Source organism: Pseudarthrobacter sp. P1, from assembly GCF_050156935.1.
Lineage (GTDB): Bacteria > Actinomycetota > Actinomycetes > Actinomycetales > Micrococcaceae > Specibacter.
Genome location: NZ_CP189584.1, coordinates 631968 through 745954 on the forward strand (window position 1 = coordinate 631968; position 113987 = coordinate 745954).

104 protein-coding genes and 2 pseudogenes (1 of these 106 only partly in view) are annotated in these 113987 nt (G+C 68.4%); 55 read left to right on the forward strand and 51 right to left on the reverse strand.

Features of this window, described 5'->3' with window-relative positions:
- A protein-coding gene (locus ACQCSX_RS02875; RefSeq protein ID WP_427017577.1) for a glycoside hydrolase family 65 protein crosses the window boundary here: on the forward strand, window positions 1-351 show its 3' portion. 2043 nt of this gene lie to the left of the window's left edge; the window shows 351 of its 2394 coding nt (coding positions 2044-2394); its start codon lies off the left edge, out of view; the stop codon is at window positions 349-351.
- A 114-nt stretch (window positions 352-465) separates the two neighbouring features.
- On the forward strand, window positions 466-1512 hold the full coding sequence (moaA, locus tag ACQCSX_RS02880) for a GTP 3',8-cyclase MoaA (protein WP_427017578.1): 1047 nt from the start codon (window positions 466-468) through the stop codon (window positions 1510-1512).
- Here moaA and ACQCSX_RS02885 read toward each other — a convergent pair.
- Genes ACQCSX_RS02885 through ACQCSX_RS02915 form a run of 7 tightly spaced genes read right to left on the reverse strand, consistent with a single transcriptional unit; the run spans window position 1497 to window position 8954 of the window.
- Window positions 1497-2735: a vWA domain-containing protein gene (locus ACQCSX_RS02885; protein ID WP_427017579.1), complete on the reverse strand. Its 1239-nt coding sequence runs from the start codon at window positions 2733-2735 to the stop codon at window positions 1497-1499. The two genes, moaA and ACQCSX_RS02885, sit on opposite strands and share 16 nt — an antisense overlap.
- Window positions 2728-3651, reverse strand: a complete 924-nt coding sequence (locus ACQCSX_RS02890; protein WP_427017580.1) for an AAA family ATPase — start codon at window positions 3649-3651, stop codon at window positions 2728-2730. The genes ACQCSX_RS02885 and ACQCSX_RS02890 overlap by 8 nt, the downstream gene beginning before the upstream one ends.
- Window positions 3648-4256 (reverse strand): nucleotidyltransferase family protein, encoded by a 609-nt coding sequence (locus ACQCSX_RS02895; protein ID WP_427017581.1) that lies wholly within the window; start codon window positions 4254-4256, stop codon window positions 3648-3650. The genes ACQCSX_RS02890 and ACQCSX_RS02895 overlap by 4 nt, the downstream gene beginning before the upstream one ends.
- A complete protein-coding gene (locus ACQCSX_RS02900; protein WP_427017582.1) occupies window positions 4240-5157 on the reverse strand; it encodes an XdhC family protein in 918 nt (305 codons plus the stop codon). The genes ACQCSX_RS02895 and ACQCSX_RS02900 overlap by 17 nt, the downstream gene beginning before the upstream one ends.
- Window positions 5158-5182: 25 nt before the next feature.
- Window positions 5183-7576, reverse strand: a complete 2394-nt coding sequence (locus ACQCSX_RS02905; RefSeq protein WP_427017583.1) for an aerobic carbon-monoxide dehydrogenase large subunit — start codon at window positions 7574-7576, stop codon at window positions 5183-5185.
- The gene (locus ACQCSX_RS02910; protein WP_427017584.1) at window positions 7573-8097 is read right to left on the reverse strand and encodes a (2Fe-2S)-binding protein; all 525 of its coding nucleotides are present in this window, start codon (window positions 8095-8097) and stop codon (window positions 7573-7575) included. Before ACQCSX_RS02910 ends, ACQCSX_RS02905 begins: the two co-directional genes overlap by 4 nt.
- 5 nt (window positions 8098-8102) lie before the next feature.
- Window positions 8103-8954 carry an FAD binding domain-containing protein gene (locus ACQCSX_RS02915; protein ID WP_427017585.1) on the reverse strand — a complete coding sequence of 284 codons (852 nt, stop codon included), beginning with the start codon at window positions 8952-8954 and terminating at the stop codon, window positions 8103-8105.
- 228 nt (window positions 8955-9182) lie between these two features.
- Here ACQCSX_RS02915 and hrpB point away from each other — a divergent pair, with 228 nt between their 5' ends.
- Window positions 9183-11834 (forward strand): ATP-dependent helicase HrpB, encoded by a 2652-nt coding sequence (gene hrpB, locus ACQCSX_RS02920; protein WP_427017586.1) that lies wholly within the window; start codon window positions 9183-9185, stop codon window positions 11832-11834.
- Window positions 11835-11976: 142 nt separating this feature from the next.
- Here hrpB and ACQCSX_RS02925 read toward each other — a convergent pair whose 3' ends face one another.
- Window positions 11977-12273: a hypothetical protein gene (locus ACQCSX_RS02925; RefSeq protein ID WP_427017587.1), complete on the reverse strand. Its 297-nt coding sequence runs from the start codon at window positions 12271-12273 to the stop codon at window positions 11977-11979.
- 204 nt (window positions 12274-12477) lie between these two features.
- On the opposite strand from ACQCSX_RS02925, the gene ACQCSX_RS02930 reads away from it, so the two are divergent.
- A complete protein-coding gene (locus tag ACQCSX_RS02930) occupies window positions 12478-12774 on the forward strand; it encodes a hypothetical protein (protein ID WP_427017588.1) in 297 nt (98 codons plus the stop codon).
- A gap of 57 nt (window positions 12775-12831) precedes the next feature.
- Here ACQCSX_RS02930 and ACQCSX_RS02935 read toward each other — a convergent pair whose 3' ends face one another.
- The gene (locus tag ACQCSX_RS02935; RefSeq protein ID WP_427017589.1) at window positions 12832-13608 is read right to left on the reverse strand and encodes an ankyrin repeat domain-containing protein; all 777 of its coding nucleotides are present in this window, start codon (window positions 13606-13608) and stop codon (window positions 12832-12834) included.
- Between the two features lie 435 nt (window positions 13609-14043).
- On the opposite strand from ACQCSX_RS02935, the gene ACQCSX_RS02940 reads away from it, so the two are divergent.
- Window positions 14044-14562, forward strand: a complete 519-nt coding sequence (locus ACQCSX_RS02940) for an HAD domain-containing protein (protein WP_427017590.1) — start codon at window positions 14044-14046, stop codon at window positions 14560-14562.
- Between the two features lie 21 nt (window positions 14563-14583).
- Here ACQCSX_RS02940 and ACQCSX_RS02945 read toward each other — a convergent pair whose 3' ends face one another.
- The 8 genes from ACQCSX_RS02945 to ACQCSX_RS02980 all read right to left on the reverse strand — a co-directional run bounded on the left by ACQCSX_RS02945 (window position 14584) and on the right by ACQCSX_RS02980 (window position 21221).
- On the reverse strand, window positions 14584-14931 hold the full coding sequence (locus tag ACQCSX_RS02945) for a DUF6510 family protein (RefSeq protein WP_427017591.1): 348 nt from the start codon (window positions 14929-14931) through the stop codon (window positions 14584-14586).
- On the reverse strand, window positions 14928-15662 hold the full coding sequence (locus ACQCSX_RS02950) for an FAD-binding oxidoreductase (protein ID WP_427017592.1): 735 nt from the start codon (window positions 15660-15662) through the stop codon (window positions 14928-14930). The genes ACQCSX_RS02945 and ACQCSX_RS02950 overlap by 4 nt, the downstream gene beginning before the upstream one ends.
- 10 nt (window positions 15663-15672) lie before the next feature.
- A complete protein-coding gene (locus tag ACQCSX_RS02955; RefSeq protein WP_427018955.1) occupies window positions 15673-16266 on the reverse strand; it encodes a sulfite oxidase-like oxidoreductase in 594 nt (197 codons plus the stop codon).
- A gap of 104 nt (window positions 16267-16370) precedes the next feature.
- Window positions 16371-17282, reverse strand: coding sequence for a GGDEF domain-containing protein (locus ACQCSX_RS02960; RefSeq protein WP_427017593.1), 912 nt, complete (start codon window positions 17280-17282; stop codon window positions 16371-16373).
- The gene (locus tag ACQCSX_RS02965; RefSeq protein ID WP_427017594.1) at window positions 17279-18853 is read right to left on the reverse strand and encodes a response regulator; all 1575 of its coding nucleotides are present in this window, start codon (window positions 18851-18853) and stop codon (window positions 17279-17281) included. The genes ACQCSX_RS02960 and ACQCSX_RS02965 overlap by 4 nt, the downstream gene beginning before the upstream one ends.
- On the reverse strand, window positions 18744-19757 hold the full coding sequence (locus tag ACQCSX_RS02970) for a PAS domain S-box protein (RefSeq protein WP_427017595.1): 1014 nt from the start codon (window positions 19755-19757) through the stop codon (window positions 18744-18746). The genes ACQCSX_RS02965 and ACQCSX_RS02970 overlap by 110 nt, the downstream gene beginning before the upstream one ends.
- The gene (locus ACQCSX_RS02975; RefSeq protein WP_427017596.1) at window positions 19685-20563 is read right to left on the reverse strand and encodes a hypothetical protein; all 879 of its coding nucleotides are present in this window, start codon (window positions 20561-20563) and stop codon (window positions 19685-19687) included. Before ACQCSX_RS02975 ends, ACQCSX_RS02970 begins: the two co-directional genes overlap by 73 nt.
- A 163-nt stretch (window positions 20564-20726) precedes the next feature.
- The gene (locus tag ACQCSX_RS02980) at window positions 20727-21221 is read right to left on the reverse strand and encodes an SRPBCC family protein (protein ID WP_427017597.1); all 495 of its coding nucleotides are present in this window, start codon (window positions 21219-21221) and stop codon (window positions 20727-20729) included.
- A 146-nt stretch (window positions 21222-21367) separates the two neighbouring features.
- On the opposite strand from ACQCSX_RS02980, the gene ACQCSX_RS02985 reads away from it, so the two are divergent.
- The 3 genes from ACQCSX_RS02985 (at window position 21368) to ACQCSX_RS02995 (ending at window position 23016) form a co-directional block, all read left to right on the forward strand.
- Complete coding sequence (locus tag ACQCSX_RS02985; RefSeq protein ID WP_427018956.1) at window positions 21368-22117, forward strand: M50 family metallopeptidase; 750 nt, start codon at window positions 21368-21370, stop codon at window positions 22115-22117.
- Window positions 22118-22197: 80 nt separating this feature from the next.
- Window positions 22198-22500 (forward strand): DUF503 domain-containing protein, encoded by a 303-nt coding sequence (locus ACQCSX_RS02990; protein ID WP_427017598.1) that lies wholly within the window; start codon window positions 22198-22200, stop codon window positions 22498-22500.
- A 162-nt stretch (window positions 22501-22662) separates the two neighbouring features.
- Complete coding sequence (locus ACQCSX_RS02995) at window positions 22663-23016, forward strand: hypothetical protein (RefSeq protein ID WP_427017599.1); 354 nt, start codon at window positions 22663-22665, stop codon at window positions 23014-23016.
- A 150-nt stretch (window positions 23017-23166) separates the two neighbouring features.
- Here the strand turns inward: ACQCSX_RS02995 and ACQCSX_RS03000 are convergent, their stop codons facing one another.
- From ACQCSX_RS03000 to ACQCSX_RS03010, 3 genes are all read right to left on the reverse strand, one after another.
- A complete protein-coding gene (locus ACQCSX_RS03000; protein ID WP_427017600.1) occupies window positions 23167-24747 on the reverse strand; it encodes a polysaccharide deacetylase family protein in 1581 nt (526 codons plus the stop codon).
- A gap of 123 nt (window positions 24748-24870) precedes the next feature.
- Window positions 24871-25488: a hypothetical protein gene (locus ACQCSX_RS03005; protein ID WP_427017601.1), complete on the reverse strand. Its 618-nt coding sequence runs from the start codon at window positions 25486-25488 to the stop codon at window positions 24871-24873.
- Window positions 25489-25556: 68 nt separating this feature from the next.
- Entirely contained in the window at window positions 25557-25907 is a 351-nt protein-coding gene (locus ACQCSX_RS03010) for a hypothetical protein (protein WP_427017602.1), read from the reverse strand.
- 181 nt (window positions 25908-26088) lie between these two features.
- Here ACQCSX_RS03010 and ACQCSX_RS03015 point away from each other — a divergent pair, with 181 nt between their 5' ends.
- Window positions 26089-28833 (forward strand): PEP/pyruvate-binding domain-containing protein, encoded by a 2745-nt coding sequence (locus ACQCSX_RS03015; RefSeq protein WP_427017603.1) that lies wholly within the window; start codon window positions 26089-26091, stop codon window positions 28831-28833.
- A gap of 198 nt (window positions 28834-29031) precedes the next feature.
- Here the strand turns inward: ACQCSX_RS03015 and ACQCSX_RS03020 are convergent, their stop codons facing one another.
- The 3 genes from ACQCSX_RS03020 to ACQCSX_RS03030 form a co-directional block, all read right to left on the reverse strand.
- The gene (locus ACQCSX_RS03020; protein WP_427017604.1) at window positions 29032-30609 is read right to left on the reverse strand and encodes an IS1182 family transposase; all 1578 of its coding nucleotides are present in this window, start codon (window positions 30607-30609) and stop codon (window positions 29032-29034) included.
- Window positions 30610-30690: 81 nt separating this feature from the next.
- A complete protein-coding gene (locus ACQCSX_RS03025; protein WP_427017605.1) occupies window positions 30691-31290 on the reverse strand; it encodes an AAA family ATPase in 600 nt (199 codons plus the stop codon).
- Between the two features lie 75 nt (window positions 31291-31365).
- Window positions 31366-32601, reverse strand: a complete 1236-nt coding sequence (locus ACQCSX_RS03030) for an MFS transporter (protein ID WP_427017606.1) — start codon at window positions 32599-32601, stop codon at window positions 31366-31368.
- A 165-nt stretch (window positions 32602-32766) separates the two neighbouring features.
- Between ACQCSX_RS03030 and ACQCSX_RS03035 the strand changes: the two genes are divergently transcribed.
- Entirely contained in the window at window positions 32767-33666 is a 900-nt protein-coding gene (locus tag ACQCSX_RS03035; RefSeq protein ID WP_427017607.1) for an IS5 family transposase, read from the forward strand.
- On the opposite strand, the gene ACQCSX_RS03040 is transcribed toward ACQCSX_RS03035, so the two are convergent.
- Entirely contained in the window at window positions 33663-34310 is a 648-nt protein-coding gene (locus ACQCSX_RS03040) for a bifunctional 4-hydroxy-2-oxoglutarate aldolase/2-dehydro-3-deoxy-phosphogluconate aldolase (protein WP_427017608.1), read from the reverse strand. The genes ACQCSX_RS03035 and ACQCSX_RS03040 overlap by 4 nt on opposite strands.
- Window positions 34311-34402: 92 nt before the next feature.
- Between ACQCSX_RS03040 and ACQCSX_RS03045 the strand changes: the two genes are divergently transcribed.
- The gene (locus ACQCSX_RS03045) at window positions 34403-35209 is read left to right on the forward strand and encodes a DeoR/GlpR family DNA-binding transcription regulator (RefSeq protein ID WP_427017609.1); all 807 of its coding nucleotides are present in this window, start codon (window positions 34403-34405) and stop codon (window positions 35207-35209) included.
- Between the two features lie 33 nt (window positions 35210-35242).
- Here the strand turns inward: ACQCSX_RS03045 and ACQCSX_RS03050 are convergent, their stop codons facing one another.
- Both ACQCSX_RS03050 and ACQCSX_RS03055 read right to left on the reverse strand, forming a co-directional pair.
- Entirely contained in the window at window positions 35243-35854 is a 612-nt protein-coding gene (locus tag ACQCSX_RS03050) for a DUF2510 domain-containing protein (RefSeq protein WP_427017610.1), read from the reverse strand.
- Window positions 35854-36708, reverse strand: coding sequence for a slipin family protein (locus tag ACQCSX_RS03055; protein ID WP_427017611.1), 855 nt, complete (start codon window positions 36706-36708; stop codon window positions 35854-35856). The genes ACQCSX_RS03050 and ACQCSX_RS03055 overlap by 1 nt, the downstream gene beginning before the upstream one ends.
- Window positions 36709-37043: 335 nt before the next feature.
- Between ACQCSX_RS03055 and ACQCSX_RS03060 the strand changes: the two genes are divergently transcribed.
- Window positions 37044-37487 carry a pyridoxamine 5'-phosphate oxidase family protein gene (locus tag ACQCSX_RS03060; RefSeq protein WP_427017612.1) on the forward strand — a complete coding sequence of 148 codons (444 nt, stop codon included), beginning with the start codon at window positions 37044-37046 and terminating at the stop codon, window positions 37485-37487.
- A 69-nt stretch (window positions 37488-37556) separates the two neighbouring features.
- Complete coding sequence (locus tag ACQCSX_RS03065; protein ID WP_427017613.1) at window positions 37557-38420, forward strand: universal stress protein; 864 nt, start codon at window positions 37557-37559, stop codon at window positions 38418-38420.
- A gap of 3 nt (window positions 38421-38423) precedes the next feature.
- On the opposite strand, the gene ACQCSX_RS03070 is transcribed toward ACQCSX_RS03065, so the two are convergent.
- Genes ACQCSX_RS03070 through ACQCSX_RS03080 form a run of 3 tightly spaced genes read right to left on the reverse strand, consistent with a single transcriptional unit; the run spans window position 38424 to window position 40529 of the window.
- Entirely contained in the window at window positions 38424-39503 is a 1080-nt protein-coding gene (locus ACQCSX_RS03070; protein ID WP_427017614.1) for a zinc-dependent alcohol dehydrogenase family protein, read from the reverse strand.
- Between the two features lie 30 nt (window positions 39504-39533).
- Window positions 39534-40001: a pyridoxamine 5'-phosphate oxidase family protein gene (locus ACQCSX_RS03075; RefSeq protein ID WP_427017615.1), complete on the reverse strand. Its 468-nt coding sequence runs from the start codon at window positions 39999-40001 to the stop codon at window positions 39534-39536.
- A gap of 57 nt (window positions 40002-40058) precedes the next feature.
- Window positions 40059-40529, reverse strand: a complete 471-nt coding sequence (locus ACQCSX_RS03080; RefSeq protein ID WP_427017616.1) for a pyridoxamine 5'-phosphate oxidase family protein — start codon at window positions 40527-40529, stop codon at window positions 40059-40061.
- 185 nt (window positions 40530-40714) lie between these two features.
- Here ACQCSX_RS03080 and ACQCSX_RS03085 point away from each other — a divergent pair, with 185 nt between their 5' ends.
- On the forward strand, window positions 40715-42445 hold the full coding sequence (locus ACQCSX_RS03085) for a GAF domain-containing protein (RefSeq protein ID WP_427017617.1): 1731 nt from the start codon (window positions 40715-40717) through the stop codon (window positions 42443-42445).
- A gap of 12 nt (window positions 42446-42457) precedes the next feature.
- On the opposite strand, the gene ACQCSX_RS03090 is transcribed toward ACQCSX_RS03085, so the two are convergent.
- The gene (locus tag ACQCSX_RS03090; RefSeq protein ID WP_427017618.1) at window positions 42458-43156 is read right to left on the reverse strand and encodes a response regulator; all 699 of its coding nucleotides are present in this window, start codon (window positions 43154-43156) and stop codon (window positions 42458-42460) included.
- Window positions 43157-43253: 97 nt separating this feature from the next.
- Window positions 43254-43577 carry a DUF3040 domain-containing protein gene (locus tag ACQCSX_RS03095; protein WP_427017619.1) on the reverse strand — a complete coding sequence of 108 codons (324 nt, stop codon included), beginning with the start codon at window positions 43575-43577 and terminating at the stop codon, window positions 43254-43256.
- A gap of 257 nt (window positions 43578-43834) precedes the next feature.
- On the opposite strand from ACQCSX_RS03095, the gene ACQCSX_RS03100 reads away from it, so the two are divergent.
- Window positions 43835-46900: an alpha/beta hydrolase family protein gene (locus tag ACQCSX_RS03100; RefSeq protein ID WP_427017620.1), complete on the forward strand. Its 3066-nt coding sequence runs from the start codon at window positions 43835-43837 to the stop codon at window positions 46898-46900.
- 14 nt (window positions 46901-46914) lie between these two features.
- Window positions 46915-47265 (forward strand): hypothetical protein, encoded by a 351-nt coding sequence (locus ACQCSX_RS03105; RefSeq protein ID WP_427017621.1) that lies wholly within the window; start codon window positions 46915-46917, stop codon window positions 47263-47265.
- A gap of 110 nt (window positions 47266-47375) precedes the next feature.
- Here ACQCSX_RS03105 and ACQCSX_RS03110 read toward each other — a convergent pair whose 3' ends face one another.
- The 4 genes from ACQCSX_RS03110 to ACQCSX_RS03125 form a co-directional block, all read right to left on the reverse strand.
- Window positions 47376-48356: an aldo/keto reductase gene (locus ACQCSX_RS03110; RefSeq protein ID WP_427017622.1), complete on the reverse strand. Its 981-nt coding sequence runs from the start codon at window positions 48354-48356 to the stop codon at window positions 47376-47378.
- Window positions 48353-51391, reverse strand: coding sequence for an alpha-mannosidase (locus ACQCSX_RS03115; protein ID WP_427017623.1), 3039 nt, complete (start codon window positions 51389-51391; stop codon window positions 48353-48355). Before ACQCSX_RS03115 ends, ACQCSX_RS03110 begins: the two co-directional genes overlap by 4 nt.
- Before the next feature lie 61 nt (window positions 51392-51452).
- Window positions 51453-52739, reverse strand: coding sequence for a glycoside hydrolase 5 family protein (locus tag ACQCSX_RS03120; RefSeq protein WP_427017624.1), 1287 nt, complete (start codon window positions 52737-52739; stop codon window positions 51453-51455).
- A 270-nt stretch (window positions 52740-53009) separates the two neighbouring features.
- Window positions 53010-54044, reverse strand: coding sequence for a LacI family DNA-binding transcriptional regulator (locus ACQCSX_RS03125; protein WP_427017625.1), 1035 nt, complete (start codon window positions 54042-54044; stop codon window positions 53010-53012).
- Window positions 54045-54260: 216 nt separating this feature from the next.
- Here ACQCSX_RS03125 and ACQCSX_RS03130 point away from each other — a divergent pair, with 216 nt between their 5' ends.
- The 9 genes and pseudogenes from ACQCSX_RS03130 (at window position 54261) to ACQCSX_RS03170 (ending at window position 63967) form a co-directional block, all read left to right on the forward strand.
- A complete protein-coding gene (locus ACQCSX_RS03130) occupies window positions 54261-55532 on the forward strand; it encodes an ABC transporter substrate-binding protein (protein WP_427017626.1) in 1272 nt (423 codons plus the stop codon).
- A 103-nt stretch (window positions 55533-55635) separates the two neighbouring features.
- Window positions 55636-56479 (forward strand): IS5 family transposase gene (locus ACQCSX_RS03135; protein WP_427018933.1). Its coding sequence is split into 2 segments (ribosomal slippage): window positions 55636-55941 and window positions 55943-56479, totalling 843 coding nucleotides; the frame shifts between segments, so codons are not numbered across the junction.
- 103 nt (window positions 56480-56582) lie between these two features.
- A pseudogene (locus ACQCSX_RS03140) lies at window positions 56583-57427 on the forward strand (IS5 family transposase).
- Between the two features lie 154 nt (window positions 57428-57581).
- Window positions 57582-58460, forward strand: coding sequence for a carbohydrate ABC transporter permease (locus ACQCSX_RS03145; RefSeq protein WP_427017627.1), 879 nt, complete (start codon window positions 57582-57584; stop codon window positions 58458-58460).
- Window positions 58457-59386, forward strand: a complete 930-nt coding sequence (locus ACQCSX_RS03150) for a carbohydrate ABC transporter permease (RefSeq protein ID WP_427017628.1) — start codon at window positions 58457-58459, stop codon at window positions 59384-59386. The genes ACQCSX_RS03145 and ACQCSX_RS03150 overlap by 4 nt, the downstream gene beginning before the upstream one ends.
- A 42-nt stretch (window positions 59387-59428) precedes the next feature.
- Window positions 59429-60451, forward strand: a complete 1023-nt coding sequence (locus ACQCSX_RS03155) for a glycosyl hydrolase family 18 protein (protein ID WP_427017629.1) — start codon at window positions 59429-59431, stop codon at window positions 60449-60451.
- Complete coding sequence (locus ACQCSX_RS03160; RefSeq protein WP_427017630.1) at window positions 60451-61344, forward strand: N-acetylglucosamine kinase; 894 nt, start codon at window positions 60451-60453, stop codon at window positions 61342-61344. Before ACQCSX_RS03155 ends, ACQCSX_RS03160 begins: the two co-directional genes overlap by 1 nt.
- A gap of 105 nt (window positions 61345-61449) precedes the next feature.
- Complete coding sequence (locus ACQCSX_RS03165) at window positions 61450-62811, forward strand: glycoside hydrolase family 125 protein (RefSeq protein WP_427017631.1); 1362 nt, start codon at window positions 61450-61452, stop codon at window positions 62809-62811.
- A gap of 202 nt (window positions 62812-63013) precedes the next feature.
- On the forward strand, window positions 63014-63967 hold the full coding sequence (locus ACQCSX_RS03170; RefSeq protein WP_427017632.1) for a phosphotransferase family protein: 954 nt from the start codon (window positions 63014-63016) through the stop codon (window positions 63965-63967).
- On the opposite strand, the gene ACQCSX_RS03175 is transcribed toward ACQCSX_RS03170, so the two are convergent.
- From ACQCSX_RS03175 to ACQCSX_RS03195, 5 genes are read right to left on the reverse strand one after another with little or no spacing between them, the layout of a single operon-like run.
- Window positions 63884-64330, reverse strand: coding sequence for a DUF4158 domain-containing protein (locus tag ACQCSX_RS03175; RefSeq protein ID WP_427017633.1), 447 nt, complete (start codon window positions 64328-64330; stop codon window positions 63884-63886). The genes ACQCSX_RS03170 and ACQCSX_RS03175 overlap by 84 nt on opposite strands.
- A gap of 13 nt (window positions 64331-64343) precedes the next feature.
- Window positions 64344-65180 carry a carbohydrate ABC transporter permease gene (locus ACQCSX_RS03180; protein ID WP_427017634.1) on the reverse strand — a complete coding sequence of 279 codons (837 nt, stop codon included), beginning with the start codon at window positions 65178-65180 and terminating at the stop codon, window positions 64344-64346.
- A complete protein-coding gene (locus ACQCSX_RS03185) occupies window positions 65177-65533 on the reverse strand; it encodes a carbohydrate ABC transporter permease (protein ID WP_427017635.1) in 357 nt (118 codons plus the stop codon). Before ACQCSX_RS03185 ends, ACQCSX_RS03180 begins: the two co-directional genes overlap by 4 nt.
- Window positions 65530-66123 (reverse strand): carbohydrate ABC transporter permease, encoded by a 594-nt coding sequence (locus tag ACQCSX_RS03190; protein ID WP_427017636.1) that lies wholly within the window; start codon window positions 66121-66123, stop codon window positions 65530-65532. The genes ACQCSX_RS03185 and ACQCSX_RS03190 overlap by 4 nt, the downstream gene beginning before the upstream one ends.
- A gap of 30 nt (window positions 66124-66153) precedes the next feature.
- Window positions 66154-66933, reverse strand: a complete 780-nt coding sequence (locus ACQCSX_RS03195) for an extracellular solute-binding protein (RefSeq protein WP_427017637.1) — start codon at window positions 66931-66933, stop codon at window positions 66154-66156.
- Here ACQCSX_RS03195 and ACQCSX_RS03200 point away from each other — a divergent pair.
- Window positions 66908-68021: pseudogene (locus ACQCSX_RS03200) on the forward strand (transketolase-like TK C-terminal-containing protein); the annotation flags it as partial. The gene ACQCSX_RS03195 and the pseudogene ACQCSX_RS03200 overlap by 26 nt on opposite strands.
- A gap of 134 nt (window positions 68022-68155) precedes the next feature.
- The gene (locus ACQCSX_RS03205; protein ID WP_427017638.1) at window positions 68156-68923 is read left to right on the forward strand and encodes a glycosidase; all 768 of its coding nucleotides are present in this window, start codon (window positions 68156-68158) and stop codon (window positions 68921-68923) included.
- A 90-nt stretch (window positions 68924-69013) separates the two neighbouring features.
- Here ACQCSX_RS03205 and ACQCSX_RS03210 read toward each other — a convergent pair whose 3' ends face one another.
- Window positions 69014-70186: an SIS domain-containing protein gene (locus tag ACQCSX_RS03210; RefSeq protein WP_427017639.1), complete on the reverse strand. Its 1173-nt coding sequence runs from the start codon at window positions 70184-70186 to the stop codon at window positions 69014-69016.
- Window positions 70187-70372: 186 nt separating this feature from the next.
- Here ACQCSX_RS03210 and ACQCSX_RS03215 point away from each other — a divergent pair, with 186 nt between their 5' ends.
- The 6 genes from ACQCSX_RS03215 to ACQCSX_RS03240 all read left to right on the forward strand — a co-directional run bounded on the left by ACQCSX_RS03215 (window position 70373) and on the right by ACQCSX_RS03240 (window position 75027).
- The gene (locus tag ACQCSX_RS03215) at window positions 70373-71131 is read left to right on the forward strand and encodes a GntR family transcriptional regulator (RefSeq protein WP_427017640.1); all 759 of its coding nucleotides are present in this window, start codon (window positions 70373-70375) and stop codon (window positions 71129-71131) included.
- 142 nt (window positions 71132-71273) lie between these two features.
- Complete coding sequence (locus ACQCSX_RS03220) at window positions 71274-72458, forward strand: FAD-dependent monooxygenase (protein ID WP_427017641.1); 1185 nt, start codon at window positions 71274-71276, stop codon at window positions 72456-72458.
- Between the two features lie 242 nt (window positions 72459-72700).
- On the forward strand, window positions 72701-73051 hold the full coding sequence (locus ACQCSX_RS03225; RefSeq protein ID WP_427017642.1) for a PadR family transcriptional regulator: 351 nt from the start codon (window positions 72701-72703) through the stop codon (window positions 73049-73051).
- Window positions 73052-73053: 2 nt separating this feature from the next.
- Window positions 73054-73416 carry a DUF1048 domain-containing protein gene (locus ACQCSX_RS03230; RefSeq protein WP_427017643.1) on the forward strand — a complete coding sequence of 121 codons (363 nt, stop codon included), beginning with the start codon at window positions 73054-73056 and terminating at the stop codon, window positions 73414-73416.
- Between the two features lie 25 nt (window positions 73417-73441).
- Window positions 73442-74266, forward strand: a complete 825-nt coding sequence (locus tag ACQCSX_RS03235; RefSeq protein ID WP_427017644.1) for an ABC transporter ATP-binding protein — start codon at window positions 73442-73444, stop codon at window positions 74264-74266.
- Window positions 74263-75027: an ABC transporter permease gene (locus tag ACQCSX_RS03240; protein ID WP_427017645.1), complete on the forward strand. Its 765-nt coding sequence runs from the start codon at window positions 74263-74265 to the stop codon at window positions 75025-75027. Before ACQCSX_RS03235 ends, ACQCSX_RS03240 begins: the two co-directional genes overlap by 4 nt.
- Window positions 75028-75180: 153 nt before the next feature.
- Here ACQCSX_RS03240 and ACQCSX_RS03245 read toward each other — a convergent pair whose 3' ends face one another.
- The 3 genes from ACQCSX_RS03245 to ACQCSX_RS03255 all read right to left on the reverse strand — a co-directional run bounded on the left by ACQCSX_RS03245 (window position 75181) and on the right by ACQCSX_RS03255 (window position 77437).
- Window positions 75181-76191 carry a class I SAM-dependent methyltransferase gene (locus tag ACQCSX_RS03245; RefSeq protein ID WP_427017646.1) on the reverse strand — a complete coding sequence of 337 codons (1011 nt, stop codon included), beginning with the start codon at window positions 76189-76191 and terminating at the stop codon, window positions 75181-75183.
- Between the two features lie 116 nt (window positions 76192-76307).
- A complete protein-coding gene (locus ACQCSX_RS03250) occupies window positions 76308-76499 on the reverse strand; it encodes a hypothetical protein (protein WP_427017647.1) in 192 nt (63 codons plus the stop codon).
- A 239-nt stretch (window positions 76500-76738) separates the two neighbouring features.
- A complete protein-coding gene (locus ACQCSX_RS03255) occupies window positions 76739-77437 on the reverse strand; it encodes a DUF998 domain-containing protein (RefSeq protein WP_427017648.1) in 699 nt (232 codons plus the stop codon).
- Between the two features lie 206 nt (window positions 77438-77643).
- Here ACQCSX_RS03255 and ACQCSX_RS03260 point away from each other — a divergent pair, with 206 nt between their 5' ends.
- From ACQCSX_RS03260 to ACQCSX_RS03320, 13 genes are all read left to right on the forward strand, one after another.
- Window positions 77644-78474: a sulfurtransferase gene (locus tag ACQCSX_RS03260; RefSeq protein ID WP_427017649.1), complete on the forward strand. Its 831-nt coding sequence runs from the start codon at window positions 77644-77646 to the stop codon at window positions 78472-78474.
- Window positions 78475-78501: 27 nt separating this feature from the next.
- Window positions 78502-79296, forward strand: a complete 795-nt coding sequence (locus ACQCSX_RS03265) for an SDR family NAD(P)-dependent oxidoreductase (protein ID WP_427017650.1) — start codon at window positions 78502-78504, stop codon at window positions 79294-79296.
- Between the two features lie 38 nt (window positions 79297-79334).
- Window positions 79335-80540: an amidohydrolase family protein gene (locus tag ACQCSX_RS03270; protein ID WP_427017651.1), complete on the forward strand. Its 1206-nt coding sequence runs from the start codon at window positions 79335-79337 to the stop codon at window positions 80538-80540.
- A 222-nt stretch (window positions 80541-80762) separates the two neighbouring features.
- Window positions 80763-82070 (forward strand): ABC transporter substrate-binding protein, encoded by a 1308-nt coding sequence (locus ACQCSX_RS03275; RefSeq protein ID WP_427017652.1) that lies wholly within the window; start codon window positions 80763-80765, stop codon window positions 82068-82070.
- Between the two features lie 4 nt (window positions 82071-82074).
- Window positions 82075-82989: a carbohydrate ABC transporter permease gene (locus ACQCSX_RS03280; RefSeq protein WP_427017653.1), complete on the forward strand. Its 915-nt coding sequence runs from the start codon at window positions 82075-82077 to the stop codon at window positions 82987-82989.
- On the forward strand, window positions 82986-83807 hold the full coding sequence (locus ACQCSX_RS03285; protein ID WP_427017654.1) for a carbohydrate ABC transporter permease: 822 nt from the start codon (window positions 82986-82988) through the stop codon (window positions 83805-83807). The genes ACQCSX_RS03280 and ACQCSX_RS03285 overlap by 4 nt, the downstream gene beginning before the upstream one ends.
- On the forward strand, window positions 83804-85930 hold the full coding sequence (locus tag ACQCSX_RS03290; protein WP_427017655.1) for a beta-galactosidase: 2127 nt from the start codon (window positions 83804-83806) through the stop codon (window positions 85928-85930). The genes ACQCSX_RS03285 and ACQCSX_RS03290 overlap by 4 nt, the downstream gene beginning before the upstream one ends.
- Complete coding sequence (gene gcvPA / locus ACQCSX_RS03295; RefSeq protein WP_427017656.1) at window positions 85927-87297, forward strand: aminomethyl-transferring glycine dehydrogenase subunit GcvPA; 1371 nt, start codon at window positions 85927-85929, stop codon at window positions 87295-87297. The genes ACQCSX_RS03290 and gcvPA overlap by 4 nt, the downstream gene beginning before the upstream one ends.
- A gap of 1 nt (window position 87298) precedes the next feature.
- Window positions 87299-88912 (forward strand): aminomethyl-transferring glycine dehydrogenase subunit GcvPB, encoded by a 1614-nt coding sequence (gene gcvPB, locus ACQCSX_RS03300; protein ID WP_427017657.1) that lies wholly within the window; start codon window positions 87299-87301, stop codon window positions 88910-88912.
- 29 nt (window positions 88913-88941) lie between these two features.
- Window positions 88942-90240 carry an ABC transporter substrate-binding protein gene (locus ACQCSX_RS03305; RefSeq protein ID WP_427017658.1) on the forward strand — a complete coding sequence of 433 codons (1299 nt, stop codon included), beginning with the start codon at window positions 88942-88944 and terminating at the stop codon, window positions 90238-90240.
- Between the two features lie 4 nt (window positions 90241-90244).
- Window positions 90245-91219 carry a carbohydrate ABC transporter permease gene (locus tag ACQCSX_RS03310; RefSeq protein ID WP_427017659.1) on the forward strand — a complete coding sequence of 325 codons (975 nt, stop codon included), beginning with the start codon at window positions 90245-90247 and terminating at the stop codon, window positions 91217-91219.
- A 4-nt stretch (window positions 91220-91223) separates the two neighbouring features.
- Window positions 91224-92126, forward strand: coding sequence for a carbohydrate ABC transporter permease (locus ACQCSX_RS03315; RefSeq protein ID WP_427017660.1), 903 nt, complete (start codon window positions 91224-91226; stop codon window positions 92124-92126).
- Complete coding sequence (locus ACQCSX_RS03320) at window positions 92126-93928, forward strand: amylo-alpha-1,6-glucosidase (RefSeq protein WP_427017661.1); 1803 nt, start codon at window positions 92126-92128, stop codon at window positions 93926-93928. The genes ACQCSX_RS03315 and ACQCSX_RS03320 overlap by 1 nt, the downstream gene beginning before the upstream one ends.
- A gap of 187 nt (window positions 93929-94115) precedes the next feature.
- Here the strand turns inward: ACQCSX_RS03320 and rox are convergent, their stop codons facing one another.
- Both rox and ACQCSX_RS03330 read right to left on the reverse strand, forming a co-directional pair.
- Window positions 94116-95567, reverse strand: a complete 1452-nt coding sequence (gene rox, locus ACQCSX_RS03325) for a rifampin monooxygenase (RefSeq protein ID WP_427017662.1) — start codon at window positions 95565-95567, stop codon at window positions 94116-94118.
- 213 nt (window positions 95568-95780) lie between these two features.
- The gene (locus tag ACQCSX_RS03330) at window positions 95781-96473 is read right to left on the reverse strand and encodes a hypothetical protein (protein WP_427017663.1); all 693 of its coding nucleotides are present in this window, start codon (window positions 96471-96473) and stop codon (window positions 95781-95783) included.
- A gap of 395 nt (window positions 96474-96868) precedes the next feature.
- Here ACQCSX_RS03330 and ACQCSX_RS03335 point away from each other — a divergent pair, with 395 nt between their 5' ends.
- A complete protein-coding gene (locus tag ACQCSX_RS03335) occupies window positions 96869-97699 on the forward strand; it encodes an oxidoreductase (RefSeq protein ID WP_427017664.1) in 831 nt (276 codons plus the stop codon).
- 138 nt (window positions 97700-97837) lie between these two features.
- Here ACQCSX_RS03335 and ACQCSX_RS03340 read toward each other — a convergent pair whose 3' ends face one another.
- Window positions 97838-98596 (reverse strand): SDR family NAD(P)-dependent oxidoreductase, encoded by a 759-nt coding sequence (locus tag ACQCSX_RS03340; protein ID WP_427017665.1) that lies wholly within the window; start codon window positions 98594-98596, stop codon window positions 97838-97840.
- Window positions 98597-98662: 66 nt separating this feature from the next.
- The gene (locus ACQCSX_RS03345) at window positions 98663-99811 is read right to left on the reverse strand and encodes an ATP-NAD kinase family protein (protein WP_427017666.1); all 1149 of its coding nucleotides are present in this window, start codon (window positions 99809-99811) and stop codon (window positions 98663-98665) included.
- 123 nt (window positions 99812-99934) lie between these two features.
- Here ACQCSX_RS03345 and ACQCSX_RS03350 point away from each other — a divergent pair, with 123 nt between their 5' ends.
- The gene (locus ACQCSX_RS03350) at window positions 99935-100588 is read left to right on the forward strand and encodes a GntR family transcriptional regulator (protein WP_427017667.1); all 654 of its coding nucleotides are present in this window, start codon (window positions 99935-99937) and stop codon (window positions 100586-100588) included.
- Window positions 100589-100777: 189 nt separating this feature from the next.
- Window positions 100778-101911 carry a hypothetical protein gene (locus ACQCSX_RS03355; RefSeq protein ID WP_427017668.1) on the forward strand — a complete coding sequence of 378 codons (1134 nt, stop codon included), beginning with the start codon at window positions 100778-100780 and terminating at the stop codon, window positions 101909-101911.
- A 29-nt stretch (window positions 101912-101940) separates the two neighbouring features.
- On the opposite strand, the gene ACQCSX_RS03360 is transcribed toward ACQCSX_RS03355, so the two are convergent.
- Both ACQCSX_RS03360 and ACQCSX_RS03365 read right to left on the reverse strand, forming a co-directional pair.
- Window positions 101941-102597 carry a glycosyltransferase family 87 protein gene (locus ACQCSX_RS03360; RefSeq protein WP_427017669.1) on the reverse strand — a complete coding sequence of 219 codons (657 nt, stop codon included), beginning with the start codon at window positions 102595-102597 and terminating at the stop codon, window positions 101941-101943.
- A 315-nt stretch (window positions 102598-102912) separates the two neighbouring features.
- On the reverse strand, window positions 102913-103497 hold the full coding sequence (locus tag ACQCSX_RS03365; RefSeq protein WP_427017670.1) for a TetR/AcrR family transcriptional regulator: 585 nt from the start codon (window positions 103495-103497) through the stop codon (window positions 102913-102915).
- Window positions 103498-103594: 97 nt separating this feature from the next.
- Between ACQCSX_RS03365 and ACQCSX_RS03370 the strand changes: the two genes are divergently transcribed.
- From ACQCSX_RS03370 to ACQCSX_RS03395, 6 genes are all read left to right on the forward strand, one after another.
- Complete coding sequence (locus ACQCSX_RS03370) at window positions 103595-104863, forward strand: MFS transporter (RefSeq protein WP_427017671.1); 1269 nt, start codon at window positions 103595-103597, stop codon at window positions 104861-104863.
- Entirely contained in the window at window positions 104864-107356 is a 2493-nt protein-coding gene (locus tag ACQCSX_RS03375; RefSeq protein WP_427017672.1) for a beta-glucosidase family protein, read from the forward strand.
- Between the two features lie 480 nt (window positions 107357-107836).
- Entirely contained in the window at window positions 107837-108784 is a 948-nt protein-coding gene (locus ACQCSX_RS03380) for a plastocyanin/azurin family copper-binding protein (protein WP_427017673.1), read from the forward strand.
- A 136-nt stretch (window positions 108785-108920) separates the two neighbouring features.
- A complete protein-coding gene (locus tag ACQCSX_RS03385; RefSeq protein ID WP_427017674.1) occupies window positions 108921-110018 on the forward strand; it encodes a LolA family protein in 1098 nt (365 codons plus the stop codon).
- 23 nt (window positions 110019-110041) lie between these two features.
- Window positions 110042-110998 carry an ABC transporter ATP-binding protein gene (locus ACQCSX_RS03390; protein ID WP_427018957.1) on the forward strand — a complete coding sequence of 319 codons (957 nt, stop codon included), beginning with the start codon at window positions 110042-110044 and terminating at the stop codon, window positions 110996-110998.
- Window positions 110999-111002: 4 nt separating this feature from the next.
- Window positions 111003-111860 (forward strand): ABC transporter permease, encoded by an 858-nt coding sequence (locus ACQCSX_RS03395; protein ID WP_427017675.1) that lies wholly within the window; start codon window positions 111003-111005, stop codon window positions 111858-111860.
- A 321-nt stretch (window positions 111861-112181) separates the two neighbouring features.
- Here ACQCSX_RS03395 and ACQCSX_RS03400 read toward each other — a convergent pair whose 3' ends face one another.
- Window positions 112182-113978, reverse strand: coding sequence for a DUF222 domain-containing protein (locus ACQCSX_RS03400; RefSeq protein ID WP_427017676.1), 1797 nt, complete (start codon window positions 113976-113978; stop codon window positions 112182-112184).
- Window positions 113979-113987: the final 9 nt, after the last annotated feature.

Genomic DNA, 113987 nt, shown 5'->3' on the forward strand with positions numbered 1-113987 from the left:
GCCTCCACCGGCGGGGTCTGGAGTTCGCTGGTGTGCGGCTTCGCGGGAATGCGCGACCAGGGCGAGGTGCTGCACTTCGACCCGCGGCTGCCGGACGGCTGGGATGTCCTGGCGTTCCGGCTGAGAGTGCACGGCCGGCTTTTGTCGGTGGAGCTGCGCCCGGGCACCATGGGCCTGTCCGTGGCCGGTGGCGGCCCGCTGGAGGTCAGCGTCCGCGGCCAGCGGGTGCAGGTGGGTGCCGACATGTCCACGGTGGCCCTGGATGCGGTCCCGGCGCCGCCGCCGTCGGTGTTCCCGAGCAGCTTCCCGACGACGGGGCTGCCCGTCCTCCGCCCGCTGCCGGTGGGCTGACGGCGCGGGTGGAGCGGCCCGGCCGCGGGCCCGCCATTGTGGAGGCAGGCGGCCGGGCATACCCTGAGGTATATACGGACGGCTGGGACTGCCGCCCCTGAAAGAGGGCGCTGCATGGACGCCACATCCATCACCGACACCTTCCACCGGCCCCTGCGGGACCTGCGGATTTCCGTCACGGACCGGTGCAATTTCCGCTGCGTCTACTGCATGCCCCGGGAGATCTTTGGCAGGGACTTTGCCTTTATGCCCAGGGACCAGTTGCTGACGTTTGAGGAGATCACCAGGCTGGCAGCGATCGCCGTGGCGCACGGGGTGGCGAAGATCCGGCTGACCGGTGGGGAACCGCTGCTGCGGAAGGACTTTGAGGAACTGGTCTGGATGCTGGCCGGGCTGCGCACCCCCGACGGGCGGGCGCCGGATCTGGCCATGACCACCAACGGCTCGGTGCTGGCGCAGAAGGCGCAGCTCCTCAAGGACGCGGGACTGGCGCGCGTGACGGTGTCCCTGGACTCCATTCGGGAGGAGACCTTCGCGGCCATGAACGACGTCGGCTATCCCGTGGCCAAGGTCTTGCATGCAATAGCGGCCGCCCAGGCGGCCGGCCTGGGCCCGGTGAAGATCAACATGGTGGTCAAGCGGGGCTCCAACGATGCGGACATTGTTGCCATGGCCGGCCACTTCCGGGGGACCGGGTGCATTCTGCGGTTCATCGAGTACATGGACGTGGGTGCTTCCAATGGCTGGAAATTGGACGAGGTGGTGCCCTCCGCCGAGGTGCTGGCCCGGATTGGTGCGGTGTACCCGCTGGAGCCGGTGGAGCCCAACTACAACGGGGAGACGTCGGAGCGGTGGCGCTACAGCGACGGCGGCGGTGAAATCGGCGTCATCTCCAGCGTGACGCAGGCCTTCTGCCGCGGCTGTACCCGCGCCCGGCTGTCGGCCGACGGAAAGTTGTTCACCTGCCTGTTTGCCACGGTCGGCACGGACCTGCGGGCACTCCTGCGCGGCGGCGCCTCCGACACCGAGCTGTCCGCGGCGTTGTCGGCGCTGTGGGGCGGCCGCGCGGACCGCTACTCGGAGCTGCGCGGCGCCAACACCCCGGGCAGTTCCGGCGCTGCCGCGGCCCGCAGGATCGAAATGTCCTACATCGGCGGATGAAAGCCCGCCTCTGCCCGGATGGCGGCGGCCGCTTCCGCCAACGCCGCGTAGCTGTGCCCGCTGACAAAGGCATCGCAGTACGGCAGGGCCGCGGCCATGCCTCCCGCCAGCGGCTGGTAGCCTGGGGCCGCCTTCCTCGGGTTCACCCAGACGATGCGGAAGGCCAGCCGCCTCAGCCGGGCCATCTGGGCGGCCACCAGTTCCGGGGCGTCCTGGGCCCAGCCGTCGGAGAGCACCACGACAACGGCGCCCCGGGCCAGCCCGCGGCGGCCGTAGCGGTCCACGAAGTGGCGCAGGCTCTCAGCCAGCCGCGTCCCGCCGGCCCAGTCCGGGGCTGCGGCCCCCGCCAGGGCCAGGGCCACCCCGGGGTTCCGGACCGCGAGCTGCCGGGTCAGCCGGGTCAGCCGGGTGGAGAAGACAAAGGCCTCGGCCAGGGCGCCGGCCGCGGCGCCCTGCAGCAGGGACAGGAACACCGCCGTGTACGGTTCCATGGATCCGGAGATATCGCACAGGAACACGAGCCGGCGCGGACGAACACGGCGGCGGGAGTAGACCAGTGTGGCGGCCTCGGCGCCGCTGCGCCGTGCCGCACGGATGGTGCGCCGGATGTCCAGCCTGGCACTGCTGTGCGCCCACCGGCGGGTGCTGCGGCTTTGGCGCGCCGGGGTGGACAGCACGATCCGCCGCACCAGCTCCCGCATCCGCGCGGCCTCCTCGGCGGTGAGGTCGGCAAAGGATGTCCCCCGCAGGCGCTCCTCGGCCGAGGCCATGGCCAGGATGGCATCGCGCCCGGTGCCGGGGGACTCGTCCCCGGTCCCGCCACCGGAGGAGAGAACCGGTGGCTGCCGTGCCGGAACGCCGCCAGCCGTGGCGGCCGGGCGGTGGTCGGGTGCTGCCGCCCGGGTCCGCTCCCCGGCACCGATGGGCGCGGGTAAGTTGGCGTCGCCGCGGTTGCCGGCGGGATCTTCCATCCCGTCAAACACGGCCGAAAACACGGCGTCGAACACCGGCAGCTGGTCCCGCGCCCAGACGAGCACCACCCGGGCGGTCCAGTACAGCCGGCCCCTGTCGGTGGGCGGGACAAGCCGGAGCGCCTGGGCCAGCCACCCCGCCCGGTCCGGCGACCCCGGCAGTCCCGCGCGGCGCAGGGCCGTGCTGAATCCGGCCGCCAGGGCGGCCGCCTCTACGCCGCGCCGGCCAGCGGCGGGCACGCCCTCAGCCATGGCCGCCGCCGGCCACCCAGGCGGCCCCGCGCGTCCAGGCCAGGTCCAGATCGTCGCGGTTCTTCAGGACCATCCCCCAGGTCTGCTCGACGGCGGCCGGGCCGAGGCGCTCCACACCGAGCACCGCCAGGGCCGACACCCAATCGATGGCCTCGGCGATGCCCGGTGGTTTGGCCAGGTCGAGGGAGCGCAGCCTAGTGATGGCGGCGGCGGCATCGAGGGCGAGCGGCTCGGCACTGCCGGGCACCCTGCGGCGCACGATCGCGGCGATGCGCTCGGGCCGGGGGTAGTCGATCCAGTGGTAGAGGCAGCGCCGGGTCAGGGCGTCGTGCAGGTCCCGGGTCCGGTTGGAGGTCAGGACGACGACCGGCGGGTGCGTGGCGGTGATGGTCCCCAGCTCCGGTATGGTCACGGCCGCCTCGGCCAGCAGCTCGAAGGTGAACGCCTCGAATTCGGCGTCGGCCCTGTCGATCTCGTCCAGCAGCAGGACGGCCGGGCGCGGGCCGGGGTGTTCGATCGCCTTCAGCAGCGGCCGGCGCAGCAGGTACTGCTCCCCGAACAGATCCGCCTCCGCCACTTCCATGCTCTTGGCCTCGGCCAGCCTGATGCCCAGCAGCTGGCGTTGGTGGTTCCATTCGTAGAGTGCCTCGCCCGCATCGATGCCCTCGTAGCACTGCAGCCGGTACAGCGGAGTGCCGAGCACGCGGGCAAGCGCCTTGGCCGCCTCGGTCTTCCCCACGCCGGCTTCCCCCTCCAGCAGGATGGGCTGCGGCAGCCGGACGGCAAGGAACAGCGCGGTGGCCAGGCCGGCGTCGGCCAGGTAGTCGCCGTCGTCCAGCGCGGACGTGAGGGCAGCGACGTCGGGGACCAGCCGCCGCACCTCCTCTTCCGCACCGGCCCGCGCCGGTGCGCTCACGGGGCACCTCCCAGCTGGGCGAGGAGCTGCTGGTAGTCGGCCTCGGTGTTCACATCGAGCGGGGCCGGGCCCGCCACCGCGACCTCGGCGACCTCCGCCGCCAGCCGTTCGCGCAGCTTCCACACCCCCTTGTCGCCGTGCAGGCCGGCCAGGGTGGGCAGCAGCGAGCGGGCGAACGCGAAGGGGTGCCCGAGGCCGTCCGCATAGCGGCACACCGCCAGGGGCGCAGCGCCGAGGCCGCCGAGCAGCAGCCGCACCGTCTCCGGCCGCACCCCGGGCTGGTCGCCCAGCAGCAGGACCACGACGTCGGTCTGAGGGTGCAGGGCGGGAATGGCCGCGGCGATCGAGGATGAACACCCGGTGCCGTAGTCCGGGTTGTCCACCACATCGCAGCCGGTCGTGTCGACCACCCGGCGCACCTCCTCGCCGAAGCCGCCCAGGGCCAGGACGATCTGCGCAAAGCCGCTGGCCCGCGCCGTCGCCAGGACGGCCTCCAACAGCACCCCGGCACCGTAGGGGAGGAGCTGTTTCGGCCGGCCCAAACGCAACGACGCCCCGGCGGCCAGCACGAGTCCGGCGGTCCGGGGCTCAGGAGGCGCCGGCATAGCGCTGGGGATCGGCGAGGAAGGCCGCCCGGCAGCCGGGCGAACAGAAGTAGTAGACCGTCCCGGCGTAATCGGTGTGCAACGTGGCCGCCACGGCCGCGACGCTCATGCCGCAGACGGGGTCCACGGCGCTCGCCGGCCCGATGTCCGCCGGTGCGGGCCCCGTGTCCGCCGACCCCGGGCCAGCCGGCACCGCGGCGCGGCCGGCGGCCCGCACGGCGACCAGTTCGGCCAGGATCGACAGCGCGATCTCCGCCGGCGTGTGGCCGCCCAGGGCCAGGCCCGCCGGGCTGTGCACGCGCGCACGTGCGGCGTCGTCGGCGTCGAGCGAGGCCAGGACGGCGGCACCGCGCGTGCGGCTGGCCACCAGGGCGATGTACGGCACGCCCGCGCGCAGTGCGGCCTCCAGGGCCGGCTCCTCGTCCCGGCCGTGCGAGGCGACGATGAGGGCGGCGTCGCCGGCCCGCGGGACCACAGCCGTCCCGGTGGCGAGTTCCACATCGAAGTCCAGGACGGCACCCAGCGCGGCCAAGGCCTGGGCCACGGGGGTCATCCCCAGCACGACGACGCGGGGAGCCGGCAGCTGCGGCTCCAGGAAGATTTCCACCGCGCCGCCGCTGAGGCAGGGGTTGGCGACCTCCACGGCGCCCTCCTGGAGGGTGCGGGACGGCTCGCCGGGGACCACGCGCAGCAGCAGCGGCTCCTGCCGGGACAGGGCCGCCAGGCCGTATTCGCGCACCGAGGCCTCGACGCAGCTGCCGCCCAGGAACCCGTCGATGTCCCCGTTGGCCAGCACCAGGGCCGTGTCGCCGGCGTGGGCACTGGTGGGGTGCTGGGCGCGCACCACCGTGGCACGCACAAAGGCTTCCCGGCGTCCCGTGAGTTCCTGTGCCCTCGCCACCAGGGCTTCCCCGCGCGCCGGCATCTCAGACCGGTGGCCTCGGCCGGCCCTGCATGGCCGCCCAGACCCGGTCGGGCGTGCACGGCATGTCCATGTGGACCACGCCGTAGGGTGCCAGCGCATCGACAATGGCGTTGACGATGGCCGGCGGCGAGCCGACCGTGGCCGATTCGCCGATGCCCTTGGCCCCGATGGGGTGGTGCGGCGACGGCGTGACGGTGAAGCCGGTCTCCCAGTCGGGGACCTCCATCGCCGTGGGGATGAGGTAGTCCATGAACGAGCTGCTCAGGCAGGTGCCCGACTCGTCGAAGGCGATGATCTCCATCAGCGCCATCCCGACGCCGTCCGTCAGCCCGCCGTGGACCTGGCCTTCGATGATCATCGGGTTGATCCGCGTCCCGCAGTCGTCCACCGCGATGAAGCGCCGGACCCTGACGTGGCCGGTCCCGGCGTCGATGTCGACCACGGCGATGTAGGCGCCGAACGGGAACGTCAGGTTGGGCGGGTCGTACGTCACCTCGGCGTCCAGGTTGCCGTCGATGCCCTCGGGCAGGGCCACGGTGCCGTGGGCGCCCAGGGCAATCTCGGCGATGGTCTTGCCGATGCTGGGATCGCCCTTGACGAACCAGCGGCCCTTTTCCCATTCGAGGTCCTCGGGACTGGCCTCCAGCATGGCGGCGGCGATGAACCTCGCCTTGTCCCGGACCTTGCGCGCCACCAGCGCCACCGCACCGCCGCTGACGGGTGTCGAACGGCTGCCGTAGGTGCCCAGCCCGAAGGGAGTCTGGTCGGTGTCGCCGTGCACAACGTCGATGTCCTCCGGGGGGATGCCGAGCTCCTCGGCCACGATCTGGGCGAACGTGGTCTCGTGGCCCTGGCCCTGGGACTGGACGGAGATGCGCACCACCGCCTTGCCCGTCGGGTGGATGCGCAGCTCGGCGCCGTCGGCCATGCCCAGGCCCACGATGTCAAAGTGCTTGCGTGGACCCGCGCCCACGGTCTCGGTGAAGAATGAGATGCCGATGCCCATCAGTTCGCCGCGTTCGCGTTTTTCGGCCTGCTCGCGGCGCAGCTCGGCATAGCCGGCCATCTCCATGGACAGGCGCATCGCCGGCTCGTAGTTGCCGGAGTCGTACACCCAGCCGGTCTTGTTCGGATAGGGGAACTGCTCGGGCGCGATGAAGTTCTTCAGCCGCAGCTCCGCCGGGTCCATGTCCAGCTTCCGGGCCAGGATGTCGACCAACCGCTCCACCAGGTACACCGCCTCGGTGACGCGGAAGGAGCAGGCGTAGGCGACGCCGCCGGGTGCCTTGTTCGTATAGACGCCCGTCACCTTCCCGTAGGCGGCCGCCAGGTCGTAGCTGCCGGTGAAAATGCTGAAGAAACCCGCGGGATTCTTGGTCGGCTGGGCCGTGGCGTTGAACGCGCCGTGGTCGGCCAGCACATTCGTCCGCACGGCGAGGATCTTGCCGTCCTTCGTGGCAGCGATCTCCCCCGCCATGATGTAGTCGCGGGCAAACGACGTCGAGACCAGGTTCTCGGAGCGGTCCTCGACCCACTTCACCGGCCGACCCGTGACGATGGAGCCCACCACGGCCAGGATGTAGCCGGGATAAATGCCCACCTTGTTGCCAAAGCCGCCGCCGATGTCGGGGGAAACAATGCGGATCTTGTGCTCGGGGATGCCTGCAACCATCGCGTAGAGCGTCCGGTGGGCGTGCGGTGCCTGGGTCGTCTCGTAGAGGGTCAGCCGGCCCTCCACGGCGTCATAGTCTGCGACGGCGCCGCAGGTCTCCATCGGGGCCGGATGCACGCGCGGGTAGACGATTTCCTGGGCGACGACGACGTCGGCCGTGGCGAAGACCGCCTCGGTGGCCGCCGCATCGCCAACCTCCCAGTCGAAAATGCGGTTGTCCGTCCGGCCCGCGATGTCGTCGCGGATCACCGGCGCACCGGGGTCCAGCGCCTTGCGGGCATCCATGACGGGCGGCAGGATGTCGTAGTCGACGTCGATGAGCTCCAGGGCATCGCGGGCGGCGTACCGGTCCTCGGCGACCACGAACGCCACCTCCTGGCCCTGGAAGCGGACCTTGTCGGTGACCAGCACGGCCTGCACGTCGGCCGAGAGCGTGGGCGCCCAGGCGAGGTTGAGCCCCGCCAGATCCTTGCCCGTGATCACGGCCAGCACCTTGGGGGAGGCCAGGGCAGCTGTGGTGTCGATGGACACCAGCCGGGCATGGGCCACGGGGGAGCGCAGGATGGCACCGTGCAGCATGCCCGGCAGCACGATGTCGTCGATGTAGGTGCCCTTGCCGCGGACGAACCGCGGATCCTCCTTGCGCTGGATGCGGCCAAACCCGATGGGTCGGGTGGGATCCCCGGCCGCCGGGTTGGGTGCGTGCTCGTGGGTGGTGGTCATGCCGTCACCTCTTCCGGGGTGGTCTCCCCAGCTCCGCCGGCGTCCCCGGCAGGGGGCGCGGCCAGCGGGTGGGCCGCGGCCCATTGCACAGAACGGACAATGGTGGCGTAGCCGGTGCACCGGCAGATCTGGCCGGATATGGCCTGGCGGATCTCGGTGTCGTCTGGATGAGGGTTGCGGTCCAGCAGTGCCCGGGCCGTGAGCATCATGCCCGGCGTGCAGAATCCGCACTGCAGGCCGTGCTCCTCCATGAACCCCTGCTGCACCGGATCGAGCGTGCCGCCGGTGGCGAGCCCCTCGACGGTGCGGATCTCGTGCCCGGCGGCCATGGCGGCCAGCACCGTGCACGACTTCACCGGCTGCCCGTCCATCAGGACCACGCACGTGCCGCAGTTGCTGGTGTCGCAGCCCCAATGGGTGCCGGTCAGTCCCAGGACCTCCCGGATGAAATGGACAAGCAATACCCGGGGTTCAACGTCGCGGGTGACCTGGTCCCCGTTGACGCTCATGCTGATCTGCATGGCCTTCAGCCTTCCTGTGCCTCGGCCGCACGCGCACAGGCACGCCGCAGGACCCTGCGGGTGAGCTCGTCCACAAGATGCCGTTTGTAGTCGACCGGCCCCCGCTGGTCCTCCGTGGGGTTGGCGGCGGCGGCCGCGATGCGCCCGGCCTCGGCGAACAGCTCCTCGCTCGGCTGCGCTCCGGTGAGCACGGCCTCGGCCTCGGGGAGGGTGCCGTCCACGCCCACCGCCGTCAGTCCGATCGCGGCGTCGACGATGGTGCCGTCAGCGGCGAGCGAGACGGCGGCCCCGGCGGCAACAACGGCCCAGTCGCCCACCCGGCGCTCCACCTTCTCGTAGGCGCTGCCCGAGCGCGGGCGGATGGGGAAGCGGATCTCGCACAACAGCTCGTTCTGCGCGACGGCGGTTTCGTAGGGGCCGCGGTGGAAGCCAGCCAGGGGGACGATCCGCTCGCCGCCCGGACCACGGACCACGGCCTCGGCGCGCAAGACGTCGCAGACGGTGGACAGGTCCTCGGCCGGATCCCCCTGGCAGAGCGAGCCGCCAATGGTTCCACGGTTGCGGACCACGGGATCCGCGATCACCTTCTCGGCGTCGTTGATGATCGGAAAGAGGCGGGCGACGTCGGCGGACTCCAGCAGCGCCGTGTGGCGGGTCAGGGCACCCACCCGCAACCGGTCGCCGTCACGGAGCAGGAAGTCCAGTTCGGCGAGGTCATTGATGTCGATCAGCCACTGGGGCCGGGCCAGCCGCAGCTTCATCATCGGCAACAGGCTGTGTCCGCCGGCAATGACCCGGGACTCCGGACCGTGGCGGTCAAGCAGGGCCAGCGCGTTGGCCACATCCGTTGCGCGCACATAATCGAATGGAGCCGGAATCTGCACAATCCACCCCTTAGCGCCAGACGCCCGGCATGGCGCGGGGCGCCTATCTAAGATCAGTCTTGCCCCGCACCCATGCGGTGTCAACAGCGTTCCCGCCCGAGGGTTCCGGCCCCGTCCCCGGGGCCGGGCGACGGCCATTTCAGCGCTGCCCGACGCCCCGCGGCATGCTGCGGCGGGAGGGTTTGCGGGCACAATGGAGGCGTGACTTCTCCCCTTGCCCCCGTGCGCCCAGCCCCCGCCCCTCGACTCTTTGATCTGGACACCATCGGGGCGGGCCTGGTCTTTGCCGACGCATTGGGGGAGCTCGCCGCGGCGCTGCGGGTGGGAGCGCCGGCCGGCACCGCCGTGGTGCAGGCGCCCCCGGGCACGGGCAAGACGACGCTGGTTCCGCCGCTGCTCGCCAACATCGTGGCAGCCGGCAGGGCAGATGGCCCGCGGCCGCGCGTCGTCGTCACCCAACCGCGCCGCGTCGCCGCCCGCTCGGCGGCCCGGCGCTTGGCCGCCCTGGACGGCAGCGCGCTGGGGGACCGCGTTGGCTATACGGTGCGCGGGGAACGCCAGAGCGGCCCCAACACCCTGGTCGAATTCGCCACCCCCGGCATCCTGCTGCGCCGCCTGCTCGCGGATCCCGGGCTGGAGGGCGTCGACGCCGTCATCCTGGACGAGGTCCACGAACGCGGCCTGGAGACTGATCTGCTGCTTGGCATGCTCGCCGAGGTCCGCCAGCTGCGCGGCGACCTCGCGCTCGTCGCCATGTCCGCCACCCTGGACTCGCCGCGCTTCGCCGCCCTCATTGGAGCGTACGACGGCGAGGGGCCGGCACCCGTCGTCGACTGCCCGTCCGCGCTGCACCCGCTGGACGTGGACTGGGTACCCGCCGCGATGCCGCGGCTGGACGGGCGGGGAGTGTCCCGGGCCTTCCTGGACCATGTGGCGGATACGGCCGCGGTTTCCCATGCCACCGCGCTTGCCTCGGACCCGGGCATCGACGCCCTGGTGTTCCTCCCCGGCGCATGGGAGGTCTCCTATGCCGCGGACCGGCTCCGCGGCCGGGTGGCCGCCGGCACCGAGGTGCTCGAGCTGCACGGCCAGGTGGCCCCGGTGCTGCAGGACCGTGCCGTCTCCGGCCGGGAGCCCGGCGGGCGCACGCGGATCATCGTCTCCACGGCGCTCGCAGAATCCTCCCTGACGGTTCCCGGCGTCCGGCTGGTCATCGATTCCGGGCTGTCCCGCGAGCCGCGGCGTGACGCCAACCGCGGCATGTCCGGCCTGGTGACGGTGTCCTGCTCCCGGGCGTCCGCGGACCAGCGCGCCGGCCGGGCCGCCCGCCAGGGGCCCGGCCGGGTGGTCCGCTGCTACGACCAGAAGAGTTTTGGGGCCGCACCTGCCCACCAAACCCCGGAGATTGCGGTGTCGGACCTGGCCGGTGCCGCCCTCGTGCTGGCCTGTTGGGGTGCGCCGGGCGGCCGTGGCCTGGCCCTGCCCGATGCCCCGCCCCAGGGGGCGATGGACGACGCCGTTGAGGTGTTGCGCGAACTCGGCGCGGTGGATGCGGCCGGTTTCGCCACGGAGCTGGGCAAGACCCTGGCCGGGATTCCCGCCGACCCCCGGCTGGCCCGGGGCCTGCTGGACGGTGCCGCTGTCGTGGGCCAACGCGCCGCCGCGGAAGCCGTGGCCCTCGTTGCCGGCGACCAGCGTGCTCCCGGCGCCGACCTCACCCGGTTGCTGTCCACCCTCCGTGCGGGGAAGGACGTGGCAGCCAGGCGCTGGGCGGAGGACGTCCGGCGGATGGAGGTCATCATTCGGCAGGAGAAGCGCACCTCGAGGGGGCCAGCGTCCTTGGCGCCCGTGGCCGCCGCCGAGGCCGTCGGTTTCGTCGTCGCCCTGGCCTTCCCGGACCGGGTGGCGCGCCGCGTCCCCGGGGCCGGCCCCGAGCGCTACCTGCTCTCCTCCGGCACGCGGGCCGGCCTGCCGGTCGGCAGCCCGCTGGCCGGGCACGAGTGGTTGGCCGTGGCCGAGGTGTCGCGTGCGCAGGGCCGGGACGCGGCGGGGACCGGTGCCGTCATCCGCTCCGCGGCGCCGCTGGCGGCCGATACGGCCGAGGCCGCCGCCGGGCATCTGCTGGCCGAAACGCTCGAGGCACAGTTCGGCCATGGCAAGGTCACGGCACGGCGGGAGCGCCGGCTCGGGTCGATCCTGCTCTCGTCCACGCCCGTGCGGCCCTCGGCCCAGGAGGGACGCGCGGCCGTCGCCCGGGCCCTGGCGGCCGAGGGGCTGGGGATGGTCGGCTGGTCGGCGGCGGCGGATGCCCTGCGGCGCCGGCTCGCGCTCCTGCACCGGGAACTGGGTGCGCCCTGGCCGGATGTGTCCGAGCAGGCATTGCTGGCCCGGTTGGACGATTGGCTGGCGCCCGAGCTGGAGGCCATCGCCGGCGGGGCCGCCACGGCCGGGATTGATCTGGCCGATCCGCTGCGGCGGTTGCTGCCGTGGCCCGGCGCCGCCCGGCTCGGCGAGCTGGCCCCGGAGCGGCTCGAGGTGCCCAGCGGTTCGCGCGTGGGGATCGACTATCCGGAGGTGGGGGACGACGCCGGCCGGCCGGTGGTGGCAGTGAAGCTGCAGGAATGCTTCGGCTGGGCACAGACACCGCGGGTGGCCGGCGGGCGGGTGCCGGTGCTGTTCCACCTGCTCTCGCCGGCCAGGCGGCCGCTGGCCGTGACGGACGACCTGGCCTCCTTCTGGTCCGGACCCTATGCGCAGGTCCGGGCCGAGATGCGCGGCCGCTATCCCAAGCATCCCTGGCCGGAGGACCCGTGGACGGCTCCGGCGACGGCCCGGACCAAGCGCACCCACTAGCGCGGGGCCGGGATCCCGTCGGTGCGGCGGCCGCAACGTGCTGGCGCACCCTTGGCGAGGGTGTCCGGGGCAGAGCGAAGCGGGCGTGGATCGTGTCCACGCCCGCTTCGACAGGTTTCGGTTGTCCGACGGCCGGTGGTTCTCAGGCGTCGGATCCGGCGGTGAAGTAGTTGTGCAGCTCGTGGTAGGTGAGCGTCGGCGGTTCGGGGATTCCCGCCTCGGTGCTGAAAGGACCGATCTGATCCTGCGCGAACGCATCGTAGAGCTCCCGGGTCTGCCAGACGTCGGTGACGAGGATCCCGGCGTCCGTGGCCGCCACCCAGTGGGAAATGGCACAGGCGGGCCCGGGGCCGCCCGGGGTGAGGCCCATCTTCTGGATCACCTCGTCGTACTGCGCCAAGGTGGCTCCGTTGAATTCCATGATGATTGCAACCGGCATTTTGTGCTCCTCACAAAGCGCGGTCCGCCGCGTTGCGGACCGCGAATCCACAGTTGCATTCCGGTCTACGCCGGGGCCGGTGATTCGTCAACAACAGGCAGATAATGGCACAGACGGGCCAGCCCGCGCCAACGTCTTGACATGCCACGCGGCCGGGCCTCTACTGGCCTTGTCAGGTACATTCTTGCCATTCAAGGAGCAGACATGGGCGCGAAGCCATACGGAGTTGTGCACTTCTTCCCGGGCGGAACCCAGGAGCAGTACGAGGCATCCCTTGCCGCGGTCCACCCGGGCCCCGGACAGTTGCCCGAGGGCCAGGTCTTCCACGCCGGCGGGGCCTCAGAGGGCGGCTGGACCATCTTGGCCGTCCACGAGTCCAAGGAGAGCTGGGAAAAGTTCCGCGACGACATCCTGGTGCCCCGGATGCAGGCGGGCATCGAGGGCGGGTTCGCCTCGCCGCCGGAGGAGACAGTCATCGACCTCTACAAGGTGTTCCCCTAGAGATTGGGGAGGCCGCCCGCCGGAGCGATCCGGAGGGCGGCCTCCCGCCTGTCGCCGTCAGCCCCGCCTGGATTCCATGGCGGCGGGAATCCTGCGGCTCCTGGATTCCAGTTCCGCGGCGGAACGAGCACCCAGGCCGAGCAGCCAACGGACCAGATCGCGGGCATGGTGACGCCGGGCCGCGTCCAATGGCGTCAACTCCGTCCAGGGCGGCCGCCAATCGAGTTCCGCTCCCTGGCCGTGGAGGTAGACCGCAGCCACAAATTGCCCGCCATGGCAGGCATACCAGAACCCGGCATTGCGCTCTTCCTGGGCCGGTGGGGAGGCATCCGGGAAGCAATCGAGGATGCGGTGCCGCAGTCCCAATGCTGCGGCCTGCCCCAGCGTCGTGCGCGCGCCGCGGTCGATGAGGTGCCGGGCGGCCTGCCACTGCCCCAGCCCGACGGCGTCCGCCAACGGGGTGCCGCCGTCGTACGACGCCCCCTGCGCCTCAATGTCGGCACCGGCATCGAGCAGGGCATCGAGCGCTTCAACATCGTTGCAGCACGCGGCCCAGTGCAAGGGGGTTTCCGGGAAGGGGCCTGTGCAAGGGGCGCTCACTTCCGCCCCCGCTGCGGCAAGCACTGCGATCGTCTCGGCGCAGTGCGGATAGTGGCCCGGCGGGTCCGTGGCCACGTGCAGGAGTGTCAGTGCCACCCCATGCGGATCCCGCGTGCCAAATCTGGTGGTGGCCATTGCCGGGTTGTCGTGCAGGAGACCCTTGACGATGGGAAGTTGGCCGGTGTGGATTGCCTGGACCATGTCCTCGGTGGGCGGGTCCGCAATATCAATCATTTCAATACCCCCAGGTGTGCTGCCTGAATTGCGCTGATTTTCGCCATTGGACCGGAACCGGCGGTGGCACATGCAAGGCCACCGGAGGGCACGACCGGGCGGACGGAGCCATCAATGACCGAAGGTTGCCAGCGCGTGGCCACCTCCGCCGAACGGAGGTGCCTGTTGGTGTGGTGGGGCTGTCAACCAGCGGTGAAAAGGCGTTCCCCGTGCCTGCCGACCACGCCATGGCGGGGCGCAAGGGAGGGGAGCTCGCCAGCGCTTCTCGTGGAACGCGGGACGTGCCGATCCATGAATGTCCTCAACGGAATTTCCTCGACGATGTGAAGCGTGAAGCGGATCGGCGCAGTACTGCGATTATACGCTCTCCCGGCATTTGCAAGTGTAGCAGACCGAAATTGGAATTGGCGCAGCCGAGAGCTGGTTGAGAATATCGTGGATGAAATCTCGATCTATCTGGACGTGGATGGCGTCGTCAGCCCATTTGGCCCGCGGGGAACTACCGATTGGGGCACGAAGTGGCAGTACGGCGATGCCGGAGCGCTTGAGGTCATGTTTGCCGCGGAACTGGTGCGCGAGCTCAACCGGATCTCTCGCCACCCCGGCGTCCGCTTCGTCTGGTTGACCAGCTGGGAAGAGCTCGCCCCCAGGTATCTGTGTCCCGCTATCGGGCTGGACGGCCACACCTGGCCGGTGCTGGGCAGTGTAGACGCGGATCCCGGGCTCGAGTGGTGGAAGCTGGAGGCCATCCAGCGCGACATCGAGGCCAGCGCCCCCGACCGGGCCGTCTGGATTGATGACCAGCTTGGCTACGAGGGTCCGGCCATGGCCTGGGCGGCAATGCTGGGGGAGCGGATGCTGGGGATCTCGCCTGACCCGCGGCGGGGCCTGACTCGGGCCGACGTCGCCGCCATCAAGGAATTTCTGGCACCCCGGCCGGGGGCCATGGCTTAACAGGACTACCGGTCTGCCGCCCTAGGCCTCGCGGTCGATCTGCAGATAGCTCAGTCCGCTGATGTCGAGCCAGAACCGGGTGGGAGTCTCTACAAGGCGCAGCAGCACGCCTTGGCAGGAGCTGCAGCGCACCACGATTCCCGGGGCGTCGGCATAGACCGCTGTCTCCCCAAAGGCGCCGACAGCGCCGCAGTGCTTGCACCGTCCGATCGCTGCGATGATGTCGATGCGGAACAGTTCCCCCAACGGTCCCGCTGCCGCGTTTCCGTCGAGGTGGGGTATTGGATTGCCCGCGATGGCGGCGATGTCCTGGTCCTCGTGGCGCGGATCCTCGGGTCCCGGAGAGGTGGAGCTGTGCCTGCCCGTCACCGGGTTCCTCCCGTTCCGCCGAAGCGTTCGGTCTTGATCGAGGCCGGATAGCCCGCCTGCACGAGCCATTCCGCGACCGTTTCGACAAATATTGTCTGGCCGCAGATGAAGATGTCGGGCGCGGCGTCCGCCGGCAGGATGCTTGCCAACAGCGTTTCTGCCGTGAGCCGTTGGGGCGCACGTGGCCAGCCCAGCGGCACGGTGCGTGTATAGACGTAGTCGACGGTGAGTTTGGGCGATTCCTGGCCCAAGGTGCGCAGCTCCCCCCGATAGAACCCTGCCTCTGGGGATTTGAGCGAGTACAGCAGCCGGAACTGGGACGGGTTCTGAGACGCCTCGTGCGCGCGGATCATGGACATCAGCGGCACGATGCCGGATCCTCCTGCGATCAGCTGGACCGGGTTCGTGTCCGAGGGCCGCCAGACGAACCAGCCGCCGACGGGGCCCCGGATCTCCAATTGGTCCCCGACCGCCAGCTCCCTGACCAGATAGGGGGAGACCTCACCGTTGGCCAATTCGTCGACAGTGATCTCTAGGATTTCGTCCATGCCAGCGCTCGCCACGGAGTAGGACCGCACTGCCGTGTACCCGTCCTCTGCCGTGAGCCGGATGTCGATGTGCTGGCCGGCGAGGTTGCCGTTCAACCCGTCCACCCGAAGCCCGATGGTTCTGGACGTTTCCGTTTCGGGAACGCCGCTGACGACGTCGGCGACACGCCACAGGGTGCTCATGCGTCCCGCCTCATGAGTAGCGTTCTTCGCGCCACGGGTCGCCGTTCATATGGTAGCCGTTGGATTCCCAGAACCCCGGGCTGTCGTCCCGCATCAGCTCTATGCCATTGATCCACTTCGCACTCTTCCAAAAGTACAAGTGGGGTACAAGCAGGCGGGCAGGTCCGCCGTGGGCCCGTTCCAGTGGCTCGCCGTCGAATTCCCAGGCCACCCATGCCTGGCCGTCCAGAAGGTCCGCCAGGGTGATATTGGTTGTATATCCGTCGTAGGAGTGGGCCATTGTGAAGCCGGACGTTGTTTCCACCTGCTCGAACAACGTGTCCAGGGAGACCCCGCGCCACGAGGTGCCCAACTTGGACCAGCTGGTGACGCAATGAATGTCGGTCCGGATATCGACCTGCGGCAGCGCCATGAACGCATCCCAGGACCAGGCATGGTGCCGCCCCGCCTCGGTGGCAATGAAGAATTCCCAGTCCCCGGTGGCGAGCGCGGGTGCAGGGCCTGCCGTCAGCACGGGAAAGTCGCCCGTATCATGTTGGCCCGGTGGCAGCGCTGGATTGCCGGTGTGCCGTTTTCCATGAAAACCAGACGAGATGATTCCCATCATGTACCTCCGATGCGGAGCCCACCGGTCGACTGTGATCGGTCCTCCCACGATAGGGCAACGGCAGGAGCGGGTCTAGGCAAAAGGACAATCGAGGGACACCGCTAGGACCCGTGGACGGCCACCGTGTTCCGGCCGGCGGTCTTGGCCTGGTACAAGGCCGTGTCGGCTTCCTTGAGCAGCTGGTCGCGGCCGACCCGCCGGTCCGGCCGCCATGCGGAGACACCGGCACTCATGGTGAGAACACCGGTGGTGCCGCCGCTGTGGATGATGCCGAGTGCCTGGATGGCGGTCATGAAGCGTTCCAGCAAGACCACCGCACCCTTCCGCGACTGGCCCGGGAGCAGGACAAGGAATTCCTCTCCGCCATACCTGTAGACGCCGTCGCTGGCCCGCGCATGGGCGGCCAGTTGTGCCGCGACCGCCTGCAGGGCCGCATCGCCCGCTGGGTGGCCATAGATGTCGTTGTAGCTCTTGAAATTGTCCACATCGCAGATCGCCAGGGCGTAGTCGTGGCCATAGCGTTCGCTGCGGCTTTCGAACGCAGCCAGGTCCTCGGACAGTTTCAACCGATTGTGCAGTCCGGTCAGTGGATCGGTGCGTGCCTGTTCGGCCAAGGCACGGCGGTATCCGGCCATTTCGGCATGGAGCGAGGTCACCCGGTGGGCAGCCAGAAGCCGCGTACGCAAGGTGAACGGGTCAAGGGGCTTGGCCACGTAGTCGTCCGCACCGGCCTCCATGCCCGCCAGGACATCGTCCCGCGCCCCGTGCGAGGTCAACAGCACCAGGTACGTGTAGGAGTCCGATTCGGCGGCACGGATGGCCCGGCACAGGGACAGCCCGTCGAGCCCGGGCATCATCAAATCGCTGACCACGACCTGCGGCCGATGCTCCTGGTAGAGCCGCCAGGCGGCATCACCGTCCACGGCAACGATGCATTCGTGCCCGGACGCCACCACGGCCGCCTGCGCCACCAGCAGCGATCCGCGGTCGTCGTCGACAACAAGGACCTTCATGGCGCCACGGCCATGGCAAGCTCAAGGGCCGTGTCCACCCGGCCAAGCTCCGCTTCGAGCCTGTCCAGCAGGTCCGTGCCGGATCCGGGGTGGGCGCCGTGCTCTAGGGATTCCAGCTCCGCGCAGATCGAGGCTGCGGCGGCGGCGCCAATGTTGGCGGCCGCGCCCTTGAGCTTGTGGGCAGCGCGGGCCAGCACATCGCCCTGGCCGCCGGCCAGCGCATCGCGCAGGGTGGCCAGGCTGCCGGGCACATCGCTGCGGAACGCCTCGGCGGCCGCGGGCAGGAGCCCCAGCCCGTCCGCCGGTCCCAGGCTGCGCAGGACCTCCAGCCGTGCCGGGTCGACGGCAGCGGCCTCCGAGGGTCCGGACGGTGTTCCACCCACCCAGCGGGCGAGGGTCGCATCGAGGGCGGAGTAGTCCACGGGCTTGGCCAGATAGTCGTCCATGCCTGCGGCCAGGCAGCGCTGGCGGTCCTCATCCAGTGCCCCGGCGGTCATGGCAATGATGGGCAGCCGGCCGGTGGGCCCGTCCCGGGCACGGATGGCCCTGGTTGCCTCAAATCCGTCCATGACGGGCATGTGGCAATCCATCAGAATGGCGTCAAAGTGCGCGGTGCCGGTTGCCGCGACGGCGTCGAACCCATTGGCCACCACCTCAACCCGATAGCCGAGCTTGCTGACCATTTCCCGGGCCACCAGCTGGTTGACCTCGTTGTCTTCCACGATCAGGACGCGTCCCCGCGAGGGCTGGCCCGCCCTGTCGGGGATGGTGCGGACCATGGCCGCCGGACGGGCGGTCCCGGACATTAGGCGCATGAGGCGGTCGTAGAATTCCGAACTGCGCACGGGTTTTGTCAGCCACTCCCGGATGCCGGCGGCTGCCAATTCGACGCCGTCGACGCGGGAGGAGGACGTCAGCATGATCAGGGCCGTGGCTGCCAGCGCAGGATCGGCCGTGATCGCCTGCGCCAGCTCAAGGCCATCCATTTCCGGCATGCACATGTCCAGTACGGCGATGTCGAAGGGCCTGCCGGCGGCGGCGGCACGGCACAGCTGAAGGGCCGTTGGCGCGTCCTCGACAACCTCCGGAGCCATCCGCCACGAGGTCAGCTGGGACTGCAGGACCAGCCGGTTTGTCGCATTGTCATCCACGACCAGCACCCGAAGCCCCGCAAGAGGATCCAGGGTGGCCACGGCTTCGGTGCCGTGTGCCGGGGCGAGCGCGAGCCAGAACCAGAAGGTGCTGCCTTCGCCCACGCCGCTCGCCACTCCGATTTCACCGCCCATGGCCTCGGTCAGGCGCCGCGAGATCGCCAGCCCAAGCCCCGTTCCGCCGTATTTGCGGGTGGTGGAGGCGTCGGCCTGCGAAAACGATTCGAACAGGCGCCCGTGGTCTGCCGGGTCGATGCCGATCCCGGTGTCCCGCACGTCGAAACGCACAATGGCCCGGCCCGCGTCCCCGTCAAGGAGGTGCACCCGGATGATGACCTCCCCGGATTCGGTGAACTTGATGGCGTTCGAGGCCAGGTTCAGCAGCACCTGCCGGATCCGGCCCGCATCGCCGGCCAGCATGGCCGGCACCTCGGCCCGGCAGTAGGCGATGAGTTCGAGCCCCTTGGCGCGGGCCGTCTCGATTAGCAGGCCGGCGACCTCCTCCACGAGGACACGTGGATCGAAGGCCACGACGTCCAAATCGATCTTCCCGGCCTCCAGTTTGGAGAAATCCAAAATGTCGTTGATCAACGCCAGCAGCGCCTCGGCCGCGCCCTGGACCCCCCCGGGCATATTGCCGCTGGATCTGGTCCAACGGCGTGTCCAACAGCAAGGTGGTCAGGCCGACGACGCCGTTCATGGGTGTCCGGATCTCGTGGCTCATCGTCGCAAGGAATTCGGACTTGAGGCGGCTCGATTCCAGCGCCGCTTCCCGGGCGCTCGACAGCGCGGCCTCGGCGGCCCGCCGCTCCGTGATGTCCTGTCCGATGACCGCGATGCCGCGGACGCCGAGTTCGCCCCGGATGGGCGAGACGGTCACCGACACGGGGACGATGGACCCGTCCTTGCGCACCCGGTCCGCCTCATAGCTGCGGGCGATTCCGCCCGCCCGCACCGATTCAAGCACGGCCGCCTCGGCGCTGCGGAGGTGGGACGGGATGAGGAATGCCGTTTGCCGGCCCATCGCCTCCGCAGTGGAATACCCATACACCCGTTCGGCGCCGTGGTTCCAGCTGGTGATGGCTCCATCCGGCCCGGTGCCCACGATGGCGTCGGCGCTTGAGTTGACGATCGCGGCGAGCCCCTCCAGCTCCGCCGTCCGCACGGCGACCTTGTGTTCGAGGTCGGCCGTCAGGGTGACGTTTTCAAAGACGATCAACACCTGGCGCACGACCACCAGGACCAGCACGATCATCCCGTTGAGCAGGAAGAAGGGGTCGGCGCCCTCGCCGGAGAGGACAAAGGACACGACGACGGCGCCCACGCCGGGGACGTACGGCAACAGTTCCAGGGCCAGCGTGTAGGCCCGCCGGTCGGTCTGCGACCCGGCCCCATGGGGGCCAGGGGCGCCAGGGCGATCAGCAGGAAGGCCGCCACCCAGCCTGCCGCCAGGGGCGTACCGGTGACGCCCGTGACGCCGTCGAACGTCAGCTTGGCGTAGACGCTGTCGGTGAAGGTGAGCGTGAGGAGCCCGCCGCCCAGGAAGAGCCAGGGCAGCCGTTCGCCGGGGATCCTGCGCATCGCCAGCACCAGCACCAGCGAGGTCACCACTACATCGACGATGGGGTAGCCGAGCCCCGTGAGCTGGCCGAGCACGCCCTGGCGCCAGGATTTGAACATCGGCCCCAGCACCGTATCCCAGCTGATGAACAGGACGGCGCCGGAAATGACCGCCGCATCCAGGACGGTGCGCATCAACGTCACCCGGGATGCGGCCGGACGCGGAAACGAAAAGAGTGCGATGGCCGCGGGCACCGCGTAGCCGAGAAAGCCGGCATCGGCCAGCGACGGGAAGGGATAGTCGTGGTTCCGCGCGAGCCCGTAGTAGGTCCACACCGATTGCCCGGCGGCCCAGAGCAGCGTCGCCAGCGCCAGGATCGACCAGGCCCGGGCATCTGCGCGCCGGCACCGGGCGGCGAACGCACAGCTTGCCGAGGCCGCCAGGGCGGCGCACAGGATGGCAAAATCGCCACCGGCCTGGGCCGACGGCGTCCCCGGTGCCGCGCTGAGACAGGCGGCAACGACGGCAACGGCGAGAACCGCCGCGGTGATCGGCCAGCGAAGGCGCACCGGTGGACGGTTCGGCCAAGCATATGTGCGGCCACGAACTGCAAACAATCTAGACCCTCCCAAGACGGCGGCGCTGGCTCCTGGCGGATCGTGGCCAATTCCCCGAGTCTAGGCGACGCTGCCGGACCGGCCGGGCAGCCGCGCTGTGCAAGCCATCAGGACCTCATCCGGCCCGGGAAAGTGCGGCCCGCAGGCCTAGTTGGCCCTCCCGCATCAGGTGGTCGTGCGCGCCGGTGAATGCCGGGGCCGCGAGCGGGGTCAGCGCGACCATCCAGCCCTGGGTCGGGTGGACCCGCCACTCGATGCCCATTTCGGTCCCGCCATCGGTGGCCGGGCCGAGCAGAACGCGGCCGGTGCCCTCGAGATGGCCGCTGGCATCGAACTCGAGGGTGTGCGGCGCATCGGCCCTCGTGGGATGGATCGAAACGGTGAGTGTGTAGCCAAGAGATGACTTGAAATCCAGCGTCGCCGTGGTCGCCAGCAGGATGCCCGACGGCGTATCGTCGTGCGGTTGCTGCCGGGCCAGGGGCTTGGCGAAGGTGCAATGGGGCCACCACGCCGGCCAACCCATGTCCGGATCGGCGATGATGTCCCAGACATCCTGCTGGCTGGCTGGAAGGGTCCAGATGGAGTGCAGGTCGAAAAGGCGTCCGCGCATGCCCCATTGTGCGCCAGCGGTGGCCCGCCTTCAAGACCGCCGGTGCACCGCCCGGGGCTGGCGGGTGTGCCGTGGCCCTTGCGCCGGGCGGCCACAGGCTGGGAGCTTCTCACAGGCTTCTTCCGTAGGATTCCACGGTGATGACGATGGAATTGGAAGCCGACCAACTGGCCGCGGACTGGTGGCAGGCAGTGCTGAGGGGGTTTGTCCGGGCGGACATCCCCAGTGTCCCGGCACCGGTGCTGCTGGGCATTGTTGCCGCGGCCATTGCGCTGAGCATCCCGCGGATGACGTGGCGCTGGTTTGGTTTGTACGTGACGTTTGTGCACGAGCTCGGCCATGCGTTTGCCGCGCTCATGACGGGGCGCATGGTGCACGGACTCCGGATTGGGCTTGACCATTCGGGGCAGCTGGTCAGCAGCGGGCGCGGGAAAGCCGGTGCGGCATGGTCAGGCTTTTGGGGCTATCCGGCCCCGGCCGCGGTGGGTGCGGCACTGGTCTGGTCCGTCTCTGCGGGCTGGTCCGGGGCGGCCATGTCCGTCGGCGCGCTGGTGCTGTTGGTGGCGCTGGTGTTCCTGCGGAACGCCACAGGCATCCTTGTGGCGTTGTGCAGCGCCGCCGTTGCGCAGTTGCTGGTCATCTTCGCGACCCCGCAGGCCGTCAGCCACGTGGTCCTGGCGTTGGGCATCGCGTTGGGGGTTGGCTCGGTGCGCGACTTGGCCAAGGTCGCAGCTGTCCACACCCGGCGCAGGAGCCAGCTGGCGACGTCGGACGCGTACATTCTGGCGCGCAGCACCGGGATCCCGTCCTTTCTGTGGCTCACCGGCTTTGCCGCAGTCATTGCCGGCTGTGCGGTGTTTTCGGGCAGCCAGCTATGGGGGATGGCCGCCGCCTAGCAATATTCGGCGGGGACGTTTCCTGCCCGCCGGTGCGGCAGGCATTGCCGCACCGGCCCGGGCGGGGGGAAGATCCACCCATGTGGATCGGCTGGATCGAATTCGATGTGCTGCTGGGCGAGGTCCATTCGCTGAAGGAAAAGCGCTCCGTGGTGCGCCCGCTGGTCAACGAGCTGCGCCGGCGCTTTGACGTGTCCGCAGCGGAGACCGGCAGCCAGGACCTGCTGCGCCGCGCCCAGATTGGCGTTGCCATGGCCGCCGGGGCCCGCGCACATCTGGTGGAGGTCCTCGATGCCGCCGAGCGCCTCGTTGCCGGCCACCCCGAAGTGGAACTGCTCAGTGCCAGGCGGGCGCTGGCCAACAGCGGCGACGACTGGCCATAGGTGCGCACCCGGCGGCCTCTGCCGGGGCAAATACCTGCCCCAGCTGCCTCTTGACCGTGGCAGGCAGTGGTGCCGTTAATGAAATTGTCCTGGAAGCGAGACCGGCGGCCCCGCCGGGCCCGCTGATGGAGCGGCCGTGCAGGCGAGTTGAGGAGGACGGACATGGGCATCTTGGAATCCGTGTCGAAGGGCATGCGGGTTGTTGATGTAGCGGGAAAGGAAATCGGCAAGGTCGAGCGCATCGCTGCGCCCAATCCGAAGGCTGAAGTGTTCGAGGAGGCTGTCACCGCTTCCCAGCAGGACCTGATCAACATGGGGCTGAGCGCCCTGCTCGGGGCGGAGCCGAAGGTTCCCGAGGAGATGGCGCGCCGGCTCTTCCACTCGGGCTACATCAAGATTGACGGCCATGGATTCCTGGCCCGCGACTCCTACGCTGCGGCAGATGTCATCGATCGGGTTGAGGGGACAACCGTGTACCTGAGCCTGACCCAGCGCGGGCTTGCCGCCCAGGTGTGAGACCGGCCGGATCCGGGTTCCAGCCGGGCGTTCGAGGCACCAGTGCGCGCACTGCCGGCAGGGGCAGCCATCCGCGTGCCGTCATTGGAGAATGCGTTGGGCCTGGCCGGATTCCTCCGGGCAGGCCCAACGGCTGGCAGCAACCAAGGGTCAGTTGTAGGTGATCCGGCTGCCGAGCGCCGGAGTCCACAGGATCCTGCCACCCTGGTAGTCCTGGGCCACGCCGCCGCCAGCGATGGCATACTCGTTGCTGGTCGGGTAGCCGAGCCGGCCATTCTCGAGTCCGGTCGATGCCCAGGTTTGCCGGATGCCGCCCATGGAGACGTGCGATCCGGTGGCGGGGGACCAGATGATGGCTCCGCCCTGGTACATCTGGTAGATGCCGCCGTTGCGCAGCCCACCGATTTCATCGGTGGTGGGATAGCCCAGCTGTCCGTTCTCAAAGCCGACCTGTGACCAGGTTTGCCGGATGCCACCAACGGAGATGTGGGCCCCGCTGGCCGGGGACCAGATGATGGCTCCGCCCTGGAACATCTGGTACACGCCGCCATTGCGCAGTCCACCGATTTCATCGGTGCTGGGATAGCCCAGCCGGCCGGCCTGGTACGCGTACCTTGACCAGAGCTGCCGGATGCCGTTGACGGCTGTGTGCGCTCCCGTCGCGGCGGACCAGTAGACGGCACCGTTCGCGAACGTTTGCGATGCCCCACCGCCCGTCAAGGGGTAGGCGATGGGACCGCTCGACGCGCCCAGACCTGGATTGGCGGCCACCGAGGCGGCTATGGCGCTGGTTGCGGCGGCCGGCGGTTGGGCCGGTTGGGTCGGCGGCGCCGGTTGGGCCGGCGGCTGGGGCGGCGCCGGCGTTGATTTCTGCCCCAGCGCCTGGGCAACGGTCTGGACGGAGGTTGTCCCATTGGCCGTCCGCGCCGCCAGCCACACGATGAATTGTTCGAACAGTGTTGGGCTGATGGTCAGGGTAGGGTCGGTGCCAACGGCGATGTGGTGGAACGTCAGTTGCAGCCAACCACCCGTTGTCTCGGCATTGGTCACCAGGCTTTGCAGGTTCTGCATCGTCCACGTGCTGTCCACCTCGTCCGGTGCCTCGGTGGCATAGGGATTGGCCGGGGGCAGGGGCGAGGCGAAGGGGCATGCCGGGCAGCTCGCGGGGGAGCGGATGTCCCCCAGGCTTCGGGCGCTGGCGAAGCCGCAGTCCTTCACAATCTTCTCGACCGCGGCGTTCTCATCGGCAAAGGGGTAGGCAAAATTCACCGCGTTGAAGCCCCAGCTGGCCAGCGTGGTGCGCCCGTCGCAGACCTCCGCCTTGGCGGCCGCGGCCGTCTCGGTGGTGAGCATCGGATGGGTTACGGTGTGGCCGCCAATTTCGTTGCCATCGGCGGCAATGGTTTGCAGTTGGGCCCGGGTCAGCCAACCCGGCTGGCCGATCCAGCTGGTGGTGATGAAGAACGTGCCGACGAGGCCGTGGGCCTTGAGCACCTGCTCGGCCGCCATCTGGTTGTCATTGCCATCGTCGAAGGTCAGGCTGACGATGGTCTTGGCGGCTGCCGTGGCACGCGTGGGCACCGAAACCCCCAGGAGCGCGACACCCACCATGGCCGCGACGGCTGCCAACGCCGTCCAGCGCAGCCACCGTCTGGCGGCGCCGAGGGTGTCGCCGAACCGTGCGGCGGGCCGCACCGCTTTCGTCCATGGCATGAGTGTTGGGGACCGCATCGGGTGCCTCCTGGTGTTCTAGCGTTTTCTAGCCTGGTTGTCGCGGGTGCTGGGCACCGTGCGCCGCCGACAACCAACGCACGCGCCCCTACCTGTGGCCGAAGATACGGCCCAGAGTCGAGGCTAGAGGGCGCAGGCGCTGCTGTCTTGAGTGGATGGCACCTGACTATTGCGGGGGACTACTCCATTGGTTCCCACGGCTACTGGGATAGGGGCATCCAGCGCTGCGATGGCGCCGGCCTCGGCCCGGGCGACGGCCGACTCCAGCCGGGCCACTGCCGGGCCATACCCGTCACCGGCGGCCCCGGTGGTGCGCACTGTTACCGGCGCCCGGCGCCACAGCTCAGCCTCGGCCAACGCACGGATCATGGCCGCCGTCTCGGGAACGCGGACATCGACCATGGCGGGGAAATCGATCTGCCGGCCAGGATCCAGCTCGTAGCGCGCCCAACGGGCCACCATTGCATCGTGCCGGGCCGCGAGCTCCAGGTGGGCCAGCCGGAGCTCGCGCCGGTGCAGCGCAGCGGCGGTTGCGCCCGCGGCCGCGGCGGACAGAGCGATCAGCAGCACGCCGTCCGGCGGGCGCTGGACCGTGGGAATGAGCAGGGCCGGGGCCAGTAGGCACAGGCCGGCAAAACCGTACCAAAAACTGCTGTCCGGATCGCGCTTGTGCAGCCACGAGGTACCGACCGCCCATGTGGTGAGGGCCGAAATGGCGATGGCCAAGGCACCGCTGAGCATGGCTGGCACTCCCTTTCAGTCTGTACGGGCGGAGCCTGCCGGTCGACGCCGGAGCTGCTGCGCTCCGGCTACCCGGCGGGCTCGTCGGCGGTGTCCCATTGGACATCCAGATTGCGGAACACCGGCGGCCCGTCGCAGAGGCTGGCCATCGTGGCCGCAAACTCCGAGGTTTCGGGCCGGTTGGAATTTTCCATGGCCGATTCGTAGGAATCGAACTCGACAATGGTGAAATAGGTCCCGGGATGGTCCCGGTCGGCTGTGGCCAGGACTCGGCGGAAGGTGGGTGGCGTCTCGCCCTCGGTCTGCGACGGCCGGCCCAGGGCGAGGATCTCCTCGATCCGCGAGGTCTGGAATTCAATGATCTGGACAAACCCGGCCATGACGGCTCCGATGTTGGTGGCGGATTCTGATGCGGTCAACGCTAGGCCTCCGGAGGGGCCGCGGCAAGGGTGCGGGAACTTCGGGGAAGGGATTTCTGCTGCCGGCATCGACCGTGGCCGGCTGGCGCCGCGATGGCCTTAGGGTCCCACCCGTCCGGGTGCCAGACTGGTGGAACAGCGCGCCGGCACAGGCGGTGCGGAGACGGGAAGGTGCACAGCCGTGGCCTACATTAACAACTTCGACACCGTCGGCAGCAACGACGCCGCCCTGGTGGGCGGCAAGGCGGCCAATCTGGGGGAGCTGGCCCGGGCCGGGCTGCCGGTCCCCGCCGGCTTTGTGCTGGGCACCTCCGCCTATGCGGACTTTGTGGAGGCCAACTCCCTGGCCGCGGACATCGCCGCACTGGCCGCTGTGCCGTCTGGTGCGGCACCGCAGGCATATGGCACGGCGTCGGCGGGGATTGCGGCACTGTTTGGCCGCGGCGTGCTGCCCCCGGCCATTGCCGCCGAGCTCTCCGCGGCCTACCAGCAGTTGTGCCGGGATGCGGGGGGCGGCGGGGACTTGGCCGTGGCCGTGCGCTCCTCGGCCACCGCCGAGGACCTGACATTGGCCAGCTTCGCCGGGCAGCAGGACACCTTCCTCAACGTCCGCGGCGACGCTGCCGTGGCCGCGGCCGTCGTGGCCTGCTGGGCCTCGCTGTGGACCGCGCGGGCCATGGCCTACCGGGACCGGGAGGGTGTTGACGCGGCCACCGTCCGCCTGGCGGTGGTGGTCCAGGCGATGGTCGAGGCCGACGCTGCGGGCGTTCTGTTCACCGCCAATCCGGCCAATGGACGGCGGAACGAAATCATGGTCTCCGCCGCCTGGGGGCTGGGGGAATCGGTGGTGGGCGGGTCCGTGAGCACCGACGACGTCGTCCTGGCGGCCGGCACGGGCCGTGTGCTCTCCCGCCGGACGGCCGAGAAAACGGTCATGACCGTGTACGCCCGGGAGGGCACCAGGGAGCAGCCGGTGCCGCTGCCCAAGCGCTGGCAACCGGTGCTCGACGACGTTGCCGCCGCCGCGCTGGCCCGGTGCGGCGAGGCGATCCAGGCGCACTTTGGCGTGCCGCAGGACGTGGAGTGGGCGCGGGCGGGCGGGGAATTCTTCATCGTGCAGTCCCGGCCCATCACGGCGCTGCCCGAGCCCGTGGGGGAGGTGCCCAGCCAGTGGCCGGTGCCCTACCCCCAGGGGATGTATTTCCGGGCCAGCATCGTGGAACAGCTGCCGGACCCGCTGACGCCCCTGTTCGCGGACCTCATTGACCCCTCCGTGACCCGGTCGTTGAACGGCCTGCTGGCCCAGGCCTTTGGCACCAGTGCCCTGCACGACGGCGATCTGGGCCTGCCCACCATCAACGGCTATGCCTACTATTACTACCGGACGGCCGGGTTCTGGCGGTTGATCGGCAAGTCGCTCGGCGCCGTCGGCAAGCTGGCGCGCGGGCAGTCCGGGATGGGCCTGGCGGGCTGGCGGGACATCTCGCACCCGCACTATGTGGCCCGCTTGGCCGGCTGGGCGGGGAAACCGCTGGCGGACTTGCCCGGCCGGGAGCTGCTGGCGGGTGCCTCGGAGCTGCTGGATGCCGGCACCGCCTACTACACGGCGGTGCAGTCCGTCATCCCGGTCGCGGCCTCGAGCGAGATCGCCTTCCGGACCTTCTACGACAAAATGGTGCGCCGTGCGGGCGACCCGTCGGCCGCCACCTTCCTGCTGGGCTATGACAGCGAACCCATCCGGGCCGAGAAATCGCTCTACGACCTGGCCGCGTGGACCCGTGCGCAGCCCGGGCTGGCGGCGGCCCTCCTGGCGGCGCCGGCAGCAGACCTGGCCCGGGCCGTACTGGCCGGGGAAGGGCTGGCTGGGGCGGAGCCGGCTGGTGGAGAGCTGGCTGGGGCGGAGCAGGAGTGGGCCCAGCGGTTCCGGACGCACCTTCAGCGGTATGGGCACGCCGTCTACAACCTCGACTTCGCCAATCCACTGCCCGCCGACGAGCCTTCTGCCCTGTTGGAGACGCTGAAGTTCTACCTGCGCGGACTCGGGAAGGATCCATACCAGCGACAGCAGGCATCCGCCGACAGGCGCGAGGAGCACACCCGCGTGATCCTGACCCGGCTGGATCCGGTCCGCGGGAAGACGTTTGGCCGCTTGCTGCGCTGGGCGCAGAGGGCGGCGCCGGTCCGTGAGGACGCGCTGGCGGACATTGGCCTGGCCTGGCCGCTGATCCGGCGGATGCTGCTTGAATTGGGGCGGCGGCTGGTGGCCTCCGGCGTCGTCGCCGAGCCCGCGGATGTGTTCTGGCTGCACCGGCGCGAGGTGGAGAGCGCCATTGGATTTGGCCTGGCCGGCCCGGATGCCGCGGCGGCCGGCGACCGCGCCCGGGTGGCCATCAGCGGGGCGCAGCGCCCGGCCATGGCCGACGACGTCGAGCAGCGCAAGATGCTCTGGCGCGGCCAGCGCAGGGCCACGGCGCCCCAGCTGCTGCCCGAGAACCGCTGGATGGAGAGGATGTTTGGCTCCATGATGCCTGCCGGTTCGCAGAACCAGCAGGGCGAAACCATCACCGGGGTGGGCACCAGTGCCGGCCAGGTGGTTGCGGCCGCCCGCGTCCTGGGCGGTCCGGAGGACTTTTCGCTGATGCAGGCGGGCGAGGTGCTGGTGGCCCGGATGACCACCCCGGCCTGGACGTCGCTCTTTGCCATGGCCGCCGGCGTCGTCACCGATGTTGGCGGTCCGCTGAGCCACAGCTCGATCGTGGCCCGCGAATATGGCATCCCGGCGGTGCTGGGGACCGGCGTGGCAACGCAGCGGCTGGCCAGCGGCCAGCGCATCCGGGTGGACGGCGATGCGGGCACCGTCAGGGTCGAGCACGACGACGGCGGCCGGCCACCGGCCGCCCCGCCCGGCCAGGCGGAGGATGCCTAGGAGGGCGCTGAACAAGGGGCAATTCGGGGCCGCGGGTTTGGCTGTCGCACCTTTCCGGGGCCTTTGGCGGCCCGCTGGGGGTCTCCTTTCTGATCGCCGGAGATCTGGTTCGTGATTTTTGCGGGCCTTGTACCTCCGTTCGTGGCTCCCCGCGGCTGGGATTTGGCCCAGGACCGGGGTGGGGGCCCTTTCCGGGTCTTATCCCAGGGCCCAGGCCCCGTTGTGGCGGGTGAGGCCCAGTTTCAGGAGTCGCCGGAGGTTCAGCGCGGCGGTGCGGACCTGCAGCCAGGCGTTGTTCTTTTCAACTCCCCGGTATCTCAGGGCCCGGTTGCCTCCGGCGACCAGCCAGCCGATGGACCGTTCCACCAGGGGCCGGTGGGCCCGGTAGTCGTGCCGGAACCCGGGCTCGAGGGCGGCGGCCCGGTGGGCGCGCTGGCGGGCGTGGTGGACGGTGATGACGACCTTGCGCCCGCCCTTGGCCGTGGTGCATTTCTCCCGCAGCGGGCAGGCCTTGCAGGCGGTGCCGAAGTTCACGTTGCCTCTGGCGCTGATGGTGCGCACCTCACCTTTGGGGCAGGTGAGCGTGTTCTTTGCTTCGTCGTGGGTGAAGTCGTCCAGGTCGTAGCCGCCGGGCACTGCCGGGCGCAGCGGCCTGGGCTTGACCAGCCCCTGGTGCCCGGCCCCGTCGAGGTGTTCGAGCATGGGCCCGGAGCCGTAGGCCGAATCGCCAAGCATTTGGTAGTCAACCTCCGTATCCTTCATGGTCGGATCGGCGGCGGCCAGCCCGATTCCGGCCTCCGCGTCGCTGGAACCGGGGCCGGCGGCCCGGGTCATCACGGCGCTGGTGTAGAGCCCGGTTTCCGGTTCGGCAATGATGTGTCCCTTGAACCCGTCCATCATCACCGAGCGGGACTTGTGCGCGTGCCTGGCCTCGGGATCCACGATGGAGACCATCCGGTCCCGGGCGACCTTCCGGGCGATCCGCCACCGCCCGTCGGTGCCGTCGGAACCCTCGGCCGGCTCCACGTCCTGGCCCGAAACCAACGCCAGCAGCACGTAGGCCTGCGCCTGCGGCGAGTCTTCTTCCAGGGTGTCGGGATCCACCGCGCCAAGCAGGGCCAGGGCGTCGGTGACCAGCCCCGAGACCAGGGCGTCCTTCGCTTCCTTGTCGTCCCAGGCGATGTCCGGCTTGCCCACGTGCGAGTAATCGTAGGAGGTGGCATGGACCGCCATGAGCGTGGCCCCGTGCTCCATGGCCCTGCCGAAACGGCGGATCACGGCAATCAGCTGGGTGATGGTGTCCTGCTGCCGGGCCACCGCATCGGCGAACACGGTCGAATCCACCGCCCGGCGGTGCCGGCCGGTGAGGACACCGGTCGCGGTGATGACCTGGGCGACGGCTTCGGTGATGCGGTGCGGGTTGCTGCTGCCGCGCAGGCGGTTGCGCCAATGCACCAGCGCCGTGGGATGGAACGCGGTCTCGGTCAGCCCGTACCCGCAGGCGGCCTTCCACCGCAGGTCAAAGGTCAAGGCTTCGGCGGCGGCCCGGTCCGAGAGACCCTCCAGGGCCTGCAGGACCAGGACGGTGCCGATGACCGCGGCCGGGATCGAGGGCCTGCCCCGGGTGGAGGGAAACAGGTCCTCCATCATCGAGTCCGGGAAAAGCTCCGAGCGGTGCCCGGCCAGAAACGCGTAGGCACTCCCCGGGGCCAACAGCTCCCCGGCCAGCGCCTCCACATCCAAATACCCGCGCTGGGCCTCTTCAATTCCTTGCATGCATCCAGTCTTAAGGACCAGGACCCGAAGTCCAGCAGGCGCGCCTTAAACCACCCAAATTGTTCAGCACAGTCCTAGGCCTCAGCCGCCGGCCAGCGGGGCCGGTACGCCATCCAGCTCGGCCACGAACGTGTCCAGGTCCAGGCGCCCTGCCGCATCGGGGGTGTTGTCAAAGACCACGTGGCGGGCCGAGCGCCACTGGCAGGCGCTGGACTGGGCACCGGCCCAGAACTGCTCCCAATGGTTGATCTTCCACTCATCCCGGGGGTAGCCGCGGGCGATGATGCGTTGGCGGACGATCTCGCCGTCGACGCGCACATGCACCACCACCATCTCCGCCGCAGGCCAGCCCTGTACGGCCGCAATGGCGTCGATGTAGCCGTCGTCGGCAACGAAGCGGCCAAAGGGGGCGTCGAGCACCACGTCGTTGCCGGCCAGCAGGTTGTCGCGGGCCAGATCCAGGATGGTCTGGTATTCAAGCGGGAGGATCCGCTGCTGGTAGAACTCGTTGTTGTCCCGCTCGTTGACGTCGGACCCATTGATCCGGAGCAGCATCTCCGTGAAGCGCCTGGTGGCAGTGTCCTTGTCGATGTAGGCGGCGCCGAAATGCGCGGCGATGCGTTGGCTGACACTGGACTTGCCCGACCCGGCCGGGCCGATGACAAAGAAAACCTTGGGCATTTTGCTCTTCAACAATCTCTTGTGCGGTGGGAGGTATGGACCCGGCCGGGGGCCGGCCCGCCAGCCGGCAAGGTGCTAGGCCGAGGCCCGGCGGTCCTTGACGAAGAGGCCGTAGGAGAGGGCTCCCACGATCAGGAGCACGCCGCCCACCAGGAACACCAGGGTGTAGTTGCCGCCGGTTTCGTTCAGGATGTAGCCGGTGACGATCGGTGCCAGGGCCGCGCCCAGGAAGTCACCGAAGTTCTGGATGGCGCCCAGGGAGGCCACCTGGTTGGACTCGGCGATGTCCGAGGCCAGCGTCCACAGGACACCGATGGGCACCTGGGCCGCAAAGTAGCCGACGGACAGCAGCGTGATCGCCAGCGGCGTGCTGTCCACGTAGGCCACGGGCAGCACGGCGGCGGCAGCCAGCAGGGCCCCGCCCACGATGGGCAGCTTCCGCGCCGTGATGGTCGGGATGCCGCGGGCGATGGCCTTGCCGGAAATGAACCCGCCGGTCAGCACGCCGATGATGCCGCAGAAGAAGGGCAGGGCGGCGAGCCAGCCGGTCTGGCTGAGGCTGAAGCCGCGGGTGGTGTGCAGGTACCCGGGCAGCCAGGTCAGGTAGACCCAGACCGTGTAGAAGATGCCAAAGGCGCCCAGGACCATGAACCAGGTGTTCTTCTGCTTGAGCAGCTCGCCCCAGCTGGCCTGCTTTTCCTTGGGCCGAATGGCCTCCTCGAATTCGGCGCCCTTGATCAGGATCTGCTCTTGGAGCGTGGGATCCCGGTAGATGCCCAGCCAGACGAGGGCGACAATGATGCCCAGTGCGCCGATGACCACAAACATGCCGTGCCAGCTCATGGTCAGCATCAGGAACGTCAGCAGTGGCGGTGCGATGGCGTTGGCGATCTGCGAGCCGGTGTTCACGATGGAGACGGGCAGCGCCCGTTCGGTCTTGTTGAACCAGCGTTCGGAGACCTTCAGCCCGGAGGTGAAGAACGGCGATTCGGCAATGCCCAACGCCACCCGGGCGGCATAGAGGAAGCCGAACGAGTTGGCCAGCGAGGACAGCATGGAGATGACCGACCACAGCCCGGCCGCCCAGGCGAACATCCGCTTCGGGCCGAACTTGTCCACCAGGTAGCCCGCGGGCAGGTTGGCGATGGCGTAGGGCCAGGAGAAAGCGGACAGCAGCAGCCCCATCTGCAGCGCATTGAGGCCGAATTCCTTGGAAATCGTGGTGTTCGCGATGCTCAGGTGGTTCCGGTCCAGATAGTTCACGATTCCGCCGATGACGAGCAAGGCAATCAGGAACCACCTGATCCTCACCGCTTGAGGAGTTTGGCCTCGGTGGTGGCGGATTCTGCTGATGTTTGGCTCACGCAGTGCACTCCTTTGTGTTCTGAACGACAGTCGTTGTCGGGGTGGAAAGTGGTAGAGCCCGCTAGGGTGTGTCTCCTAATCAGTGGTTTTGCGGTTTGGCATGATTGATGGGTGCCTTCTCGCTATTCCGTGTTGTCCGATGCCCAGTGGGAGTCCATTGCCCCGTTGATGCCCGATTCGTCGGGGAAACCGGGCCGACCCTTCAACGACCACCGGCTGATGACCGAGGGCATCATCTACCGCTACCGGGCAGGGATCCCATGGCGTGATCTCCCTGCCTATTTCGGGTCGTGGAAGACCGTGTGGAAGCACCACCGCCGCAACGCCGCCAACGGGACCTGGGACAAGGTCCTGGCGGCGTTGCTGACCCGCGCGGACACGGCCGGGCTGATCAACTGGGAGGTCTCGATCGACTCCACGGTCAACCGTGCCCACCAGCACGGCACGAACCTGCCCCGCCACACAGGGGGACCTGTCGAATTACAGAATCTGCTCGACGAGCCTGAGGACCATGCCATCGGCCGGTCCCGCGGCGGGCTGACCACCAAGATCCACGCCCTGGTGGATGGCAACATGCGTCCCCTGGTCCTGCTGCTGGGGCCGGGCCAGGGCGGGGACTCGCCGATGTTTGAGAACCTCATGGAGGCCCTGAAGGTAGAAAGGCCCGGTCCCGGCCGGGCCCGCACCCGCCCGGACCGGGCCATGGCCGACAAGGCCTATTCCTCCAAAGCAATCCGGGCGTACCTGCGCGGGCGGGGCATCGAGTGCGTTATCCCGGAAAAGGACGACCAGAAGGCCAACCGGAAACGCAAGGGCTCCGCCGGGGGACGCCCCGTCAGATACGACAGGGACGCCTACAAACGGCGCAATGTGGTCGAGCGCAGCTTCAACACCCTCAAGCAATGGCGGTCCCTGGCCACCCGCTACGACAAACTGGCCCTCACCTACCGCTCAGCGGCCGTCCTGCACGCCGTCGTCATCTGGAGCGCCGCATTGGGAGACACGCCCTAGCGGCGGGCGTTGTCTATGGCGGCCAGGAAGATCTCGGCGGCGCGGGCCACCTTGGTGTAGTCGCCGTCGGCCTGGGCGGCCTTTGTCACAAAACTGCCCACACCGACCGCGACGACACCGGCGCCGAACCAGTTGCCAACGTTGTCCGGCGTGACACCGCCGGAGGGCATGATCGGGGCCTGCGGAAGCGGCGCGAGGATCGTCTTGACATAGGACGGGCCGCCGAGTTCGGCCGGGAACAGCTTCACAATGTCGGCGCCCGCCTCGAGGCTGTTCAGCACCTCCGTGGGGGTGAAGGCGCCGCTGGCCGTGACCGCCTGGTAGCAGTTTGCGGCGGCAATCATCTTGGGGTTCAGCTGCGGGCTCACCAGCGGCCGGGCACCGGCCTGGACGGAGGCGAAGGCTGCCTCGGCGTCGAGCACCGTGCCGGCGCCGACGACGACGCCCTGGTCGGAGTACTTGTCGACGAGCCGGGCGATGACGCCCAAGGCGCCGGGAACGGTGAGCGGAACCTCGACGGCGCGGATGCCGCCCTCGATGGCCGCTTCCGCAACGCGGTAGGCCTCATCGGTGCTGCCCAGCCGAGCGATCAGCAGGGCACCGGTGGAAACAATGGCTTCTAAAACTTCATATTTTCTTAACATCGATTAAGAAGCGACCCCAAATCTTCACAAATCAGAATAGGCTGTGAAAACTTGTTAAGCTTGTGATGTCGACATTGAGAAGGAGCCCGCCGATGAGTTCCATGCCACCTTTGATCCCGGAGCAGCGCCAGCAGGAGATCCGGCGCCTGCTGCGCCGCGAGGGCGTGCTCAGCATCCGCAATCTGACGCATGCCATCAACGTCTCCCACATGACGGTCCGCCGGGACATCGCGGCGCTCGAGGAGCTGGGCGAGGTGGTCTCCGTCCCCGGTGGCGTCCGGCTGGCCAACTGGACCAGCCAGGAGCCGCCGCGCGAACGGGAATCCCGCGCACAGCTGGAGCTGCCCCGGAAACAAGCCATTGCCGAGGTGGCGGCCCGCTTTGTCGAGGACGGCATGGTGGTCTTCCTGGACGCCGGCACCACCTGCCAGTCAGTGGTGCCGTACATCAGCGGCCGCAAGAACATCACAGTGGTCACCACCGACTTCTACGTGGTGACCAGCCTGTTTGCCTACCCGGAGGTGGAGACCATCCACACCGGCGGCGTGGTGGACGTCTCCAGCGCCTCCAGCTGCGGCCGCATCGCGGCGGAGTCCATCAAGTCCATCAACATCGACCTCGCGTTCCTGAGCACGGGCACGTGGAGCATGGCGCGCGGCATCACCACGCCATCCATGGACAAGGTGGAGGTCAAGCTTGCCGTTCTGGAGCAGTCCTCGGAGTGCTTCCTGCTGGCGGACAGCACCAAGTTTGGCGCGGTGGCGAAGTTCAACGTGGCGCCGCTGGACCGGCTGGACGCCGTCGTCACGGACGAGCAGCTGCCGGCGGAAATGCAGGAAAACATCGCCGAACTCGGTGTCACGGTGCACCTTGCCTCGTTGGGCACCCCGCGTTCCTGAGCACGACGGCGGCTGCCGTCACCGCGGCCGCCGTCACCGGGGCAGGGTGGCGGCGATGGTGGAGAAGACCAGGGCAAATTTGATCCCCACCAGCAGCACGCTGGCCACCGTCAGAACGATCAGGATCCACACCGGCACGAGGCCGCGGCCCGGGGCGACCTTGTGGACAATGACGGAACGGCCAATGACGTACACCGGCGCACCAAGGAATGCCCAGGCCCAGTGGAACGGCCGGAGCACACCGGCCCGCCCCAGGGCCTGCCAGTCGAAGTACGCCAACACCACCGACGCCGCATAGATAATCCAGCCACTGGCGACGAGCACGACGTACATCGGCGTAAACACGGCAGCCGGATCCAGCGTCCGGAGGTGTTGCGGGCCCAGCTCAACGAAGCGGAAGGTGGGGTTCCACAAGAGCTGGAGCGGGAGTGCCAGCAACGGCAGCAGCACCACCAGCCAGATCATCGGGTTGTAGACCGGCGTCTGCGGGCCGAGCTGCGGACGCGGGGCAGGCGGACCCTGCAGCGCGGTCGGGCCGGTGTGGCCGGTCCAGACCCCGCCATCCCACCAGCGCTCCCGCGGCCCGCCGTCCGGATCCGGGTACCAGCCGGGAGGGATGGGTCCCGGGTGCGGATGATCGGCCATCACACTGCTCCTTGGTGGACAGGACGGACTGGCCCAGACCCAGGCGCTGCGGCCGCGGCCGCCGCCGCAGCCGCAGCCGCCGAGGCGGATTCGCGGGCCAGGAACGCGCCGAGTTCGCTGATGGTGCTCATCAGTGGAGCCGGGAAGACCACGGTGGTGTTCTTGTCCACGCCGAGTTCCACCAGTGTCTGCAGATTGCGCAGCTGCAGGGCCAGCGGGTGGGCCATCATGGTGTCGGAGGCCTGGCCCAGGGCCGCGGCGGCCAGCGATTCGCCTTCGGCGGCGATGATCTTGGCGCGCTTCTCACGTTCGGCCTCCGCCTGCCGCGCCATGGCACGCTTCATGCTGTCCGGCAGTTGGATGTCCTTCAGTTCCACCAGCGTGACCTCAACACCCCATTCCAGGGTCAACCCATCCAGGATCTGGCGGATGTTGGCGTTGATGACGTCCGTCTCGGACAGCGTCTCGTCGAGGGTGTGCTGGCCCACCACCTTGCGCAGGGTGGTCTGGGCAATCTGGTCGATGGCCGCGTAGACGTTCTCGATGGCGATCACGGACTTCACGGCATCCACGACCCGGAAATAGGCGACGGCGGAGATGTCCAGGCTGACGTTGTCACGCGTGATGATCCCTTGGGACTGGATCGGCATGGTGACGATTCGCAGGGAAACTTTCCGCAGCCGATCAATGACGGGGATGATGATCGCCAGACCGGGTGTCCGGACCCGCTGGACGCGTCCCAGGCGGAAGAGCACACCGATTTCGTACTGGGTGACGATGCGCACTGCCATCGAGAACCACAGGATGGCCAGGACGATGAGCACCACGATGAGGGAGATGGCCCCCGTACTCATGGCCGCGCTCCCGGACGTGCGGTCCGGAGGGATGTGTACACGGGAGTGGTCCTTTTTGCCGATGGTAGGGAGGGGAGCCCATTTCCGCAGTCCGGGCGGCAGGACCCGCCCGGACTGTAATCCCAGTAGAGACCCTGGAATCTCGGCGTTCAAGGGTACAAAGGCCCCTCGCCACCAGGGATTTCCGGCCCGGCCCAAAGCGGAACCAACGGGGTGGGCCCACACCCCCGGGGGACCCGCGGCGAGCCTGCGAGATGTGGGAGGGGGTGGGGACTAGCCGTCGAGGCCACATGCGCCCATGATGGGAAGCACCTCGCCTAGTGAAAGGACAGACCATGACACCGGATGCCGTGGACCCCGTAGAAGTTCTGAGCGAGGAAGAGTGCTGGAACATCCTGCTTGGCGCAACGCTGGGACGCCTGGCACTGAGCGTGGCAAACCAGCCGGAGATCTATCCGATCAACTTCACGGCCCATGACGGACGGCTGCTCCTGCGGACCAACCCCGGGGACAAACTGTTCGAGCTCACTGTCAACGAGAACGTGGCGTTGGAGACCGACGGCATCGGCAAGCAATCCGTGTGGAGCGTGGTGGTCAAGGGCAAGGCCCGGCAGCTGGAGTCCGCTGCCGAAATCGAAGCCGCGGAGCGGATTCCCCACCAACCATTGACGTCCATCAGGAAGCGGGTGTTTGTCGAGATCGTCCCGACGTCCATCACCGGCAGGCGCCTGAACCGCGGCCCGGAAAACGACGAGCTGACGGCGAGCGACTTGTACTGACGCCTTGTGGCGGCGCCGGACGCCCGTTGAGGGCCGCTGCGGCAAGTGGGTGCCAGGGAAGGAATGCAGATGGTTCAACCGATCGTCGTCGGTGTCGATGGGTCGGACACGGCCAGAACGGCCGTGGACTGGGCCGCACGCCGGGCCCAGCGGCTCGGAAGCGAGATCCTGCTGGTGCACAGCGTGCCGGAGTATTGGCTGCCGGCCACCGACACCTACTTCCCACCGCTCATGAAGGCCCTGGCCCGCTTGTTGGAGGCCGAACGGGACAGGATTTCGTCCCTCCTGTCCCACTCCTCGATCCACACGCTCATCCGGATGGGGGAGCCTGCCGTGGTCCTGGGCGAGCTGTCCGCCGAGGCAAGCCTCGTGGTGGTGGGCACCGACAAGCACCCCGGCCTCCACGGTGAAGGGTTCGGCGCCGTCAGCGTGCAAATAGCCACAGTGAGCCTGTGCACCGTCGCCGTGGTCCCCCGCAAGCCGCCGGACGCCGCTGGCGGGGTTGTGGTGGGGGTGGACGGATCACCCGAAGCGGACCTGGCCCTGCGGGTTGCCGCTGCGGAGGCCCACAGCCTGGGGCGGCCGCTCACCATTGTCCATGCCAGCCCGATTCCCAATCCGTGGCTCCGCGGGCACCTGCCGTCCTGGTCCGTGCGGGAAAAGATCGAGGCGGATCAGCACCGGATCCTCGGCACGGCGGTGGAGGCGGTTGCGGCACGCTATCCCGCGCTGGAAGTCCACAGGGTTTTTGAATCGCGGCGCGGCCCGGCGGAGGCGCTGGTCCGTGCCGCAGTGGGTGCCGGACTGCTGGTGGTGGGCAGCCGGGGGAGGGGGAACCTGGCGCAGGTGATGATCGGGTCCGTTGGATCCGACGTCCTCGCCCACATTTCCTGCCCCACCCTTGTCACGAGGAAAGCCGTGCGACAGCACTAATTTTCATGCCGGTTGGGTCTGGGCGGCTGTGCAGGTGATGATGACTTTGAGCGCCTTGGTCTGGGCCGCCCGGGCGAAGGTGTCGTAGGCGTCGAGGATGTCCTCGAACGCGAATGTGTGGGTGGCGAACCTGGCGGCTGGGAGCTTGTGCCCGGCAACGAGCCGGAGCAGCATGGGCGTGGTGTTGGTGTTGACGAGCCCCATGCTGATGCTGATGTTGCGGATCCACAGATCCTGCAGGGGCAGATCGACGCTGCGGCCGTGGACCCCGACGTTGGCGACATGTCCGCCGGGCCGGACGATCCCGATGGCCATGGTGAAGGTCTCCGGCAGTCCGACCGCTTCGATGGCCACGTCGACCCCGGCGCCGTCGGTGTGGGCCAGGAGCTGCTCTTTCCAATCCTTGGCGGAGGATTCCACTGTGGCTGTGGCGCCGAATTCCTTGGCCTGCGCGAGCCTGTTCGGATCCACGTCGACGGCGATGATGGCAGCGGCTCCGCAGAGGCCGGCCGTGGCGATGGCGGCCAGCCCGACGGGGCCGGCGCCAATCACCGCCACCACATCACCGGGTTTGACGCGGCCGGCCTGGACGCCGATTTCGAACCCGGTGGGCAGGATGTCCGAGAGCATGACGGCTTCGGCGTCGCTGACGCCGTCGGGGAGCTTGTACAGGGAGTTGTCGGCGTAGGGAATCCTGACGTACTCGGCCTGGGTGCCGTCAATCAGGTGTCCGAGGATCCAACCAATGCCGGGCTGCCCCTCATCGCCCAGGCAATGCGAGTACAGGCCGGTGCGGCAATTGGGACAGTGGCCGCAGGACTTGATGCAGGAGATGAGCACGCGGTCGCCCACCGCGACGTCGTGGACGGCCGGGCCGGTCTGGGCCACTGTCCCCACGCCCTCGTGGCCAAGGATCCGCCCCGGCCGGACGGCGGGAACATCACCCTTGAGGATGTGGAGGTCCGTGCCGCAGATGGTGGTCGTGTCCACGCGGACGATCGCGTCGCCGGGGTGGACCAGTTGCGGGTCAGGGGCGTCCGCCCATGATTTCCCGCCGGGGCCGTGGTAGATCAGTGCTTTCATGGTGGTCCTTTCCAGGGTGGCGCCGGGGCGTTATTCGAAGACGGCACGCCGCGGGTCGTTGGCGGGAGCGGCCCAGATGTCGGGCTTGACGGCGGCAAAGCGCCGCCCGCTCAGGTTCAGCTCCGTGATGCGGACGAAGTGGTCTTTTGGCCCGGACTGCCACGGGAAGACGGGCAGCCCGGTGGCGGCGAGCCGGTCGGTGGGCCGGGCCAATTCCTCGGCGGCCCCGCGCAGGACGACACTCCAGGCGAGGTTTGCCGCGCCGTCGTACCCGTCCACCTCCAGCGCAACCGGGTTGCTTGTGTGGATTCCGCCCAGTTTGGTCCCTGGGCCGGTGCGGAAGACGACGGTGCGCTCGTCCACCACGTAGTTCAGCGGAAAGATGTCCGGATGCCCGTCGACGATGACGGCCAACCGCCCCACGGATGTGGATGCCAGCAGCTGCCAGCATTGGACGGCCGTCAGTTCCTCAACGCCGGATGCCTGATTCTCGTTCATGCTTCCGACCTTACGGACGGGGCCAACCGTTGGTTAGGGGCTTAAGGCCCCTGCCGTTCACTCGGGCGAGGCCTGCGGCGCATTGGCCTGCGCGGTCCACCACTCGGCCGGCGGCGTGACCTTGAACCTGCGGCCGGTGACGGAGGTGGGGGAGATGCGGATGAATGAATCCTTGTGGCCGGACTGCCAGGGGAAGAGCATGAGCGAAAAACTGTCCAGGACGTCATCGGTGGAGCTGATGGACGCGGTGGATCCCTTCACCACCACACTCCAGGCAACGCCGGTGTCGGCGTCGACGCCGTCGGCCTCCAACGCGACAGGCGTTTCGCCCAGGGCGGCGGCAAGCTTGGTCCCTTCGCCCGTGCGGAAGACAACTGTTCCGTGGTCGACGGTGTAGTTGATGGGGAAGATGTCGGGGTGGTCCTGGACCCATACCGCCAGCCGCCCCACGGACACTCCGCGCAGCAACCCCCAGCACTCGTGGGCAGTCAGGTCTTCAGTTTCGGTGATGGCTGGTTTGTTCATCATGCGGCCGAGCCTAGGCGCACTGGATGGACAGGGGTAGAGGACAAGGGCCCACGCTGCTCCCCGGCTTCGGGCCGGCAACCGCACATGGTTGCCGGCTGCCGCCGGGGGAGTATCCTTTCGTCAAAGCGGCAGGGCATCGAGGGGTGCCTGCGCTCCCGACGCACGGCCAACGCATGGAGGTTCCAGTGGAAGACTCCCAGCCGCACGACGGACCAACCATCCTGCCGCCCTCGACCGTCACCCGGATCGAGGATCTCCTCAAGGAATTCGTCTCCCGGGCCGGTGAGCTGTTGCATACCCAGGAGCGCATGGCGGGCCTGTTGTCAGCGGTGGTCTCCATCGCCGAGGAACTCAGCCTGGACGCCGTGCTGCGCCGGGTGGTTGAATCCGCTTGCCACCTGCTCAAGGCGGACTATGGGGCGCTGGGGGTCATCGGCGAGGGGCAGGAGCTCAGCCACTTTGTCACCCAGGGCATCGATGCGGATCTGGCGGCGCTGATCGGGCCGCTGCCCACCGGGCACGGCGTCCTCGGGCTGTTGATCCGCGATCCCCGCCCCATCCGCCTGCCCAACCTCCATGCCCATCCGGCATCGAGCGGATTCCCCGAACACCACCCACCCATGGACACCTTCCTTGGTGTTCCCATCCGGGTGCGGAACACCGTCTTTGGCAATCTGTATCTCACCCAGAAGCAGGGCGGCGGGCTCTTCACCGCCGAGGACGAGGATCTTGCCGTGGCGCTCGCCGCCGCAGCGGGCTTCGCCATCGAGAATGCCAAACTGTTCGGCGACGCACGGCTGCGCTCGCGGTGGCTGGAAGCCTGCATGCACGTCGCCGGCACGATGATGGGCAGCGAGGCGCCGGGCGCTGATTCCGGTCCGGCCCTGGTTGCCGCCACAGCCCTGGAAGTGTCCGATTCCGCCGTGGTCTTGGTTGGAGTCCCTGCGCGGGAACAGGCATTGCCGACCTACATCTGCGCAGCGGCCGGGGAGGCATCGGCCGGTTTTCTGGGCCAGTCCCTGCACCTTGATCCGGCCGTGGTGCACCGGGTGCTGTCGACCGGGGAGCCGGTGGCCTTCGACTCCGCCACGGACATCCTGGGCTCCACGGACGGCGCTCCGCTGGGTCCCGTCCTGGTGGTTGCCTTGGGCACGTTGGGGGTTGGCCAGGGCGTCCTGGTGCTGGCGCGGACTGCAGGGGACGGGCGGTATTCGGCAGCCACCATGGAAATGGCGGCACTTTACGGAGCGCAATGCGCCCTCGCCCTGGAATTGGCCCGGGCCCGCACGCTGCGTGAGCAGCTGGTGCTCGCCGCCGACAGGGACCGCATCGCCAGGGATCTTCACGACGTCGTCATCCAGCGGCTCTTTGCGGCGGGACTAAGCATCCAGACCCTGAAACGGTTCACCGGCGATCCCCGGGCCACCGAACGGATCGGCACCGTTACGGCGGAGCTGGATGCGACCATCAGGGACCTTCGGGACACCATCTACTCCCTGCGGGCCACCTCCGGACAGCGGGACCTGCTCAGCAGCCAGATCCTGCGCAGCGTGAAGAAGGCGACCCGGCCGCTTCCGTTCACCCCGCGCCTGCATTTGGCCGGACCCATCGATTCGGACATTCCGGCCGAGATTGCCGGCCACGTCCTGGCCGTCCTCTCCGAGGGCCTCAGCAATTCCGTGCGGCATTCCGGGGCCGGCACGATCGAGGTCACCGTTGCGGTGGACGATGGACGGCTCACCGTCACGGTGGACGACGACGGTTGTGGGTTCAGTGCCCCTGTGCGCCGCAGCGGCCTGGCCAATCTGGACCACCGGGCACGCGAACTCAACGGACGCTTCAGCGTGGACAGCGCACCCGGCGAAGGGACCAGGCTGGCCTGGTCGGTGCCCCTCGGCGCCGGGCCCCACGCCTAACGCCCCTGGCCCTCAGCCGGAGGAGGAAGGCTGCCACCTCGAGGATCCCGCAACAAAGACCGCAGCCTGGGTGCGCCGTTCAAATCCCAGCTTGGCGAGCAACGACGAGACGTAGTTCTTGACCGTTTTCTCGGCCAAAAAGAGTTCCTCGCCAATCTGGCGGTTGGTCATGCCCTGGCCGATCAGGGCCAGCACCCGGCGCTCCTGGGCGGTGAGCATGGCAACGCGGGGATCGGCCCGCTCCGGCTCCGTCAGCCCCCGGACGATGGTCGATTTGAGCGATGCATCAAAGAGTGAGTCGCCGCGTGCGGTGCGCCGGATGGCGGTCAGCAGATCCATCCCGCCAATTTCCTTCAGCACATAGCCCGATGCCCCGGCCAGGACGGCGCCCCGCAAGGCCTGTTCGTCGTCGTAGCTGGTGAGGATCAGGCACCGCAGCGAGGGATCCACCGAACGGACGTCCCGGCAGACCTCGATGCCCGTCCCGTCCGGGAGGCGCGCATCGAGCACCGATACATCCGGGTGCAGGGCCGGGATGCGCCGGGCGGCCTCGACGGCGGAGCCCGAGGATCCGATGACGGCGAACCCCTCGTCCTCGAGGAGCTCCGCCAACCCGCGCCGGACCAGCTCGTGGTCGTCCAGGACAAAGACCCGGATGGGGCGTTGTCCATCGATGGGGGGCGGCTGGTTCGGCGCTGCTGGACTGTCCATGGTCCCTGCTGCCTCCAAAGCTCGTACGCCGGTGCCGGTTTGGACCGGCCTTGCCATTCTGCGGGGCCGGCTGGCTGCCCGCAAGGGACAAAAGCCTTTAGGCCGGGGTCGAATGGGACTTGCTCCCTGCTGTTGTGCCCGGACGCCGCAGGCCGGCCATGGCCGCCGGCAACGTGGCGCCGTATCCACCCGACACCATGGCCAGGAAGGCCACCACGCCCAGGGGCACGGAGTGCATCAGCAGCGCGATGGCCAGCAGCGCGATGCCAAGGGCCAGAAAGCCGAGCCCGCACAGGAGGAGCCGGAGGGAGCGGCGGTGCACGGAGGGTTGGCTGAGGCCCTCGACAAACTCCGGGTCCTCGGCCAGCAGGCGTCGCTCAAGTTCGTCGATGATGTTCTGGTCATGCTCCGACAGTCCCATGGCGGCAGCCTCCCGGCTTTGTGGCGTCCATCGTGGTGAGCGTTGCTTTCGCCTGCTCCATTTCCCCTCTGATCCTTCTCTGCCGCCAAGGGTCCCACCAGAGTCCTTGGACCCGGGTTTGTCCGCTCGAACCGTCCCTGTCCGCGCCACCGTGCCCGGCGTAGAATTCGAGAACCAAACGGCCGGTTCCGCGTTCCGGGGCCGGTGGATGTTCCAGAGCAGATGAATTTTGTTGGACCAGCGAAAGTGGACTTGCGGTGGCCACTACCCTCGTGCCGGCGATCCACGAACGGATCGCGCAATGCACCACGTCGATCCTTGTTGAACGCCTGGTGCCCGGGGCGCAGCTGGTTGTTTCCGTCGACGGCACGGAATACAGCGCAGTTGCCTCCGGGGCTTCGGTGCAACTCGCGGTGCCACCGCTGGCCGGCGGGGCGGTTGTCCGGGCCAAGCAGGATGCCGGATCCGGTTTCACCCCGTGGTCCGCGGACGTGGAGGTGGAGGACGCCCTGCTTCCCCCGATTACGTCCCCCCGGCTTCCGGAGGAGGTGGGTGCCTGCAGCCAGTGCGTGCACGTGTCGGGCCTGGTGCCCGGCGCTGTCGTCGAACTGGCCCTCCAGTCCTCCGGTGGCATGGTGGGCACGGGAACCGCCGACGGCGCGGGCACGGCCTGCGTCGACGTTGACCTGTCCGCCAACCAGGGCAAGGGTGCCGATGTGCTGGGCGCCCGGATAGTGGTCTGCGGCCAGCCGGGGCCCCCCTCCAGTGCACCGGTCGTCGCCAGCCCCCGGCTGGCGAAGCCACAGGTTCTTGGACCGCTGTTTGGCTGCCAGCGCATGGTGCCCACCAGCAACCTCACCCCCGGCGCCAGGGTGCGGTTCGAGATGGGCACCGATGATCTGGGCAACCTGTGCTCCTGTTCCGCGGCCGTCAACGCCTGGTTTGGCAGCGACCTGGTGGCCGGGCGCCAGGTGCGCGCGGTGCCCTATTGGGACTCGGTCCAGTGCAGCGGGGACGGGCCGCCCAGCGCGTGGGTGCTGGTGGTCCCGCCGGACGGACGGATCAAGCCTGTTGTCCTTCCGGCGCTGGTGGCCGGGGACCGGACCATCCGGGTTGGCAACCAGATTGCCAACGCCACGGTGGTGGTCCGGATCCGTCCGGACGAACACAGCGATTTCGAGGAATTCGGGCCGGCCGCCACCAGCGAGAATCCGGAGTTTGGCCTGAACGCGCCGCTGGCGCCCGGCAATGTCGTCACAGTGGTGCAGACCCTGTGCACCGTCGCGGTGGAGTCGGACCCCGTCACGGTGCTGCCGGGCCCCGCAGCGGTCCTCCCGCCGGTGGTGGTGCCGCCGGTGAACCGCTGCGGTGCTGGCATGCTGGTGGCGAATCTGCACCAGGGGGCGCTGGTGCGGGTCTTCGCCGACGGCATCCCGGTGGGCACCGCCTGGGCCGGGGACCGGAGCAGCATCGAGGTCCCGGCCAACGTCGCGGCCCACATGTCCATCACGGCCACCCAGTTTGTCGGGGGTGTCGGCAGCCTGCCCTCCAGCCCGCCCGTCGAGGTGGGCACCGCCGCGCCGGTGGTGCCGCGCATTCTGGAACCGGTCGCCACGGGGGACCATGCGGTGTGGGTCAGCCATGTGACCCCGGGGGTCCGCGTCACCGTCTGGAGCGGCACGGTGCGGCTGGGCAGCGCGGAGGCCGCGGAGCCGGTGGTGCAGGTGCCCGTTGCGGCGCTGGACGGTCCCGTCCATGCCACGGCCCTGCTGTGCGGGGAGCTGGTACAGGGCCCGGACGTGGCGCCCATTGCCCCGCCGTCCGGCGCCGGTGGTTTCAGCCAACCGGGCGAGGAGCCCAGGATGTACGCGGACTTCCCCGTCCCGGCAGCCGCAGACGGCGGCGCCTTTCCCATGCCGATCCAGGGCCAGCTGTACTTTCCGTCCAACGACGGCAAGACCTGGCCACGCGGCGCCCGGAATGTGCCGCTGGTGGTCATTGCCCACGGGTATTGGGCGCCGGGGGTGGGCAGCTATCTGGGCTACGACTACCTGGGCCGCCATCTGGCCCGATGGGGCATGGCCGTCTTCAGCCTGAACCTGGACGCGGTGAATGCGGAAACCCACTTCGCCGACCCGCACCAGTTCGCCCGGGGCGAGATCATCCTGCACACCATCGATGCACTCGCCGCCGACCCGGGCCTGGCCGGGAAGCTGGACACCTCGCGGGTGGGGTTGGTGGGGCATTCCATGGGCGGTGAAGGCGTGGTGCTGGCCCAACATCTGAACGCGGGCGGGGCGCGGGGCTATGGCATTCGCGGCGTGGTGAGCATTGCGCCCACCAACTACCGCACCGAAGTCAGCCTGCGGGACGCCAAATACCTGCAGCTCCTCGGCTCGATGGACCTGCTCAGCCGTTCGCTCCTGGGCTCGGCGTGGCTGAACGGTTTCAGGATCTATGACCGCGCGTTCTCGCCCAAGACCCATGCGTGGATCTACGGCGCCCGGCACAATCCCTTCAACAGGAAGTGGCTCCAAGCCGGCGACACCTTTGAAGCACCGTGGGCGGATGCGGCCCTGCCACCGTCGGAACACGAGAACATTGCGCGCACCCTGGTCAACGCCTTCTTCCAGGATGCGTTGTTCGGGCGGCACGCCTATGCGGGCTACCTGGAGGGGACAGTGGTGCCGCAGTCCCTGCGCCAGCTGGAGCTGTACGTCCAGCACCGGCACGAGCCGCGCACGGTCATCGACAATTTCGGGGATGTAGACGAGCAGGCGTCGCTGGCTGCGCAGCCGCTGGACAAGACGGCGAACAGCCTGGCGCTGCCCGCCGCGGCGGAAGGGTCCGGGCTGCTCTTCTGGGACGATGTCCAGCACACCGCCTCGGGGGCGGCCACGCCCCACGAGACCCAAAGCACCGAACTCTCGTGGAACCCGCCCTCGGCGGCGGATGCCCGGTACGGCACCGGTGCCGGCGGGCCGGCGGCAACCCCAAGGGATGCGGTCTCGTTCCGGGTGGGCCAGTTCTACCCGGACGCGTCCCTCAACCCGGCCGGCGCCGCCGCCGATCTGCTGGTGACCCTCGACGACGGCGGCCAGCAGGCCACCGTCCGCGCCGGAGCCATCGGGCCCATCCCGTATCCCGATGTCCGCGACGCCGCGGCAGGGCTGTGCCCGATGCGGACCATCAGGATCCCGCTCGACGCCTTCACGGCGGCCAACGCTGCCTTTGATCCCGAAAAAATCCAACGGATCATTTTCGGCCTCACGGCCCGGCCGACGGGGCGAATCTTCGTCGACGACATCGAAATCACCAGCTGAAGGGAGGCTCCGACATGGCACCGGCACAGGAGCACGGTCCCGGCACCGGCCGCGGCCGGCAGGAGGCACAGGGACGCCGTGCGTGGATCCGCGTCGACCGGGCCACTGTCAGTGCCTCGTCCACCCGCGGCGTGTACGACGTCGCCATCACGGGGGTGAACCTGCACATGGCCGTGGTGCCGCCGCGGATCCTCGTTGGCGGGGTTCCCCTCCAACAGCTGTCCTTCGAGCCGGGCGGCGGCCGGATCACCGGCGTCCTCAAGCACAGGCCGGAGGGCGGCAGCGTCAGCGTGGACTACGGATTCGCCAGCGGAGAGGCAACACTGCACCGGGCAGACCCGGAGGGACCGGCCCCGGCAGGCTAGGCGGCCCCGGAACGGGGCAGCAGCGGCCGCAAACGCCAAGAAGGGAGGGTGCACCCGATGGCTCGGATGCACCCTCCCTTCCCGTACCTGGCGGCCGCCAGGCGCAATCCCTAGGGGACGCCGGCCCCGCGGGCCGCGATGTACAGCGAATACCACTCGGTCCGCGTCATGAGCCTGGACTGGGCCTCGGCATCCCGGCAGGCGCGGATCCTTTCGGGGTTCTTCGTCCCGATCACGGCATCGATGCCGGCCGGGTGCTTCAGCAGCCAGCCGAGCACGATGGCCTCCGGGGTGGTGTCCCGCGCTGCAGCCAGCGAGGCCACCAGGTCGGCGGTGGCCGCCTCGGCGGCGGTGCGGCCCTCGCCGGGACCGGAGTAGATGCCCTGGGCCAGCGGACCCCAGGCCTGGAGCCGGACCCCGTTGCTGCGACAGTACTCGATGGTCCCGTGCGGGAACGTGTTCCCCGCCGCGTCCGGGTGGTTCACCGTGATGGTCGAATCCAGCCAGTCGTGCTTGTGCAGGCTCAGCTCCAGCTGGTTGGCCACGATGGGCAGTTCCAGCTGTTCCGCCAGCAGCGCCATCTGGGCACCGGACATGTTGGACACGCCCACCTCGCGGACCATGCCGGCCTCGTGCAGCTCACGCAGTGCCCCCGCCACCTCGGCCGGGTCCATCAGCGGGTCCGGACGGTGCAGGATCAGCGTGTCGACGTAGTCCGTCTTGAGCCGTTTCAGGCTCTCCTGGACCCGCTCGAGGATGGCCGCACGGCTCAGGTCGTAGTAGGAGTCCAAGCCGCCATCGCCCAGCCGGATGCCGCATTTGGTCTGGATCTTGATGCGGTCGCGCAGGCCAGGCGTGCGCACCAGCACCTCGCCAAAGACGGCCTCCGACTTCCCGACCCGGTAGATGTCGGCGTGGTCGAAGAGCGTGATGCCGATCTCCAGGGCCGCGTCGACGGCAGCTGCCGCCTCATCGACGTCGGCACTGCCGTAGGGGGTGGGTGCCCAGTCGCCGCCCAGGCCCATGCAGCCCAGGACCAGCCGGCTGCCGGCCGCGGCGCCCGGTGCGGCCGGTGCGCTCAGTGTGCTCATGCGCCGGACCCGGTCCGGGCAAAGCGCAGGGTGGCGATCTGGAACGGGCGCAGCGCCACCGTGACGGTGCTGCCGGCGTCCGCCACCAGGGCGTTGGCCGCGATCGGACGTTCCAGCAGGTCCGTCTCGTCCACCGCGGCGTAGCCGAAGCCGGGAGCAATGGTGGCGGTGGCCTTGGCCCCGGAGGACTCGTAGAAGCGCACCACCACATCGCCGCTGCCGTCGTCGGCCAGCTTGGCGGCCGTGACGACGACGGCGTCGTTGTCCACGGCAACCAGCGGCTCAACGGTGTTGGAGCCTGCCACCACGCGGGCCGGCAGGTTGATCTGGTAGCCGGAACGGACGGCGTCCAGCACGCGGGCGCCGGGCACCAGCGAGTAGCGCACGGTGTGGGTGCCCTGGTCCGTGCCCGGGTCCGGGAAACGCGGGGCGCGCAGCACGGACAGGCGCACTGTGGTGGAGGTGCCGCCGTCGGGCGAGGAACTGCGGGCGATGTCGTGGCCGTAGGTGGAATCGTTGGCGATGGCCACCCCGTAGCCCGGGTCCTCCACCTGCACCCAGCGGTGGGCGCAGATCTCGAACTTGGCCGCGTCCCAGGAGGTGTTGGAGTGGGTGGGGCGGTAGATGTGGCCGTACTGGATTTCCGAGGCCGAGCGGTCCGCATGGATGTCCAGCGGGAAGGCCAGCTTGAGGAACTTCTCCGTCTCGTGCCAGTCCACCGTGAGCTCGGTGTCGACCTGGGCCGAACCCACCTGCAGCCGCACGGTCTGGTCCACGGTGGAGGAGCCGAAGGAGCGGCGGATCCGCACGCCGTCGGTGCCGTCCAGTTCGATGGAGTCGACGCCGGTCAGGTCCACCACTGTGTTGCGGTAGAACGACTCCACATCCCAGGCATCCCACATATTGGGGAAGTCCGGGTGCATCTGCAACAGGTTGCCCACCCGGCCCGCGGGCAGGACCTCGCGGCCGTTGGCCAGGTCGAATACGCTGGTGAAGAGGCCGTTGGCGTTGATCCGCACGCGCAGCGTGCCGTTGTCCAGCACCCAGCCTGCGCCGTCGGCGGAGACGGTGGAGCGGACGACGGCGGCCGGCACCGGCGCCGCGGCGCGGGAGGCAATCCCGGCGCGGGCGTGCGGGGCCGAGTTGAAGACCAGCTCGGTGCCGGTGCCCGGATCGCCCGCGAGTACCCGCTGGGCGGCGTCGATGATGGTGTTCAGTTCCTCGGCAACGGCGGCGTAGGTGTCCACGGATTCGCGGTGCACCCAGGCGATGGAGGTACCGGGCAGGATGTCGTGGAACTGCAGCAGCAGCACCGACTTCCAGATCCGGTCCAGTGCCTCGTACGGGTAGGCGAAACCGGTCCGCACGGCGGCGGTGGCGGCCCACAGCTCGGCTTCGTAGAGCAGGTGCTCGCTGCGGCGGTTGCCCTGCTTGTTCTTGGCCTGGGAGGTGTAGGTGGCGCGGTGGAACTCCAGATACAGCTCGCCGGACCAGACCGGCGGGTTCTTGTATTCGTCCTGGGCGCCCTGGAAGAACTCCGCCGGGGTTTCCATCACGACGCGCGGTGCGCCCTCCAGGGACTTGTTGCGCTTGGCGCGGGCCAGCATTTCGCGGGTGGGTCCGCCACCGCCGTCGCCCCAGCCGAAGGGTGCCAGCGACCGGGTGGCCTGGCCCTTCTCCTGGAAGTTGCGCACGGCGTGGGCGAGTTCGCGGCCGGAGAGGTCGGAGTTGTAGGTGTCGATCGGCGGGAAGTGCGTGAACACCTGGGAGCCGTCGATGCCCTCCCAGTTGAAGGTGTGGTGCGGGAACTTGTTGACGGTGTTCCAGGAAATCTTCTGGGTCAGGAACCACTTGGAGGCCGCGAGCTTGACCAGCTGGGGGAGTGCCGCCGAGTAGCCGAAGGAGTCGGGCAGCCAGACCTCCTGGGTTTCGATGCCGAACTCGTCCAGGAAGAAGCGCTTGCCGTGCACAAACTGGCGGGCCAGGGCCTCGCTGCCGGGCATGTTGGTGTCCGATTCCACCCACATGCCGCCCACCGGGATGAACTGGCCGGAGGCGACGTGGGCCTTGACCCGGGCGAAGACGTCCGGGCGGTGCTCCTTGAGCCAAGCCAGCTGCTGGGCTTGGGACATGGCGAACTTGAAGTCCGGGTTGCTGTCCATCAGGTTCACGACGTTGGCCGAGGTGCGGCCCACCTTTCGGACCGTCTCGCGCAGCGGCCACAGCCAGGCGGAGTCGATGTGCGCGTGGCCGATGGCGCTCAGGCGGTGGGAGCTGGCGGCGGCGGGGCGTCCCAGCACCTCCTTGAGCGCGCCGCGGGCGGCGCCCACGGTGGAGCGGATGTCCTGCAGGTCGATCTCGTCGAGGGAGGCTTCGATGGCACGCAGCACCTCGAACTTGCGCGGATCCCCGGCGGTGAGCTCGGCGCTGAGCTCGCCCAGCGTCTGCAGATCCTGGCACAGCTCCCACAGCTCGGTGTCGAAGTGGCTGATGTCCGCACGGGAGAGCCGGTACAGCGGGCGGGTGCCGGCGGTGGACTTCTCGCCCAGGAGCGTGGGGCGGAAGGGGTCGGAGCCGAGGATCATCGGGTTGGCTGCTGCCTCGACGTAGACCTCGAAGCGGCCGTTCGGGGCCGTCTTGTCGTCGACGGGGATCCACTGGTTGCGGGGGTTGAGCCCCTTCACCACGGTGCCGTCCGGCAGGTAGACCAGGCCCTCGGCGTGGAAGCCGGGGCTCTCCTCGCCGAAGCCGATGTTGAAGATGCACTCCAGGTCCATGCCCACGGCGCGCTCGGGAAGCTCGGCGGTCAGGCGGAACCAGCTGGTGCCCCAGGCCGGACCCCAGAGGTCGCCGACGGCGATGGGTTCGTAGCTCTGGGCCAGGGCGGTCTGCGGGGATACGGGCTCGCCGGGGCCGCCGTCGACATGCCACACCGTGAGGTCCAGCTGGACCGCGGGGGTGTGGACGGCTTCCTTCAGTCGTTCGGAGAGGAGGCGGGCCAGGCGGTCCTCAATGAGTTTACGATCGTCGTGCATGGCGGAAAGGCTCCGTTCGGATTGGTGCGTGGGGGTGGAAAGCAGTGGGGTGCGGGCCGCGCTAGCGGCGCAGTGCCGCGAGAGTGGGCGTGATGTCCGCGGGCCTGAGGACCTCGGTGATGCCGCGTTCGGCGAGGTGCGCGCTGTCCGCTGCCTTGGATGCAAGCACCACCGTGGGCCGCGCACCGGCCAAGGCCAGGGTCATCCACGCTTCGAAGAAGGTGCCCCCGGGTGCGCACTGGGCGCGGTGCGGGGCAAGCGACTCGTCGCCGACGTCGAGCACCAGGGCGGTGGACCGTGGCTGTGCCGCGGCCCCGGCGTGCAGCGCCTTCCGGTGCCCGCGGGCAAAGGCCGACACCGCCGCCCCCTGTGGCTTGACCGTCTGGTCCGTGGTGAGCAGGCCCAGGCTGTACTCAAGTTCGGGGAAGTCGGCAAGTTTCCTGTCGACGTCGTGCGAGGACCACCAGGTAACGCCCCAGAGGTTCTCGCAATCGAGGGCGTACTCAAGGGTCTTGGTGGCGAACTCCGCGGCATCGCCGGCGCCGACGTGCGGGCTGGGCGCCCCGACCTCCTGCAGCCAGATGGGCATCGCCGGATCCGCCGACCATCCCCTGGCCGTTTCGATCAGGTACTCGGCCAGCCGGAAGCTGGGCTCGCTCATGCCGCCGTAGAGCTGGGCGGTGTTGTTGAAGATCCAGGAGTGGACGGTGTTCATCGACCCGTGCCGGGAGGCCATGGACGGGAGAAAGCCATGGCGTCCGTCAAAGAACGCCGAATCGTACTCCGAGTGGTGGTGCCAGGCCCGCGGGGCACCCTCGGCGCAGGCGGCCAGCATGGTGCCCATCCAGCGCTCGGCCTCCCGGGGCGTGGCGGGCTGCCGCTGCGGGTGGATGGCCGAGGAGAACTGGCTGAACTCATTGCCCAGGCTCATGCCCAGGAAATTGGGCCGGTCCGCCAGCGAAGCGGCGATGGCCCGCAGATAGGCCGCCTGCCCGTCCACGATCGTCGGGTCGGTGAACAGGTTCTGCTGGTGCCAGCTCTGGGTCCAGGCCGGCACAAAGTCAAAGCTGGACAGGTGGCCCTGCAGGCCGTCCACCGACACGTCCAGGCCGCGCTCGGCCGCCGCATCCACCACGCTGCCCAGATCCGCCAGCGAGCGGGGGCGGATGAGCGTGCGGTTGGGCTGGAAGTGCGGCCAGAGCGCGAACACGCGGATGTGGTCCATGCCCAGTGCGGCGATCGCGTCGAGGTCGCGCCGCACCGCGTCCAGATCGAAATCCAACCAATGGTGGAACCACCCCTGTGATGGCGTGTAGTTGACCCCAAACCGGCCCTGGTGGTGACTCATGTGCCCTGCCTCGTCGACGTAGAAAATTCCTGGTGCCAAGGCAGCGGTCTCCGCTGGGGCGGGAGGAAACCTCCCCCGCTGCGGGCTGGAACTAATGCGATTTAGTCCCTGTGCCGTTGGCTCAGATATGACCATACAGACCGTGAGTGGCGTTTGCCTAGAGGTTTACTAATACGATTTAGTAAATTTCCGCCCAAAAGGCCGATTGGCTGGCCCCGGGGGCCGTCCGGCCGGAGTTTTGGGCCCGGCCGGGCGGTAATTCCGGACGGTCTAGACGGCCGCCGGCAGTGGCGGCGCGGTGCTGGCGCGCACGGACAGCACCGGCGTGGGGAGCTGGAGGCTCGCAGTGGCCGTGGGGTCGGCAATGATGCGCAGCAGCGCCTTGGACACCTGGTGGCCGAAGTTGAAGGTGTCCCCGGTCAGGGAGGTGATGGCGGGGTTGGTCAGCTTGGTCAGGGCCGAATCGTCGAAGGACACGATGGAGAGTTCCCGCGGCACGCTGATGTTCATCTCGGTAGCGATGCCCAGGCCAGCCAGGGCCATGACGTCGTTGTCGTAGATGATGGCCGTGGGCCGTTCCTGACGCGAGAGCAAGTGCCTGGTGGCCGCGGCCCCGGCGGAGTCGCTGAAATCGGTGGGCACCGATTCAATGGCGGGCAAGCCCAGGCGCTGGGCGGAATCGGCCAGCGCGCCGAGCCGCTGCTGGGTGTGCTGGAAGCCGGGGAGTCCGGAAATGTGCCCGATCCGCCGGTGCCCGATCGCCGCCAGGTAATCCACCACCGAGACCATCGCCGCCCGGTCGTCGGCCCAGACGCTGGCGAGGTGCCCGTGCTCCCCGGGGCCGCCGGCCACGACGGCCGGCATCGAGAGTTCCTCCAGCACCGGAATCCGTGGATCGCTCTCCATCAGGTCGATCAGGATCACGCCGTCGACACGGTTCTCGTTCCACCACCGGCGGTAGGTGGCAATTTCGGCCGCCGAATCCTCCACGATCTGCATCTGCAATGCCACCTTGGCGGCCGAAAGGCCCGCCTGGATGCCGGAAATCAACATGGAGAAAAACGGCTCGACGCTGAGGGTCTTGGCCGGGCGGGCAATCACTAAACCGATGACATCAGTCTTCGCCCCACTCAGGGCCCGCGCGGCACTGTTGGGCGACCAGTCCAGCTGCCTGGCCACCTCGATGATGCGGGCCCGAGTGGCCTCGCTGACCCCCGGCCGCCCGTTGAGGGCAAAGGAAACCGCCCCCCGGGAAACGCCGGCCTTGCTGGCAATATCGTCGATTGTCGGCCTGGATTTAGCCATTTTTTCTGCCCCTCGTTCCGCTTGTGTGGCGTGCGCTGGCGCGCAGCGGCCGGATGCACCCCGATGAGACCATCCGGCGCAAGATGTGACCAATTTCATGACAACCCTTGACAGCCACCCGCCGCAGATGGTGGAGTGACTACCACTATATCGGTTTAGTTCCCTTTCGGAATGTCCCTCACACCCCTTGGCACCACAACCTTTTCAGGAGTATATATGCGCAAGCATGCCCCCAAACTGGCCGCGTTGGCGGTTGCAGCCCTGGCTCTCGCTGGCTGCGGTGGCGCCGGCTCGGCCACACCGCAGGCCGCCTCGGGCCAAGTCACCGGCGATGTCACGCTGCAGACTTGGTCGCTGACGCCCAAGTTCACGGACTACCTTAACGAGGTCATTGCCGGCTTTGAGGCAAAGTACCCCGGCACCAAGGTCAAACTCGTTGACCAGCCCGGCGATGGCTATTCGGACAAGGTGCTTACCCAGGCCAGCTCCGGCACCCTGCCGGACGTCGTGAACCTGCCGCCGGACTTCGCCCTTCCGCTGGCCAAGCAGGGCATGCTGCTGGACATCTCCACCGTGGACAAGACCCTCCAGGACACCTACGTGGCCGGTGGACTCTCGGCGTTTGAGTACAAGGGCGTCAACGGCGTCTTTGGCTACCCCTGGTACCTGAACACCGATGTCAGCTACTGGAACACGGACAAACTCGATGCCAATGGCTTGGACGCCAAGAACCCGCCGAAGACCACCGCCGATCTGTTTGCCCAGGCCAAGACCATGCACGACGCCTCCGGGGGCAAGGAATACCTGATCAGCCGCAAGCCGGGCCTGGATGACTTCACCCGCGGCGGGATCGACATCCTGGCCGAGGACGGCAAGACGGTGGTGTTCAACACCGACAAGGCCGCGGCGATGCTGGACCAGTACCGCGATGCCTTCAAGGCCGGCTACATGCCGCCCACCGTGCTCAACAACGACTACCTGGGCAACTCCAAGCTTTTCGGCGAGGGCAAGGTTGCCTGGACCACCGGTGGCGGCAACTCCATCCCCAGCTTTGAGAAGGACAACCCCAGCCTGGCCGGCAAGGTCGTGGCCACGCCGTCGCTGGATTCACCGCCGCTGTACGTCCAGGGCCTGGGCGTCAGCGCCAAGAGCAAGAACCAGCCCGCCGCCATCGCGCTGGCGCAATGGGTGACCAATGCCGAAAACCAGGGCAAGTTTGCCCACCTGGTCAACATCTTCCCGAGCACCAAGTCCTCTGCGTCCGATCCGTACTTCGCCAAGAGCGATGGCACGCCGGCCAGCGACGCCAAGGTGCTGGCCTTCAAGGAGCTGGAGACGGCGAAGAACCTGCAGCCCTACGAGATCAACGGCGCCATGTCCGACATCCTGAGCCAGCAGATTGCCCTGGCCATCAAGGGCGATGTCTCCAGCAAGGCGGCCCTGGACGATGCGGCCAGCAAGATCAACCAGATGCTCGCCCGCGGCTAGGGTGTGTCTCCTAATCAGTGGTTTTGCGGTTTGGCATGATTGATGGGTGCCTTCTCGCTATTCCGTGTTGTCCGATGCCCAGTGGGAGTCCATTGCCCCGTTGATGCCCGATTCGTCGGGGAAACCGGGCCGACCCTTCAACGACCACCGGCTGATGACCGAGGGCATCATCTACCGCTACCGGGCAGGGATCCCATGGCGTGATCTCCCTGCCTATTTCGGGTCGTGGAAGACCGTGTGGAAGCACCACCGCCGCAACGCCGCCAACGGGACCTGGGACAAGGTCCTGGCGGCGTTGCTGACCCGCGCGGACACGGCCGGGCTGATCAACTGGGAGGTCTCGATCGACTCCACGGTCAACCGTGCCCACCAGCACGGCACGAACCTGCCCCGCCACACAGGGGGACCTGTCGAATTACAGGAATCTGCTCGACGAGCCTGAGGACCATGCCATCGGCCGGTCCCGCGGCGGGCTGACCACCAAGATCCACGCCCTGGTGGATGGCAACATGCGTCCCCTGGTCCTGCTGCTGGGGCCGGGCCAGGGCGGGGACTCGCCGATGTTTGAGAACCTCATGGAGGCCCTGAAGGTAGAAAGGCCCGGTCCCGGCCGGGCCCGCACCCGCCCGGACCGGGCCATGGCCGACAAGGCCTATTCCTCCAAAGCAATCCGGGCGTACCTGCGCGGGCGGGGCATCGAGTGCGTTATCCCGGAAAAGGACGACCAGAAGGCCAACCGGAAACGCAAGGGCTCCGCCGGGGGACGCCCCGTCAGATACGACAGGGACGCCTACAAACGGCGCAATGTGGTCGAGCGCAGCTTCAACACCCTCAAGCAATGGCGGTCCCTGGCCACCCGCTACGACAAACTGGCCCTCACCTACCGCTCAGCGGCCGTCCTGCACGCCGTCGTCATCTGGAGCGCCGCATTGGGAGACACGCCCTAGGGCGTGTCTCCTAATCAGTGGTTTTGCGGTTTGGCATGATTGATGGGTGCCTTCTCGCTATTCCGTGTTGTCCGATGCCCAGTGGGAGTCCATTGCCCCGTTGATGCCCGATTCGTCGGGGAAACCGGGGCCGACCCTTCAACGACCACCGGCTGATGACCGAGGGCATCATCTACCGCTACCGGGCAGGGATCCCATGGCGTGATCTCCCTGCCTATTTCGGGTCGTGGAAGACCGTGTGGAAGCACCACCGCCGCAACGCCGCCAACGGGACCTGGGACAAGGTCCTGGCGGCGTTGCTGACCCGCGCGGACACGGCCGGGCTGATCAACTGGGAGGTCTCGATCGACTCCACGGTCAACCGTGCCCACCAGCACGGCACGAACCTGCCCCGCCACACAGGGGGACCTGTCGAATTACAGGAATCTGCTCGACGAGCCTGAGGACCATGCCATCGGCCGGTCCCGCGGCGGGCTGACCACCAAGATCCACGCCCTGGTGGATGGCAACATGCGTCCCCTGGTCCTGCTGCTGGGGCCGGGCCAGGGCGGGGACTCGCCGATGTTTGAGAACCTCATGGAGGCCCTGAAGGTAGAAAGGCCCGGTCCCGGCCGGGCCCGCACCCGCCCGGACCGGGCCATGGCCGACAAGGCCTATTCCTCCAAAGCAATCCGGGCGTACCTGCGCGGGCGGGGCATCGAGTGCGTTATCCCGGAAAAGGACGACCAGAAGGCCAACCGGAAACGCAAGGGCTCCGCCGGGGGACGCCCCGTCAGATACGACAGGGACGCCTACAAACGGCGCAATGTGGTCGAGCGCAGCTTCAACACCCTCAAGCAATGGCGGTCCCTGGCCACCCGCTACGACAAACTGGCCCTCACCTACCGCTCAGCGGCCGTCCTGCACGCCGTCGTCATCTGGAGCGCCGCATTGGGAGACACGCCCTAGCACCCACCGCAGCCACCGGCTGCTCGAGTTAGGCGGCGGGTGCGCAGGCGCAGACCGGCACCCGCCGTGCAGGACAGGGGCACCACAAGCCTTCTTCGTTGCCGACCGGCAGGGGAGGGGATCCGGGCCCGGCACACCGAAAGCAAGGAATACGATGAAGTCCCACCGTTGGTTTACCCCCTGGGTGCTGGTCCTGCCGGCACTGCTCTGGTTGGCGGTCTTTAGCATTTGGCCATCGCTGAACACCATCCGGTTGTCGTTCACGAACACCAAGCCGCTCGGCGGTGGCGACTTCGTCGGGATCCGCAACTTCGTGGACCTCTTCCATGACGACCAGCTGGCCAATGCACTTCTGAACAGCGTGATCTACATGCTGGTCTGCCTGCCGCTGCTGACCATCGGGCCGCTGCTGATCGCCATCCTGGTCCAGAAGAAGCTGCCCGGCATCACGTTCTTCCGCACGGCGTTCTATACGCCCGTCATTGCCTCAGCCGTCGTCGTCGGCCTCATCTGGACCTGGCTGCTGGACGACCGCGGCCTGATCAACAACATGGCCACCAGCCTGGGCTTCCTCCAGGGCCCGATGCCGTTCCTGACGGACAGGTGGCTGGTGCTGTTCAGCGCCATCAGCCTCACCGTCTGGAAGGGGCTGGGCTACTACATGATCATCTACGTTTCGGCCCTGGGAAATGTACCCAAGGAACTGCACGAGGCGGCGGCCGTGGACGGCGCCGGCGTGCTGCGGCGCTTCTTCAACGTCACCCTGCCCAGCCTGCGCAACACCATCGTGCTGGTGGCCATCCTGGTCTCGGTGTCGGCGCTGCGGGTGTTCTCGGAGCTATACCTGCTCACCGGCGGCAAGGGCGGCCCCGGCGGCAAGGACATGTCGGTGGTGATGCTGATCCAGCAATATGCCCGCGGATTCTATGGCGACCTGGGCTATGCCTCCGCGCTGAGCATCGTGCTCTTCGCTGTCACCATTGTCCCCATGCTGGTGCTTGCCCGGATCAACCAGAAGGCGAATGACTCATGAGCGTACAGAGCCCCCCGCGGCCCGCTGCCGCCCCCGCACGCCCAGCCCGCCACAGCGTTGGCGCAGGGCCGCAACGCAAGCGGCGCAGCAGAAGCTTCAACAGCACCTCCTGGCAGGAAATTGTCCTGCGCTACGCACTGCTGCTGTTTGTCCTCTTCATCTGCATCGGCCCGTTCCTGTGGGAGTTCTCCACCTCCCTGAAGGGCTCCGGCGAGGACATCTACACCTCCACGCCCTCCTTCCTGCCGCAGCAGCCCACGCTGGACAACTACGCGGCAGTGAACAAGACCATTCCGGTGCTGGGCTACATCGGCAATTCCCTGATCGTGGCGGCTCTGGCGATTTTCGGAAACGTCACCTTTGCGACGTTGGCCGGATTCGCGATGGCGCGGCTGAAGTTCCGGTACCGCAAGATCGTGATCGGCGCGTTCCTGGCGACCTTGGTCCTGCCGGGCGAGGTCACCATCGTGTCCCAGTTCGTCACCATCAAGGACCTGGGCCTGGCCAACACGCTTCTTGGCGTCGCCCTGCCGGGCATGATCGCCGCCCTGAACGTCCTGCTGATGTACAACGCCTTCCGGGCCATTCCCGAGGAGATCGACCAGGCGGCCATCATGGACGGCGCCAACGTCTGGCAGCGGCTGCGCTTCATCGGCCTCCCGGCCGTCAAGGGAACCCTCGCGGTGATCATTATCTTCACCTTCATCGGCGCCTGGGACGACTTCCTGTGGCCGCTCATTGTCCTGACGGACCCGCAAAACTTCACCCTGACCATCGGCCTGCAGTACCTGGCCGGCACCTTCAGCAATGACCAGCGGTTGATCGCGGCCGGCGCCATGATCGCCTTCATCCCTGTCGCCATCGTCTTTGCCTCCGTGCAGCGCTGGTTCTTCAAGGGCGTGGGCGAGGGAGCGGTCAAGGGCTGACCGCGCCGCCACCTCCACTTTCCGCAACCAAAGGAGCATCTCTTGGCATGTGAACCATCTGTTTTCCGCACGGCGCGCCGGCTCACGGCAATCGCCGGGGCCGCCGCCGTGGCGGCGGGCCTCCTGCTGGCCGCGCCGGCCGGCGCATCGCCCGGGGCGTCACCCGGTGCATCCCACCCGCCGTCCCACTCCTCATCCCGTTCGGGGGAGGAGGACCACCGCGTGGTGGTGTACTACCAGACGCAGTACAACAACGGCAGCTACGTTTCCCCCAAGGCGTTGACGGACCACCGCACCGGCACCACCGACCTGATCGTCGCGGCCATCCACGTCAACGAGACCCCCGGAGACATCCGGCTCAACGACGATGCGCCAACGGACGCCAAGTTCACCCCGATGTGGAATGAGCTCGGGGCCATGCAGCGCAAGGGTGTGAATGTCCTGGGCATGCTCGGCGGGGCGGCCCGGGGCAGCTACGCGCGCCTGGAACCGGCCACCTTCGACACCTACTACCCGGCGCTGAAGGCCATGATCGGCAAGTACAAGCTGGACGGTTTGGACCTGGATGTCGAGGAGCAGATGTCCCTGGCGGGCGTTGAAAACCTGATCGACCACCTAAAGAAGGACTTCGGCAAGGATTTCATCATCACCCTCGCCCCGGTGGCGCCGGCGCTGTACGGCGGCGGCAACCTGTCCGGCTTCAGCTACGACGAGCTCTACAAGAGCCGCGGGGCGTCCATCAGCTGGTTCAACGCCCAGTTCTACTGCGGCTGGGGCAACCTCGCCACCACCGCGGGGTACGAGAAGATCATCAACCACGGCGTGGTGCCGGCGGACAAGGTAGTGGCGGGCACCTACACCACCACGGAGGGCTGCTCCGGCTACGTGCCCATGCCCACGCTGGTGCAGACCATCAAGTCGCTGTCCGGCACTTACAAGGACTTCGGCGGGGTGGCCTCCTGGGAGTACTTCAATTCGCTGCCCGGCGGCACGGCCGCACCCTGGGAATGGGCGCAGAACACCAGTGCGGCCATGGGGGCCGCGCACCACGGCTGGGGGCACTAGTGGCAACAGTCATCGGCCTGGACATCGGCGGATCAAAGACCCGCGGCATCAGATGGCACGACGGCGCCATTGCGGGGGACTGCACCGTGGGCAGCGCGAATGTGCAAAACGTGTCCCTCTTTGAGGCCACCGGGAACCTGGCCCAGCTCTTTGCCGGCCTGGGCGCCGACGGCGTGGACGAGGTCTGTGCCGGTGCCGGTGGCATCGACACTCCCGAGGACGCCGCCGCGCTGGCGGAGCTGATCGGGCATTTTCTTCCCGACGCGCGGGTGAGAGTGGTCCACGACACCCGGCTGCTGCTGGCCGCGGCCCGGACGGAGACGGGCATTGCCGTCATCGCGGGCACGGGCTCGGCGGCGTGGGGCCTCGACGCTGCCGGCGCCCAGTCGCGTGCCGGCGGATGGGGCTACCTGTTGGGGGACGAGGGCAGCGGCTATTGGTTTGGCCGCGAGGCCGTCCGCCACAGCCTGCGCCGGGCCAACCGGGGATTGGCGCCCGACGTGCTCACACGATTGCTGCTGGAACGCTGCGGGCTGCGGGAACCGGAGGAGCTCATCGCGCACTTCCATGCCGGCACCACCCGCCAGTACTGGGCCGCCTTGTCGCCGCTAGTCTTTGACGCAGCCGATGCGGGCCACGGGGACAGCCTGGCGCTGGTTGAGGCGGCCGGCGCGGACCTGGCCGAACTTGCGGCCGGCTGCGCCGCCCCGCTCGGAAACCCGGGGCCGGTGGTCCTGGGCGGCGGCCTGGGCATGAACCAGCCGCGGCTGCAGGACAGCTTCACGAGCCAGCTGGCTGCCCGCGGACTGGACGATGTTCGGATCCTGGACCGGGACCCCGTGTTCGGGGCCCTGGAACTCGCCACCCACCGCGAATTGGCGCCGACGGCGTAGGCGCACCACCGGGGTGCCGGCGTCATGCCGCCGGCACCCCGCCTCCACCACCCACGCCGGGGTACGCTGTGTTCCCCGGCCACCAGCCACCCGAAAGGTTGCGCGTTGACGCACGAAGCCGAAACCCTCCACACCTCCGGCGCCGCGGCACCCGGCGCCGGCGCCGGCGATTCCACCGGCACCATTGGCGCGAAACTCCAGGCGTGCGCTGAACGGATCCGCACGGCAACGGGGGACGAGCGCCTGGCCTCGATGTTCCTGGCCTGCATGCGCAACACCCTGGACACCACCCTGTGGCGCGAGGCGGATGGTTCCACCTTTGTCATCACCGGCGACATTCCGGCCATGTGGCTGCGCGACTCGTCGGCCCAGATGCGCGCGTTCCTGCCCCTGGTGGAAGCCGAGGGGCCGCTCTTCGACATCGTGGCGGGGCTGGTGCGCCGCCAGTTCGCCTTCCTCAACCACGACCCTTACGCCAATGCCTTCAACCGCGAGCCCAATGGCGCCTCCTACGATCCGCACGACGCCTGCGACGATCCCTGGATCTGGGAGCGAAAGTACGAGATCGACTCCCTGGCCTTCCCGGTGCAGCTGGCCCACCAGCTCTGGCTCCGGAGCGGCCGGACCGAGTTCTTCACCGCCGACGTCCACCGCGGCCTGGCCGCCATCGTGGCGCAGTGGCGCACGGAACAGGACCACCGGGGGCAGTCACCCTACCGCTTCGAGCGCCAGACCGACCTGCCCTCCGAGACGCTCGCCGACGGCGGACTGGGCTCGCCGGTGGCCGTCACGGGCATGACCTGGGCCGGCTTCCGCCCCAGCGACGACTCCTGCGTCTATGGCTACAACATCCCGGCCAACCACTTTGCCCACATCGCCCTGGGGTACATTGCCCAGATCGCCGCCGAGGTCTACGACGACGAAGCACTGGCGGCGTCCGCACAGTCCCTGGCGGCCGAGATTGCCGCGGGCATCGCCGCCCACGGCGTGGTGGACCACCCGGACTTTGGCCAGATCTACGCCTATGAGGTGGACGGGCTGGGGAACACCCTGCTGATGGACGATGCCAACATGCCCAGCCTGCTTTCGTTGCCGCTCACCAGCGCCGTGTCCGCGGCGGATCCGCTCTACCTTGCCACGCGCCGCTTTGTCCTGAGCCCGGCGAACCCGCACTTCCATGCCGGCACCGAGGCGGCGGGCGTGGGCAGCCCGCACACGCCGCCGGGCTACATCTGGCCGATCGCCCTCGCGGTCCAGGGGCTGACGACGTCGGACCGGGCGGAGCAGTGGCGCCTGCTCGAAATGCTCCGCGACACCGACGGTGGCACCGGGTTCATGCACGAGGGGTTCGACCCCAACGACCCGGCGCGGTTCACCCGGCCGTGGTTCTCCTGGGCCAATTCCATGTTCTGCGAACTGTTGCTGCGCTACAGCGGTCTTGACGGCACTGCCGCCCAGGCAAGCTAACTGGAACAGGGATTGAGCAGCATCCGTGATGCCAGTAACGCTAAGGCTGTTCTATGGCTTGGTGGGCCGTTAGGATCGCTTCATGGCCGTGGACTACCTGAGCGATGCCCAGGTTTCCGGGCATTGCGGCCACCAGGATGCTCCGGTGCGCTCTTCAGCTGACGACGGTACAGATCCTGCTCAACCCCCATGAGGTGGCACGGTGACCAACCATGATGAGGCGGCGGCTGTCCGGCCGTTGACACTGGCGTGGGTGGGGCGGCATCTGGCGGCCGGCGAACGGATCGTCAGAACTGAGGTGCTGCACGGCGGCATCACTGCCGAAATGCGGAGGCTGACCATCGGCACGCGGGACGGAGGCACCCGTGGCCTGGTGTTGCGGACCTTCGTCAACATGGAGCACGCCCAGGACTGGCTGAACAGGGAGGCTGGCGCCCTGACCCTGCTCACGGGGACCGGCGTGCCGGCTCCTGGACTGGTTGCGGTTGATCCGATCGCCGCGCATTGCGAGTATCCGTCGCTCCTTATGACACATCTGGCGGGCCGGACGGTTCTCGACGATGAGGGATTGGAGACTCGCGTCCTTTTGCTGGCCCGTCAACTCGTCGCGATCCACGCGTTGCGGCCCGACGAGATGCCCCCGGAGTATGTGGCGTGGACGACCGCCGACACCGTCGTGGTTCCAAAGGGCGCCGACACGGCGGCATGGGCCGCGGCGATCGACGTGATCCGCAAGCCCGTGCCGCCCTATGAAGGGCGGCTCCTGCACCGGGACTTCCAACCTGGCAACGTGCTGTTCGATGTGGCGCACCCAAGGCTGGCAGGTGCCCGGATCACCGGCGTCGTCGACTGGGCACAGGCCTCCTGGGGCCCGGCGGATCTCGATGTGGCGCACTGCTCCACCAATCTCGCGCTGCTGCATGGCCCGGAGTGGGGCCCGCGGTTCGCTGAGGCGTATGAGGAGGCCGGCGGGGTGCTGGCCGCGGCCGCGAGCGAGCGGCAGTACTGGCGGGTGCGGAGCGGGCTGGCGTTCTCAGAAGAAGTGCAGCTGGTGGCGCAGCCGTGGCGCGAGTCAGGGAGGACAGAGCTGACGACGCGAGCGGTGGAGGAGCGGCTGGATGCCTATGTCACCGCCCTGATGGACGCACTGGCCTGAGCCAAGGCGGCCCGGGACGGGCACAATACTGCCCTGACAACGACACGCTGTCGGCGCAGTATTGTGGTGCTCTGGGGGCGCACGGGTGCGTATCGCATTCTCGCAAACGATCCTTTCCGGGAGGAAGATCGAAACGGCCCGAGAGCGCACCGTAGTTGCCTGCAGCACGAGTCCAAGTCGGTTGTGATCACCACCCCGGTCCTGGATGAAGGCTTTGTCGGCAACATCGAGGAAAAAGAACCGTTCCAAATCCGCCTGAGAAGGCATATCAACGAAGCGCCCGTAACGAGCAACTGGCGCCAGCGGCTGTACGGGTCGCGTGCCCCAGTACTGGGTTGGGTTGGTGCCCGTTGCCGGCGCCAACCCAACCCAGCTCCTAGCCCTTGACCGAGCCGGCCGTCAGCCCCTGGACGATGAACTTGCTGGCAAAGGCGAAGATGGCCAGCGTGGGCACCACCGTCAGCACCGCGGCGGCGGACATGGATCCCCAGTCGATGTTGAAGCTGGAGATGAAGCCGGCCAGCGCCGTCGGAATGGTCTTGTTGGCATCGCTGTTCATCAACGTCACCGACAGGAAGAGCTCATTCCAGCAGTTCACAAAGTTGAAGATGAAGCTTGCCGCGACGCCGGGCAGCATGACCGGCACCAGCACCCGGAACAGCGCCCCCAGCCGCGAACAGCCGTCGATCATCGCGGCCTCCTCCAACGCGTCGGGGACGTTTTCGAAGAAACCGCGCAGCATGATGGTGCAGAACGGGATGCAGATCGCGATGTAGATCAGGATCAGCCCGGTTTTGGAGTCCACCAGCCCCAGGTTGCTCATCATCAGGTACAGCGGCCCCAGCGCAATGAACCCCGGGATCATCTGCGTGACGAGGAAGGCGCCCAGCACCGCCCCGCGTCCGGCGAACTGGAACCGGGCCAGCACATACGCCGAGAGCAGCGAGATCAGGGTGGCCACGGAGGACGCCACCAGGGCCACGATGAGGCTGTTGACCATGTACTGGCCGAAATCCGAATTCGTGAACAGTCCGATGTAGTTTTCCAGCGACCGCTGCCGCGGCCAGTAGTCCAGGGCCAGCGTGTAGATGGCCCCCGGCTCCTTCAGCGAGGTGATGATGATCCAGTACAGCGGAAACACCGTCGCGATGAGGCACAGCCCCAGGAAGACGATCTTGACCGTCCGCCCCGCGATACTTTCTCGGTTGATCATCGCTCTCCCTTTCGAAGGCGGACGGCCATGAGGTAGAAGGCCGCGAAAAGCATGAGGGCCACGACGACGATCAGGCCAAGGGCCGAGGCCTTGCCGTAGTCACCCTCCTGGGTGATTTTGATCATGTATGTGGTGATGATGTGGGTCTGGTCGGCCGGACCGCCGCCGGTCATCGCAAAGATGATGTCCGGGAAATTGAAGATCCAGATCACCCGCAGCAGGATGGTCAGGGCCAGTGTGGTGGCAATGCTGGGCAGCGTGATGTTGAAGAACGTGCGCACCTTGCCGGCACCGTCCAAGGCGGCCGCCTCGTACATTTCATCGGACACCGGCTGGAGGGCGGCCAGGATCATGATGGCGAAAACGTCACGCCGTACCAGATGTTGGCAATGATGATGGCCGTCATGGCAAAGCCGGGTTCGGCCAGCCACGGGATCGGCGAGTTGATCAGCCCGGCCTTCATGAGCAGATCGTTGACCACGCCGAATTCCGCGTTGAACATCCAGCGGAAGAGCATGCCGATGAGGAAGCCCGACACCGCCCAGGGGAAAAAGATCATCGCCTGGTAGGCCCCGCGCATCCTGAACCGCCGCTTCAGGAACAGCGCGACGGCGAAGCCGATGACCACCTGTGGAACGAGCGAACCCACCACCCAGACCACAGTGTTGCGGACGATGCCCCAGAACTCGGGCGCGTCCAGCAGGGACTTGAAGTTGCCCAACCCCACCCACGAGGTGTCGGAGAGGTCGTTCAGATTCCAGTTCCGGAACGCCATCTGGCTGCCGGCGATCATTGGATAGTAGGTGAAGATGCCGCCGAACACCGCCGCCGGTGCCAGGAAGGCCAACAGGGTCAGGGCCGTCCTGGAATTGAAGCGCTTCTTGGAACCATTCCTGTTGCGCGACCCGGACGGTGCGTCCCTCCGCAGGGAGGGACGCACCACCGCGCGCTCGGTGTCGAGAGCCCCTGTTGGCTAGCCCGCCCTCTTTTGGGACCAGTACGTGTCCCAGCTGGCGAGCAGTTCGCTGGTGGACATTTGCCCGGTCAGCACGCGCTGGAGCACGCCGTCGGACTTCTTGATCCACTCGGTCCACCAGGACACCCCGCGCGGCTGGACGGCGGAGATGTACGTCTGCGGGTTTTCCGTCGTCGTCACGTACGCGGCCCAGGGGCCGGTGCTGTAGAAGCTGTCCTTGGCGGCGGACTTTAGGGTCGGCACCAGGCTGTTCTCCTTGGTGAAGGTCGCGGCCGCGTCGCCCTGTGCCAGGTACTTGATTAGCTTCACGGCCTCGGGCTTGGCCTTGGAGCTGGCAGCAATGCCCCAACCGGCGGAGGCGACGGGCTGGATGGCCTTGCCCGAGGGGCCCACTAGCAGCGGTGCCACGTTCCACTGGTCCGCAGTGATGGACTTGGACTCCTTGACGGTGGCGATGACCTCGGGGTCCTGCAGCAGGAACGATGTCGAGCCATTGCTGAAGCCCTGGACCATTTCCGGGTAGCCCCAGGCGACCGAGGAGGGCGGGGAGCCCTTCTTGAAGAGGTCGACATACAGATCCATGGCTTCCTGCGCCCTGGGCGAGGAGAAGATGGTCTTGCCGCTGCCCAGTTTGATGGCGTTGTCCTTGTCGATCTCGTCGGCCACGTAGGCCTCGATGATGGCGACGGCGTTGGAGTTGGCGCCGCCGTGGAAGGCGTAGCCAAACTTGTTCTCCGCGGGCTTGTTCAACCGCACGGCCAAGGGGACGGCCACCACCCAGGCCGCCCTGGGCCGCGCACTGCTGGACCTGACGCGGGAGGCCCCCGAGGCCGCGTGCCGGGTGGTGACGGTCAGCCCGGACGTCAGCTCCAGCACCAACCTCGGCGGCTGGGTCAACAAGGTGGGGGTTTGGTCACCGACGGAACGGCGGAACTGGTTCGACGACGATGCCGAAACCATTCTGCACTGGCGGGAAAAGCCCACCGGGCAGCATGGGGAGCTGGGCATTGCCGAGACGAACCTGGTGGGGCTGCTCGGTGAACTTGGGGCGACCTGGAGCCGCTGGGGCGAGACCCTGCTGCCCATCGGCGTGCTCTACGACCCCTTCGTGGAGCGGGCACTGGAACCGTGGTCGTTCGGCATCTATGCCGGCGGCCAGTCCATCCTGGTGGGCGCCCCGTCCGGGGTCACCCTCGCCGCGGAGGGCGGGGCGCACCAGTCCATCACCACGCCGTCCATCGGGCTCGAACAGCCCGGCTGCACCACCTGCGAACCGGCGTTTGCCGTCGATGTCGAGTGGACGCTGCTGGCCAGCCTGGCCCGGCTGGGCCGGCCCGACGGGACCTCGGCCTACCTGCGCCTCTCCACCCGGCCCGTGGACCAGGCCCTGGCGGCAGTGCCCACCGATGCCGCGGCGAGGGAGCGCCGGCGGCGCCAGGTGGTGGCCGGCGCCTACGCCGTGGTGCGACGCAGCAATCCCGCCGTCACCATTGTGGCGATGGGCGCCATGGTGACCGAGGCACTGGCCGCCGGGGACCGCCTGGCCGACGCCGGCATCGCGGCCGATGTGGTGTGCGTGACCAGCCCCGGCCTGCTTTTCGATGCGGTCCAGGCACGAGGGGGCCGCGGCGAGGGAAGCAGCGCGATCCTGGACCAGGTCTTCCCCGCGGACCGGGCCGCACCGATGGTGAGCGTGCTGGACGGCCATCCGCACACGCTTGCCTTCCTGGTCGGGATCAACCAGGTCGCCAGCGGCATTGGGTGTGCGCCGGTTTGGCCAGGCGGGGTCGCTTGAGGAGACATACAGGTACCATGCCCTCGATGCGGACAGCATCGTGATGGCGGCCCTGGACCGCCGCCAATGAGGTCAGTTGCGGGCGGAAACCGTTAATAGCGTTAATAGAGCGTCACGATACATCCAATTCACCGTGTGCTGCCGCGTCGTTAACAAAGGCCGGGCATACTACTTACTGGACTATCACGTTTCAAGAGGAGATCCATGGCAGCGAAAACAGTAGACGCAGCAAAGCCCCGGCTCAAGGCAGTGCTTGATGTACTGGCCGAATCCGTCTGGGCAGGGGAGCCGCTCAATGCGGGCCAGGTATTGGCAGGGGCCGTGGAACGGCATCCCTTCTCCGACCGCGAGGCCGAGCTGCTCAGCGGCGGCATCCCGCGCGGCCACAAGAACCTGACGGCCGCAACGGCGAAGCTGGCCAAGGCCGGCTGGCTGGTGAAGGGCCGCTCCGGCTGGACCATCACCGACGACGGCCTGCGGGCGACGGTGGCCTTCGCCGACGCCGATGCCTTTGCCGAGGCCCTGGAGAACGGCACGCCGGTTCCCGCCGACCTGCCCGTCCCCACCGAGGCTCCGGCCGCGAAGGCGGGCACCCGCCGCAAGGCGCCGGCCAAGTCCGCAGCGAAGGCCACGGCGGATGCAGCGCAGGCGCCGGCACCCGCCGACACGGACGGGCAGCCGGACGCCGTCGCCATCGCCGGTGACTTCAACACCCTGCTGGGTGCACCCGAGGACTGGGCGCCGCAGCACGATGCCGCGCAGATGGCGTTCGACGCCGGCAACCGCGTCTGGACGCTGGCAGCCGAGCTTCCGGCCGGCTTCTACACCTACAAGGTGGCCATCAACCGTGGGTGGGAGGAGAACTACGGGGCCTTCGGCATCCGCGAGGGCGCCAACCATGAGCTGGCGCACGACGGCGGACCCGTCACGTTCACCTACAACCACACCACCCGGGACATCACCGTCGGCTAACTGCCCGCGAGGAAAGCCCGGATACGCAAAAGACCTTCGGTGTCACCAGCCAGCTGGCCTGTGACACCGAAGGTCTTTTGCCGTTAAGGTCTAGAGTTGTGCCGCTGCGGCGAGCGGGTGGATGGTGACGCCCTGGACCACGCGGTTCACCGATGCGTCGGGGAACGGGTTGTCGGGGGTCTTGCCCAGTTCCAGCGAGTAGGACAGCGCAAACAGCTGGGCGATCAGCACGTACGGCAGTGCCAGCGCTGCGTCCTCGACGCCGTCGAGCCCGTCCACCAGCCAGACGCCGTCCAGCTCCGCTGCCACCTCGGGCGTGGCGGTGATGGCGAGGACATTGCCGGCCGGCAGCGACTGGCGCAGCTCGGCCAGGATGTCCAGGTCGTAGGCACGCGTGCCGGCGTCGGAGGAGATGTACAGGACCACGAGGGTCGTCGGATCCAGCACGGCCTTGGGCCCATGGCGGAAGCCAAGCGAGGAATCAAAGTACGTGACCACCGTGCCGGCGGTCAGCTCGAGCAGCTTCAGCGCCGATTCCTGGGCCAGGCCGCGCAGCGGGCCGCTGCCGAGGTAGACAATGCGCTCGAAGCCACCCTTGGCCAGGTCCAGGATGGCGTCCTGGCGGCTGGCCAGGATGCCTTCGGCGGCGGCGGCGAGCTGTTTGCCCAGCTCCGTGGAGCCTGCGGCGCCCAGGACCAGCCAGGCGGAGAGCACCATGGAGGTGACGGAGGACGTCATGGCGAAACCCTGGTCGTTGGCCGCTGCAGGCATCAGCAGGGCAAAGGAGTTCTCGGCGCCGGCGTGGCGGAGGTACAGCTTGCCCTCCGGGGCGCAGGTGAGGACGAGGTGGTAGGACTCGGCCAGCAGCTGGTCCGCAATTTCGGTCGCGGCAACACTCTCCGGGCTGTTGCCCGAGCGGGCGAAGGACACCAGCAGCGTGGGCACGTCCTCGGCAAAGAAGTCGTGCGGGTTGGAGACGATGTCGGTGGTGGCGACGGCCTCGACGCGGCGGCCCAGCCGGCGGGCCAGGCTCGGGGCCAGGATGTCGCCGGCAAAGGCGGAGGTGCCGGCGCCGGTGAGGACGATCCGCAGGTTGTCCCGCTCCAGCAGGGGGGTGAGGAAGGCATCAAGCTCCGCTCGCGCGCCGGCAACGATCTGCGCGGTTTCGCGCCAGACGGCGGGCTGCTGGCCGATCTCACGGGCGGTGGCTTCGGCGCCGCGGTCCTTCAGCTGGACGGGCGACAGGCCAAGAAACTGTGTCATGAATCGTCTTTCGGATGGTGGGCGGGCGGCACAAGCGTACCGGCTGGACCGGTGCGGGCACCGGCGGGGAACGGCGGATGTGCCGCAGTGGTATCAAATTTAGGATACTGGTCTGCTTTTTTGCTGTCAATGATCGATAGTGGTCTATATCTGGTCTTTGAAATGGAATACAGCTACGATGCTGGTATGACTGACGCGACCAACTCCCCGGCCGAGGCGTTCAGCCTGCCCGGGCAGAAGCTGTACCAGCGCACCGCGGCCCAGCTGCTGGACGAGATCCGGCGCAGCGGCGCCGTGCCGGGGGACCGGCTGCCCTCCGAACGCCAATTGGGCGAACGCTACGGTGTTTCCCGGGTCACGCTCCGTGCGGCGCTGAAGGAGCTGGAGGGCCGCGGTGTGATCGCGTCCTCGGCCAACCGGGGCTGGTTCCTCGCGGAGCCGGCCAAGGCATCGGTGCCGGTGGGCGGCGTCCAGGGCCTGGCCGACTACGCCGCCGCCAATGGCCTGGACTCCCGCGCCATTGTGGTCGCCACGGCGGTCCGGCCCAGCACCATCGACGAGGCCGAGACGCTCAAGATCGGCCCGGGCGCGGCCCTGTTCACCATGAGCCGGCTGCGTTTTCTGGGCGACCAGGTGGTGGTGTTGGAGCACAACCGGGTGCCCCACGCGATGTGCCCGGCCCTGGCGCACACGGATTTCGAAAAGGAGACGCTGTTCGCCACGCTGCGTGCGTCCGATCCGCCGCAGATCCCCTCCGTGGCCAACTACGAGGTGGAGGCCCGCAACCCCACCGAGGAGGAACGCGGATTCCTGGAAATCACCGACGGCACGCCCGTCTTGGTCGCCACCCAGCTCGCCTTCAACCAGCAGGGCCGCCCGCTGGAGCTGACGGTGGCGGTGTACCGTGCTGACCGCTACCGTTTCCGCGGGTCCATCACGAACTAGGCTCCGCCACCGCAACTCTCATATTCCGGCTTATCTGCCGTGATTCCGAGCGCCGGTGGCGCGTAGTGTGCCGGATGCGGAGATGGGCGGCTTGCGAAAAGGTGAACCTCCCCCTTGCAAGTACCCCCGAGACGTGCGGTTCGTGAGCGAACTGCCCCGCAACGCCCGCGGCAAATTGCAGCATTTCCGGCTGCGCGAAGCCATCGCCGACGAACGCCCGATAGGACCCATGAAGATTGCAATTGTTGGCGGCGGCCCCGGCGGCCTGTACTTTGCCGCATTGATGAAGCAGCGCAACCCTGCCCACCACATCACCTTGTGGGAGCGCAACGCCGCCTCTGACACCTTTGGCTTTGGCATCGTCTTCTCAGAGGAAACCCTTGGTGGCATCGGCAACGCCGATCCCGTGGTGGCCCACTACATGAGCCGCCGCTTCGCCCGCTGGAGGGACATCGACATCCACTTCAAGGGCCAGACGAACACTGTGCGAGCACAAGGATTTGCCGCCATTAGCCGGAAGGAACTACTGGAACTGTTGCAGCGGCGCACCCTTGAACTGGGCGTGGACATCCGGTTCAGTACCATGGGCCCGCCCGTGGAGGAGCTGGCCGCCAACTACGATCTGGTGCTCGCCGCCGACGGTGCCAACTCCGCGATCCGGGCCAAATACGCGGATTCGTTCAAGCCAAGCCTGGACGTGCGCCCCAACAAATACATGTGGCTGGGCACCAACAAGGTGTTAGAGGCGTTCAAGTACTTCGTCAAGGAGACCGAATGGGGCGTCATGCAGATCCACGGCTATCCCTACTCCGACCAAGGCTCCACGTTCATCGCCGAAATGTCCCCGGACGCTTGGCATGCCGCCGGCTTTGACGACACCGCGAACGACGCCTTCGCCCCTGGTGTTTCCAATGAGAAGGCCGTGGCGAAAATCCGGGCGATCTTTGCCGACGAGCTCGGCGGGCACCAGGTCCTGACCAACAATTCCAAGTGGGTGAACTTCACCACGGTTCGCACCAAGAACTGGCGCAACGGCAACGTGGTGTTGCTGGGCGACGCCGCCCACACGGCCCACTTCTCCATCGGGTTCGGCACCAAATTGGCCATGGACGACGCCCTGGAACTGGCCGATTGCCTCCACGAACACGCTGGCGTGAATGCGGCTCTGGAAGCCTACGAGGCAGAACGCCGCCCGATGGTCGAATCAACCCAACGCGCCGCCCAGGCCTCAATGGAGTGGTTTGAGAACATCGACCAATACAAAGACCAGGACCCGGCCCAGTTCTGCATCAACCTGCTCACCCGCAGCCGGCCGTATCGCCCATGACAACCTGATGGAGAGACGAGAAACCGCCGCTGTTGCGATGACCGCTTGAACCTGCCGACGTCAAGGTCTTGCCGGGGCCGTAGTGGCCTGTGTTTGCCGGGTTTGACTTCATGCATTTTGCGGGCCAGTTTGACCTGGCGCGGGCCGACGAATGGCGACCCGGGGACCCCTTGCACGCTAACTATTCAGTGTTACTATGTAGTGGTAGTCAGCAACACAGAGTAGTTGAAAGGAGAGGTTCCATGGGCAAGCAGAGGACCGAGATGCTCAAGGGCACGCTCGAGGGCATCGTTCTGGCAATCCTGGCCGTACGGCCGGCGTACGGCTATGAGATTACGGCCCAGCTGCGTGACCAGGGTTTCTCCGACATCGCCGAGGGCACCATCTATGCCCTGCTGGTCAGGATCGAACAGCGCGGCCTCGTCGACGTCGAGAAGGTCCCGTCAGAGAAGGGACCGCCGCGCAAGGTCTACTCACTGAACGCACTGGGCGGCGAGTACCTCGACGAGTTCTGGAAGACCTGGAGCTTCCTCGCAGAACGGATCAACCAGCTCCACCACCGCATCGAACACCCACAGGAAGAAGGAGTCTAGCCATGGCCGCACGATGGATCGAACTGATCACGGGATCGTTCGAGGACAAGAAGCGCTGGCGCCAATACAAGACCCGGAAGGAAGAGCTCCCCACGAGCTACCGAACCGCAATCGAGGGGATAGAGCGCTACTTCATGTACGCTGGGTCGATCGTCAAGGGCGATGTCCTGATGCAAATGCTCGAGGACCTCGCCGACCTGATCGAGGGCGCCGCCGCCGACGGCACCCCGATCCGCGACATCGTCGGGGAAGACCCGGTGGAGTTCGCAGACACCTTCATCCAGAACTACTCGGACGGCCAGTGGATCAACAAGGAGCACAAGCGCCTGACCGACGCCATCGACCAGTCCGCCGACGAGGCGTGAACGCGCCGGAAACGGAGAACCGGATATGACCACCAACCAGGCCCGCGAACCTGCGATCCGGGTGCAGGGCATCGAGAAGTCGTTCAAGGATCTGCATGTGCTGCGGGGCGTCAACTTCGACGTGAGGGCCGGGAGCATCTTTGCGCTGCTCGGCTCGAACGGTGCGGGCAAGACTACGCTGGTGCGGATCCTGTCGACGCTGTTGAAGGCCGACTCTGGAACCGCCACGGTCCACGGCTTCGACGTCGCCGCGCAACCCGGCGACGTGCGTGAGTCGATCAGTTTGACCGGCCAGTTCGCCGCGGTCGATGAAGTGCTCTCCGGCCGAGAGAACCTTGTGCTGATCGCGAGGCTGCGCCACCTGAAGAACCCGGGTGCGATCGCCGACGGCCTACTCGCCCGCTTCTCACTCGCCGAAGCCGGGAACCGCAAGGCGTCGACTTACTCGGGCGGCATGCGCCGCCGGCTCGACATCGCGATGAGCCTGATCGGGAACCCTCCGGTGATCTTCCTCGACGAGCCGACGACCGGACTCGACCCCCAGGCGCGCATCGGGGTGTGGCAGACCGTCAAGCGGCTCGCCGACAGCGGCACGACGGTGCTGCTCACGACGCAGTACCTCGACGAAGCCGAGCATCTCGCCGACCGGATCGCGATCCTGTACAAGGGCACGATCATCCAGAACGGCACCCTCGCCGAACTCAAGCAACTCCTCCCGCCGGCCAACATCGAGTACGTCGAGAAGCAGCCCTCCCTTGAGGACGTCTTCCTCGCCTTCGTCGGCGAGACCGAAACCGCCGCCCCCGTCCGCACCGATGACACCGTCCCGGCAGGAAAGGAACCCCGATGACCACCCACGTCCTCGGCGACACCGGCGTCCTCACCGGGCGGTCTTTGCGCCACATACTCCGCAGCCCCGACACGATCATCACGACTGCGGTGACCCCGATCGCTCTGATGCTGCTGTTCGTCTACGTGTTCGGCGGTGCGATCTACACCGGATCCGATGAGCCGTATGTCAACTACATGCTCCCCGGCATCCTGCTCATCACTATCGCCTCCGGTGTCGCGTACACCGCGTACCGGCTGTTCCTCGACATGCAGGGCGGCATCTTCGAGCGCTTCCAGTCCATGCCGATCGCCAGGTCGAGCGTGCTCTGGGCGCATGTGCTCACCTCCCTTGCCGCGAACCTGGTCTCGGTCACTGTCGTCATCGGCGTCGCGCTGATCATGGGGTTCCGCGCCGGATTATCCGCGGCTGCCTGGCTCGCCGTCGTCGGCATTCTGATCCTGTTCACCCTCGCGCTGACCTGGATCGCCGTGATTGCCGGACTCTCGGCGAAGACCGTCGACGGCGCGAGCGCGTTCAGCTACCCGCTGATCTTCCTGCCATTTGTCAGCTCGGCCTTCGTGCCCACCGGCTCGATGCCCGGCCCGGTCGCATGGTTCTCCGAGAACCAGCCCGTGACCTCCATCGTCAACACCATCCGTGCCCTGTTCGCCCAGGAACCCGTCGGCAATGACATCTGGATAGCCCTCGCCTGGCTCGCCGGCATCCTCCTCGTCGCCTACAGCTTCGCGATCGCCATCTATCGCCGCAAGATCAGCTAAGGCCGATCGCAGACCGCGCGACCGCGCAACGAATGCCGCCCGCTTCCCTATGGGTCGCGGGCGGCATTCGCCATTGCAGAGCGTATGGAGCGCTGAGCCCTCGACGAGCGTCGAGGTGTAAGGGCCAGCCCACGAATAGACGAGGCCTTGGCGTCAAACCTGCCGTTGGTGCCAATCCTCGGGTTCCGTCGATTCCACCACGGCAATCGCGAAGCCGCCCCATGCGCGCTTCGTCCTGGTCTCGTGGCCGAGCACTTGCTGTTCGAGGAGCGCCAGCCCGCAGGATGAGAGTAGTTCGGAGAGGCGCTCCCGTGACGGTGGTGCACTGTCCACGCCGAACTTCAGCGGTTCGCCCACCGCTGTGGCTGCCGCCCTCCCGTACCGCCAGTACAGCATGCCCGATTCGAGGGCCTCGGTGGTGAAGTAGTCGAAGGCGAGCCGGCTGCCCGTGGCGCAGCCGGCGACCTTGCGCAGCGTGTCCTCGATCGCTTCCCGATTGAGGTACATGGTCACCCCTTCCCAGAGGAACAGGGCCGGGCGCCCGGGGTCGAACCCGGCGTCCACTAGTTTGCCGAGCCAGTCATCCGTCTCGAAGTCCGCGGGCACGAACGCGACGTGGCGTGCGTCGATCCCGGCCTTGTCCAGCATGCCGCGCTTGACCGCCAGCGTCGCCGGGGCATCGACCTCGAAGGACTTGACGGGCGTGTCCTGTGGGAGCCGGTAGGGGCGTGTGTCGAAGCCGGCACCGAGGATGACCAGCTGGTCGATCCCGGGAAGGAAGCGGTCCACGGCGCCGTCGAAGAACGTGACCCTGGCCGACGCCTCGGCTTGCGGAGGGACCTCGCCCTCGAAGGGGTACCGGAAGGTCTTCGGGACGAAGCCGGTGGCGCGGTGCGCGAAGACCGTCGGCCCCAATGCCAGCCACATGCCCAGCCGGGGCACACCCGGCAGGAGGGGCAACAGCTTGTTCGCGGCCTGGTCCTCGCGCACGCCGAAATGGTGCATTCCCCACCGGGCGGAGAGCGGGGCCTGGGCGCTGGTCGACACACCGGAAGCCTTCGCGGCCAAGAGCTTGCCGACCCAGACCAGAAAGCCGAGCAACGAGACCGGGAGCAGCGCAATGCTGAGTGAATAGAAGGCGATGGCGGCACCTGGTTTGCGCATCCCCGGACCCTTTCGGTTCATGGTGCCAACTGCGATGCTGCCGTCGGCATGATCGCCCATGAGCGGGTCAAAGCGTCCCCTAAAGCCGGGGCAGTCCCAACGGTCCAAACCAGAGGTCAGGCGTTTGGATCGAGGAACAGCGAGATGCCCGTAGTTTCGTCGTTTTCGCTTGTTTCGAGGCGGAGCTCATCCTCGTCCTTGCAGCCGCCTGCCTCCGCCCGCGCTACGAAGCGCTTGAGGTCCCCGAACGTGGCGCGCTGACCTTCGGGTCCCTCGAACTCAATATCCAGTTTCAGTCCAATAGCCATAGGGATAGGGTAGTGCACCACCGTTGCCACGATGGGGGTATGCCCCGGGCCCTGACTATCGCCTTTCTCCAAGGGACCGTACGGCCGCTCCGTGTTCGCAGCGGAAACTCCGCGCGGACAGCAAACCATCATCCGATGGCGGTCAGGACCACGATCGGGAGAATTGCGAAGGAGTCCGCGCGCAGGCTGGGTATTGATGGTGCCCCGCCACCACCGGCCACCCGAGTCGGCGGAGAGGCCTACCATTGCGGATCCGCCTGGGAGCTGTATTCTGGGCCCCGGTAACGGCGGCGCAGATGGAACGCGACCGCGAAGATCCATGCCATGAACGTGATCAGGACGACGCGTTGCACCAAGCCTTTCCACTCGAACAGTCCGCTCCCCGGCTGCTGGCTGATCTTGAGCAGACCGATCCCGAGGGCGAGGACAACACCGGCGGCCAGTGTCCACCCCGCCAGGGGGCGCCAGGCCGGATCGCTGCGGAAGCGCCGGTGGAAGACGAAGCAACTGAGGGGGGCGAACGTGAAGACGATGGCGCCGAAGATGCCGTGCACGACGCCGTGCGCACTTGTTTGCTCGAACATCGCCGACGGGTCCGTGGTGAATGGTCCGGACGCGATCAGGCTGACGCCGATGCCCTGCACCAGCACCGGTCCCGCCCGGGACCCCGCACCGGTGCTGAAATACCCGGCGAGGCCGCGGCCGAACGCCAGCATCAAAATGCCGGTGAGCACGAAGTTGAGGATCTGGACCCAGCCGCAGGCGCCCAAGGACAGCTCGCTGACGAACATGCCCGTCCAGGAGTAACCCGGAGCCAGCCACCCGAAAACGGTGAAGACGGCCACGAAAAGAACAGCCCCGGCCATCCCCGCCGCGGCGGACAGTACGACGCGCCGGCGTGCGGCCGCCGCCGGGCCCGGGCCAGAACCAGAGATCACAAGGTGAAGCCTAGTACCAAGGCCTCGGCGTCGAAGGCACGCCCGATCCCACCGGGACGGCAGCGGCCAATGCCAGGGTCGAGGCGGTGTACCGTGCGGACCGCTACCGCTTCCGCGGGTCCATCACGAACTAGGCTCCGCCACCGCAAGTCTCATATCGTGGGATGGATATCCCAACAGGCGAGACGGGAACCTAGGCTGTGGACATGGAAAGCCTCGCTGAAATTCCCCCTTTCGTTTCCTGGGCGTGGTGCGCGGAGAACCAAGGGCGGATCGTCCTTGCCGATTGCCGCTGGTACCTGGATGGCTCCACGGGCCGGGACGCCTATGGCCGTGGCCATCTGCCGGGTGCGGCCTTCGTCGACCTTGACCGCTGGCTCTCCGGGCCCGCCTCGCAGGGGGCGGGGCGCAACCCGCTTCCGGAGCCGGAGGTGTTTGCCCGCGGCATGCGGGAAGCCGGAATCGACGACGACGACGTGGTGGTGGCCTACGACGACGCCGGCGGCGTGATTGCCGCCAGAATGGTGTGGATGCTGCGCACCACGGGGCACCGGGCCGCGGTGTTGGACGGCGGGATGGCCGCGTATCCCGGCCCGCTGGACACCGAGGCCCCGCAACGGCGCCGCGGCGGGTTCACCGCCACCGCGTGGCCGCGGTCGTCGCTGGCCAGCCTGGCGCAGACGGTCTCGGGCGACCACCCGGTGGTGGATGCCAGAAACCGGGACAGGTATGACGGGCGCCAGGATCCGGTGGACCCACGCCCCGGGCACATTCCCGGCGCCGCGAACGTTCCCTGCCGCGGACATTTGGACGCATCGGGTACTCTGCTGCCCGAGCCGGATTTGCGCGCCAACTTTGCGCGGGCCGGCATCTCCACCGGCAAGGGGACTGTCAACAACTGCGGCTCGGGCGTGACCGCCTGCCACAACCTGCTGGTGCTGGAGCACATCGGGATGGGCCGTGGCCGGCTGTTTGTGGGAGGGTGGTCCCAGTACGGCCACGTGCTGGACCTGCCCGTGGCGACGGGCCAGCCATAGGTCCGCCACCCCACACGAGGAGAACATATGGGACAGCCCTTCGATTTTGCCGGCACAACGGCGCTGGTGACCGGCGCGTCGTCGGGCATCGGGGCCGAATTTGCCCGCAGCCTGGCCGCCAAGGGCGCCTCGCTGGTGCTGGTGGCCAGGAGCGTGGATGCCCTGGAGGCCTTGGCGGCCGAACTGCGTCAGGCCCACGGCGTCGGCGTTGACGTGGTTACGCTGGACCTGGCCCTGCCCGATTCGGCCGAAACGCTGGCTGCCGTGATGGCCGAGCACGGACTGGCGGTGGACGTGCTCATCAACAATGCCGGCTTCGGCAGCCACGGCGACGTGGTGGATGCCGACCCCGCGATGCTGGCGCAGCAGATCCAGCTCAACGTCGGCACGCTGGTGGGCACGACGGCGCGCTTCCTGCCCGGCATGGTGGCGCGCGGGCGCGGAGTGGTGGTGAACGTGGCCAGCACGGCCGCCTTCCAGCCCCTGCCGCACATGGCCGTCTACGGCGCCACCAAATCCTTTGTGCTGTCCTTCACGCAGGCGCTGTGGAAGGAAAACGCGTCCACCGGGGTGAAGGTCCTGGCCCTGTGCCCGGGCGCGACGGACACGGCGTTCTTCGACGTCGCCGGCGGCGACGCGGCGGTGGGGGAGCGCCGCAGCCCCACCACGGTGGTGGAGCTGGCCTTCGAAGCCCTGGCCGCCGGCCGGCCCAGCGTGGTGGACGGGGCCATGAACAACCTGCTGGCCCGGGTGGGGCCGCGCATCATGCCCGAGCGTGGCATGCTGGTGGCCGCCGAGCGCACCATGCGGCCCGGCCGCTGACAACCCTTTTTCGACCACAGAACAGGACAGGAACCGCGATGGACTCCGCACCGAACCAGGCACTCACCCTTGTCAACGCCCGCATCTTCGACGGCTCCTCGCCGGACCTCATCGAGGGCTCCATCGTCTTCCGCGGTGGCCGGGTGGCCGGGCTGGGGGACGTTGCACCACAGGGCCAGGTGGTCGACGCCGGCTCCAAGGTGGTGGTGCCGGGGCTCATTGACGCCCACTTCCATGCCTACGCCGTGGGGCTGGGTGGACTGGAGGTGGAACGCTGCCCGCTGAGCTATGCGGCCCTGGTCGGGGCCAAACGTCTGGGGGCCGCGTTGCGGCGCGGATTCACCACGGTCCGCGACGTGGCCGGGGGCGACAGCGGGCTCGCGCGCGCCATCGACGCCGGTCTTCTGGCGGCGCCCCGCTACTACTACACCGGGCCCGCCTTCAGCCAAACCGGCGGCCATGGGGACCCCCGCTCGGCCGACGTCGACATCTGTTTCGGCCACGGCCACATGTGCGCCGTGGTGGACGGAACGGACAACCTGCGCCGGGCCGTGCGCGAGCGGTTCCGCACGGGCAGCCACGCCATCAAGATCATGACCTCCGGCGGGGTGGTCTCGCTGACCGATCCGATCCGCCTGCCGCAGTATTCCGCCGAGGAGATCCGTGCGGTGGTGGACGAGGCCACGCGCCGGGGCAGCTATGTGGCGGCCCACGCCTACTCGCCGGAGGCCATCGTGCATTCGGTGGAGAACGGTGTCCGCTCCATTGAGCATGGAAATCTGCTGGACCGTCCGACGGCGGAGCTGATGGCCGAGCGCGGGGCGTTCCTAGTGCCCACGCTGGCCGCCTACGACGCCATGAACCGCCGCGGCGAGGACCTGGGGCTGAATCCGATCTCCCAGGCGAAGAACGCCGAGGTGCTCTCCGCCGGCAAGGAGGCGATTGGGCTGGCGCTGCAGGCTGGCGTGAAAGTGGGCTTTGGCTCGGACCTGATGGGTGACCTGGAGGATGACCAGCTGGTGGGTGTGCGCCTGCAGATCGAGGCGGCCGGGGTGCTTGAGGCACTGCGCTCGATGACGGCCGTCAACAGCGAGCTCCTGCAGAACCCGGACATTGGCCGCCTCGGGGCAGGCTCCGCGGGCGACGCGGTGCTCCTGGACGGCAACCCATTCGAGGACGCGGCGGTGCTGTGGGACGAGTCCCGGCCTCGGTTGGTCATCCAGCACGGGCGCATCGTGGCCTGAGCCGGAACGCCGCCGGCGCCCCCTCGCGGGTGGCCGTTGGCTGCTCTCGAGAGGAAAAACGCAAAGGCACCCCGGACCTCCGTCCGGGGTGCCTTTGCGTTCAGAAGCATCCATCCGCCCTGCCCGGCGGCAGCCTGCGCCACATTCCCGAGGGGGTGTTGCACATCACACGGAGTACTGTACAGTGTGTACTGTATACAGCACTCAAGACGAGGAAGTCAGATGCGCACAACCCTGAAGCTGGCCGTTCCGGCCCTTGCTTTGGCCATGTTGACCGGCTGCACCACCGGCGGCGTGCCCACCAATTCCGCGGCAACCCTGGACCCGACGGCGGCAGTCTCCGGCGAGATCACCGTGTGGAGTTGGGACACCGCCGCCACGGCACTCAAGCGCCTGGCCGGCACGTACACCGCCAGCCACCCCGGCACCACCGTCAACGTGGTGGATGTTGGCTACGACAACGCCTACGACAAACTGTCGGTGGGCCTGCAGGCCAACGCCGGACTTCCCGACGTCGTCACGGTGGAGACGGACCGGATGCCCGGCTACATCCACCAGTTCCCGAAGGGTTTCACGGACCTGGTGCCGCTGGTCGGCGCGGGCACGGCGGACTTTGACCAGTCCAAGGTCTCCGCCTCAACCGATGCCGGCGGGCACCTGCTCTCGCTGCCGTGGGACTCCGGAACCGTGGCGCTGTACGTGCGCACCGACTACCTCGCCGAGGCCGGCGTGGACCCGGCGTCGCTGGGCACCTGGGACCAGCTGGTCGCCGCCGGGGAAAGGATCAAGGCCGCCACCGGCAAGACGCTGCTCTCCACGGACCTGTCCACCGGCGGATTGTTCCAGATGATGCTCCAGCAGCAGGGCAAGGGCCTGTTCACCAGCGCCGGCGACGTTGACGTCAGCACCAGGGAGGCCGTCAGCGCCCTGTCCATCATCAAGGCGATGAACGACAAGGGCCTGCTCAACAACGTCAAGGGCTGGGACGGGCGCGTCAGCGCCGCCAAGGACGGCAAATCCGCCGTAGCCCCCGAGGCCGTCTGGTGGGCCGGCACGCTGACCTCGGAAATGCCTGAGCTGGCCGGAAAGTACGCAGTGGTGCCGCTGCCGGCCTTCGCCGCGGGCGGCGCCCGGACGTCGAACAATGGCGGCTCCACGGTGGCCATTCCGACGCAGGCGAAGAACCCCCAGCTGGCCGGTTCCTTTCTCAGCTTCGTCCTGGCCAACAAGGACAACCAGGCATCGATGATGGCGCAGGAGGGACTGTTCCCGTCCTACCTGCCGGCCCTGGATGCTCCGCTGTTCCACGAACCGCAGCCGTACTTCTCCGGCCAGAAGGCCTACGAGCTGTTCGCCGCGCAGACCCGGAACATCCCCTCCATCAGCTACACCAGCGACAATTCCAAGGCCGGCGACATCGTGGCCAACGCCGTGGTGGCCTCAGTGCTCAACCACGAGGACCCGGCTGCGGCGCTGAAGTCGGCCGCGGACCAGATTGCCACCGCCACCAGCCGCAAGATTGCGCAGTAGCACCGTGACCTCAACGCTTCTGAGGCCCGCCGCGAAGGCGGCGGGCCGGGACGGCACCCACAGGCCGCGTCGCCGTCGTCCGGGCTTCTGGTTTGTCCTGCCGGCCGCTGCGCTCTTTGCCATCTTCTTCCTCTACCCGCTGGCCTCCTCCCTGTGGCAGAGCTTCTTTTCCACCACCGGCGGAGAATCAAAGTTTGTCGGCGGGGCGCAATACCTGAGGCTGTTCCAGGATCCGCTGGTGGCCAAGAGCCTGTTCAACGCCTTCCTGATCCTTCTCATCCAAGTGCCGCTGATGATCTGCATTGCCATCGCCCTGGCCTACCTGCTCAACCAGTCCTGGCTGCGCTTCAAGACCGGTTTCCGGGCCATCCACTTCCTGCCGGCCGTGACCACGCTGGTGGCCTACTCGCTGGTCTTCCGGGTCATGCTGGCCACGGACGGGGGAGCGGTGAACCAGCTGCTGGGCATGGTGGGCATGGCACGGGTGGATTGGCTGAACAACGAGGCCTGGGCCCGCGTGGCGCTGATCGCCTCCATCATCTGGCGCTGGACCGGCTACAACATGATCATCATCCTGGCCGGCCTGCAGGGCATTGGGGCCGAGCTCTACGAGGCCGCACGGATCGACGGCGCGGGCCGCTGGGCCACGTTCACCAAGATCGTGATCCCGCAGCTGCGCCCGGTGATCCTGTTCAGCACCATCACCTCCACCATCGGGGCGCTGCAGCTCTTTGACGAAAACTTCATCCTCACCGGCGGCGGTCCCAGCGACGCGACCCTCACGCCGGTCCTCTACCTCTACAAGGTGGGCTTCCGCCAGTTCGATTTCGGCTACGCCTCGGCCATTGCCTGGCTGCTGGTGGTCCTGATCGCCATCATTTCCGTTGTCCAGTTCCGCATCATGAAGGAGAAGCCGTGATCGCGACACTCCAGCGTCTGCCCGTCTACCTCGTGTTGGCTGCCGGCGCGGTGCTGAGCATCATCCCGTTCCTGTGGATGGTCATCGCCTCCACCCACACGACGTCGTCGCTGTTCGCCTCGCCGCTGCCGCTGCTGCCCGGCGGGGAATTCTGGACCAACCTGGCCCGGCTGCAGGCGGAGACCAACTTCGGCCAGGTGATGGTCAACTCCCTGGTGGTGGCGGTGGTCTACACCTTCTTCTCCGCGATCGTCAGCGCCATGTGCGGCTACGGCCTGGCCAAGTTCCGGTTCCGCGGCCGCGGCCTTGTGCTCGGCGCCGTGTTGTTGACGATGATGATCCCGATGCAGGTGCTGCTGGTGCCGCTGTTCCAGATGATGGCGAGCCTGGGCTGGGTGGACAGCTACCAGGCGTTGATTCTGCCGTTCCTGGCCAACGCGTTCGGCATCTTCCTGATGCGCCAGGCATTCACGGAGTTCCCGGACAGCCTGATCGAATCGGCCCGGATCGACGGGGCCAGCGAGCTGAAGACGTTCTACCGGATTGTCCTTCCGGTGGCCCGCCCCCAGCTGGCGGCGCTGATGATCTATACCTTGATCAGCCAGTGGAACTCGTTCATCTGGCCGCTGCTGATGCTCAACAGCGAGGACAAGTACACCCTGCCGGTGGCGCTGAACACCATGATCGGGCTGTCCCGGGTGGACTACTCCGGCCTGATGCTGGGCTCGCTGCTGGCGACGCTGCCGCTGTTGATCGTGTTCGTGGTTTTTCAAAAGCAATTTGTATCCGGACTTATGGGAGGGGCGGTCAAAGGATGACCCGCACTGTGAAACTCGACGGCATCGCCTTCGGGGGCGACTACAACCCCGAGCAATGGCCGCGGGAGGTTTGGCGCGAGGATGTGCGCCTGATGAAGGAGGCGGGAGTCAACTTCATCACCGTCTCCGTCTTTTCCTGGCCGCTGCTGGAACCGGAAGAGGGGCGCTTCGATTTCGGCTGGCTGGATGAGGTCATCGAGCTGCTGGACGATGCCGGCATCGCCGTCGACCTGGCCACCGCCACGGCCACCCCGCCGGCCTGGCTCATCCGCAAGCACCCGCAGATCCTTCCGGTGACCGCCGACGGCGTGCGGCTGGAGTTCGGCTCCCGGCAGGCCTACTGCTTCAGCTCGCCGGTGTTCCGCGAGTACGCGCTCAAGCTCACCCGGGCGATGGCCGAGCGTTACGGCAACCACCCGGCCGTGCGGCTGTGGCACGTCTCCAACGAATACGGCGACCACGTCTCGCGCTGCTGGTGCGAGGCCTCCGGGGCCCACTTCCGCAGCTGGCTGCGGGCCAAGTACGCCAGCATCGACGCGCTGAACGAGGCATGGGGGACCAGCTGCTGGGGTCAGCACTACCTGGACTTCGAGGCCATCGAGCCGCCGCGGCTGGCCACCGGACCGATCAACTCCACGCAGCGCCTGGACTTCGAGCGCTTCTCCTCCGACGCCATGCTGGAGCTGTTCACCGCCGAGGTGGCGGTGCTGCGCGAGGTGACGCCGGCGCTGCCGGTGACGACCAACTTCATGTCCATCCTGCACGAGCTGGACTACTTCAAGTTCGCCGACGCCGAGGACATCGTCACCGACGATGCCTACCCGGACCCGGCCGACCCCCGTGCCCACGTGGACGCGGCGCTGAACTACGCGCTGATGCGCGGGGCCAAGGGCGGGGCACCGTGGCTGCTGCTGGAGCAGTCCGCCAGCGCCGTCAGCTGGCGCGAGGTCAACGTGCCCAAGGCTCCGGGCGTGATGCGGCTGGACAGCTACCAGGCGATGGCCCACGGCGCCGACGGCATCATGTACTTCCAGTGGCGTGCGGCCAAGTTTGGCCCGGAGAAGTTCCACGCCGCCATCCTGGGCCACCGCGGCGAACGCAGCCGCACCTTCGCCGAATGCAAGGCCCTGGGCGCCGAACTGGCCGCTCTGGCCGCCATCAAGGGCAGCCGGGTGGCCGCCGAGGTGGCCATGCTCTGCGACTGGGATTCCAACTGGGCGCTGGCCGCCCCGGACTCGCTGCCGACGGACCGGCTGACCTGGATCAAGGCCGCCCGGTCCTGGCACCGTGCCGCCTTCGGACGCGGCGCCACCGTGGACCTGGTCCGCGCCGGGGCCGACTGGTCCGGCTACAAGGTGCTCCTGGTGCCCAACCTGTACCTGGTGCAGGCCGGGCTGGCCGCCGAACTGGAGGCCTTTGCCGCCGCCGGCGGGACCGTCGTCGTCGGGCCGTTCTCCGGTGTGGTGGATGCCAACGACCACATGCACGACGGCGGCGCCCCCGGGCCGCTCCGGCCCCTGCTGGGCGTCGAGGTGGACGAGGTGTGGCCGCTGCCCGACGGCGAGGCCGGGGAGATCGTGCTCGCCGGCACGCCGCACGGTGTCCACACCATCAGCGAATGGCTGGAGCCCGTTGATGCGCGCACCGTGGCCAGCTACCGCGGCGGCGAGCTCGACGGCCGCGCCGCCGTGACAGTGCGCACGCACGGGGCCGGCAGCGCCTGGTATCTCAGCGCGGCCCTGGACGACGGCGGCCTGCGCGCCCTGCTCGGGGAGATCCTCGACGAGGCGGGCGTGGCCCTGCGCCCGGCAGCGGCCACCACCGCGGCCGGCGAGGCCGTGGAGCTGGTGGTGCGCCGGGGACCCGCGTCCTCGTTCAGCTTCGTGCTGAACCGCGGCACTGACCCCGTGGCGGCCCGGCTTCCCGCCGGTGCCACCGTGCTGGTGGGTGACGGCGTGTCGGCCGGCGCCCGGTCCGGAGAAACCGTGCACACCCTTCCCGCCCGCGGCGTGCTGATCGTCCAGCACGCCCACACCGACGCCGTCGTCCTCCATCAGGAGCCCGCCGGCACCACAAGCTTTTCGACCACCCTTTCCACAACAACAGCAGAGGTGACCTCATGACGGAACAAGCCGTCCACCCGTACATCCCGAACACCGCCCCCGAGTCCCGGGCAGCCATGCTGGCAGCCACCGGTGCCGAGAGCATCGAGGAGTTCTACGCCGACATCCCCGCCGAACTGCGGGTCAAGGGCCTCCTGGACCTGCCCGAGCCCTTCCTGGCCGAGGCGGACCTGGAACGCCATGTCAGCTCGCTGCTGGCCAAGAACACCAGCACCCGCGAGTACCTGACGTTCCTGGGCGCCGGAACCTACAACCACTACATCCCCGCCGTGGTGGAGGATGTGATCAGCCGCAGCGAGTTCCTCACGGCCTATGCCGGGGAGCCCTACGAGGACCACGGGCGCTTCCAGGCCCTGTTCGAGTACCAGTCCCTGATGGCCGAGCTGCTGAACATGGACGTCGTAAACGTCCCCACCTACGACGGCTACCAGGCCACCGCGACGTCGCTGGCCATGGCCGGGCGCATCACCGGCCGCCGCTCCGTCATCGTGGCCTCCGATGTGCACCCAGACAAGATGTCCAAGGTCCGCGACTACGTCCGTCCGTTCCTGGACCTGGTGGTGGTGCCCACCCTCGATGGCACGGCCGACCTGGCCGCGGTCCGCAGCCTGATCACCGACGAGACGGCCGCCGTCTGGCTGGAGACCCCCAGCTACTTTGGCGCCCTCGAAGCCGCCGGCGCCGAGCTGGCCGCCGCCGCCCACGACCGCGGCGCCCTGGTGGTGGTCGGCACCGATCCGATCGGCTGCGGCGTGCTGGCCCCGCCGGCGGATTGGGGAGCCGACATCGTCTGCGGCGACATCGCGTCCCTGGGCGTGCGCCAGTGGTTTGGCGGCGGCCGCGGCGGTTTCATCGCCGTCCACGACGACCCCACCTTTGTGCTGGAGATGCCCTCGCGCCTCTTCGGCATAGAAAGCACCACCGTGCCCGGCGAGTACGGCTTCGGCGACGTCGCCTGGGACCGGACGTCCTTTGCGCTGCGCGAAGAGGGCAAGGAATGGGTGGGCACCGCTGCCGCCCTCTGGGGCATCGCCGCCGGCGTGTACCTCTCCGTGATGGGACCGGCCGGCATGGCCGAACTGGGCGAGACCCTGCTGGCCCGCACCGCCTACGCCCGCCAGACGCTGGCGGCGCTCGACGGCGTCGAGCTTCCCGACACGGCGCTGCACCTGCGCGAGTTCACCATCGACTTCGCCGCCACCGGCGTGAGCGCCCGCCGCCTGCTGGAGCTGCTCCGCGCCCAGGACATCGACGCCGGTGTCGTGGCCGGTGAGCACCGCCTGCTGGTGTGCGTCACCGAGCAGACAGCCCCCACCGACATCGACCAGCTGGCCGCCGCGCTGGCCACGACCTTCAAGGAGAACTGAGATGAGCCTTCCCGTAGCACCCAAGCCGGCCCCGCGCCGTTTCCACCAGGCCAGCTGGGATGAAAAGATCATCTTCGAACTGAGCACCCCCGGCGAACGCGGCGTGCTGGTCCAGCGCCCCGCGCCCCAGGAGTCCGAGGCCCTGGCGCGCCGCGCCGGCCAGCTGGCCGCCGTGAAGCGCAGCACCGCCCCCGCCCTGCCCGAACTGGCGCAGATGCGCGTGGTCCGCCACTTCCTGCGCCTGAGCCAGGAGAACCTGGGCGCCGACTTCAACGTCGACATCGGCCAGGGCACCTGCACCATGAAGTACAGCCCGAAGATCAACGAGGTGGTGCTGCGCACCACCAAGGCCATGGACCTGCACCCGCTGCAGGACGAGGCCAAGGTCCAGGGCATCCTGGAGATCTTCTGGCGGACCGAGCAGCTGCTGGCGGAGATCTCCGGCCTGGAGCGCGTGAGCCTGCAGACCCAGGGCGGTTCGGCCGCCATCTGGTCCAACATTGCCATGATCCGCGCTTACCATGAGTCCAACGGCGAGGGCGAGACCCGCGACGAGGTTATCACCACGATCTTCTCCCACCCCTCCAACGCGGCCTGCGCCAAGGCCGCCGGCTACAAGGTCATCACCCTGATGCCCGACGCCGACGGCTACCCGGACATCGAGGCCCTCAAGGCCGCCATCTCCCCGCGCACCGCCGCCCTGATGATCACCAACCCGGAGGACACCGGCATCTACAACGCCCGGATCCGCGAGTTCGTGGACCTGGTGCACGGCGTCGGCGGCCTCGCGGCCTACGACCAGGCCAACGCCAACGGCATCCTGGGCATCACCCGGGCCCGGGAAGCGGGCTTTGACCTGTGCCACTTCAACCTACACAAAACCTTCAGCACCCCGCACGCCAGCGGTGGCCCGGGTGCCGGCGCCAGCGCCGTCTCGGCCAAGCTGGTCCCGTTCCTGCCCGGCCCGACCATCGACAAGGTGGGGGAGAAGTTCGTGATCAACTACGACCACCCGCAGTCGGTCGGGAAGATCGCCCCCTTCTACGGCGTCACCCCGAACATCATCCGCGCCTACGCCTGGATCATGGCGCTCGGTGCCGAGGGCCTGCGCCAGGTGGCCGAGATCGCGGTGCTGAACAACAACTACCTGCTCAGCCAGGTGCTGGCCATCCCCGGCGCCAGTGCCCCCTACGCCGAGGGCAAGCGCCGCATCGAGCAGGTCCGCTACTCCTGGCAGGACCTCTTCGAGGAGACGGGCATCTCCTCCGAGGAGATCGGCATCCGGCTCTCCGACTTCGGCATGCACTACTGGACCAGCCACCACCCCTACCTGGTGGCCCAGCCGTTCACCCTGGAGCCCACGGAATCCTACTCCAAGTCCGAGATCGACGAGTACGTGGCGGCCCTGGCCGAGGTGGTGCGCGAATGCCGCGAGGAGCCCGAAACGGTGCGCACCGCCCCGCACAACCAGACGGTCCACCACATCCACCACGACGATTTCGATGCACCGGAGCGCTGGGCCATCACCTGGCGCGCCTACCAGCGCAAGTACTTCGGCGCCGGTTCTTCGCAGACCACGGCTCCGGCCGCCGTCGCCGATCCCGCCGTCCGCTGACATCCACCCGCACTGCTGAGGAGAACACCATGACAAGTTCCACCCTTAACCGCCGGACGTTCTTTGCCGGTTCGCTCGGTGCGGCCACGCTGCTGGCCCTCGCGGCCTGCAGCGGCGGCAGCCAGGCCGGTGCCGACAAATCGGCCAAGATCACCTGGTCCACCTGGGGAACCCCGGAGGAGGGCCAGCGGTTCAAGAAGTTCAATGAGCAGTTCAAGAAGGACCACTCCAGCATTTCCGCCACGCTGCAGATGGTGCCGTCCTACTCGGACTACCACTCCAAGCTCCTCACCCAGCTGACCTCCGGCACCGCGCCGGACGTCTTCTACGTGGGCGATGACTACATGGGCAAGTTTGTCGACGCCGGCGTGCTGATGAACCTGGACTCCGTGGTGAACGCGGCGGACGGTTCCATCAAGGCGGCGGACTTCAACGCCGCGCTGTTCGGTGCGGCCAAGACGGACAAGGGCCTCTTTGCCCTGCCCAACGACTGCAACCCGGACGTGATGTGGTTCGACAAGAAGGCACTGGCCGCCGCCGGCATCACCGAGAACCCCGCCGAACTGGCGGCGGCGGGCACGTGGACCGTGGCCAAGTTCCTGGAGATGTGCGCCAAGCTGGCCGGTGCCGGCATGCACGGCGCGCTGTTCTGGAACTACTGGGCCACGCACTGGAGCTGGGTTGCGGCCAACGGCGGCACCGTCTTTGACGCGGCGGGCACGTTTGTCCTGCCGCAGGACGCCGCAGGCCGGGCGGCGCTGAAGAGCCTCGGCGATGCCTTCCAACAGAAGCTGTTCACGGTGGCCGACACGCTGCCGGAGGGATCCGGCGGCGACAGCCTCTTTGCCACCCACAAGGCGGGCTTCTATGTCCAGGGCCGCTACGGCATTGCCACCGCCGAGCAGTCCGGCACCAAGGAAGACTACGACATCGCACCGTGGCCCTCCGTCTCCGGCAAGCCCGGCGCCAGCGGCGTGGCCGCCTCCTACCTGGTCATCAACGCCAAGTCCAAGTCGCCCGAGGCGGCCACCACCTTCCTGGTGGACTTCCTCAGCGCCAAGGGCCAGACGCTGCGCCTGGCCGACGGCGGAAATGCCGTCCCGTCGATCAAGGGCGCCGACGCCGTGGTGCTGGACGGGTCCTACCCGGCCCACGCCCAGACCTTCCTGGACCTGCGCGACGCCGGCTTCTCCGACTTCGCCAAGGAGGCCAAGATTCCCGGGCTGTCCTCGGACGTCAGTAAACTGATGCTCTCGCTGTACGAGGGCAAGGCCGGCGTGGACGATGTGGTGGCATCCCTGACCACGCTGATGGACAAGGCGGCCTGACATCGTGGCAGCTACGTTGCACAGCACACGTTCGGGCGGCCGCTCCGGCGGCCGCCCGGGCGGTGGCACCTCCAGTGCCGCCACCGTGGAACGCACGGAAGCCGGCTGGCGCAAGCGCGACCGCTGGATGGGGCTGCTCTTTGTCAGCCCGCAGCTGCTGGGCATGATCGTCTTTGTCCTGCTGCCGTTCTCCGTCGGCATGGTCCTGGCCTTTGCCAAATGGGACGGGCTGACAGCACTGGAATGGGTGGGCACCGACAACTTTGCCGCCCAGCTGGGCAACCCGGAGTTCCTGCGGGCCATCATCAACACCGTGGCCATCGCCCTGATCACCGTGCCCATCGGCTTGGCGCTCTCCCTGCTGATCGCCGTCGGACTCGACCGGCTGCGCGGGCGCACGGGCTACCTGATCATGTACTTCGCCCCGGTGATGACCAGCTCCATCGCCATCTCGCTGGTGTGGCAGCAGATCCTGCGGGCGGACGGGCCGCTGAATGCGTCCTTCGCCAAGGTGTTCGGCATCCCCGGACCGGACTGGCTGGGGGATCCGCGCTTTGTCCTGCCGGCGGTGTGCATCGTGACCATCTGGTCCTCGCTGGGCCTGAACGTGATCATCTTCCTGGCCGGACTGCAGGGCATCTCCCCGTCCATCCTGGAGGCGGCCAAGGTGGACGGTGCCGGTCCGCTGCGCACCATGCTGCGGATCCGGCTGCCGCTGCTCTCCCCGGTGGTGTTCTTCTCCACCGTGGTGGCGGTGATCAGCTCCTTCCAGACGTTCGACGTCGTCTTCATCCTCACCAAGGGTGGCGGCCCGGACGACTCGGCACGGACCATCGTCTACCAGATCTACGAGGATGGCTTCAAGAATTTCGAGTTCGGCATGGCAAGCGCCGCCTCGATCATCCTGCTGCTCCTCACCCTCCTCGTGACGGCCGTGCAGCTTGGGCTGCAGCGCCGGTTTGTCCACTACGAAAGCTGACACCGTGGCAACAACATTGATCCAAGACCCGCCGGTCCGCCAGCGCGCCGCTGCGGCTCCGGTCCGGCGCCGCAGCGGCAACGGCACGGCCTCCCGGGTGCTCCTGCACGTGCTGCTGGGCGTGGGCGGCTTCCTGATGGTGGCACCGTTCCTGTGGATGCTGCTGACGTCCTTCAAGTCGCTGCCGCAGATCATCACGGACCCGCTGGGACTGTTCCCGGCACCGTGGAACTTCGCCAACTACGCCGATGCCTGGAATGCGGCCCCGTTTGGGCTGGCCTACTGGAACAGCATCTACATCTGCGTGCTCACCGTGGCCGGCACCATCCTGACCGCCTCCATGGCCGCCTATGCGTTTGCCCGGATCGAGTTCCGCGGCAGCAAGTTCCTGTTTGTGCTCTTCCTGGCCACCCAGATGGTCCCGCAGCAGGTGACCATTGTGCCGCTGTACATGGTCTTCTCCGCGCTGGGCTGGGTGGACACGCACCTGGCGCTGATCATCCCGGCCGTGCTCTGCAATCCGTTTGCGGTGTTCCTGGTCCGCCAGTTCATCCGCTCGCTGCCCGTTGAGCTGGAGGAGGCGGCGCGCCTGGACGGGGCCGGCCGCTGGCGGATCCTGTTCAGCATTGTGCTGCCGAACATCAAGCCCGGCCTGGCCGCGCTGTCCATCGTGGTGGCGCTGGGGGCCTGGAACAACTTCTTCCTGCCGCTGATCGTGCTCAACAGCGAGGACCAGTTCACCGTGCCGCTGCTGCTCTCGCAGTTCACCGGCCAGTACGGCGGCATCAACTACTCGCTGGTCATGGCCGCCTCGGCCATCTCCATCGTGCCGATGCTGATCGCGTTCCTGATCGGCAACCGCAAGATCCTTAACTCCATGGCCATGTCCGGCATGGGTGGCTCCTGATGGTTTCATGGGAGGGTGCCGGGGCGTTTCTTGACCTGGAAGAGGTGCCGCTGACGGACCGCGGCTCGCGGCTGCTGGTGTTCAAGAACGACGACGGCGGCGCGGGCCGTCCGGGCGCGGGCCGGGCCGGCCTGCGGGTTGCCGGCGCCGTGTACGAACGCAGCCCGGACACGTCGACGCACCTGCACCGGATCGCCGTGTTCGACGGCGCAGGCCGGCCGCTGGAAGCCACGGCCGTGGTCCCCGAGGGCATCACCTTTGGGGACTCGGCAGCATCGCTGGTTCTGGTGGGTTCCGATGCCCTGAGCATCGGCGCCCTGGCGGAGCCGGTGGTGGTGCTGCTGGAGCCCTTCGGCACCAGCGCGGACGGCCGGCCGGTCTCGGAGGTGGACGGGGCCGGGATCTCCTGGCGCGCCACCGATGGGACGGTTCCTGCTGCCGATCCCGTTTCCGGCGACACTGGGCCGGCCGGGCCCGGCGCAGTCCGGCTCCTGCTGCCGCCGGGCGGCAGCCTGCTGCTGCGGATCGGGGGCGCGGTGGACCAGGCCCCGGAACCGGGCGGCCACGCCGCCCTGCTGGCGGCCGCCGCCTCGCGCTGGACAGACTGGTTCGCCAGGCTGCCGGCGGTCCGCGGCACGGACCTGGAACTGGTCCGCTACGCCTGGTGGATCCTGGCCAGCAACATCGTCCAGCTGGACACCCACCCCGGCATCGACGCCGTCGTGCCCTCCAAACAGGGCTACGTGGCCGCCTGGCAGTGGGACTCCTACTTCATCAGCATCGGGCTGCGCCACGGCGACGCCGAGCTGGCGGCGGACCAGCTGCGGCTGTTCTTCGCCGAGCAGACGCCCGACGGCGGGCTGCCGGACGTGGTCCACGACCACGGCACGCTGGCCTGCGTGGCGGACATGCCCCCCGGCGACGTCGCCACGCTGGCCCGGATCCACGGGGCGGACTCGCCGATGGTCACCCAGGCCGACATGCCCATCACCAAGCCGCCGCTGGCCGCGTGGGCGGCCCGCGCCGTCGACGCGGTGGCCGGAACATCGCTGCAAAGCGAGCTCAAGGACGGGCTGGACCGGCTGCACGAGTGGTGGTTCGCCCGGCCGACCCCCGACGGGCTGCCCGGCTACGAGCACGTCTACTCCTCAGGGTTGGATGATTCGCCGCTGTTCGACGACGGTGGCCCGGTGTTCGCCCCGGACCTGCCCAGCTATCTGGTGGTGGCCCTGGACGCGATGGCCGACCTGGCCGAGGACGCCGGCGACGGCGCCACGGCAGCTCGCCACCGCGCCCTGGCCGATACGACGGCGGCACAGCTGGTGGAGAAGCGCTTCGATGCGGAGCTGGGCCGCTTTGTCGCCCTGACCCCGGCCGGGCGGCGCACGACGGTGACGCCCTTTGGCCTGATGCCGCTGCTGACCGGTCGGCTGCCCGAACCCGTCAAGGCCGCGCTGGCCGCGCGGCTGGCGGATCCTTCTTGCTTGTCGGCACCGTTCCCGCTGCCCACCGTGGGGCTGTCCGAGCCGGAATTCAACCAGGACCGGATGTGGCGCGGGCCCGTGTGGCTGAACGTGAACTGGTTGATCGTCCAGGGCCTGCTGCGCAGCGGGCTCGAGGCGGAAGCCGCCGCCCTGGCCGAACGGACGGTGGCTATGGTGGTCGCCAGCGGGGGAATCCACGAGTACTGGAACCCGCTCACCGGCGCCCGCGCAGCCGGGGCCACCACCGGCTTTGGCTGGTCCGCGGCGCTGTTCCTGGACCTCGCCGTGTGGCTGGCCGCCACCGACGCCGGGCGCTGAGCAGCTCGGCTTTCCACCGGAAGTGGCCCGTCCCGGATTCCGGGCCGGGCCACTTCTGGGTGTGCTGATGCCAGCTCCGTAGGCCTGATGGGCTGGCAGCACCGCGGACCCCGGCATGCTCGGGTTCGACATTGCAGTTGTGGCGGGATCCGCGCCGCGAAGGCCGCCACAACTGCAATGTCGATTGTCACTCTTGGCTGATTCCGGCGGCCTCGGCGGCGGCTCCGAACCAGGTCGGCAGGTGGCGGAGCAGGTCGTTCTGGTCTTCGCCGATCCATGCGACGTGGCCGTCCGGCCGGAGCAGGACCGCGGGCGCGTCCAGTTCCCCGCTGACGTCCGCGACGTGGTCGATCCGATCCGTCCATCCTGTCACGGAGAGCTTGCCGGTTGCATCCAGCAGGAGCCCGCGCCCTTCGCGGGTGAGCTCGTAGAGGCGGCCCCTCGACAGCTGGATGTCGCGCAGTCGTCTGCCGAGCAGCTCGGGCCCCACGCCGAAGTCGTAGCGGATTCCGATCGCGGTGATCTTCTCGGCCAGGAAACGGCTGACGTCCTCGAAGCCCATCAGCTCGGCCAGCAGCCGGCGCACGGCCTGCGGGCCGGGCTCGGGGGAGATCAGTTCCGACTGGGCGCGGGTGGTGTTCAGCACGTCGGCGGCGACCGGGTGGCGCTCGGCGTAGTAGCTGTCCAGCAGCCCGCCCGGCGCCCACCCGTTGACCTCGGCGGCGAGCTTCCAGCCGAGGTTGAACGCATCCTGGATGCCGAGGTTGAGCCCCTGTCCCCCCAGTGGCGGGTGGACGTGCGCCGCGTCGCCGGCGAGAAGCACCCGGCCCACTCGATATTGTTCTGCAAGCCGGGTGGCGTCGCTGAAACGGGACAGCCAGCGCGGTGAGTGGACGCCGAAGTCAGTGCCCGCGTACGCCCGCAGCTGCGTCCGGAACTCCTCCAGGGTCGGCGGGACCGAGCGATCCTGGGCCATGGTCGCGGCGGGCACGACGGCGCGGTGCAGGCCGTTTCCGGCGGGGCCGATGCCAAACCCCTTGTGGGTCTTGCGAACCTCGTCCGACAGTGCGGCCACCTCCTCCGGCGGCGCTGTCACCTCGACTTCGCCGAGGAGCCACTCGGTCTTGGCGGGCTCGCCGGGGAAGCCGATACCGACCAGTCTGCGCACCAGGCTGCGTCCGCCGTCGCAGCCGACCAGCCAGCGCGAGCGCAGCCGTGTGCCGTCGGCGAGCTCGACGCTCACCCCGTCCTGGTCCTGCTCTACACCCGCCACCTCGGCGCCGCGGCGGATCCGTGCGCCGAGCTCGGCGGCGCGCTCGGCCAGCAGGCGATCGGTGACCGGCTGAGGGATGCCGAGGACGTAGCCGTGTGCGGTGTCCAGGTTTGCCGGCTGGGGTTTGTCGATCCCGGCGAAGCGGCCCGCGCCGCCGGGATACCGCTGCCCGTGTGCGAGGAACCGGTCCAGCAGCCCGCGCTGGTCCATGATCTCGATGCTGCGCGGGTGCAGGCCGAGCGAGCGGACCAGCTTGCTCGGCTCCGCATCCTTCTCCAGCACGAGCACGTCCACGTCGTGCAGCCGCAACTCGCTGGCCAGCATCATCCCCGTCGGCCCGCCGCCGCTAATGATCACGTCGAACATGTGAAGCCCCAATCCAAAAACCCACCTTCCGGCCTGCGGCTCCGAATCGCGGAATCGCGGAATCGCCCGGAGCAGCGCCCATTTCCGCAAGTATCTTGGCCGCTGCCGACCATTGTGCTCGTCGCCAGGGGTCTTGCGGCAAGCCCCCCAGCGAGCTGTATTCTGAAAGTGGCAGGGAGATTGACTCTCCTTGCCTTTCGCATGTGCTGGCGCCTACTCCGTGGGCCGGGACGGCCGAGTGGCAAACTCGAGGCGCAGGTAGGGCAGGTATTCCCGGCCGACGACGGCGGTGAGCAGCCGATCGCCCAGATCGGCCGCCAGGCCCAGGACGTGGGGGTCCGTGCCGAGGCGCAGGCCCGGCACCCGGACGCCGTCGACGAGAATCGGAACATCGTGGTCAAGCTGCTGTGCGGTGGCCGGTTCGCGAAGCTTGCCGGGAAATCCGCCGGCGACGCGTTCGGCGCGGTACTGGTTCTCCACGATGTAGTTGATGTGCTGGACCAGCGCCGTCTCCGCCGTGGGCCGGCCGGAGCCATCGTTGATGTGGGTGGTCCGCACCGCATCCCACAGCAGCGGGTACCGCATCCGGGCCCTCCATGCGGTAATCCACGGGGGCAGCGGCCACGGCGGTGCCACGTCCAAAGACGCTTGGACCTCGGCGCTGAGCACCGCCAGGTTGGCTGGATCGCCGCGGTCCGCCGGGTGGCGCCACAATGTGTAGGAGAGCGTCGCGGCCTCCCTCTCCAGCCGTCCGTTCCCTGTCTCCCAGTTCAGCCCGGCACCGGCCTCCTCGACAGTGTCCTGGGGAACGAGCGTGAGCAGGGGAACGGGAAATCCGGCTGCCACCTCATCCGGCGTCGGCGGCGCGGGGGCATCCTGCGGACGGTGGCTTCGATCGAAGAACATGGGGCCACTGTGCCCCGGTGGCGGCCTCGAATCAAGGGGGCTACACGGCGAACAGGTCCGTGCCGAGGAGGAAGGGGCGACGACGGCCGAACGGATCCGCGATGCACCCGAAGTGCCGGCTCCCGCAGCGAGGTCACCGTGACGCTGTGAAGCCGGGCGCTGCCGTGGCAGTTGGCCCCGGGGCGTCCCGTCACGGCGTGCCGGAACGCCCTGCCTCGGGGACCAATGGGGTTCAGCCCTTGTAGACGGTCTTGTCAGTGCTACGGATCGTTGCCGGGATGGGAGGATCTGCCAGTACCTGTATGAAGGGACACTCCCACCCCTGCGCGAACCTTGGTTGACTGGTGAGCGTCGCCGCCGGAAGGACCGGTACCGCGCCGAAAGGAACACCACCCATGTCCACTTGGTTCATCACCGGATGCTCAACCGGACTCGGCCGCGCCCTCGCCGAAGCCGTCCTCGACCACGGCTTCAATGCAGTCGTCACTGCCCGGGATGCCTCCACGGTCCAGGATCTCGCCGCCGCGCACCCCGGGACAGCGCTGGCGCTCTCACTCGATGTCACCGACGGTGCCCAGATTTCCGCCGCCGTGCGGCAGGCGGAGGACCGTTTCGATGGTGTCGACGTTCTGGTCAACAACGCCGGCTACGGGTACCGCGCGGCCATCGAGGAAGGCGGCGAGGCCGACGTCGAGGCGCTGTTCGCCACGAACTTCTTCGGTGCCGTGGCCATGGCCAAGGCGGTCCTGCCCGGCATGCGTGCCCGCAGGTCGGGCGCGATCGTCAACATCTCCTCCATCGGCGCCCGCCTCTCGCCCGAGGGCTCCGGGTACTACTCGGCCACGAAGGCTGCCCTCGAAGCGATGACGGCATCCCTCCGCAAGGAGGCGCAACCCCTCGGCATCAGCGCCATGGCCGTTGAACCGGGCGCCTTCCGCACCGACTACGCGGGCCGGTCGCTGACCCAATCGGCGGAGGCCATCGCCGATTACGCCCAGACCGCCGGGAAGCGCCGCAAGGAAAACGACACCGCCCACGGAACCCAGCAGGGTGATCCGGCCAAAGCGGCCCGCGCCATCATCGCCGCGGTCCAGGGCCCGGACACCCCCGGTCTCCTTCTGCTTGGCAACGATTCCGTCACTGCCTTCCGTGTGTCCCTCGATGCCCTCCGGGCCGAGACCGATGCCTGGGAATCGACCAGCAGGAGCACGGGTTTCTCGGACTGACCAGAGAATTCTTCGAACCCCAATGGACCAGTGCCAAGGCCCGCCCCGGTATCCGGGACGGGCCTCCTCGCTGCGGAGCTGGGCCCACGCCCGCGAGGGCCCCAAGGCGAGCCTGCGAGGCTTGGGAGCGGGTGGGGACTACGCGATGCCGCCGCCGTCGACCACCAGGGCCGAGCCGGTGACGTAGGAGCTGGCGTCGCTGGCCAGCCACACCACGGCCTCGGCGATTTCCTCCGGGGTGCCCATGCGCTTGAGCGGGCGGTCGTTGGACTCGTCCAGGAAGCTTTGCTCCTCCTGGGAGAGCTGGCGGGCCTCCTCACGAAGCATCGGGGTGTTGGTGTCGCCCGGGTTGACCGAGTTGACGCGGATGTTGTCCGGGCCGTGGTCGATGGCCAGCGCGCGCGTCATATTCACGACGGCGGCCTTCGAGGCGCAGTAGGACAAGGCCGTGCCGCCGCCCTTCAGGCCCCAGCCGGACCCGGTGTTGACGATGGATCCGCCGCCGCCGGCCATCATCAGCGGCACCACGAACTTGCACATCAGGAACACGCCGCGGACGTTGACGGCCATGACCTGGTCCCATTCGGCCGTGGTGGTGTCGAGAACGTTGGCGCGGCGGATGATCCCGGCGTTGTTGAAGAGCACATTGATGGTGCCCAGGGCGGCGACTGCCTGCTCCACCGCTTCCTTGACGGACGCCTCGTCGGCGACGTCGGCGGCAATGGCGACGCCGTTGACGCCCAGCGCCTGGATCTCCGCCGCCACGGCCTGTGCCGCGGCGTGGTTGATGTCCACGACGGCGACGTCGGCGCCGGCGGCCGCCATGGCCAGGGCCGTGGCCCGGCCGATGCCGGAGCCTCCGCCGGTGACAAGGGCCTTCTTATCCTGCAAACGCATGGTGGTCTCCATTTTCTCTGCTTCCATCCTGCTCAATTGGCGTGCTGGCAAATCTGGGGTGTTGGCCTAGCCGGCGTTGCCGACGGGGTAGACGGTTTCGGTGCCGGGTCCGGTGAGGACCTTGGCGTAGCCACATAGGACGGCGTCGGTCTCCGGGCTGCCGGTGTCCACGCGCAGCGGGCGGGTGCCGAGGGAGGCAAGTTTCGACGGCGTGGCGATGACGCGCAGCGGGGCGCCCTTGGCCAGGGCCCGGGTGAGCTGCTGGTTGCCGCGGCCCACAATGAAGCCCTGGCCGCCCAGCGGCGTCACGACGATGGTGGCCGGCGAGTCCGCCAGCAGCTCCTCGAGCGCTCCGGCGGTCACGTCCCGGGCCAGCAGGCCGCCGTCGCGCACCACGTCCACCCCCAATCGGGTCAGGTCCAGGCCCAGTGCGGCGCCCACGGCATGGGTTGTCCCGCCAGGGCCCAGGACATAGGCATGCCCGGGCAGCATTGACGCGGCGAAGGCGCCGGCCAGGGTCCGGACCGCTGTGGAGTCGGAGGCCGGGGTGGGGCTCTTGCGGTCCTGGAGCCGGGTGGGGTCCACCGGAACCTGGAGGGATCCGTAGTAGGCGGGGGAGGCGGAGCCGGCGCGCAGTGCGTCCTCGTCGATGTCCACCACCTCGCGCTCGGTGGCCTCGCGCCGCGGCGAGAGCAGCCAGGCCGCCGCCGCAGTGCCCGCCGCCACGGGCGTCAGGGCGAACACGGCGGAGTAGATCTTCACACCGGCCGGGATGCCCAGCACCGGCAGGTCGGCGCCGACGGCGTCGAGGACGTCGCGTGCCGTGCCGTCGCCGCCGGCGAAGACCAGCAGATCCACCCCGGCGTCGCGGAGCCTGGCGGCCAGTGTGCGCGTGGACGCGGCGGTTGTTGCCCCATGTGACGCGGAACCGCCACTGGCCTCCGCGCCGAGGATTTCCACGGGGCAGAGCCCTGCGGCTGCGTCGGCGCCCAGCTCGCCCGGGCCGGTGAGCACGACGGCGTCGCGGCCGGAGTGCGCCAGCCGATCAACCAGCTGCGCCAGCGCCCGCCGGGCCCGGAGGCCGGCCTGGGGCTCCACCCCGGCGGCCAGGGCGGTTTGCCGGATGTCGTGGGCGTCGCTGCCCTTTTGTGCGCACGGGCCACCGAGCCCGGCCACGGGGTTGACTACAAGTCCGATAGTGAATGGTTGCGGCATACTGGCCTCCTGTCTGCTGTATACAGTATACTGAATGTAGGAACCGGGCAAGGGATCGCTTCCGCTAGGATGCGATGGACAGTCCGCCCCTGGGGGACTGTGCGGCAGTGTGAGGAGAAGAGCATGTCAATACAACGTCAGACTCTGCGCGAGCAGATTGAAACCGAGATCATGGACCGGGTCGGTGCCGGTGACTTTGACATGGGCACGGCGATCAATGAGGTGGCACTCTCCGTTGAAATGGGCGTGAGCCGCACGCCCCTGCGGGAGGCACTGATCTCCCTGACGCAGCAGGGCGTGATTGACCGCGAATCCGGCAAGGGGTTCCGTTGGGCCCCGGTCAGCGCGGCCGACTTTGCCGAGATGGTGCAGATCATCGCTGCCCTGGAATCGCTGGCCGTGCAATTGACGCCACCGGAGGTGCTGGCGGACATTGCCCCCAAGCTGCTGTCGCAGGCCCTCGGCTTTACGGCGTCCATCGGCTCCTCGGCCGAGCTGGACCGCCATGACGACGAATTCCATGAACTGTTGCTCTCCGGCAACCCCAACCGGCGCCTGGCGGAGAGCATCGCCTCGATGAAGCTCGCCCTGCGCCGCTACGAGCGGCTCCTGGTGGCCAGCACGGACCTGATCGAGCGGTCGGCGTCCGAGCACGAGGAAATCGCCAACGCCTTGCTGGCCGGCGACGTGCAGGCCGCCGTTACGGCGCTGGCGGCGAACTGGAACAACGGGACCAGCCGGCTCATCGAAGTCGTGGCGGCCAAGCGGCCCGCCTGACTCCCTCCGCACCACCCCACTACGGATGCCCCGGACGCTTGGTCCGGGGCATCCGTGTAGAGGCACAGCCCCGATTGGCACGGCGGCGGTGGCACCGGCCGGTTCGAGCGGCTTCCTCGACTCTTCGCAATGGCATACGGTATGTTCGCCGGACAGTGGTGGCACCGCGTGGTAGCGAAGGGGGATCGTATGCCGGGGCCCGGCGTTGAGATTGTGTGGGGCGTGCTGGAGCGGGCCTTGCGGAAGGCCCAGTACGAGGAACTGTGGCTGCAGTTCCGGCCCCGCGGGTCGAAGGATGTCTTTGCCGCGGTCCAGGTCGCCAACCAGGAAGTCGAGGACGCCGGGTGGGGCGGCGATGTCTTCACCGAGGGTGTTTTGGACTCCGACGCCGGACCGGTGGCTTTTATGAGCAGGGCCGGCCCCGAGGAGGGTGTGCGCGCCTGGCTGGCTGTCTTCGCCGGGCATTTGCAGTCCCTGGGCCTGGCCGGGAGGGTCACCGCCGCGCCACACGCGTTCTTCCAGGACTGGTTGAGCGGCGCAGTCGAGTTGCCGCGCCAGCTGACGGCGTTCGTGTCCTACCAGACCAAGGACCTGGCCCTCCTGGACCGAGACGAACAGGAGCGTGGCTGGCATGTCCCGGCCGCCCTGACAGCGAAGATCGCCGACACCGCCACGGCGTGGGGCCGCTTCGCCGGTGCGGACGAGTACCTAGAGCGCAGCATCCACCGGACCCGGACAAAGAACCCCGATGTCGGGCAGCCTCTGGCGGACGCCGCCGCGAAGTTTGCCCAGGCCGGCGTGGCCTACCTGCGCTCCGAACCACGCCGGAAGGTCTCGATGTATGTGGGCCCCCTGGGCCAAACCTGTTACGAGGTCATGGACGATGATGTGTCCAGGCAGGTCCGGCTGGCCAAGGTTGTCCGGGCCATGGTCGCGTTCCCCGCGGACACGGATCTGGCGTTCGTGCAGCACAGCCTGGTGCACACCACCAGTTGGATGGCACTTTCCAACGGCAGACCCATGCTCCCGTATGTGAAGGAATACCAGATCCGCTACAACAGGCACCTGAATGGGCAGTACATTCCCGACGCGCACGGGGTGCAGCTGCTCACCGACGCCCACCTGGGGCACGCCAAGGACCTCTCCGGTTGGACCATCGAACCGCTTGGCGGAGGAAAGCACCTGGTCCGGGCCAAGGACCTGGCTCCCTGGTACGCCACCATTGACCCGGACCCGGACACCCTGGCGAAGGCGCGCGCCGATTTTGGGGGCATGCTTCTCACCCCGGAGACCATCGCGGACAACCCGCCACCCTGGCGCTGACCAAACGGGCCCTTCGCATTTGAGCGTGGTTAGGCAGGGCTACGTTTCTTGGCTTGGTTGTCACCGACCGGGCGGTCTGGACTGCCCTCCATGAGAAGCCGCGGTACGGCAACCAGGATGGTCCACGGAACCATGCCGACGAGGACGCGCAACGCCAGCACCATCGCCGGAGCGACGAGAAAGGCCCATTGTTTCCGGGCACCGACGACGACCAAGGCCACGGCGATGAGGCACCGCACTACGAAGCTGACCCTGCTGTCGGGCGTTGCGTTTCTGTTGTCGAACAGGAACTGCACCCAGGCACTCCAGGCGGCGGGGTCGACTGCATAAAAGACGGCGATGATGAGCACCGTTTTACCAATGCCTTGAAGCAGCCGCTTCCAGTCCCCGCGGCTGCCGAACCAGAGGAGGCCGACGCCTGTGGTGATCTTCGTGAGGATGCCGAAGGACCATGCGGCGGGCCTTCGCATGCCGAGCACGGCGGTCGCGGCGAGCAGAATGTAGATGTTGCCGACGACGAGTTCAGGCAGACACAGCAGTGCCACCGGAATGGCCCAGCGCGCCCGCAGGGGCCTCACCAGCCAAAACAGGACTGCTGCCTCGATCCCAAGCCATGCCGCACAAAACAGGGGCCAGGGAAGCAACGCCAGCGGCTTGATCACCGCGACGAACGCGGGCGAATACAAGTATGCATCCTCGCGTCCGGGACTTGCACGGTAGACAAGCTCGCCCTGCGCCGCGAGCCAGTAGGCATGGGAGTCTCCCCTAGTGCATTGCCCGTGACGAAGTGCCGGAACACCGCGTACAAAGCCGAGAGACCAAAGGCCAGATGAGAATGAGCGCCAAGCGGGTCGCCAGTGGAAATTTCCTGGCGAAGACGCTCCGTTGATCCGTATCGGATCGGAAAGGGGTCGTGTCGGCACCTGTGCTGCTGTTCATGATCCCGATGTTGCCATGTAACCCACCCGGATCCGAGGACCACGCCGTCGCGGCGCGGCCATTCAGCGCGGCGCCAGCAGCACCTCGATCAGCCCGCGCAGCGCCTGCCCCATGTCCACGCTCTTGTCGTAGAGCCACTGGAGCTGGATACCGTCGAAGGTGGCAATCACCAGCCTGGCCAGCTCGGCCGGCGGCAGGTCCGTGCGCACCGAACCGGCCTGCTGGCGCTCGGCGATGTCAGCGCTGAGTTCGGCGACCAGCCAGGCATACCTGTCCCGAAAGTACGCGTGGGAGGCATGGTCGGGGGAGTTGGCGGTGGCGGAAGCGACGGCGTACAGCGTGGTCAGGCCCGGCTGGTCCCGGTTCTGGTCCGCCACCCCGGGCATAAGGTCCATCCGGGGAACATCGCCGGGCGCACTGTCCACACCCCGCCTGTCGCGTTCGGCCAGCACGGCCGTGAGCAATTCCTGCTTGCCGCTGAAGTAGTGGAACAGGGTGGCCTCCTTGACCCCCACCAGCTCGGCAACATGCTTCAGTGCCGTGCCCTCAAACCCCTCCGTGGCAAAGACGTCCGTTGCGGTCTTGATGATCTGTTCGCGGCGTTCGGTCCCCTTGGCGTAGGGGCCCCGGGCTTTGGATGTGGGCATGGCCAAAGTCTAATTCAGTAAAAACCTAGTCGCACTTGATTTTTGTGTGTAAACTCACTTCGAGGCCCAACGGAGGGCCACTTCTTTAGGAGGCAATGTGGCCACTTTCTTGAGCAGCACCCCCGCAATTCCCCAGACTGAACCCACTCCGGCGCCGCAGCGGGCAACCCTGGCCTACATGGTCGGCATGCCCATCGCCAGCACCGGACTGTGGATGGCCGTCCTGGCACCGGCCATCGTGGTGCTGGCCATCAAGGTTTCGGAAATCACCACACCGGAAACCCGTGCCGGAGCGCTGAGCCTGGTGGCCGGCGTCGGCGCCATCATTGCCCTGCTGGCCAACCCGCTGTTCGGCCGGCTCAGCGACAGGACCACCTCCCGCTTTGGCATGCGCAAGCCATGGATCGTGGGCGGCTCGCTGGTAGGCCTCGGCGCCCTGTTCATCCTGGGCACCGCCACCGGCGTCCCCGGGGTGATGATCGGCTGGATCCTCGCACAGCTCGGTTTCAACGCGGCCCTGTCCGCACTGGTGGCCACGCTGCCGGACCAGGCCGCAGCGGACCAGCGCGGCCGCATCTCCGGGCTGGTGGGCATGACCCTGCCCGTGGGCCTGGTGGCGGCAACCTTCTTCGCCCAGCTCTTCGACAGCGCCTTCCTCATGGCAGTGGTGCCCGGGATTGTCGGCGTCGCCATGGCCATTGGCTTTGCCTTCACCTTCAAGGACCGGGTGCTGGAGACCAAGCCGGCGCCGCTGGACCTGAAGGAAATCATCGGCTCCTTCTACTTCAACCCGCGCAAGCTCCCGGGCCTGGGCTGGGCCTGGCTCACGAAGTTCATGGTCTACATCGGCTACTGCGCCGCCCGGCTGTACCTGCCCTACTTCTTCACCGACCACCTGCAGGTCCCCGAGGCGGACGTGCCCAACCTGGTCTTCCGCGCCACGCTCATCAGCGCCGTCGGAACCGTTGTCACCAGCGGGTTCGGCGGCTGGATCAGCGACCGGATCGGCCGCCGCAAGGCACTGGTCATCGCCTCCGCCGTCATCATCATGGCCGGCCTCATCGTCATCGCCACCAGCACCGGCACCAACCAGGTGCTCGTGGGCCAGGCCATCGTGGGCCTGGGGCTGGGCTGCTTCGGCGCCGTCGACGTCGCCCTCATCGCCGATCTCCTGCCGGCCGGCCAGGGCGAGAACGCCAAGACCTTCGGCGTCTTCAACATCGCCCAGGCGCTGCCGCAGTCCCTAGTCCCCGCCCTGGCCTTCCCGGTGATCGCCCTGGGCGGCTACCCCGCACTCTTTCTCGGCGGGGCCGTCGTCGGCCTCGTCGGTGCCGCACTTGTCACCCGCATCAAAGGAGTTAAATAGATGACCATTACCCACGAAACCCGGGCACCGGTGTCCACCGGCATCGACGTCGACCGGCGCATCGGCGAACTGGCCGGCCGGCTTAGCCTGGCCCAGCAGGTCCAGCTCCTCACCGGGGCCGATGTGTGGTCCACCCATGCCATCGCGGAGATCGGTCTGGGCAGGATCGTCCTCTCCGATGGCCCGGCTGGTGTGCGCGGCGAGGACTTTGACGAGCGGCACGACTCCATCTCGCTGCCCTCCGGCTCGGCGCTGGCCGCCACCTGGAGCACGGAGGTTGCCCGCCGCTACGGTGCGGTGCTGGGCCAGGAGGCCCGCCGCAAGGGCGTCCACGTGGTACTGGGCCCGACCATCAACCTGCACCGTTCCCCGCTGGGCGGGCGCCACTTTGAATGCATGAGCGAGGATCCGCGGCTGACGGCAACCCTGGCGGCGGCCTATGTCGGCGGCGTCCAGTCCAGGGGCGTCGGCGCCACGCCCAAGCACTTCATCGCCAACGACGCCGAGACGGACCGGTTCACCGCCGATTCCGTGGTGGCCGAGCGCCCGCTGCGCGAGCTCTACCTGGCTGCCTTTGAGGACGCCATCACCGAGGCCAAGGCCTGGCTGGTGATGAGCTCCTACAACTCCGTCAACGGCACCACCGCCAGCGAGAACGCCCTGCTGGAGACCCCGCTGTCCACCGAATGGGGCTTCGACGGCGTCGTGGTCTCCGACTGGACGGGCGTCCGCTCGGTGGCGGCGGCCAACGCGCACCAGGACCTGGAGATGCCGGGGCCGGTGGGCCACTGGGGTGGCGCGCTGCTGGCCGCCGTCGAGGACGGCCGGGTCCGCCGGGCCGCGATCCTGGCGAAGGTCACCCGCATTCTGCGCCTGGCCGCCCGCGTGGGTGTGCTGGACGGTTTTGAGCCGGCCGTCGCCGAACTGCCCGCCGAGCTCGACGGCGCCGCCGTGGCCCGCGAGGTGGCGGTCCGCAGCGCCGTGCTGCTGCGCAATGAGAACAACCTGCTCCCGCTGGACGCCTCCGCGTTGAAGAGCGTGGCGGTCATTGGCCACAACGCGCACCATGCCCGCATCCAAGGCGGCGGCAGCGCCACCGTCATGCCCAAATCCACCGTCTCGCCGCTCGATGGCCTGCGCGCGGCGCTGCCGGACGGCGTGGCGGTCAGCTACTCGCGCGGCGCCAAGGTGGCGGAGGGGCTGCAGGAATTCGCGCGGGCGGACCTCCGCAACCCGGTGTCCAACGTCCCGGGCATGCGCGTATCGTTCCTGAATGCCGCCGGCACGGAGATCTCCGCTGAGGACCGCTGGGCCTCGCACCTGATCTGGTTTGGGGCCGGCATCCCCAAGGGCACAGCCACCATCCGCATCCGCACCCAGTGGACCGCACGCACAGCCGGCGTGCACCACCTCGGCATCGGGACGGTGGGCCAGGTCTCGCTGTCCATCGGTGGCACCGAGGTGTTCAACGCCGAGCTGGAGGATGGCACCAACGTCCTCGGCGCCGCGCTATTCTCCCCGCCCCAGACTCTGCACGCCGTCACCGCCGAGGCCGGGCAGGCCTTCGACATCGAAGCGGTCTACCAAATGCCGCAGAGCCAGGCCGTCCCGCTGACGGCCATCCTGCTGGGCGAGGAGACGGTTGTCGCCGATCCGGAGGCGGAGATCGCCGACGCCGTCGCGGCGGCCCGTGCCGCCGACGTCGCCATTGTGGTGGTGGGCACCAACTCGGCCATCGAATCCGAGGGCTTCGACAGGACGGATCTGGACCTGCCGGGGCACCAGAACGCCTTGGTGGCCGCCGTCGCCGCGGCCAACCCGCGCACCGTCGTCGTCGTCAACTCCGGCTCCCCGGTGGTGATGCCGTGGCGCGATTCGGTGGATGCCATCCTGGTGGGCTGGTTCGGCGGGCAGGAGTTCGGCACCGCACTGGCCGATGTGCTGCTGGGCGGCCAGGAGCCCGGCGGACGCCTGCCCACGTCCTGGCCGGCGGCGCTGGCGGACGTCCCGGTGCTCAACACCACTCCGGTGGACGGCAAACTGGTCTACAGCGAGGGCATCCACATCGGCTACCGCGCCTGGCTGAAGCAGCAGGCCGTCGGCGGGGCGTCCCCGGCGTACCCCTTCGGCCATGGCCTGGGCTACACGACGTTCAGCCTCGGCGAGGCCAACCTGCCGCTGTCCGCACGGGCCGGCAGCGGCGTCGTCGTCCATGTCCCGGTCGCGAACACCGGTTCCCGGGCCGGGCGCCAGGTGGTGCAGGTCTACCTGGCCCGCACGGAATCGGCCGTGGAGCGCCCGGTGCGCTGGCTGGCCGGCTATGCCACCGTCCACCTGGCCGCGGGCGGTGCCACCACGGTGCAGGTCACCCTGCCGGCCCGCGCCTTTGCCCACTACGACGGCGGCTGGCAGTTCGAGCACGGCCGGTTTCAGGTGCTGGTGGGCACCAGTGTGGCGCAGCTGGCACCGGCTGGGGATATCGCGCTCCGCTAGCGCGGCCCCGGTGGCCCCGCCGGCCCCGGCGCAGCGGGCGGCCACCTTCCTGGGGTGGCCACCCGCTGCCGTTTTCGGTGCGCCGTTTCCTCGACAAACGCCCGGGATGGGAGGAGCGTGGAAGGTGCGCATTTGCCTGCGCCCCGCTGGTCTCCGGACGTCGGCGTATGCGCCATGGATTGGAATCACCGTCCTGCGGCCACCGTGGGACGGGGTGCATCGGATCTGCGGCTCAGGCGGTCCATGTGCAACCAACCGCTCTGGTCCTGGGTTCCCTGTCTGCGCGGCATGTGCGGACGCCGGCTGGCCTGTGTCGTCAGGAAGCGGGCCCGCCGGCTGGCCATGGCGGCCGGGGGATGCGGCCAGACTGGGACGAGCGGCCCACCGGGAGGAGGGCCGCCTCGACGTGGCAGCCTGACCGGGCCGCCGCACTGTTCGAGAAGGGAACGTCCGATGGGACGCCTACGTGAAACTCATCGATTGCCACACAAACTGCCACTGATCGTCGCCGCGCTCCTGGCGCTGGCGGCGCCGGTGGCCCTCGCCGGCCCCGCCAGCGCCGGCGGCCAGGGTCCGCGGACCTGGACCGTCCAGGTGGGGTCAGAGTCCCGGGACCAGTCCATCCAGGGCATGGCCTTTCTTCCCACCGACATTTTCGTCGATGCCGGCGACACGGTTGCCTGGGCCGCCAACGCGGCCGAGATCCACACCGTCACGTTTCTGGCCACCGGCCAGTCGATTGAATCGACGCAGCCGTTCGATCCCGGGATTCCGGCCGAGTTGTTCAAGCAGGGCGGGGGCAGCTACGACGGTCATTCGTACTACAACTCCGGTGTCCTGACCAACGTTTCAACCAGCGGCTTGCCGTACGTTGGCAGCTACAGTCTGGCGTTTCCCGCCACGGGGAACTACACCTACTACTGCCTGGTCCACGGAGCGGCCATGAAGGGCACAGTGCATGTGGCCAAGGCGGGGGAGCCGTACCCCTACACCCAGAAGCAGTACAACCGCCAGTCCAGGGTGCAGGCAGGTGACATCCTCCGGGATGGGCAGGACCTCTGGGACGAAACGGCCGATCTGGCTGACTCGCACCATGTGTACGCCGGAGCCGACGACGGCACCGCGATGCTCATGCGCTTCATACAACCCACCGTCAAGGTCCATGTCGGTGACACCGTCACCTTCATCAACAACGGCATGGGCGAACCACACACCGTCACCTTCGGCACCGAACCGGCGGACGTGTTCGCCCCACTGGGCACCCCCACGGCATATGGCGGCGGCCAGTTGAATTCGGGGCTGATGCCGCCGGCGCCAGGGCCGGGGTCCAGGTTCGCCGTCACGTTCACCACCGCGGGGACCTTCGACTACATCTGTGGATTGCATGACTACTTGGGGATGGTCGGCAAGGTGGTGGTGCAGGACTGAAACCACAGCCGACGGCGATCTCCGGTGGCCGCCACGCGGCCACCGGAACCGCCATGATTCGCAGCCAGCCTGGTGCCACCGGGTGGTCCCGGGCGTAGGCTGAAGGCATGGACTGCGGTGAAGGAGTTCTGCGCAGATGAACAGCTTGTGGCGGCGGTGGGCACCGGCCGCTGTCGTCCCCATGGTGATTGCCGCAGGCGTGCTGGCGGCGCCCTTCCAGGCCAACGCCGAGGCATCCCTGCCCGCCAAGACCGCCGAGCAGGTGCTGGCCCTGGTGGCCAACGCCCCGGGCGTGGCGCTGTCCGGCACCGTCGAACAGACCTCCGATCTGGGGCTGCCCCAATTACCGCAGTATCCCGGGAAGGGCGCCGCCAGCGATCCCGCCGGGACGGCGCTGCTGGACCTGCTGACGGCACCCCACACGGCCCGCGTGTACCTTGACGGCGCCTCCGGCAAGCGTGTCCAGGTCATGGATCGGCTCGCCGAGCGCGACCTGGTCCGGAACGGAACCGATCTGTGGCTCTACGACTCACGCAGCAATGCGGCCACCCATCTCACCCTGCCCTCCGGCCATGAGGGGCGGAAGGCGGCCGGCGCCGAGATGATGCTCCCGGCCCCCGATGCCATCGCCCACGCGGTGCTTTCGGCCCTGGATCCCAGCACGGACGTCGCCCTGGGTGCCAAGGTCCGGGTGGCCGGCCGGGCCGCCTACGAGCTGGTGCTGACGCCGCGCTCCACCCAGACGCTCGTCGCCTCGGTGTCTCTGGCCGTCGACGGCGCCACCGGACTGCCGCTGGACGTCACGGTCCGTGCCCGCGGCCAGGAACAGCCGGCATTCCGGATCGCCTTCACCAGCCTCACACTGGGTGCCCCGGATCCGGCCCTCTTCACGTTTACGCCGCCGGCCGGCGCCACGGTGCACCAGATCGACACCTCCCGGCACCAGGGCGGGCCGGGCCGCCACGGTCCCGGGTCCTCGGACACACACGCCAAGGCGGTGGCGGGCCATCCCACGGTGACGGGCAGCGGCTGGGACGCCGTCGTCGAACTCCCCGGAACCGGCATGGCACAGATGCTGGCCGCGGTGCCCCTGCTGGCGCAGGCAGCCCAGGCCGTCCCCGGCGGGCGGCTGCTCTCGACCTCGCTGGTCAACGCCTATCTGGCCGACGACGGACGGGTGTTCATCGGGTCCGTTCCGCTGGCGCTGCTGCAGGCCGCCGCGGCGGCCGGGTGAGCGCCGCCATCCCCGCCGCCGGGATGGCGATCGAGACCAGGGGACTGAGCAAGCGCTTCGGCCACCAGCTGGCCGTGGACGGAATCGACCTGTCCGTGCCGCACGGTTCCGTGTTCGGATTTCTGGGCCCAAACGGCTGCGGCAAGACCACCACCATCCGGATGCTGCTGGGGCTTGCCAGCGCCAGCAGCGGGTCCATCAGCCTCTTGGGGCGCTCGATGCCGGCCGATGCCGCCGCCGTGCTGCCGCGCGTCGGCGCCCTGGTCGAGGGGCCGGCGTTCTACCCGTTCCTCTCCGGCACCGCCAACCTCCACCGCTTCGACTCCGCCAATCCGCGTTCATCCGAGGCCACCCGCACGAGACGAGTGGGCGAGGCCTTGGAGCGGGTGGGCCTGGCCCACGCCGCCGGCAAGAAGGTGCGGGCCTATTCGCTGGGCATGAAGCAGCGGTTGGGCATCGCCAACGCCCTGCTGGCCCCGCGCGAGCTGCTGGTCCTGGATGAACCCGGCAACGGGCTGGACCCACAGGGCACCCGCGAGGTGCGCCATCTGGTCCGCTCCCTGGCCGCCGACGGCACCACCGTCTTTGTCTCCAGCCACCTGCTGGCCGAGGTGGAGCAGATCTGCACCCACGCGGCCATCATGAGCGCCGGAGCCCTCGTCGCCCAGGGGCCGCTCGAGGAGCTCCGGCGCACCGGCCGGGCCACACTGCACCTGAGTACGCCCGACGCCGGCGCCGCGTCCGACGTGCTGGTCCGGATGGGCCTGGCCCCGCTGTCCGGATCTGGACACGGCGATGGTGCCGATGGCGCGACTGTTGACCTGCGCGCCGCGGTGCCGGATGGGGGACCTGAACCCGAACGGGTGGTTGCCGCCCTGGTGGGTGCCGGCGTGCGCGTGCGCGGCTTTGTAGTGGAGCGCGCCAGCCTCGAGGAGCTGTTCGTCGCCCTGACCGGGGAGGGGTTCGACATTGCCCACTGACGGATTGCCTGCCGACGCCGTGGCCCCTGGCGGATTGGCTCCGCACCGGTCCGGCATTGCGCTGCTGGCCTCCGAGCTTGCCCTGCTGTTCCGGCGCCGGCGAACGTGGGCCCTGCTTGCCGCCCTGGCCGCGATCCCCGTACTGATCGGGCTGGCCGTGCGGATCTCTCCGGCGGTGCCGGCCGGACGCGGACCGGCGTTCCTGGACCAGATCAGCCACAACGGGTTCTTTGTCGCCTTCACGGCACTGGTGGTCTCCATCCCACTGTTCCTGCCGCTGACCGTCGGCGTGGTCGCCGGGGACACCATCGCGGGCGAGGCCGGGCACGGTACGCTGCGGTATCTGCTGGTGGCCCCCGCCGGCCGGGCCAGGGTGCTGGTGGTCAAATACATTGGTGCGGCCCTCTTCTGCCTCGCGGCCACCCTGACCGTCGCAGCCGCGGGCGCATTGACGGGCGCCGTCCTCTTCCCCCTCGGACCGGTGGCGCTGTTGTCCGGGGACACCGTGGACGTGGGCACCGCGGCGCTGCGCCTGCTGCTCATCGCCAGTTACGCGGCACTGTCGCTGCTGGGGCTGGCCGCCGTCGGGCTCTTCCTTTCCACGCTCACGGACGTGCCGGTGGGAGCCATGGCCGCCACCGTCGTCGCCGCGGTTCTCTCCCAGGTGCTGGACGCCCTCCCGCAGCTGGAGTGGCTGCATCCGTGGCTGTTCAGCCACTACTGGCTGGACTTCGCCGACCTTCTGCGCCAGCCCGTCTCGTGGGATGCGATGGGCAGCAACGCCCTGCTGCAGGCGGGCTATCTGGCGGTCTTCGCGGCCCTCGCCTACGGCAGGTTCACCACCAAGGACATCCTGTCCTGACGCCGGTGCGGTGGACAGGTTCGGCCGGGCGCGATCTTCGGTGGTCGATCTGGAGCCGGCGCCGGTGGTCGCCGATTCCGGTGGTTGGGCGCTGCGGAGCTCTGCGGAGCGGAGCCGAAACCTGATGGGCCGACACTGTCCCCGAGTCCCGCCGGCAGGTGCGGGAGGTCCCGGCAAACCCGACCGAAACTCGGCGAGCGGACAATGTCCCTGAACCTGAACCTGAACCTGAACCAGAACCTGCACCCCGGTCAGGCCCCGGCCCGGTTGCCCGGCGGGGTTGCCCGGCCGGGCCGGCGGGGCCGGCGGGGCCGGCCACGGTCAGCCGTCGTCCTTGAGCATGGCCCGGAGGCGTTCGTCACCCCAGACCTCGACCCAGTTGACGCAGTCCCGTTCGGATTCGGCCCGGAGCCGGTCCTCCGCGCCCCACAGGGCCCGGTACTCGGCCAGGGCACGGGCCCTGTCCTCCTCGCCCCAGGCCCCGGACGGGTTGCCGCGGTCCTGCCCGGACAGGGCAGCCGCGTGGGCGATCGTGTCGTCAAGCCAGTGCGGGTACGTTGGCGGAAAGGTGTCCGATGTGGCGGGGTGGTGGGCCGTCCCGGCCGGTGACGTCCAAACAGGTTGGCCGATATTTCCGTCCATTTCGGGGGTCCAGCCACGCACCTTGGGCAGGGCTGTGCCGTCAGGGCGGGTGCGCGGCCTTCTGGGTGGTTTCCCCTGCCGGTTTTTGCCGTCCTTTTCGTGTTTGAGCAGGTGGTGTTTGGGGCACTCGCTGGCGAGGTTGGCCGCGGTGGAGTCCCCGCCGTCCTCCCAGGCGAGCAGGTGGTCCAGTTCGGTGTGCGCGGTGGCGGTGTTGCAGCCGGGGAACGTGCAGGTCCGGTCCCTGGCGCGCAGCCAGGCCCGCATGGCCTCGCTGACCCGGTACCGTTCCGGGGCCTGGTCCAGGGCCTCCCCGGTCACCGGGTCGGTGAGCAGGCGCAGGAACGAGGGCGCCCCGGCGGCCAGGTCCCGGGCAATGGAGGCGGGGATCGGGCCGTAGCCCTCCAGCTCGGCCGGTTCATCCGTCAGCCCAAGCAGGGCCAGCGCCGGGACGGTGACGAGGATCTGCGTGGCCGGGGCGGGCACCTGTCCGTGGCCGCCGGGGCCGCAGCCGCCCAGTGCGCCGCCGCGGCCATCTCCGGCTGGGCCGTGTCCATCACCGTCGGCTTCCCCTCCAGTGTCGATGGTGCCGGCAATGCCCCCGAGCGGGCCCAGCAGCAGGGCCGCGGCGACATCGGCGCGCAGCTGGGCCAGGGTGCGCGGTTCACCGGGTCCTTGGAGGCCGCGGGCGGCGGCGGTGCACCGGTTCCAGACCGCCTGCCCGGCCGCCGCGGAGAGCTGCAGGTGCAGGGAGGACATCCCGTCAACCTCGGGCACCAGGACCAGGGAACGCTTCTCAAACGCCATTTTCGCGCGGGTTTCGATGCTGGCCGGGTGGAGGCGTTCGCGCCGCCGCCGGGCCTTCTCGGTGAACTTGGGCACCGTCGCCCCGGCGGCCAGGGCCACGAGTTCGGCCTCGAACGCGGCCACCTCGCCCGGGTCGATGCCGGGGATGTCCCGGACGGCCTCGACGTGGTCCAGCACCGCGGTGGCGTGCCGCCAGGACAGGTCCCCGGCCTCCAGGGCGGCCAGGGTCGGCCCGTGGTCGCGGACCAGCGCGACGGAGTGGTCCATCAGCCGGTGCGCGCTCTGTTCGGGGATGGTCAGGGCGGTGGCGAGTTCGGCGACCGCGGCCGAATCGTGGACACCGGCCTGCCAGCCGTCCAGGCCCAGCGCCCAGGCCTCGGTGCGGGCCGCGGCGTGCAGACGTTCGGCCAGGGCCGCCTGGTGCGCGGCAACCCGGGCGGAGAACCGGGCCAGGGCGGCCAGGGCCGCGGCGGCGTCGTCGTAGTCGGCCCGTGCCGCGGCGAGCACCCCGTCGAGCAGGGTATCGGGGCAGGGGCCCGGACCGGGGACCGCACGGGCTGGAGGAAGCATAGGCAAGCGGACGGCGGTGATCAGTTCCGCGAGGGTGGGCCGTGCCCCCTGCGCGGGTGTCCCGGCACCGGTGCCGGGTGTCTGGTTCGGTGAACCGTCCATGAATCCATT

Coding starts and splice junctions, on each gene's coding strand:
- moaA (WP_427017578.1), top strand. CDS start 466: ATGGACGCCACATCCATCACCGACACCTTCCACCGGCCCCTGCGGGAC.
- ACQCSX_RS02885 (WP_427017579.1), bottom strand. CDS start 2,735: ATGGCTGAGGGCGTGCCCGCCGCTGGCCGGCGCGGCGTAGAGGCGGCC.
- ACQCSX_RS02895 (WP_427017581.1), bottom strand. CDS start 4,256: ATGCCGGCGCCTCCTGAGCCCCGGACCGCCGGACTCGTGCTGGCCGCC.
- ACQCSX_RS02905 (WP_427017583.1), bottom strand. CDS start 7,576: ATGACCACCACCCACGAGCACGCACCCAACCCGGCGGCCGGGGATCCC.
- ACQCSX_RS02910 (WP_427017584.1), bottom strand. CDS start 8,097: ATGCAGATCAGCATGAGCGTCAACGGGGACCAGGTCACCCGCGACGTT.
- ACQCSX_RS02925 (WP_427017587.1), bottom strand. CDS start 12,273: ATGCCGGTTGCAATCATCATGGAATTCAACGGAGCCACCTTGGCGCAG.
- ACQCSX_RS02930 (WP_427017588.1), top strand. CDS start 12,478: ATGGGCGCGAAGCCATACGGAGTTGTGCACTTCTTCCCGGGCGGAACC.
- ACQCSX_RS02935 (WP_427017589.1), bottom strand. CDS start 13,608: ATGATTGATATTGCGGACCCGCCCACCGAGGACATGGTCCAGGCAATC.
- ACQCSX_RS02950 (WP_427017592.1), bottom strand. CDS start 15,662: ATGAGCACCCTGTGGCGTGTCGCCGACGTCGTCAGCGGCGTTCCCGAA.
- ACQCSX_RS02955 (WP_427018955.1), bottom strand. CDS start 16,266: ATGGGAATCATCTCGTCTGGTTTTCATGGAAAACGGCACACCGGCAAT.
- ACQCSX_RS02960 (WP_427017593.1), bottom strand. CDS start 17,282: ATGAAGGTCCTTGTTGTCGACGACGACCGCGGATCGCTGCTGGTGGCG.
- ACQCSX_RS02965 (WP_427017594.1), bottom strand. CDS start 18,853: ATGCTGGCCGGCGATGCGGGCCGGATCCGGCAGGTGCTGCTGAACCTG.
- ACQCSX_RS02980 (WP_427017597.1), bottom strand. CDS start 21,221: ATGCGCGGACGCCTTTTCGACCTGCACTCCATCTGGACCCTTCCAGCC.
- ACQCSX_RS02985 (WP_427018956.1), top strand. CDS start 21,368: ATGGAATTGGAAGCCGACCAACTGGCCGCGGACTGGTGGCAGGCAGTG.
- ACQCSX_RS02990 (WP_427017598.1), top strand. CDS start 22,198: ATGTGGATCGGCTGGATCGAATTCGATGTGCTGCTGGGCGAGGTCCAT.
- ACQCSX_RS02995 (WP_427017599.1), top strand. CDS start 22,663: ATGGGCATCTTGGAATCCGTGTCGAAGGGCATGCGGGTTGTTGATGTA.
- ACQCSX_RS03000 (WP_427017600.1), bottom strand. CDS start 24,747: ATGCGGTCCCCAACACTCATGCCATGGACGAAAGCGGTGCGGCCCGCC.
- ACQCSX_RS03005 (WP_427017601.1), bottom strand. CDS start 25,488: ATGCTCAGCGGTGCCTTGGCCATCGCCATTTCGGCCCTCACCACATGG.
- ACQCSX_RS03020 (WP_427017604.1), bottom strand. CDS start 30,609: ATGCAAGGAATTGAAGAGGCCCAGCGCGGGTATTTGGATGTGGAGGCG.
- ACQCSX_RS03025 (WP_427017605.1), bottom strand. CDS start 31,290: ATGCCCAAGGTTTTCTTTGTCATCGGCCCGGCCGGGTCGGGCAAGTCC.
- ACQCSX_RS03040 (WP_427017608.1), bottom strand. CDS start 34,310: ATGTTAAGAAAATATGAAGTTTTAGAAGCCATTGTTTCCACCGGTGCC.
- ACQCSX_RS03045 (WP_427017609.1), top strand. CDS start 34,403: ATGAGTTCCATGCCACCTTTGATCCCGGAGCAGCGCCAGCAGGAGATC.
- ACQCSX_RS03050 (WP_427017610.1), bottom strand. CDS start 35,854: ATGGCCGATCATCCGCACCCGGGACCCATCCCTCCCGGCTGGTACCCG.
- ACQCSX_RS03055 (WP_427017611.1), bottom strand. CDS start 36,708: ATGAGTACGGGGGCCATCTCCCTCATCGTGGTGCTCATCGTCCTGGCC.
- ACQCSX_RS03060 (WP_427017612.1), top strand. CDS start 37,044: ATGACACCGGATGCCGTGGACCCCGTAGAAGTTCTGAGCGAGGAAGAG.
- ACQCSX_RS03065 (WP_427017613.1), top strand. CDS start 37,557: ATGGTTCAACCGATCGTCGTCGGTGTCGATGGGTCGGACACGGCCAGA.
- ACQCSX_RS03070 (WP_427017614.1), bottom strand. CDS start 39,503: ATGAAAGCACTGATCTACCACGGCCCCGGCGGGAAATCATGGGCGGAC.
- ACQCSX_RS03075 (WP_427017615.1), bottom strand. CDS start 40,001: ATGAACGAGAATCAGGCATCCGGCGTTGAGGAACTGACGGCCGTCCAA.
- ACQCSX_RS03080 (WP_427017616.1), bottom strand. CDS start 40,529: ATGATGAACAAACCAGCCATCACCGAAACTGAAGACCTGACTGCCCAC.
- ACQCSX_RS03090 (WP_427017618.1), bottom strand. CDS start 43,156: ATGGACAGTCCAGCAGCGCCGAACCAGCCGCCCCCCATCGATGGACAA.
- ACQCSX_RS03095 (WP_427017619.1), bottom strand. CDS start 43,577: ATGGGACTGTCGGAGCATGACCAGAACATCATCGACGAACTTGAGCGA.
- ACQCSX_RS03105 (WP_427017621.1), top strand. CDS start 46,915: ATGGCACCGGCACAGGAGCACGGTCCCGGCACCGGCCGCGGCCGGCAG.
- ACQCSX_RS03110 (WP_427017622.1), bottom strand. CDS start 48,356: ATGAGCACACTGAGCGCACCGGCCGCACCGGGCGCCGCGGCCGGCAGC.
- ACQCSX_RS03115 (WP_427017623.1), bottom strand. CDS start 51,391: ATGCACGACGATCGTAAACTCATTGAGGACCGCCTGGCCCGCCTCCTC.
- ACQCSX_RS03120 (WP_427017624.1), bottom strand. CDS start 52,739: ATGAGTCACCACCAGGGCCGGTTTGGGGTCAACTACACGCCATCACAG.
- ACQCSX_RS03125 (WP_427017625.1), bottom strand. CDS start 54,044: ATGGCTAAATCCAGGCCGACAATCGACGATATTGCCAGCAAGGCCGGC.
- ACQCSX_RS03130 (WP_427017626.1), top strand. CDS start 54,261: ATGCGCAAGCATGCCCCCAAACTGGCCGCGTTGGCGGTTGCAGCCCTG.
- ACQCSX_RS03145 (WP_427017627.1), top strand. CDS start 57,582: ATGAAGTCCCACCGTTGGTTTACCCCCTGGGTGCTGGTCCTGCCGGCA.
- ACQCSX_RS03150 (WP_427017628.1), top strand. CDS start 58,457: ATGAGCGTACAGAGCCCCCCGCGGCCCGCTGCCGCCCCCGCACGCCCA.
- ACQCSX_RS03180 (WP_427017634.1), bottom strand. CDS start 65,180: ATGATCAACCGAGAAAGTATCGCGGGGCGGACGGTCAAGATCGTCTTC.
- ACQCSX_RS03185 (WP_427017635.1), bottom strand. CDS start 65,533: ATGATCCTGGCCGCCCTCCAGCCGGTGTCCGATGAAATGTACGAGGCG.
- ACQCSX_RS03205 (WP_427017638.1), top strand. CDS start 68,156: ATGGCAGCGAAAACAGTAGACGCAGCAAAGCCCCGGCTCAAGGCAGTG.
- ACQCSX_RS03210 (WP_427017639.1), bottom strand. CDS start 70,186: ATGACACAGTTTCTTGGCCTGTCGCCCGTCCAGCTGAAGGACCGCGGC.
- ACQCSX_RS03215 (WP_427017640.1), top strand. CDS start 70,373: ATGACTGACGCGACCAACTCCCCGGCCGAGGCGTTCAGCCTGCCCGGG.
- ACQCSX_RS03225 (WP_427017642.1), top strand. CDS start 72,701: ATGGGCAAGCAGAGGACCGAGATGCTCAAGGGCACGCTCGAGGGCATC.
- ACQCSX_RS03230 (WP_427017643.1), top strand. CDS start 73,054: ATGGCCGCACGATGGATCGAACTGATCACGGGATCGTTCGAGGACAAG.
- ACQCSX_RS03235 (WP_427017644.1), top strand. CDS start 73,442: ATGACCACCAACCAGGCCCGCGAACCTGCGATCCGGGTGCAGGGCATC.
- ACQCSX_RS03240 (WP_427017645.1), top strand. CDS start 74,263: ATGACCACCCACGTCCTCGGCGACACCGGCGTCCTCACCGGGCGGTCT.
- ACQCSX_RS03245 (WP_427017646.1), bottom strand. CDS start 76,191: ATGCGCAAACCAGGTGCCGCCATCGCCTTCTATTCACTCAGCATTGCG.
- ACQCSX_RS03250 (WP_427017647.1), bottom strand. CDS start 76,499: ATGGCTATTGGACTGAAACTGGATATTGAGTTCGAGGGACCCGAAGGT.
- ACQCSX_RS03260 (WP_427017649.1), top strand. CDS start 77,644: ATGGAAAGCCTCGCTGAAATTCCCCCTTTCGTTTCCTGGGCGTGGTGC.
- ACQCSX_RS03265 (WP_427017650.1), top strand. CDS start 78,502: ATGGGACAGCCCTTCGATTTTGCCGGCACAACGGCGCTGGTGACCGGC.
- ACQCSX_RS03270 (WP_427017651.1), top strand. CDS start 79,335: ATGGACTCCGCACCGAACCAGGCACTCACCCTTGTCAACGCCCGCATC.
- ACQCSX_RS03275 (WP_427017652.1), top strand. CDS start 80,763: ATGCGCACAACCCTGAAGCTGGCCGTTCCGGCCCTTGCTTTGGCCATG.
- ACQCSX_RS03290 (WP_427017655.1), top strand. CDS start 83,804: ATGACCCGCACTGTGAAACTCGACGGCATCGCCTTCGGGGGCGACTAC.
- gcvPA (WP_427017656.1), top strand. CDS start 85,927: ATGACGGAACAAGCCGTCCACCCGTACATCCCGAACACCGCCCCCGAG.
- gcvPB (WP_427017657.1), top strand. CDS start 87,299: ATGAGCCTTCCCGTAGCACCCAAGCCGGCCCCGCGCCGTTTCCACCAG.
- ACQCSX_RS03305 (WP_427017658.1), top strand. CDS start 88,942: ATGACAAGTTCCACCCTTAACCGCCGGACGTTCTTTGCCGGTTCGCTC.
- ACQCSX_RS03320 (WP_427017661.1), top strand. CDS start 92,126: ATGGTTTCATGGGAGGGTGCCGGGGCGTTTCTTGACCTGGAAGAGGTG.
- rox (WP_427017662.1), bottom strand. CDS start 95,567: ATGTTCGACGTGATCATTAGCGGCGGCGGGCCGACGGGGATGATGCTG.
- ACQCSX_RS03330 (WP_427017663.1), bottom strand. CDS start 96,473: ATGTTCTTCGATCGAAGCCACCGTCCGCAGGATGCCCCCGCGCCGCCG.
- ACQCSX_RS03335 (WP_427017664.1), top strand. CDS start 96,869: ATGTCCACTTGGTTCATCACCGGATGCTCAACCGGACTCGGCCGCGCC.
- ACQCSX_RS03340 (WP_427017665.1), bottom strand. CDS start 98,596: ATGCGTTTGCAGGATAAGAAGGCCCTTGTCACCGGCGGAGGCTCCGGC.
- ACQCSX_RS03345 (WP_427017666.1), bottom strand. CDS start 99,811: ATGCCGCAACCATTCACTATCGGACTTGTAGTCAACCCCGTGGCCGGG.
- ACQCSX_RS03350 (WP_427017667.1), top strand. CDS start 99,935: ATGTCAATACAACGTCAGACTCTGCGCGAGCAGATTGAAACCGAGATC.
- ACQCSX_RS03355 (WP_427017668.1), top strand. CDS start 100,778: ATGCCGGGGCCCGGCGTTGAGATTGTGTGGGGCGTGCTGGAGCGGGCC.
- ACQCSX_RS03365 (WP_427017670.1), bottom strand. CDS start 103,497: ATGCCCACATCCAAAGCCCGGGGCCCCTACGCCAAGGGGACCGAACGC.
- ACQCSX_RS03375 (WP_427017672.1), top strand. CDS start 104,864: ATGACCATTACCCACGAAACCCGGGCACCGGTGTCCACCGGCATCGAC.
- ACQCSX_RS03385 (WP_427017674.1), top strand. CDS start 108,921: ATGAACAGCTTGTGGCGGCGGTGGGCACCGGCCGCTGTCGTCCCCATG.
- ACQCSX_RS03390 (WP_427018957.1), top strand. CDS start 110,042: ATGGCGATCGAGACCAGGGGACTGAGCAAGCGCTTCGGCCACCAGCTG.
- ACQCSX_RS03400 (WP_427017676.1), bottom strand. CDS start 113,978: ATGGACGGTTCACCGAACCAGACACCCGGCACCGGTGCCGGGACACCC.